The sequence below is a fragment of the Nocardia sp. NPDC057440 genome (assembly GCF_042802915.1).
Classification (GTDB): Bacteria; Actinomycetota; Actinomycetes; order Mycobacteriales; family Mycobacteriaceae; genus Nocardia.
The window spans coordinates 1,874-117,216 of sequence record NZ_JBHVDF010000008.1 but is presented as its reverse complement, the minus strand read 5'-3'; the positions used below and the strand labels follow the sequence as shown (position 1 = coordinate 117,216).

Below are 115,343 nucleotides of genomic sequence, written 5' to 3'. Positions count from 1 at the left end.
GGAAACGATTCCCGCATGGGCATACCGGGAAATATGCGTTCATAGACTTCGACCTGGGCGACCCGGCTCGCGCAGGGACCCCCGTAGCCGGGCTTCCTCAGCCAGCGATGCCGGGATCGTCTGTGGCCCGAGTCGTGTACATGTCTCGACCTCAGCACAGCCGACGACCCGATTCCGACACCGCCACTGGGCGGCGTCTCCAGCAGTCGCGCCGCCCTCCTCCAGAACTACGCAAAGCGTCAGTGCACGTCAACCTGCAGCCTTGCAGGTTGACCAGCATCCTTCGACGGAAACTCGAAATAGCTGATCGCTGGGGTGGTGACCAAGACGCTGAACCCGCTACCCAGAGAGGCCGATACTTTACAAGCAGGGGTCACATCGATCGGCTGGGGACTCGAGTTGGCTGGGAGCACTAGAGCGCCGATTATGTTGCCTTCGGAGGGGCCATTCATTGCATTCACAGAAGCTTCGTCCCACGCTGGCGAAGTCGCCTTCACGTACAGCGTCTCAGATCTTGGCGAAGGGTTTTTCAAACCCACCATGGTAAGCACGCACCGGTCGACTCGTCCGGGTTTTTGGGCGGTTTCATCGGGCAGCATGAACCCGATGATCGCAGTGACGATAGCCTGACCGCTCGTGCTGACTTTCAGCCTGGTGTCAGTACCGAGGCGATGCTGGTAGCAGTCGTTGTCGGGCGCGTCCGGGCATAGAACAGTAGCGCGCATAAGTGTCGCGTCTTTGAAGGCCGCGAGGTCATACGACTGAGCAGCAGCAGACACTGTATGAGGGGTCGCCAACACAATCGCAGGCCACAAGATGGCAGGAAGAACAACGCGCAGCGATTTCGCAGACATAACTCACATCCTCCGTCTGGTTGCGGAGCCAGGTTGTTGTTTCTACGGAATCCGAATCGCCTAGGCACGGTAGCTAACGGTCGCGTCGAACGACGTGTACGGAGTTCGGATGATCATCAGGGTTTTCTGTCATGGTTGCCGCCTCGCTGATGGCGGTCCGCTTGTCCAGCAGCAGTCCTTCGGTGCATCTCCATGATGGCCCTCTCCTGACATTCCGTGTCGGCTTCCACGGACATCGATGTCGCGTCGGCAGGTCATGCCGCTGACACTTTCGTGTCGCCTTCACCCCCGACACCAACGGCGACCTACTCGCCCCGAGGGAACGGATGGACAAGCGGGCGGTAACGGCGTAAAGCTGTTGATGAAGTGCCGACTACCCGGTCTGATCGATTCACGACCCTCCGTGCGAGAGCCGGGATCAACTTCGAGGCGAGCGACGATGGGTGAGAATCTCGGCGCGAGCACCTCCAACCTCGGTGGCGTCCGCGCGACGGCAACGCAGACCGCGTTGGCGACCCTGGTTACCCAGTTCGCCGAACGCTGGCACTCCTCGAGCGAACCGCCCAATCTGTCGGTTCACCTGCCGGCGGAGCCCGCGCTGCGGCGAACCGTGCTGATCGAGCTGATCAAAGTGGATATGCACGAACGCTGGCAGCGCAGCGACGACGCGCTGCGCCTTGCCGACTATCGCGAACAATTCCCGGAACTGGGCGCTGCTCCGCTGCCGCCGGATCTCATCTACGAGGAGATCAGCGCCCGCAGCCACCGCAACGACGTCGACCTGACCGAATACCAGCACGACTACCCGACCCAGATGGCGCACATCACCGAGGGCTTCGACCTGAGCGGCCCGCGCACCACCCTGCTGGCCGACCCCACGGCGCTCGATGCCATCGACGCCATCGCTCCGGGCTCCACCGTCGACGACTTCGACCTGCTGCTGCCGCTGGGCCGAGGCGCCTTCGCGCGCGTATTCCTGGCTCGGCAGCGATCGATGGGGCGGCTGGTCGCGGTGAAGATCTCCCACGACCGCGGCGCCGAACCACAGACGCTGGCCCAGCTCGACCACGACCACATCGTCCGTGTCTTCGATCAGCGGCAGATCACTGAACAGCATCTGAAACTCATGTACATGCAGTACGTTCCCGGCGGCACCCTGCTGGGTGTGCTGCGACTGCTGCACCGCACCCCACCGGCCGAACGCAGCGGCAAGCTGCTGCTGGCGGCTATCGACGCCGCCACCAGGAGCGGCGGCGTGGTCGAGCCGCAGCCCTCGGCCGCGCGCGCGGAGCTCGAACGGCTCACCTGGCCGGAGTCGGTCGCCTGGCTCGGCAGCCGCCTCGCGACCGCCCTGGACTATGCCAACCGCCACGGTGTGCTGCACCGCGACGTCAAGCCCGCCAATGTGCTGCTCACCGCCGACGGTCAGCCCAAACTGGCCGACTTCAACATCAGCTTCAGCCGTCATCTGCCCGGCGCGAATCCGGTTGCCTACTTCGGTGGCTCGCTGTCCTACATGTCACCCGAACAGCTCGAGGCCTGCCACCCCAGCCTGACCACCACTGCCGCGGATCTGGATACTCGCAGCGACCTCTACGCGTTGGCGGTGGTCCTGTGGGAACTACTCACCGGACGGCGGCCGTTCGACGACGGACCCGGGGCTGGTGAATCGGAGCAATCGCTGCAGGCGATGATCGATCGACGCCGCAGGCCCGTGGACGCGCACCTGGCGGCCGAGCTGCCCCCCGAGTGCCCGGCAGTATTGCGCGATGCACTGCTCACCTGCCTTGCGTCCGACCCCGCCGACCGTTATTCCAGCGGCGCCGAACTGGCTCTGCGACTGGAATTGAGCCAGGATCGGGCCGCACGTGACCTGATCGTCCCGCCCGCACACAGCCTGCGGGCTCGGCTGCACATGCGGCCGGTGCCGGTGGTGATTCCGGCGGGCATGTTCGGCCAGGTCGTGGCCGGACTGTACCTCTCAGCGCACAACGTCCGGCTGATCCAACTCCAACTGGGATCCGAGGCCGCCGGGCGGTTGACCCACCTGGGGTATCTGGTGATCGCGATCTCCTTCCCGGTCGCGACCGCCGGGCTGCTGTACTGGTGCCGCAACGTCTTCCTGGTGCCCGACGGCCTGCGCCGGGGCAAGCGCTTCGACGAAGCCACCCTCGCCCGGGCGCGCGCCGACACCCTCGCCTGCGGTGACCGGATCGCTGCCGTCGCATTCATCGGTTGGATCCTGGCCATGGGTATCTTCCTGGTGAAGCTGCTGACGCTCGGGCCGCTGCCGGCCGGATTGCTCGCGAATCTCATCGCCTCGAGCCTCATCGCGGCCGCGGCGGCGGTCGTGTATACGTATTTTCCAGCCACATTCTTCGTCTTGCGCTGGTACTACCCGGGTTTGGTCGCCGCCGGGCACACCTACCCCGACGACTCGACCCGGCTACACCGGCTGATCCGGCGCAGCCGCCTGTATCTCGGTGTGGCGGCCTCGGTTCCGCTGATCGGCGTGCCGGTAGGGCTGATGTTCCTGACTCCGCACCAGCAGCACACGGTGATCGGCTCGATCGTAGCCTTGTGTGTCGGTGGGTTTCTCGCCTTCGCTGTCGCGCTGGCCACCTTCTACGCTCTGCAACGGGATCTGGAGGCCCTCGACCACATCGTGGATCCCCATCCCCACTTCTAACACTCTCCAGCTGTGCTTCGTGATGTAGGTGCTGTCGATTCCGCTGCTGGCTCGGTGGTTTCGGCAGGAGCCCGTGTGTCTTGTGCCGATCGATGAGGATCTCTCGGCGTGGGTGGCCGCGGTCGGGCCGCCACCGACTGTGGGGACTTTGACGGGGCCGGCCGGTGATGGTTGTATCTGCCTGTGCCTGAAGGGTTTCCGGCACGGCGCGTGGTGGGGGCAGTGGCCGGTGAAGCCCTTGGGGCCGAAGCCATCATCATGGAGCGAAAAGAGTCTCGTGATCACCATTTCCACCGCACGCATTCGTCGTCGCTCAGCGACCGCACTGGCGCTCGTCGCCGCGGCCACCGGCATCGTTGCGCAGCAGGCCGGTACCGCGAGCGCCGCGCCGGCAATAACCCTGCCTCCGATTCATGCCGGGTTCGACTACCAGATCACCAGTCCCTACGATCCGCCGGCGGGAGTCACGGTCGTCAGTCGCGATCACAGCGCCGAGCGGGCCGACGGGTTGTACAACATCTGCTACGTGAACGGCTTTCAGGTCCAGCCGGGTGCGGAGAGCGCGTGGCCGGAGGACCTATTGCTGCGCGACAAGGACGGCAAGGTCGTCTACGACACGAGGTGGAAGGAGGCGCTGCTGGATATCCGCACAGCCGACAAACGCATCCGTATCGCGGACAAAGTCAACCAGTGGATCGACGAATGCGCGAACAAGCGTTTCAATGCCGTCGAGGTCGACAACTACGACAGCTACAGCCGATCGAAGGAGCTGCTGACCACCGACCAAGCGGTCACCTTCATCACCATGCTCGCCAAGCACTCGCACGACCGCGGCCTGGCCATCGGCCAGAAGAACGGCGCCGAACTCGTGGATAAAAGGACCGCCGCCGGACTCGATTTCGCGGTGTCCGAAGAATGTGGTGACACCTCGGAGTGTGGTGACTACGCGACGGCTTACGACAACCACGTCATCGATATCGAATACACCGAACCAGGCCTGTCGGCGGCGTGCGAAGGCTACGCAAGCAGGCTGAGCATCGTGCTCAGGGACGTCGACGTCTCCACTCCGCGTGATCCCGGCTACGTCCGGAAGACATGCTGAAACCGGCGAAAGCGCAGCACTGATGTCGAATTCTGTTGGCAATCAACCAGTCTCATGCGACAGGACCGACGAAGGACTCCTGGCCGCTAGATCTGGCGACTGCGGTCAAGCGTGGGTGAAGCTGTTCAGGCATCACACCGACGTCACGTGGGACAGCGGTCCATCGGCGGTCATCGCTGGTCTACACAGGACGTTGCCCGGCAGACAACACCGGCCGGGGAACGCGGTCAGCGGCAGAAGAGTGCATCCGATGGGCCGAGCTACCCATGCGATGGTGAAGTAGCGATGTAGACGGCGTCTCGCCCGTGCACTTGACATTGTCACTGTGTCAAGGACTTCACTGGCTGTCGGAGGTGGTCCACATCAACTCGACACACAGGAGTCCACAGGACATGCGACTGCTCGAGGCATTGGCGGCTGGGGACTCGTCAACGCGGCTCACGGCGGCCCTGACAGCCGGCACGCATCCCGAGTCCGGTTTCGTCGATCCGCTCGTAGAACGGTGCGCGATCGAGCCAGACTTCTTCGTGCGCGACATGCTCACATGGGCGCTGACCCGTCACCCGTCGGAAATCACGGTTCCGAAACTCCTCGCGGAACTCCGTTCCGAGCGCGCTCAGGCCCGGAGCCAAGCGTTGCACACTCTGTCCAAGATCGGGGACCCGAACTCCTGGCCGGCGATCACGCGGTCGTTGCTGCACGACGCCGATGACGAGGTCGCGCGGAGTGCATGGCGCGCTGCCGTCGTTCTCGTGCCCGACAGGCAGAAGGAAAGGCTGGCCGCGGAACTGGCCACGCAGTTCGGCCGCGGTGACCGAGAGGTCCGGCTGAGTCTGAGCCGTGCCCTCGTCACGCTCGGAGACGTGGTCGAGCCGGCCCTTCGGACGGCGATGGCAAGCTACGACCCGACGGTGCGGGCACATGCGCGCGCCACGGAGCGGCTCCTGCGTGACCCGGATGCCGGATTCGACCTCGCAGTTGACGAGGCGAGACGAGTAGTCGCGCTCGGTCCGGATCGAGAGGAGAAAACCGCGTGCTGATCGGCGAGGTGGCGCGGCGCTCGGGGGTGAGCGCCCGGATGCTCAGGCACTACGACACCCTCGGGCTGGTACGACCGACAGGCCGCACCATGGGTGGCTACCGGGAATACTCCCCCGAAGACATCCGGCGGATCTTCCACATCGAGGGGCTACGGTCCCTGGGACTGTCACTGAGCCAAATCGGACGCGCTCTCGACGATCCTGGATTCACCCCGTCCGCACTGGTCGGCGACCTCATCCGAAAAACCGAAGAACGACTGCATCGGGAGCAAGAACTCCTCGAGCATCTCCGTGCGGTCGATGCGGCCGAGCCCTCCGGTTGGCAGGACGTCGCGCGCATCGTCGAGCTCCTGCACGGACTCGCATCGCAGAGTGCCGCCCGGCGGCAGCAGGCCGCCCTCGCCCCGACCGAGGACCTGTCGATGCCCGCCGAGCTGCTGGCCGAGGCGGTCCTCACCGAATCCGATCCGAACGTTGCCGGGGCCCTGCGGTGGGCCCTCGCACGGGCCGGCGGTGACGGTGTGGCGAGCGTGGCATCCGGCATGGCCTCCGAAGACGTCGACGTCCGGCGGCGCGCGGTCCTGGCGCTCGCCGAGCTATCGGGCGACGAGGCGACCGCGGTGCTTACGGACGCGCTCGAGGACGCGGACACGACGATCCGCAGACATGCTGCTCTTGCACTCGGTGCGCGAGGCGTGACCATGGCTGTGCCTGCCCTCGTCGGCACGGTCGTCGCGGGCCCGAACGATGTCGAGGCGGCCGAGCTCTTGGGAAATTTGGCACAGGACGCGAAGTGGGCGGACTGGATCCTGAGTGCGCTGGTCGACGAGCTCACCACACACGCAGCGAACTCGGCGGTGCGGATGCGACTGACCCAGGCACTCGCCGAGATGCCGGGGACTATCGCACTGGACACCCTGCGGCAACTGGCCGGCGACGATGATCGGGCCGTGGCCCTCATCGCCTCGGCTCTCGCGGAAACGCTCGAAGAACGGCCGGACGAGGAAATCCGAGACACCGCGGATAGCGAAGAACCACGTATCGGGCTATCCAACGTCCTCCATGGAGACCAGCCTGTCGATGCGGATCCGGCATGATGCGTTCTACCGTGCCGCCGCCCTTGTTTCCGAGGCCCGGTCAACACTGCAGATGCTCGCTCATCGGCTACTTAACACTGGCGGTAGGACTTGATCCCGGCCAGGATCAGGTCCAGGTGCCCGGTGAGAAGCTCCCTAATCGGCTGCCCGCCTGCGTCATTGGCGTGACTCCCGAATCACGACCGGAAGCTACACCGCAAACCGAAGCCGCACATCAGGATTGTTCGTTTGCCGCTCCTGACACGATTCAGGCCGACCCCCTCGACTCGTTTGGCAAACTGGCGGTCCGACCGGATCGGGTTACTCGGCGACCGGACTCCCAGCGTGGGCGCCACCGCTGGACCAAAGCCAGGAATACGGCCTGATGGAGGTCATACTCAGCCAGCGCGGTGGTCGAACCGCTGCCATCGTGACAGGTGAAAGCCCTGGGTTAGGGTTGGGCGATGGCGTAGAGGTAGGCGAGGCTACCGTCGCCGGCGTCGGCCTGGGATAGGTAGAGCAGTTGCACGCCCACCGGCAAGGGCGTTCCAGGCTCGACGGTGTGCTCGCCGTCCGTACAGCTGATGACAACGACACCCCCACCGCCATCACTGTCCACCACATACCACGGGGATTCGGTGGGGTTGGTGCGCGTCCCCAGCGGGACCTGGAAGCCGATCCCCCACTTGACCACCCCTTCCTCCTGCGCGGCCAGGGTGAGGATGTAGCTGATAACCCAGCCCACCGCCTCAGGGGGATAGGTCTGCTGCCACGAGTCGACGATCTGCACATCGACATCGATCGGCGGCGGTGCGTCAACTGGTTGTTCGGTCATGAGCTCTCCTCGTTCAAGGTGAGACGGCATACTTGCTCCCCATCGGGGGATCCAGGCGCGCCTCGAGCGGCAGCCAGCATTCACGAACGTTGCTAATCGCATTGTAGTGCAAGGCAATTCGGCACACTGGAGATCGCGACGCAATCGCAGGACCCGGCAGGTGACGCTGCAAAACAGATCGCTCGGGCAAAAGCTGCCTGAACCCACAGGCATGAGCGGACGCTCGGGGTCATGCCGCATACCTACGCACAGTGAGGGTGACAAATCCAAGTTCGATTGTGGTGCTCCCCTTACCGCGCGCCGGGCGAACCGCCGCCTAGGGGCGTTGCACTGTGAAAGTGCGTGAAGCCTCCGCGCTTGTTCCGTTCGCGGTCGTCTGCGTCACACGGACCTGCACCCGGCCCGGGTCCGCCGCCAGCTCCTCGAAAGTCTTCACAACCCACACGTCGCCATCTACTCCGTCCGGTGGCGTGCCGACGGATGTGCCGAGGCCCAGCAGGGGGATGTTCTTCGTTGTCGCCGTCACTGTCACTGTCGCGCCGCGGAGGCAGGTGCCGCTGATCGTGGCCCCTGGGCCGACAACTGCGCCTTCGGCGGGACTGGTGATAGTCGGTCGGGGTGGGATCTCAGCCATGGGTGGTTCCTTCCAACAGCACAGATACTTGCCAGCCGCGGACCGAAAGGTCCACCACAGCAAAAGATTACGGGAACAACGGCCGGTTGCTGCACGATATCCGGCCGCAACGACGCGCTGTCCAGAACTACAGCGATTTCATCCACAGACCGCGCGCCACGCGGCAATATAGGACGTTGGCCAGGCGCCGAAGCGAGTGTTCCTCAACCTGCCGCGGGTCGTCCTGGTGCGCACCGGGATGCGCAGGCGGCCTGCCGCATTCAGCGTCAACCGATCCGCAGCGCGCTCAGGATCGGGTCGTAGGCCCAGTTCAACATGCGCTCGGCGTCGTCCTTTGCGGCGACGTCGCTGTCGGGTGAGCTGTGCAGGACCACACCGATCAGCGGTATTCCCGCCCTGACCGTCTCGAACAGCAGGCAGGTTCCCGCAGCGTCGGTGTATCCGGTTTTGATGCCGATCGTGCCGGGATAGTGGTGCAGCAGCAAGTTCGTTGTCTGCCAGAGGTGAGCCCGGTTGGCAGGGCCGGCGGGCAGGTGATAGCTCTGCGAACTGGCGACGTCGCGGAACACTGGCAGGCTCATCGCGCGCAGGCCGAGGGCCACAAGGTCCGATGGCGTGGAGTAGGTGGAGTGGTCGGTGGGGGCGGGCAGCCCGCTGGGATCGGTGAAATGTGTTCCCGCCAAGCCCATTTGATGCGCGGTGTCGTTCATTTTGGCGATGAAGCCGTCTTGGCCGGGCCCGTAGGCCTCGGCAAGGGTATAGGCGGCGTCGCAGCCGGACGGCAGCATCATCGCGTAGAGGAGCTGTCGCGCGGTGAGCACCTCGCCGGGGACCAGGCCCGCGTTGCTTCCGTCGTACTTGATGCCGTAGGCGACGATTTCTTGCGGCACGGTAATGGTCCGGTCGAGGTCGCCGGCGTTGATCACGACCAGTGCCGTCATCACCTTCGCGATGCTGGCTATCGGGACCGAGGTGTTCGGCTGTCGCGACCACAACATCGTGCCGGTGATTCCGTCTGCCAACGCCGCTCCCGACGCCTGCACTTCGCCTGGCTCAGGAGTCAGCCAGGGCAAGTGAATATGGGCGTCGCTCGCGGCGGGGGCAGCCGCGACGCCATGACCGGCCACCACGACCAGCGCCCCGGCGACGGCAGCCTGCAACAATCGGGCAAATGTCCGCATTGGCCACATTCTGCCGTGCGACCCTGTCAACCAGTGGGATTTCATCGACCGAATTATCGTGCCGCTCCGGCAACAGCATGCAATCGGCTAATCCACCATGCTCTGAGCCCGACGCTTCTCGCGTGCGGCCGCTCGCTTAGCGAGCATGGCCGTGCTCCAGCTCCCCCTTGCCATCGAACATGCCTCGTCCGCTCTCGGCGCCGCCGTCAACCAGTTGGTTCGAACATCGCTTGCTCGCGGAGAAAGCCCGTGGAACCGCGAACTACTCACGGCACCATTGCCTCTCGCGTTCGCCTCGAACTCGACCGAGCTCGCGGACGAGGTTCGGGCAGCTTTGCTCGAGTGGACCGAGGACCCATCCTCGACTCACAATCGCCCCGGGACGGTGCCGATATCGACACAGTCGCAAGAATGTCCAGCGAGGCCGGGCTGCGGTGGCGGAATTTCGCAGAAGCGGCTATTCGACGGTCATCTCCCCCATTTCGGACCAGTCAGTGGCATCGATGGTCTGACTGATGATGCGCGGAGTCTGCGCGAGTGCCGCGGGAAGTTCGGCCATCGCGGCCTTGAAGTGGGGGCTGCCGACGTGCGCGCCGCCGGCGGCCTGGTCTCGGAATGCCTCCACCAGGACGAATTCGGTCGGGTCATCGACGCTGCGAGACCAGTCGAACCAGAGGTTGCCCTCCTCGGCTCGGGTGGCCGCGGTGAATGGGCCGACGAGGTCGAGCCATTCGTCCGCCTTTTCGGGCTTGGTCTTGAATTTGACGACGATAAAGATCATTGCGTACCTCCTGCGGTCGGTCGGGCCGCCGCGACACAGCCCAACTCCCGCTGTTGCCGGACGGTGATCGTTGCGAGCATCCATTGTCGGGCGGTCAGTAGATGTTGCAGGGCCATACGGATCATCCATGCGAACCATCAATATTGTCGGGTCGGTGGGGACTGCAAGCCGATGGCACGGCGGACCGTTTCGGCCGAATCCACGCTACTGCCCCAGCACTCCGACCGCGCCGACCGACCCGGTCGACGCCGTGCTATGCCTGATCCCGCCGTGATGAACCCGCGCTAGATGCTCCGCAACCCGCCGAAGAACCCGACAATCCTACGGATTCGCCCCTCCGCGGAGACCTCCAGAAAATCCACTCCATCCGGCAACGCCGTGCCATCCGCCCGCACCAACCGCCAGCCGAACCGAGCCATCCCATGATGAGCATCTACCCGGCTGACCCGCATCACCCGCATCCCCGGCTGCTGCGCGAACACCGCATCGATATGAACCGCCAGCTCATCGACCCCAATGGTGTGCACGGTCGGATCGGTATACGTCGCCCCCTCCGCCAACGCGTCGCCGAGAAACCTCCGCCGCCGCACCGGATCCGGATCACTCCACCCCGCACAGTACGTATCGATCAGCGCATCGAACACACCATCCGCCTCAGCCATTCCGCCATCCTCACCCAATACCCGGCAACATCACCCAGTGTGGGTCACGAAGCGACACAGCCCAGCACCGGGCCCACCAACCACATCCACGCCCGCTGCGGGAGAATCGCCCACGAACGGCTCAATTATCTTTCACACCAACCGCATTCGATGCGAGGGCGTTGATTCTGACGAAACGGGGCGGGTGCCCCGTGCGGCCGAATCCGCTACCGTTCGGATGCTGAGCCGGGCTGGCCACATCTGGGTTTCCCTGATGATTGAGTGAGTTCAAGGACTCCCGAAGGAGCAGGATGGACGAGTAGTGGCACGCGCATCGTGCCGCCGCCAAGAGGCGCGAGGATCTCGTGTCGTCGAGGTGCAGACCGGTACCTACTTCGGCGAGACGACGTCGTCCGGCTTGACGACAACTACGCCCGCGGGGCGGACTGCTCGGCATTGACGCCGGGAATTCACCGATGAACGACGCCAGAATTCACTGGCATAACCAGAATGGGCGACCGGGTATCGAGAAGAGGTGATCGCATGACGGCGGAACGTCCAACCGATGAGCAACTGCGGCAATGGCTGTACGACGCCGAATACGACTGGGATGCCGAGGACGACGACCGGCCGATGCCATCGAACACCTTCCCGGTCTACTACGACGACGCCTACCAGCCGACTCTGGCGGCGGTGTTCCGGGAGCTTCTGGAGTACCGCCACAGAGCGCGCAGGCATCACCTCGTCGCGGAAGCCATGAACAACCCCGACCCCGCTGTAGCCGGTCGTGCTGCCAACGAACTGCACAAACTGATCCGAGAGGGCGACGAATGACCGGCGGCGGTGAAAGGATCGGCGTGGTGAGCACAGCGACCGGATGCGGCACCTACACGCCCAGAGCGACGTTTTACACTCTCACGTTGCTGCTGACGAGCAGCCCTACGCTTAGCTCTTGATCTTGCCTGCCGTCACCACTGCCGTGCATCCCCCACGGCGAGACGGACTTCGTCGGTGTCCCCGGTAGAGGGGGCATCAGCCGTGCGGGACTGTTCTGGATCACTCAGAGGTGTCGTGTCGTTGCCCGCAGAGATCTACGGTGGAGATATGACCGCCTTGGAGCATCACCATTTGCTGGTCGCGCGAGACGGCGACACGGTGCGCATCACCATGAACCGGCCGCAACGGCGCAATGCGTTGTCGGGCGAGCATCTGGCCGAACTGCTCGCCGCATTCCGCGCCGCCGGCGAGACCGACGCCACCGGGATAGTTCTTGGCGCGCACGGTCCGGTGTTCTCCGCAGGACATGATTTCGCCGATGTCGCCGCGCGCGACCTCCTCGGCGTGCGGGAACTGCTCACACTGTGCACCGAGCTCATGTCGACCATCGAATCGGTGCCGCAGGTGGTGATCGCCCGAGTGCACGGTCTGGCCACGGCCGCCGGTTGCCAGCTGGTGGCCTCATGCGATCTGGCCGTCGCCGCCGAATCGGCCGGTTTCGCGCTTCCCGGCGGCAAGGGTGGCTGGTTCTGCCACACCCCCGCGGTGCCGGTGGCCCGCGCCGTCGGCCGTAAACGCCTGATGGAACTGGCCCTCACCGGCGACCCGATCGATGCCCGCACCGCCGAACAGTGGGGCCTGATCAACCGAGCGGTGCCAGACGCCGAGCTGGATACCGCCGTGGACGAGCTGCTCGCTCGCGCTACCCGGGGCAGCCGGGCCAGCAAGGCACTCGGCAAACGCACTCTCTACGGCCAACTCGACCGCCCTGAAGCAGATGCCTACGCCCTCGCCTTGGAAGTCATGGCCGCCGCCGCTCAACTTCCCGGCGCCCGCGAAGGGATGGCGGCCTTCCTGGCGAAGCGCACACCCGTCTGGCCCGATTAGCGCCGCCAGGGGACTCCGCTCGGCAGCCGAAAACCGCGATCCTCCTGTCACGGTTCGCGGCGCCTAGCCCTTGTTCTGCTGGTCGCTCACCCATCCCTGATGAGGGCGCATGCCGATGTAGCAGAGAAACGCCGAATGACGTTGCCGGGATCGGCGGCGCTATGCGGTCGGCGCACACTCAGCCTGGGATGTCTCGAGCCACAGCCGGCGTTCTGCACAGACCGCGCGCCCAACGGCATGAACGGGAGTTCTTCTGGTGTTGCGTCCAGGAATGAGTTCGGCTTGCTGCGGCAGGCGCGGTGGACGGGCCGCAGCGTCCGAGCCGGTGATGCCAGGATCAGGACAGTGGATAAACCAGCGCCTCTCATCGACTCGCTGATCTGCCGACCACCGTGGCGTTGCGGAGAACTCGCCCCGACGACACCGAAACCGCAACGTTGTGGGTGTGTGGGTCGTCGATGGCGTCGAGTAAGTAGGCGGCGAGGTCGGCGCGCGAGATCTGCGGACCGACCTTCGATGTGGCGCCCAACGAGACTCGCGGAATTGTGGCGCCGAGTTTGTCGGTGAGCCGGGTCGGGCGTACGGCGGTCCAGCGCAGCGAACTCTCGGTGAGGAATTGCTCCATCCGCGCCATGTCGGCGTAGGTATGGCACATGATCCGGTGCAGTGCGGCGGCCAGCACTCTGCTCGCCGGCCCGGCATCGGCCGGAACATCCAGTCCTGCAGAGGAGATGACGAGGAGTCGACCGCCGGGCGGCATGGCGGCGATGATCTCGGTGGTGCTCGCGGAGTAGACGATGGTGGGGGCGCGGTCGGCGGCGCCGAGTGCGGAGATCACCGCATCGTGTCCGACGAGCAGTCCGTGCAGGGACCCCGGAACGGTCGGATCGGCGATGACCTCACGCAATCCCGGTGCGGGTGACAAACTTCCGGGCCGCCGGACGATCGCGGTCACCTGATGCCCGCAGGCCAGGGCCTGCTCGACGACGATCCGGCCGGTGCGCCCGCTCGCGCCGACGACGGCAATGCTGGTCATCAGCGGGCGGCGGGACGGGTTGCGGGCTGGAACGTGAACGACACGGCCTCCATCACGGGCTTGTGCTGGGTCTTCTGCACGGCCGCGATGTGCCAGCCGCAGGTTCCCCGAACAACGGTGTAGGTGGCCAGCTTTCCGAGCTTCTTCGGCTCGCCCTTGGAGGATTCGCCGCGAGTCAGCACGACGGCGGTATCAGCGCCGTAGCGGCGGATCTCGAGGATGTCGACGCTGAGCCGGGAACCTTTGAGGAAGCTGTCGAACAAGGCCTGGTGGGCGCGGCCGATCTCGTCACCGCCGTGGTAGACGGTGCCGACGTAGGTCACGTCGGTGGCGTCGGCGGTGAAGCAGGCGCCGTATGCCGTGCCGTCGCCACGGTTCCAGGCGTCCTGGCTGCGTTCGATCAGGGCGCGGATGGCGGTGGTGTCGTCGGTGGTCATGGTGAGCTCCCTAAAGGTTGTCGGTGTCTGGGGTTGGTGGCCTGGACGCCCAGGACGGTGGGGTGAAGCTAATAGGTGCTTGCCGCGTTTGTGGCTCCGAAGGAATGGCTACCCGCCGTGCTGGACGCTCCGGCCACTGATCGATCTGACGCAGGAGTCGGTGGCGGGCGGGGAATTCAGTGCGCGAGGGCGGACAGTGCGACCCGGCGCGGCAGCCGGCACAGCACGGCGACGAACATCCGGTTGGTCCGGCTGGTGAAGGTGACCGGACCGGACTTGCCGGACAGAGCTTTCCGGGCAGCGTGCACGACCTGCTCGGGCGACTGGAGCAGCCAGGACGGCACATCCTCGACGGCCCTCACGCTGGTCGCGGTGACGCCGGGGCACAGGGCAAGCACCTTCACGCCGCGCGATTTCTGTTCGTGCCACAGTGTTTCGGAGAAGGTGGTGACGAAAGCTTTCGATGCGCTGTAGACGCTCATGCCCGGCTTCGGGGTGTGTCCGAGGGTCGAGGAGACGTTCACCAGCGCACTGCCGGGCGCCGCTTCGGCGAGGAAGGCGTGGGCCAGCACCACTACTGCTCGGCAGTTGAGATCCAGTGTGGTCAGCGCTGATTCGAGGGGAATGTCGGTGAAGCTGCCATGTGTGGCGGTGCCCGCGTTGTTCACCAGCAGCGTGTATCCGCCGGCACGTAGTGCCGCCACGACGACCTGCAGCCCGTCCTCGGTCGCGAGGTCCGCGACCAGATTGTCGTGTCCGTCGCCGAGTTCGGTCATCAGCTCCTCGAGCGCATCCTTCCCGCGCGCCACGGCTGTCACCGAGTACCCGGCGGCGGCCAGGGTGGTCGCGAATACCCGCCCGATGCCTGCGCTCGCGCCGGTCACCAGCGCTTTCACCGCTCGGCCAGCGGCTTGGTCGCCGGGTCGAAGAGGAAGGAAACACGTTCCATCACGGGGTTGCGCTGGGTGTTCTGGAACGCCGCGATCCGCCATTGACCATCCTGTTCACGCACCAACGTGTAGGTCTGGGTCTTGGACAACTCGGCGGGTTTGTCGTCAGAGTATCGGTCGCCCCGGCTGGTGACGATGGCGACGGTGCCGCCGTAGAACCGGGCGTCGAGGTAGGAGTCCGCGAGCTTGGTGCCCTTCAGGAAACCCTCGAACAGTGCGCGGTGCGCCTCTGTCAGATCGCCGCGGCCCTGGTAGTGGGTGCCGAGAAAGGTTGTGTAGGTGGCGTTCTCGGTGAAGGTCGCGCCGTAGGCGTCGGCGTCGTTGCGGCCCCAGGCCGCGGTCATCGTGCTCAGCGTGGTGCAGACCGCCCGCAGGTCGGTGTCGGAGCCGCCGTCGGGGACGACGCTGGTGCACTCGGCGACGCCGGTGTTGTGCACCTCGGAGGTGCGGTCCAGCCAGAGGTAGCCGCCCGCGGCGATCACCCCGAGCGTGAGGGTGGTAGCGCCCAGTGCTCGCACGATGGTGCGGCGCCGGGATCTGGTCGGGGCTGTCGGGGTGGCCGGGTTGATGTCGATGGTGGTCATAGCGTGAGCCTCTCGTGTATTCTTCTGCTTAGAAGATGTTTCTTCAGTGAAGATGTTTCTTCGTTGAGGAAGAGATTACGAGAAAGGCTGACCCTTGTCAACACCTCGGCACGGAAGCGATCCGGGCACGATTTTCCGCCGGTATCTGAGTTCCGTTGTGCTGCATGCTCAAGCGGGCGCCAAAGCCGTCGACCTCGGCGCGACCGACCTCTACGCGCTCAACATCCTCGAGCTGACCGGGCCGATGACGCCTGGCGAACTCGGTGCACGCACCGGCCTCACCACCGGCCCGACCACACGGCTCATCGACCGCCTCGAACACGCCGGCTATGTGCGCCGCGGCGCGGATCCCGGCGACCGGCGCAAAGTCATCGTCGAACCCATCGATCAGCCCGCCGACCTGGATGAGGTGCTGACTCCGGCCCGGCGTCGGATCGGTGACATCATCGCGAGCTACACCCCGGAACAGCGCGAGGTGCTGTTCGACTATTTCGCCCGCGCCGCTGAGGCGTTCCAGCAGTCGGTCGACGACATCGCCGACCGGAGCTGAGCGTGCCGCAGCATATGGCATTCCCTGACGTCGCTGCCGGGCTGGCGCGAACTCCGGTCGAAACAGGAAACCGCGGGCGCTGCAAGCAGGATTAGGGTCGGTGTGTGATCTCGTTTCGGACCATCTTGGGGGCGATGTATGTCGCCGTCGCGGCTCTGCTCACGCTGCTGATCCTCGTCCCGCAGGTTCGGCTGTATCGGAATGAGCAGCCGGGCGCCGACGTTATCGCCCAATTACGTTTTCTCCGTGCGGAATTGGGATCGGGGGCCGGGGAGGAGATGCAGGGCATGTTCCCCGAGGGGTACTTTTTTTCGCACGCGTTGTACGGATTGACGTGGACTGATGTCGCGCGCGGCGACCCAACGTATCGGGACGAGGCGCTTCGGGAGGCGCGCTGGGCGCTGCAGCGTTTAGGGTCCCCTTCGGGGCGAGCGGTTTTCGATGCTCGACTGCGCCCGGCATACGGGGTCTTCTACGTCGGATGGTCCAGCCGATTGCGCGGGGCCGTGATCGAACTCGCCGGTGCCGGCGCACCGGAGACGGCGCAATTCACCGCCGATTGCGAGGCACTCGCGGCGGCGTTCGATACCGACGGGCCTTTCCTTGCAGCGTATCCGGGCCAGGCCTGGCCCGTCGACGGCGTGGTGGCTGTGGCCGTGCTCAGGTTGCACGACCGTATCGTGGGTTCGCGTTTCGAGCCGGTGATCGCCCAATGGCTCACCTCGGCTCGCGCGCACCTGGACCCGACCACCGGTCTACTGCCGCACCAAGCGACACCCTTGAAGGAAGGTGCGCGCGGCTCGTCACAAGCAATGATCCAGCGGTTCCTGCCCGAGATAGATGCCCCGTGGGCCAGACAGCAGTACAGCGCATTCCGCCGAATATTCGTTGATACCCCGCTCGGCCTGCCAGGGGTGCGCGAGTATCCGCACGGCCACAACGGCGCAGGCGATGTGGATTCCGGGCCACTCATTCTCGGTGTCAGCGCCTCGGCCACGGTGGTCACCATCGGCGCGGCCCGAGTGCACGGCGATCAATCCTTCGCCGGTCCAGCCACCAGTCTCGGCGAAAGCCTCGGCATACCAGTCACTCTCGGTGACTCCAAACGCTACGCCTTCGGCGCCCTCCCCATCGGCGATGCCTTCCTGGCCTGGTCATTCGCCGCACCGCGCGCCACCACCGCGACATCGTTTCCACCGGCGGTCCCTCGGTGGTGGCGGATACCCTGGCACGCGCTCGCGCTAACGCTCGTCGCCCTGCTCTGGTTCCCGATAGTCCGCGAACTCGTCGTCACGTGGACACGGTCTGCTGTCGTTGCAGCACGGCTCCGGCCAGTTCGGCGGGCGGTTCCCGCGGTCGTGTCGACGATCGTGTCGTAGACGCGGCCGTGGTCGTGGACCGTGCGGAAGTGGCCGCGGGCTAACCCGATTTCGCTACCGCGAACCAGTTCCCGCTGCTCCGCCGCGGCCAGCGGACACGTGACGCAGACCAGCTGAACGTCCAGGCCCGCCAGCGCATCCATCCACATCGGCAGCAGATCTGGGGTCAGCAGCATCTCGTCGATGACCAGATGATCACCGCTGTGGGCGAACTCGGCGGCTGCAGCGCATCCGGACCGCAGCATTCGCCGGCCGAGGTGGCCGTAGCGGACTACCACCAACGGGTGGTCATCGACGTCGCGGCCGGTGCGGTCGTACCAGAATCCGTCACAGCTGAGCGGGCCATCGCGTCCACCGCCCAGTTCGGCGGTACCAAGTGGAACAGTCTATGCCCCAGTAGACGAATGGGGTCGCTCTCGTCCTGGATGGACCGGGCCAAGGTGGTCTTGCCCGAACCCGATGTCCCGTTGAGGACGATAACCCGACCAGGGAGTTCAACGCTCCGCATTCGACCACACTATCCAGTCAGTCCGGTGCATCCGTACCCCAAGAGCCGATGCCCGCCTGCGCCCGCCACTGGGCAATACTGTGCGTTTCCACCGCCGACCGAGTTGTCCTCTCCGACAGCCGGTCAACAGCGGCCGACAGACAGCGCGCCAGCGGCAAGAGCGGATGTTGTGGACTGCACTCGACGATGCCGAATCCGCTCTTCTGGTGACGATGTTCTGCGCACCAGGACAACCGATGCTGATTCCAGCAAGCCCAGCTGGGACGTGATCACCACCCAGGACCTCAACATTCCGGTCGAGGCACAGCGGTTCATGGCCGAGCGGGCGCATTCACATGTCACCGAAGTCATCGCATCGCACTCGGTCGCCGTCTCGCATCCAGATACAGTCGCCGACGTGATCGAGCAGGCCGCGCGGCACACCGCCGCTCACTGAACATTGCGAAAGGCACTCGAGGAGAACAGAAATCATGGATCTGACACTGGAAGTCACGTGCTGCCCGTCGCCGACGGCTACCGCGGACACCTCGCCTGGCCCGGAATGTTCGCTCATCTCGGCACCGGCGTCACCGCGCCCGGAACCCTGCAACGGACTACACCTGATCGGACGGCAACGGCGGGTCCCCGCAGAAGTCTCCCAGCGTGCGCCCGGCCGCTGATCCACTCATCGAAGGTGAATCCATGTCTGAACCGTCCCCCAGCGGACCGGCCGCGGCCCGCGCCAGTGGGCGTACCGGCCCGTTCTCCAGTTTCGTTGAGCCGTAACGCAATCAGAGGATTGCGTCCCATGCCGTTGATGACGATGCTGGTGATCGGTGTGCTCCTGCAGATCGCTGCTGTGGTGGCCGGGTACCTCAGGTCCTAGCTACTTTCGACGCTAACTCCTCGCTGCGACGCGGGTGCTGGCAGGCTCGATGGTGTGTCTATCGCCCAACTGCGCTGCACCATCGCGCAGCGATAACAACCGGAGGTCGATGATGACGACTCGACGCACTGTGCAAATCCGCAGAATCTATGACGACCCGACCCCGCACGACGGCACCCGTGTCCTGGTGGACCGGCTCTGGCCCCGCGGCGTCAGCAAAACCAAAGCCCACCTCGACGAATGGTGCAAACAGATCGCTCCATCCACTGAACTGCGCAGATGGTACAGCCACGACCCGGAACTCTTCGATGAATTGTCCCGCCGCTACCGCGACGAACTTACCGAACCCGAGCGCGTCGAAGCGCTCGCACATCTGCGCGAACTGGCAGACCAGAACAAACTCACACTGCTCACCAGCACCAAGAACATCGACATCAGCGAGGCCGTCGTACTCGCCGATGTCGTCGCACGACCGCGCAGATCCCCCAGAAAGTGACAGGCTATGTCGCACGGGGTGCGGCGCTGGAAATCTGATCTCGTCGATGCGACGCGGGTCGCCGACACTGGCTGCGCTGGTGTTCATCCCGATGGACCGCCCGACGAGATAGCCCGACTTCCTTGTCCGCGAACTTCCGTCGGTCGCCTGATTGCACTGCACCTTCGGTTCTACACAGGAGCGGCTCGTGGTGACATTGGACCGGTTGGCGAACGTACTGGGTAGCTATGGGATCCGTTTGCGGTTGTGTTCGGTTCCCCGGTCCACCCAATTGCGCAGCGTGGTGATCCACGGGGCCGATCAGGACCCCACGGAAGTAGGTGATGTGCTGCTGGGCATCGGGGCACGTTCGGTGTCGGAGGTGGTGGACTGGGCGGTGTCGGCGCGGGCCGTCGTCGCGCTCATCCGTGGGGATGAGGAGATCGCGGATGAGCCGGAGATCGAGGGTGTGGCGGTGATGGTGGTCGATCCTGCGGTGGCCTGGAGTGAGGTGGCCGCAGTGGTCTACGGGTTGGTGCTGGAAGGACGCGAGACCGAGGCCGGTCGCGGCCCGACCGATTTGTTCGCTTTGGCCGACAGTCTGGCCGACGCGGCCGGGGGTGCGGTGACGATCGAGGACCGGTTGTCTCGGGTGCTGGCGTATTCGAGGCCGCAGCAGCACCTCGACCCCGCACGGGTCGAGACGATCCTGGGGCGGGAGATGCCGCAGTGGTTGCGGACGGTGTTCGATGCGCGCGGTGTCTTCGCACATTTAGCGGTCTCGGAGGAACCGTTCTTCGTGCCCGCGCAGGAAGAACATGGTGTGACAGGGCGGATGGTCGTGGCCGTGCGCGTGGGCCGGCAACTGCTGGGTTCGGTATGGGTGTCGTGCCCTGCACCGTTGCACGGGGCTCGACGGATCGCCTTGGCCGACGGCGCACGCACGGTGGCCCTGCACCTGTTGCGATCAAGGGCCAGCGCGGACCTGGAACGTCAAGTGGAATCCGAACTGGTGATCAGTTTGCTGGAGGGCGCCGCGGACGCGGCGACGGTGGCCAGCAGGCTGGGGTTGGCGCCGGAGAGTTTGCGGGCGATCGCGCTGCGCGCACGGGTCGCCGACGAGCAGCACGCCGCGCTGCTGCTGATCTTCGAGCGAGCAACAACCGGATTCGGCTGGTCCCGTTCGAGCCGCAGCGCCCTGGTCGGCGACACCATCTACACCGTGCTGCCCGCAGATCAGGCGGCGACGGCACGCCGCTGGATCAGCGAGCTACAGGCGGCGCTGCCCGCACAGATGACGGTGTCGGCCGGCATCAGCGGTGGGGCCCGGGCCACGGAATTGGCGTTGGCGCGCCAAGAGGCCGAGGAATGCCTGGCGCTACACGAGGCCCGCTCAGCGGATGCTGCGCCCCCCGCCTATGACGAGTCCTGGGACGAGATCCTGCTACAACGGTTGCGCGCCGCAGGGCTTTCCGGACGCACCCCCGCACGGGGGCCGGTGTCGCAGTTGCGACGCCACGACCAGACACACTCCACCCAGTACGTTGCAACGCTGCGCGCCTGGTTGCAGGCTCAAGGCGACCCCGCCCAGGCGGGCGCACAGCTCGGCGTGCACGAGAACACCGTCCGTAACCGGCTGCGCAAGATGGCAGAGGTGACCAACCTGGGCTTGGAAGACCCCCGTAAACGGCTCGCCATGATGATCGAACTCGCCATCACCGACAACGACTGACTTGTGCTGTGCCATCGCCACAAATCTCGACGCCTCGATTGTCGGATCGGCGCAACTGATCGCCTCGACAACCACGCCATCATGGAGTTGACAAGAACGCCACAGGTGGCAGGAGCGACATGGTGAGCACCGATCGGCCCGACAGCCGACCATAGGCCAGCCATTGTCGCCGAAGACGCAGCTACGGACGCGCCGCGCGAATCGATTCGGCACGAGCACCCGCGATACCCGTGGGGCCCCAGCGACTCAGACCCGGCCCGACATCAGGGCCTGCGCGTTGTCAGGGGCGGCACGCCGCCTTGGCCCGCCCCTGACAACAATCTCCAACCCAGCCACGCGGTCCCCTACGGGCTGACAGACCCAGCCCCCGGAAAATACGAGAACAGTCCAGCGAAGGATTGCCCAGTCGTGCCCAGCCGGTAACTAGCTGAACGGAGTCGAACGGAATGAAGAACATGCAGGTATGCGAGGTCATGCAACGCCCGATCATCGCCGTGCGACACAACAACACGGCACGCGAGGCGGCGCTGATGCTCGCCGAACTAGGCTACGCGGCGTTGCCCGTTCTCGACCGAAACGATCGCCTCATCGGGGTACTCACCAGCGGTGACCTCTTGCGGGCCGGCGAACTCAACGACACGGTCAGTGCAGTGATGACCACACCAGCGATCTCGGTCTCCGACAACGCTGCACTGGCCGAGGTCATGAGCAGGCTGGTAACGCACGGACTGCGCAGTCTGCCAGTCGTCGATGCCGACGGCCGCGTCATCGGCATGTTCAGCCGCGGCGACGCATTGCGACTCATGCTCACCCCCGACGACGCACTCGCCGCCGATGCGCAGAACCTCCTCGATCAATACACCGGAGGACGGCGCTGGCATGTCACGGTCCACGAAGGCGAAGCCACCATCTCCGGCCGGTTCGCCGACGAATCCGAACGGCGAATCACCATCGCCCTCACCCGCACAGTGCCCGGCATCCGCACCGCGACCACACCGGCCGCCTCGGCCGTGCACTAACCGGCAACCGCAACAGTCCCAATCCAACCTTGACGTAAGCGGCGCACCGCCACATCAATACATTCAGGCCCACGGGCGCCGAACGTGCACAGATTGTGGCCACTGCACGAGATGCGCCGGGCTATTGGCGCTGGTCGCAGCTCGGATTATCCCACAGCCCCGGGGTATTCGGTCCCCGCACACATCGGCACACAGAAGCGTAGGACCTGTCCGTCGGCCACCTCATCCAGACCATCAGCAGGCCGCTCGGATCCTGTCGCTAACGACCGCAACCCGACTCGACCGCCACACTTCCCCCTGGAGTGCTGTCGAAAGGACCCAGGGATGCAAGTGGCGCGGTCGTATAAGTGGCGCATCGGCAATTGTCGCAGGCGGGCAGGCGCGGCCGTTTTATGTAAACGGTCCTGGCCTTGTCAGCGAATATTCAGATGGCGTGGAGGTGGTCATTACAGGGCCGCTGGCCAGCCCTCCGGCCCCCTCACTTGACCGCACCTCGACCACCAATCCTGGAGACCAGATGGCCCACGCACACACCGCCGCCCGCGACCGCCTTACCGACCACCTACCCGTGCTACGAGCCACACTGAACCAGCAACGCCGCTTCCGCCTGCAGCAGCTGGCTGAACTCGAAGCCGAAATCGACCGCGCCACCGCACCCACCAACGCGGCTGATACGGCTAGGCATGAGGTCACTATCAAGTTGGCCGCGGCAGCACGACAAGTTTTGGCCGACATCGATGAAACTCTCACGCTCATCACCACAGGCCGTTACGGCCGCTGCCGCCGCTGTCATGCCGAGATCCCGGTCCACCTACTGCAGATCATTCCCACTTCACGGTGGTGCCTGAATTGTCGGCAGCATCTCACCCCGCCGGTGTGCGTCGAAATGACGCACGCACGGTTCTGAGGGGGTCCGAGATTGGACCATCTGGCGGCCGCCGGCAAGCGGCTGGTTCGGGGCGGCCTGGTCGACTGGGTAAATGTGCCTCGCTGTGGACGATTGCCCGTCGAGGTCCGTCGAAGAGCGTTAGCCCAGAGAAGCTGGATGCATCGTCAGGTGCAGCACAGGGATCGACTTACCCATGTCCGGATGGTGGGCTTCGGGGTCAGCCAGAGTCAGCACTGGAATGTCGAGATGCTCAGCCTCGATTGCCCGAGAAAGGGCACTACCACAATCAGACAAGCCGGGCCGCAACACGGTGCACATCAACCTACCGCTGTTCGAGGGCGTCGTGGAGGATCATATCGCCATGGAGATTACCGGTATCGAAATGGACACATTCGATCCCGACAAAAGCTGCGACCGTACCGGCGCGTTTTCACCGGCTTGCCAGCAGAATGGTTTGGTTCGATCGAACCGGATGCTGACCATATTGAACCCGAGGACCCCGGCGACTGGCGATTCTGGTACCGCATCGAAAGAGCATGAGCAGAACCCGCTGCACGGTAGCGCGGCGCCGGGCCTGCACAGGCCGAAACGGCGGTCGTGTCAGCCCGCGCACATCGGCTGCTCCAGCAGCGGCCTTCCTGGGCACACCAACGCTCAACGTTCAGCCACACTTGTCCTGCACAACAGCTGGCTTCGCGACTTGTTGTCCATCGATCAGGTTCGGCAGCCTCCGCCACCCGATTACAGAGGGAGCATCAGATGACCGAATCCCGCCCCGCTGACCTCAAGGCGCGGCATCGTGCAATGTGGGCACTGGGCGACTACCCGGCCGTCGCCACCGAAGTCATCCCTGGGCTGGGCCGGCGTCTCATCGAAGTCTGCCGTATCGGCCCGGGTCAGCGCGTGCTGGACATTGCGGCCGGATCCGGGAATGCAGCGATCCCGGCCGCGGAGACCGGTGCGGACGTCGTCGCGAGCGACCTGACACCGGAATTGTTCGACGCGGGCCGGCGTCTCGCCGCCGCCCGGGGCGTCGACCTGCAGTGGCAGGAAGCCGACGCCGAGGCGTTGCCCTACGCCGATGCCGAGTTCGACGCCGTGATCTCGTGCGTAGGCATCATGTTCGCGCCGTTCCACCAGGCGGCCGCGGACGAACTGGTGCGGGTCACCAAGCCGGGCGGCACGATCGGGCTCATCAACTGGACACCCACCGGATTCATCGGGCAGATGTTCGCCACGATGAAACCGTTCGCTCCGCCGCCCCCGACCGGTGCGCTGCCGCCTCCGATGTGGGGCGACGAGACACATGTCCGGTCGCTCTTGGGTGATCGCGTCGCCGACCTGGAGCTGCGACGCGAAAACGCGGTCATCGATCGTTTCGCTGACGGCGCGGAGTTCCGCGACTTCTTCAAGGCCTACTACGGACCGACGGTCGCCGTGTACAAGGCCATTGCCGCGGAACCCGACCGGATCGCGCGGTTGGACCGGGAACTCGCGGATCTCGCATCCCAGCACGACCTGGGCAACGGGCGGATGGAGTGGGAGTATCTCTTGGTCACCGCTCGCCGATCGGCCTGAACTGATGGCGTTGCCCGGGCAGTCGGAAAGCAGTTTCTCCTGACGACGGACGTGTGCGTAGTGGTCGAGTCCCCTCTCGGACACTGGTGTTGAGCACCGGGATACCGACTTCTCAGTGCGGTGCTTCGTACATCGCGGCCTCGCTAGGACGAGCACGGAGCGGCCGACACTCGCGTAGTCGGTGGCAGGGGCAAGGGGGGTTCCGCTTCGCGCGACCTATGCCCGGCCGCCAATAGGCAGCCCGCGATAACCGTGGCGATTTCCCGAGTCCGTTCCACGTCTCGGCACAGTTCCTCGACGATGTGGTCGCTTACGTGCGACACGGTCACGATGTGCGCCCGGTCGCCGACCGTCGCCAGGTGATATTTGCCGCAGATCCACTCGGCGGGCCGATCGAAGACCACCACGATCGATGAAGGGTGCAGTTCAGGGTGCAACCCTGCCGCGGCAAGACGCTCGGTGGTCTGCTGGGCCATGTCGAGGGCCGCGCGGGCATCGCGCGCCAACCCCTTTAATCCCTTGGACGCGAGCGCGAACCAGATGAGCACGCTGGCGAGCCCGCTGCGCGAACAGCCGAGGGTGGCGTCGGTCGTGCCGACATACTCGCCCTCCACCTCGGCGACAACCAATTCCGATCGGCACATCGCGAGCGCACAGGGGACGGGCATGCCGAGCCCTTTGTGCATACTCACCGCGATGCTGCCGACCGCGCGATGTGCGAAGCCCCAGGATGCACTGTCCGCGGTGAACGGCACGATCAGCCCCGACAGCGCCGCATCGGCGTGCACATACACCGGGCCCGCCGCCGAGGCCGCCGCCACAATCGCGTCCACATCATCGATCGCGCCTGTCATCGTGGTCCCGCTGGTCGCAACGACCACCGCACCTCTACCGGCGTCGCGACGGCATTCGCGCGCCAACTCCCGCCACATCCATGCGGTCCTGGGCATCACACCCGATGACGACCAGTTCCTTTCGCATCAGCCGCGCGTTCTTTCGGATCGAATAGTGGGCGGCCTGGCTGCAGTAGACCCTGGCGTCGGGCAGCAAGGTGCAGCCTCGATCGAGTCCGAACTGATTGGCCTCGCTGCCGCCGCTGGTCACGTATCCGTAGGTTCGGTCGGGGCTGCCGTTGGCCAGCCGAGCCATGAAGTCGACGACCGCGCGCTCCATCGCTTTGGCGTTGATATCCGACTTGTCCGCGCTGCCCGGGTCGCCGACATTGTTGATGAGGACGTCCAGTAGCCCGCCGAGTCGGCTGAAACTGAACTCGAGGTTGCCGGGAAACCCGAGCACATACGGTTCTTCGCCCCGCATACCGGTGATGAAGGCATCCAACTGCGAGAGCAATTCCTCTTCGGGTCGAGGAGATCGACCGATTCGGTGCTGGTCGGAATTCGAGATATTCACGCGTACCGCCTGGTTTGCCGACGGTGTCGCCTTGCGTCATGTCGGTATTCAGGCAGAGGTTAGCAACGCTCCGGCACACCACGCGGGGGCGCGATTTACCAACGGTGAGAGGTCGATCCGAGCAGAGTGCGCTTATCGGGGTTGCGAATCCCGGTGAGAGGGATGGTGCGATCCTTTCGTGTCACGTGTGGGCGCCGCCGCGAAGCCAGTCGGACCAGGGGATGCTCCAATCGCCGTTCTGCCAGATGTCGAGGGGGTCGCCGCCGGTGTTGCGGACCTCGACGACGTCGCCGGGGATGACGAAGTCGTAGAACCATGCGGCATCGTCGGGGGAGATGTTCAGGCAGCCGTGTGAGACGTTGGTGTTGCCTTGGGCCCACATGCTTGCGGCCAGTTCGTGCACGAAGATTCCGTCGTGGCTGATGCGGACCGCGTGGTTGATGCTCGTGCGGTAGCCGCCGGAGTTGGTCGGCAGGCCGTAGCTGGCGGAGTCCATGATCACCGGGTCGTTTCGGTCCAGCACGGTGTAGATGCCGGGGCGAGTCCAGAACGACAGATAATTGGACCCGACGGCCGCGGTGCCGCCCTTGCCCATCGAGGTGGGCATGGTTCGCACCAGGTTCCCGTTGTCGAACACCTCGATCTGTTTGGTGTCGTCGTCGGCGATCGCGACGTGCGCGGGGCCGATGACCACCGACACCCGTTGGTCGCGCAGGCCGTAGCGGCCTTCGCCGAGCGCGAGGCCGAAGAGTTCGGCCGCGATCGTGATCCTGGTTCCCGGCGCGTGATAGTGCTCCGGCCGCCAGTGTGCGTTGTGATCGTCGAGCCAGTACCAGGCACCGGTGACGGCGGGCTGGGTGGTGACCTTCAGGTGGCGTTCCACGGCCGCCCGGTCGACGGGTTCGTCGAAATGGGCGACGAGCACGAAACCCACTCCGTAGGTGTCGTTTTCGGCCAGTTCGACAAGATTGGCGGAGCGCAGTGAGACGTCGATGAGCTGTTGCGGTTGTACCGTGGTGCAGGTTGTCGTCGCGGTGACGTCGCCCGTTTCGCCGTGTGCCACGGCTTTCGCGGTGTAGGCGTGTCCGTAGCCGAGCGGTTCGGCGCTGGTCCACGTTCGATGATCGGGTGCCGGTACGCCCGGCAGTGATCTGCCCGTTTCGTCGATCCATTCGACCGACCGCAGTGTCCCGTCGGTGACCGTGACCATGCCGGGGCTCCGCGCATCGATGTTGTGGGTGCCAGGTGGGGGATCGAATCGGATTGTGGCGGGTTTGGCGGGCGCGAGTTCTCGCAGCCCGCATCCGGCCAGGGCGAGGCCACCCGCACCGGCGAAGCTGATCAGTAGCCGACGACGTCCCAATGCCACCGCGTATCTCCTTTCACCGAGTGCAGCAGGGCCGATCCCTGCCAGCATGTGGTAGCTACACACTTGCTGACACATCAACGAGCGGAATCTCCACCGATCCGTCGCACAACCGACACCGTTCCGCGATCGGGCAAGACGGTCATGGTTGGTCTGCAAGACCCGAACGGTGACGCGGTCCGCTGGCGCGAACTGTCCGCCGAAACCGGCTCAGGGCCACATGACGGTGACCAGGCTGATCAATGAATGCTCGGCGGCCGGAGTGTGGCCGAGGTCGCGGATGTAGTCGTTGAGGTAGACGCGCTCACCGGTCCAACCGCGGTCGGTGAACCATTCCGTGGCCTCACCGCGGGGGTCGTTGTAGATCAACCGCACCCAGTCCGAGCCCGCGTCGCCCTGCTCGGCCATCGCGGCGGCGGCCTCCGCGGGCAGCGGATCCATCTGCTCGATCGCGACCCAGCTGCCGGGCGCGCTGAGCGAGACGACGGCGTCGAACAGTTGGTCCTGTGCAGCCGGTGACAGATAGATCAGCAGGCCCTCCACCAGCCACGCGGTCGGCAGGGCAGGATCGAAGCCGCTGTCACGCAATGCTTTCGGCCAGTCCCCGCGCAGGTCCACCGGCACCTCATGGCGCTCGGCGATCGGCTGGCGCCCGGCCTGCGCGAGAGTTTCGCGCTTGAACGCCAGCACCTGCGCCCGGTCGAGCTCGTAGACGACGGTGCCGTCGGGCCACGGCAACCGGTACGCGCGGGCGTCCAGGCCCGCCGCGAGGATGACCACCTGCCGGATGCCGGCGGCCGCGGCCGCGTGGAGGTAATCGTCGAAGTATCGGGTGCGGCGACCTGATGCTGCTGGAACTGAATTCCGAATTCGCGGGTCAGCAGTGGATGGCCGGGCACTCGACCGTCGAGCAGGTCGGCCCACTCCCCGCCCGCGGCCCGCACGAAGAGCTCGGCGAACGGGTCCTGCGCCGGCGCATCGGCCGCGCGGCCGCCCAGCGCGCGAGCCGCCGCGACGAACAACGCCGTAGATCCCACACTGGTATTGATGTCCCAGGAATCTCCATCGGTGCGCATGCTCGCCAACGTACCGATCATGGCGAGCTCGGTCATTCCACCGCACCGCGACAGCGGAATCTTCCGTGAACCAACCGTCCTAGCGGCGTTCACTCCACTGCAGCACAGTCAGCGGGATGAAATCCTCCGGCGGAGGGGGCGGTGCAACCCTGAACACCTTTGACTACGCCGTCGACGAAGGCGCGTCAGTGGTGGTGGTCGTGCCGGCCCAGGGTCCCCACGGGATCGCGCCAAGCTGGCAACTGATCGGCCGACCGACACCTTTCGTGAATGTGCCGGACTCCGACGGGAGTTCCACTTTCCACACGATTGATATACGACTGGGTTGGATGCCCCCTCTCCCCCGGGCTCCTGGTGCCCACACGTCCGGCTCGTCGATACAGCCGCCAGAAGATCCCATTTCCTCGACGGTCGGCTGCGTTTGCTCAACGAAGTCGCTGAGCACTGTTCTGCCGCGAGGTTTGAGTGTGCGGTGAATCTCGCTCAGTACCTGCAGGCGATCGGGCAACATTGCCGTCTGTGTCCTCTGCTCAGTTGTCGTAGGACGCGACGCCGACCGGACCTGACCCGATACACAGGTCGAGTCCTGGTGTGCGAGACACGATCCGAAGTACAGATCCGCTGCCGACGATCCGGACGAACACCGTGTTCAGGCCTTTCCGGACCGGAGCCGCGACAGGTTCGCCGTGTTCGAAGGCAACGGTGATCCGCCCATCCCGGTTCGCGAGATAGTTGAGCTGCGCGGTCCATTCGTGCTCGAGCATCGGGCCGTCGAGCAGCAGTTCGACCGGTGCGGTGCCATGAATTCGGTAACCACAGTTCGCCTCTGGCCCGGGGCGAATGCTTCGGTTCCACCAGACCGCCGCTTCGACGATCTCGCCGGTGTCGGTAATCATCCGCAGATGTGGCGTCGAGGCAGCGAATGTGCCGGGAGGCGCGACGGGCGCCAGCACCCGACTGGCCAGATTCTGAGGATATGCCAGCGGATTCAGGACATTCCATGGCACCTCCTGCTCGAGCAGGGGCGCGTCATCCAGCTCGTCCAGCGCCGACTTCACGTTCGTGACATAGGTTCTGGTCGGGCCGGCGCGCCACGATCGCATGAATGTGTGCGTGGACCAGAGACTGCTGACGAGGAACACCACCAGCACTGCGCCCGCCGCACGAGGGCCGGGCAGCAGGGCGTGCGCCCGGCCGCGCGATGATCGCGGGCGGGCACGAAGCACCAGCGCCCCCACCGCCGCCAGCACCACTGCCATATCGGCGAAGTAACGCAGCGACTGCATGATTTCCGCCGCGGTATTCGGTCCGCCGCGGGCCAGCGCCACCGGTAGCTGGGCCACCAGAACGTACGCCGCTGCCGTCAGCCAGACCGGCCCCACCCTGAGCCGGGCACGCATCGACAGCACCACCACGACACCGAGCGTGCCCCAGGCCGACACCACTGCCCAGCCCGGCGGATCCGCCCACGGTGTCGATGGCAGCCACCGCTCCCAGATCCATGGCCCGCCGAGCAAAGTCGGCACGATGCCCAGTGATGTCGCCCCCGGCAGCAGATTCCGCAGTTCGTCCAAGCTGTTGTGCAGGGCGGAAATGTCGACCACCGTGAGATACCCCATCAACCAGCACACCAGCACCAAGCAGGATCCGGTCCACAGCGCCGCACCACGTCGCGCCACCACCCGAATCGCGGCCACACGCCCGTCGACGTATTGAGCAAGTGCAGCAACGGCGAACGCGACGAACGGGACGATCACCGACTTCTCGAAGAACAGCAGGGCCACCGCAAACACCGATATCGCCGATATCGCGTATCGAGGCCGACCACTGCGGACCAGCAGCACCGCATCGCCGATCACCCAGGCGAGTGCGAATTGCAGCGGCAGCGCGTTCAAGGCAGCCGCCCACCACGCGAACGCCGGAAGCGTCAACGGACAGAACAGGTAGAAAAGCAGCGGGACCAGGACCGTCCACCGTGCGCCGGCCAACACGATCAGCATGCGCAGTACAGCCACCGATGCCGCGAGTTGCAGGATCAGCAGCGACACCACCGGTCCGGCCCACACCAGCGGCGCCACCGCGGTCACCACCCACGCCGTGGCGAATGCCAATGGCATGAAATGCCCATCATGGTTGTACAGCAGCAAATCCGTGGACCACACCGGGTATCTGTCCGCCCGCCCGACCAGGATGAGATCGTCCCAGTAGAAGTAACCATTGCCGACTACCCACCAGCGCAGTACCAGTTGCAGGACGATGAGGCATCCGGCTACGACGACTATCGGCCGCGCATCCCGAATCGTGGCCGAGAATCGAAGCTTCGCCGCCACCGATGCCGGTCGCGAGCCGTGCACGGACCCCGGCGGGGCGGCCGCAACGGTGTCCATGACATCCCACCGTAGCGGCGGTCGGGTCGTGGATGTACGCGCGGTAGTGCCGCGGCGTTTCCCGCCAGGATCGGTGGACCCTTGGACACGATCCACCTCGATTCGGTCCTTCCTGCAACCCACCCGAACCGCGGCTCATCGAACACACGGCAAGCGGCTATCGAGTGTGTCGCCCAGGAAATCGGCGATGACGCGGGCCACGCCATCAGGGTCGTCGTCGTGGACCCAGTGCCCCGCGGCGAATCTCGTTGAAGGGACTGCGGATTACCTCGGTGTCGCTGATGCTGAACTCAGGCATCCCGTTGCACGTAACCGCGTCCTGGCATGGCCAGGATCCAGCGGTTTCGCCGTCCATCTGCGGAGCGGCACACATCGAGGATTTGCGCGCCGCCGGGTCCGCAGCAACGCGCCGTACCGGGGTCATAGACCGCGAAGCTGCACGAGGACATCGAAGGCGACTTCGGCTGTGTCGGTCAGCAGATGGATTTCCGCGGTCGTCGGATCGTGCAGCGCCGAATCCCGCAATGCCAGACCGTTACCGAAAATCACCACGTTGGCACCGAGGTCCGCGAGCCGTAGCAGCGGACCGGTCGCCACGCCGCGACCCAACAGCAGGTCCAGGCCTTCGCCGACGAAGTAGAACCGCCACAGCGGACCGAGGTCACCGTGGTAGACCTGCTCGGTGCGATCCACGATCACCTGTCCCGCGGTGGCGATGGCGTCGACGATCTTGAAGTAGTCGTGCGCGTTTTGCGGTGCACTGGCCACCGCGGCTACCGAATACGACAGATCGACAGCGAGGTGGGCGTTGTAGCCCGCCATGGCAAGTCGCGCCGCGGAGACATCACAGCGTTGCGCCATCTCGAAGTAGTTCGCCCACTGCGGTTCGACCACCCCGCCGCTGAATGCGGCGTGCACGTTGTCGAGATAACGGCGCAACAGTTCGAGACTGATCGCATGTGCGTACTCCCGGTGGAGGAACGCACTCGGATCGCGCTGCAGCGGCATAACCGCGGACTCCTCTACCGCATCAAGCCCCAGCGAGAACACGCCGCGCCGATCACCGTGGGCAACCAGGATCCGGGTGATCTCACGATGGCGCCGCACGGCGGTCTCCAACCGCTGTAAAGAATCTCCGGCCAACGTTGTGGTATCGGACGACCGGACGATGGTGCCCAGTTCAGCCGAGGAAAGCGCTGTTCCGCAGGCCGCCGCCTCGACCTCGACCGGGCGCGCGGGATGCGCGAGCGCAATCGGGGCCGATCCGATGGCCGCCGCGGCGAAGGAAGAGCTGATGAGTCCGAGGACGCTCATACGACTAATAGGCATGAGCCGCAGCTTAAGTGCCACGACGACGGCGGATCGGCTACGTCGCAGTCGCAGCCCGCGGGGTCCAGACGGGGTCGCGAACGGTCAGGGTAGGACCGCTCGATGCGCCAAGTCTACAGCCGCTCGGCATGTCGACCATAGTGTCGAACGGGTTGGGCGGATCGGTAGCTGTGTCCGGCTGGCGGTATGCGCCGTAGCTCCGAAAGCGGCGGTAGGACGGCGGTGTCGGCGTTCGGGTCGGCGCGTAGAGCGCGGATGAACCCATCGACAGTGAATCCGGCCGCGAGGACCTCTGCGAGCAGCCGCGCGGCGGCGTTCGTCGAATCCATGCGCTACACAGTTCCACAAGCGCATTCACCGCAAACAGGAAAACGCCTACCTGACACAAGAATTCGAAGAATCGGACAATTTTGGTAACGGTTTGGCAAACCCGTTGCCGAAGGGGTGTCGCTGTTCTACGCTCGCATCGCCCAGGCAAAGCCCGGGGCAGCAGGGCGGATCGGGCACACCGAAGCCCCACTGTCGCTGCCAGGTGGAGGGGTCGAACCCCGCCGGACCTCACCACCGATCAGCGCATGAGACACCGTCGGGTCTGCATGTGCTCGACCTCGACACCAGCCACGCTCGATTACCTCCATCGAAGTGGCGCCACGGCCGCGATGGCTACGACGTCCCGGCCACGCTCGCGGACGAGGCGGTCCAGCCGCTCCCCTCCCCATGTTCGCGGCATCGGAGGAACACCTCCACTACCAGGCACCACGACAACCACTGCCACACAACATAATCGGACGGGTCGACAGCCGCGGCGTCGGCGGCTACGTCGTCGCGGCAGGATCGGCGCTGCCCCACGGCACCTACAACCTCACGGAGGACCAAGAGCCGATCCCCCGTAGGACCACATCTCAGTGGCGCTCTTCGAGTCCAACAGCTTCCCGCAGCCGATCCGCGGCCGTTCGAAGCTCGGAATCGTTGAATGTGGATGACGCCAGCAGCGCGGCCAGCGCCTCGGCGATGACATTGAGTTTCTCTTGCGAGGCCTCGCTTGCGCGGCGGCTGGCGTTCTCGAGCAACACCACCAACAGCAGCGTGAAAACACTCGCAACGGTATGAATGGCCACTTGCCAGGTCTTGAGGTCTGTCCACCATGGCAAGCTGATCAGCCACGCCACGACGATCCCGGCACAGACGAAGAAGAACGGAGCCTGGCTCACTCGCAGCTCGGCCCGCTCGACGAACCGGTCGAACGGCGACCGGCGATCGCCTCCGCCACGGCTTCGTGCGGCCTCGCTGCGTCGCTCCATCACCAGAAGTTTAGTCGCATCTCACCCTCACCACATCCAGACGATCACGCTCCTGACGCGCATCGCCGGCAACGGCATTTCATTCGCGGCCTGCACAGTGACCACTGGCTGCCACGCTGTTTCCGCGCCTTCCCCCGGCCCTCGCCGACGAACATCTGTGACGATCAGCCCTCATTCACCGTCACGCTGCGGCAGTAGGACGAGGCCGACCCCGTCGCGAAAGCTCCTGCACGACAACAGGTTAACCAACACATTAGCTAATCACAGCCACGTAAGGCACGCTCTAAGCGTCGAAGCTCGGCACCCGCCTGTTGGTCACCGCGTTCCAGTCCCTGCTGGTAGAACTGCGCAGCACGCTGGCTGTTGCCGCCGCGTTCATAGCGGTAGGCGATTGTACGCAATGGCTGGTGATCTCCGTGGTCCGCAGCGAGGCGGGCAAGCTCTTCCCTGCGTTCCCGATCAGCTGCTCGCCGATGGTGATTGATCAAGTCGCGCAGCGCCATCGGCTCGCCGGCCGCAGCGGCATCAAGGGCGAGTTGCTCAGCCTCTGCGCGCTTCCCCGCGTTCCACAGTAGGACAATCTGCTCGCGCTGGGAAAGCGTTCGCCCTTCGGACAGGGCACGGACCAGCAGCTCAGTGCCGCCGCCCGGGTCAGCGGATATCGCGTCGACGAGCTCGCCCAGGCGATGAGCGGGCAATGCGGGATAGCCAGCTTTGGCGCGAAACTCCTCGATGTAGGCCCTGACTCGGGCCTGATCGTCTTCGGACATAATCCGGATGCTATCCAGCCTCGATCCGAGTCGCGAAACCTCGTTCACCACGACACAAGATCATCGCTGGCAGCCACTCCAAAGCCACATAAGACATGCTCTACCGCGGCGTACCCGGCAGTTCTGATCGCAGCTGACCGATCGGCACAGAAACCATCTGCGGTCGCGCTGCCTCGGACAGAGCCACTTCTCGGGCAGGTGTTCCTCAACCCCCTGTACTGAGGGAACGCCGACCCGACGGCTCTGACACCGTGGCTGTCACCTCAGTGCGCAACGTTACGGCAACCCGCTGTAGAAGGTAGCCCAGCGGCTGATCCTCGAGGCCTAGCATGGAGAACTATGACAACTCCCTCCTCTGACGCGGTATTCGAATCCGCCTATCGCGGCGAAGCGGTCGAGATAGGGCTGGGTATCCGGCCGCCGTGGCGGTGGTGCGGAACGACCCGGATGGCCCGGCGGTGCGGGCACTGGTCGCCCAGCCGGAGGTTCTCGAATGGATCGCCTGGCTACTCGACCGCAGCCTTGTGACAAGGAGGAGGGGCAAGTCATGAACCGCACGAACCCCGGAGAAGCGGCCAAGGCCATCGTCCGGCGCAACACCGAACAGGTCCAGGGACAAGGCGACTTCACCCTATTCGAAGAGTTGTTCGCTGACGATTTCATCGACCACACTCCACAGCCGAATACCACTCCAGATAAAGACGGCGTGCGCGTGCTGTATCAGCGCCTACGCGAAGCCTTTCCGGATTTCCGCCCGGAAATCCATTGGCAGACCGTCGAAGACGACGTGGTCACCACCTACAAGACCTACCACGGCACCCATCTCGGGTCGCTGTTCGGTATCGCGCCGACCGGACGCGTGGTGCAGTTCGAAACCGTTGATGCCATGCGCGTGCGCGACGGCCGCATCGTCGAACACTGGGGTGTTGCCGATCTCTTCTCGCTGGTTCACCAGCTGGGCGCACGCCTACAAGCCTGAACGCTTGGGCGGGGACTACCTCGCGACCGTCGCGATCCTCAACCGCGCGCTGCGGCTGTGCCAGCACAACTCACCCGACGCCGTCGCGGTCGTCATCATCGACAACCCGCGTCCGGGACAGCATTTCCTGTGTTCGATCGACCTTGTCCTCATAGAGTCCGGGCCGTGCACGGGCCAGCACCCGGCCGGCACATAGGGCAAGCCCGCTGAATCCGTTTCAACGTCGGTGGGCCATGCCAAGCCCACCGACGTTACGGCCGAACGGGCTATTTGGCCGGTGTCGCCGGCTGTCCGGGGTCTTTGCAGTAGGCAAGTTCGGATGGACAGGGTGCGAGGACGGTGGAGAAGTACTGGATGGCGGAAAACAGGGTGATAGGTCCGCCGGCTATGACCAATCCTGCTATGGAGCCGACTGCGCCGAGGGTGGCTGCGCCGAGGACGCAACCGGCGATGGTGGCGCCGATGAAGGGCGCCAAGAGGAATATGACGGGGCTGGAGATGGCGGCGCCTGCTGCCGCACCGACGAGACAGCCGGCACCGGCACCGAGGACTGCGCCCAGGACGGCACTGACGGCGACGCTGATCGCCGCACGTTGGGCGAAGACGCCGAGAGCTTGGGCGTCGCGGGGTGTGAAGGATTCCCCGATCTGTGCTGCGGCTTGGTCGGTGGTGATGATCTGGTCGCGGGCGACGTCCTGGACTGGATGGCCGTCAGTCTTCGATGGGGTGAGTGTCGCTGTGCCGCCGTCGGTTTCGGCCTTGATCGGGTAGGAGGTGTTGTCGATGCGGTAGGTGAGTGGGATGGCGGCGACCGGTCGGTCGGTGAGGTCGGTGAGGACGAGTTGGTCCTCGACGAGTTTCAGCTCTCCATCGCTGATACTCAGCACGGCGGCATCGCCACGGCGGCTGACTTCGTAATGCACTCCGGCGTGCTCGTCGACGGGTTGCGGTGTGGCGCCGGCTGTCGCGGTGGCGATTGCGATGGCTGTCACGGCGAGCGCGGCGGCGGCGGTGGTTTTCCTCATCTGCTGGTTCTTTCTCTTCATCGGTGGGATCGGCGCGGACCTGGGGTGGCACGCACCGTGGTTGAGGTCACGTCGTCTATCGCCCAGCCTGCCGAGCGGGCGACGGTGTGGTGCAGTAGCGGTCTTCAGCCGAGCGTGCGGAGCTCGCGCTTAAGAATCTTGCCGGTGGCCGTCATCGGCAGCGTGCGGACGAATTCGATGTGGCGGGGGTATTTGTAGGCGGCCAGTTGTTGTTTGGCCCACCCGATGAGCGCGTCCTCGGTCGGTGCGGTTCCTGGGACCGGGATGATGTATGCCTTGATTTCCTCGCCGTGGCTCTCGTGTGGGATACCGACCACGGCGGCCAGCGACACCGCCTCATGGGTCATGAGGATTTCTTCGATTTCACGGGGATAGACGTTGAGACCACCGCGCACGATCATGTCCTTGGCGCGGTCGACGATGTAGAAGTAGCCGTCGGTGTCGCGCTGCGCCAGATCGCCGGTGCGGAACCAGCCGTCACGAAGAACCTCGTTGGTGGCGTCGGGCCGGTTGTGGTAACCCTTCATGATGTTGTGGCCGCGCAGGGCGATCTCTCCGACGGCGTGATTGCCGGTGATGGTGTTGCATTCGTCGTCGATCAGGCGAACCTGCACTCCCCAGACCGGTCGGCCGATCGATCCGGGGCGCGGCTCGTGATCTAGGTCGGCGAATAAGGCAAGCGGCGAGGTTTCCGACAGGCCGTAGCCTTCGAGGATGTTCACCCCGAAGCGCTGCCGGAAGCGGGTGTGGATCTCCACAGGCATGGCGGCGCCGCCGGAGACGGCCAGCCGCAGGTGGGCGCTGATACGTCCGAGGTCGACGGTGTCGTCGAGCGCGCCGAGCAACCCCCAGTACATGGTGGGCACACCGGCGAACAGGGTGATCTGTTCGGCGTGCAGCAGCGTCAGGGTGGTGGTGGCGTCGAAGCGGGGTTGCAGGACCAGGGTCGCGGCGACGGAGAAGCCGGCGTTCATGTTCACCGTCTGCCCGAAGGAGTGGAACAACGGCAGTACCACCAGGTGCCGGTCGTGTCGTGCCGGGCTGTTGCCGAATTGCCGGTTGGCAGTGAACGCGTTGAGCGTCATGTTCGCGTGGGTCAGCTCGGCGCCCTTGGGTTTGCCGGTGGTACCGGAGGTGTAGAGAATCACCGCGGTATCGCCTGCTTCGCGCGGGCTGGCGTCGAATTCGGTGGGCTGCGCCCGCACTGCGGTGGACAGATCACCGGCGGTCTGGCCGGACTGCGGTGCGGGTGAGTCGATGATGAACAGGTGGCGGCAGTTCGGCGCCTGGTCGAAACCGGCGCGGGCGTAGTCGCCGATCGGCAACTCGGGGGTGCCCTGGTAGCAGAAGTAGGCTTTGGCATCGGAATCGTCGAGATGGTAAGCGATTTCGCGGTCCTCGAGCAGGATGTTGAGCGGGACCACGACCGCACCTGCTTTCAGGATGCCGTAGTAGATGATCGGGAACCAGGCCAGGTTCGGGCACGACAGCGCGACCTTGTCGCCCGGCCGGATGTCGTGGGCAACGAGCAGGTGGGCGACCTGACTGGTGGCGGCGTCGACCTGGGCGTAGGTCAGCGTGCGATCTTCGGCGACAATGGCGTCGCGATGCGGGTTGTTTCGGGCTGTATCTTCCAGCAGCACAGACAGATTGAGCATGGAGGGACCTCGGATCTGGGTGTCGGTGAGCATGACGGCCGCCGGCCGAGCGGGCGAGCGCGGTGCGCTCAGGCAGCCAGCGGCAGGGTGTCGAGCCGGGCCAGGCGGCGTAACCCGGCCGGGTAGGCGCGGCGGCCGAGGACCAGGGCGATGATGGCGCCGAGGTAGGCCAACGGCACCGTACGCAGGGCGCCGGCCAGCCCGTAGCGGTCGGCAAGGAAGCCGACCATGAGCGGGCCGAGCGCGAGCCCGAAGATGTTGTTGGCCAAGGTGACCGTTGCGAACGCGGTGGCACGCACGCTGTGATGGGTGAGACTGGCCACCATCGAGGAGGTGGCTCCGGCAGAGCCGGCGGCAGTCAACGCCCCTAACGCCAGCATGGTCAGCTGCGCGGGGCCGGTGCCGAGACTGAATGCGACGGTCAGCAGGATCAGCGAGATCGTGCAGTAGATCAGTGCGCTGCTCCACTGGCGGGCCGGATCGGTGCGACCGATTCGGTCGGTGATGATGCCACACACGATCATTCCGGTGCCGATGATCAGCACGTATATCGAGGCCACAAGGCCTGCGCGGTCCGGGGGCATCGAATAGGAACGGTTGAAGAAGCTTGGCAGCCAGGCCATCAGCACCGCCCCAACGAACAACTGCAGGCCACCACCAACATAGGCACACCACAGCGACACCGACGAGAACAGGCTCGATAGCGGCGCACGAGCGCCGTTGTGCGGTACCGAACTCGTGTCCGTCGCCTGTGCCTGTGTGACCTGGTGGCGGCTCAGGGCGGATTCGGTGACCAGAGCCCGGAACGCGGCGACCAGCAGTAGCCCTATCGCCGCCATGACGGCGAAGGCCCACCGCCAGCCGATGTGTGCGGCGAGGATGCCGCCCAGCGCGACACCCACGACCGAACCGAAGGAGCCGCCGGCGAGAAACGCACCACTGAGCGAGGCCCGCAAGTGGGGTGCGAACACGGCCAGCATCACCGCCACCCCGACACTGCCGTACGCGGCTTCCCCGACCCCGACCAGGAGCCGCGCGCCGAGCATCTGGCCGTAGCCGGTAGCCAGTGCGCACAGCAGCGTGGCTATGCTCCAGACAATCGCCATGATCAGCATGCTGCGCACGCGGCCCCACCGGTCGGCCGCCAGCGACAGTGGAAACGCCAACAGGCCCACCATCAACGCCACGACACTGCTCAGCGAGCCCAACTGCGAATCCGACAGCCCCCACTCGGATTTCAGCAGCGGAAACACCGCCGACAGCACCTGTCGAGACATGTAGTCCGACAGCATCAACCCGAAGGTCAACCCGAACACGATCCACGGAAAGATCCGGGAACGAGCGCTCGAGGTCGCTGATGTATCGGAGGAAAGAACGGCGGTGGTGGTATGGAGATCCATGGCGCTTCCTCGAGCCTGGTGGAACGGATGGACCGGGCCAGCTGCGCCGGTACCGGACGACGAAGAGAAAGAGGGGCAACGCGCGGGTCGGTGGGCCCAGCCCGCGCGCTGCCCGGCGAATATCAGGCGTGGTGGAGGAATCCGACTTGACCGGGTTGACGGTTGGGCGGGAATCCGATCTTCGCCAGCGCCTCATCGGTGTCGGCGTAGACCTCATCGAACAGGTAGATATCGCGTGCTTCCTTGCAGGAAGCCACGCTCCGGCCCAACTCGTCGGCAATCCGGACCATCTGCTCCACCTGCTCCACCGAGGTGCGCCGCTCCCCCTTACGGCCCCACAGATTGTCCTCGATGCCCACCCGCACATGCTGGCCCAGCGCGATCGCGATCGTGCACATCGGCGTCACATTGCGCATGATCGTCTCGATCGTCAGCACCGCACCATCTGGCGTCCGGCGAATGAACTCGATGAGATCCGCGGGATGCACGCCCGCGGCACCACCGCCGATAGCGACGTAGTTCAGCACCAGCGGGCCGGTGTAAATGCCACGGCGAATCAACCGCTCCACCGTTTCCAGCTGAGGCAGCGCGCCGAGCATGAATGCCGGCTGGATGCCCGCAGCGGTCAAACGGCGCAGATGTTCGATATAGAACTCCGGACCCGCCTCGACCACCATGTCGCGGTATGCCTTGTGCAGCACGGGATTCTGCAGTGACGTCCCGGCGATATCGTCATCGCTGAGCAACTCCATGATGTTCATCTGGCTGGTGTTGATGGCGATGGTGACCTGATCCGGTGCGGGATCGAGGTCGGCCAGCAGATGGCGGGTGTCGTAGTCCAGCCATTCCGCTTTGTCGGCGCCTTCCGGCGGTGCGAACGAGATCGACCCCCCGACCTGCAGGATCATCTCCGGCACCGCTTCGCGCAGCCGGGCGAGCATCTCGTTGAACAGCTCGAGTCGCTTCGAGCCCCGACCATCGGCCTCACGTACGTGCACATGCAGCACCTGCGCGCCCGCGTTGTAGCAGTCCACCGCCTTCTGGATCTGCTCGTCCATCGTCACCGGAATGTCGTCGGAATCCCCTGGCAAGAACTCCGGCCCATACGGGGCCACCTGAATGACAAGCTTTTCCTGATTCTCCGGCAACAACGAATCGTCTAGATACTGCATGATCGTCCTTTCTGAAATCTGATCGAATGTGGTTTTGTGGAGCGCTTTTTACTGCTGCTCCGTGCGGCGACGCTCCAATGCGTCGAGCTCTTCGGCAAGAATGGGCACGCCGACATTGCATGCATGAATGCCCAGCACGCTGGTCAGCTCGAGCACCGCGAGAATCTCTTCTCGGGAGACTCCGAGCTCGAGGGCTGCACGGATATGTCGGCGCACCCCGGGGGAATACATGTGGGTACAAGCGGCATCGACCGCGATGCTCAACAGCTCGACGAACTGCGGGGGCAGCACGCCGCGGCGAATCGGGAGCGAACCCATCGACATGAACTGCTCGGTCCACTCCGGATCCCAATCGAACAACTTGTCCCACAACGGATTCCACGCACCACCCGCACGCATCGAATCGATGACCGGCGTAGCCGGGGATGAAGATGTTGTCGTGCGTGTCACAGCACTCCTCTGATGGCATCGAATGTGAATGCCGTCACGGTATGCGCCAAAAGGCGGCAAAGTTTGACCAATCGAGTCATATGATTTGACCATCTGGGCACAGAAGGAGTGGCGATGGTGACGACAATGGTTCGCAGCGCCTCGCTGTCCGGCTATGTCGACCTGACCCTGTCCCTCGGGCTGGACCCGATGCTGCTGCTGCGCTCGGTCGGCATCGGCCCTGCAGGACTGACTGCCAGCGACACCTGGCTACCCGGCGAGGCAGTCAACGAACTCCTGGAACGCTCCGCCGCCGACGCCAACTGCGACACCTTCGGGCTACGCCTCGCCGAACGTCGTGGCCTGTCCAACCTCGGCCCCGTCGCCCTCGTCGCCCGCGAAGAACCTGACATCCGCAGCGCGATGCACATCGTGCTGCGCTACATCACCCTGCACAATGAAGCGCTGCGCATCCGGCTCACCGAAACCAACAGCCTGACCACCATCCACATCCGCGCGGCCGCAGGAGTATCACTCGGCCGACAAGCCACCGAACTCGCCGTCGGCGCGACCTACCGGATCCTGCGCGAATTTTTCGGCCCCACCTGGCAACCGGTATCGGTCTGCTTCACCCACCCCGCACCACCCGACATCGACACCCACCACCAGATCCTCGGTCCCTCAATAGAATTCGGCCAAGGCTTCGACGGCATCGTCTGCTACTCCCTCGACCTCGACGCCGCAAACCCCCTCGCCGACCCCCTGCTCCACCCCTACGCTCGAGAATACCTGCGAACACTCGCCCCACCCGGCGAAACCATCGCCGACCAAGCCCGCGCCATCATCGAATCCTTACTCCCCGTCCAACGCTGCTCGGCCGCCGCCGTGGCCGACCGGCTGGGCATGGACCGCCGCACCCTACACCGGCACCTTGCCCGCACCGGCGAAACCTTCACCACCATCCTCGACACCACCCGCCTCGACCTCGCCGGCCGCTACCTCACCCACCGCGACCGCACCCTCACCGACATCGCCACCGAACTCGGGTTCTCCGAACTCAGCGCCTTCTCACGATGGTTCCGCCACCACAACGGCCACAGCCCGAGCCAATCCCGGCGCCAGACATGAAACTCCGACCATCGCGCTTTCGCGCCGAACCGACCACCGGTCGCGAACCCGGCGCGCGCGCCGTGACGGGCGGACCAGAACACGCGGAAGGGCGCGCGGCCGTCGCGCAGATGCGTACGGCGGCCGCCGAATGCAGTGGGACGACCGATTGAATCCGCCCGATACACGTCTTGGCGGCTCAGGGAAACGTTGCTGCTGTCGGGAATGGTCCCATCGATCGGATCAGTCGGTGATGCCTACGATTGTGAGAATGAGTTCGCCGCCCTGATGTCGAAGGTTTCTCGATCTCCATGCGCTTGAACGACATTCGGTACCAGCATCGTCAACGGCGGAGGTGCCGATGCCGGTATCGTGTCAGGAGCTCCCGTCGTGCCCGGTGTCGTCGACGCTGACAGGTGCATAACGTCCGACTGCGCGGCCCTACGCGGCAGGATATGCCGGACCGATCATGCGGACCCCGTTGACGGCGTTGTGCTGGGTTCGGTCGGTGAGCAACGATAAAGTTTGCCATCGATCGTCGCCCAAGTTTGGTTCCTACCCATGTACTTGCACTGGTCGATGTCCGACTCGAGGTAGAGGCCCCCTACGCAATGGGTGACAGCCGAAATAATCCCTTGATTCGAGCTGTACTCAACGCATTCGGGCGCCGGCTCGAGGTCCTCCGTCTGAGCGACGGCCGTACCGCACAACAGCATCGGCCCCGCGACCAGCAGGCCGCCAACGATCCTCTTCAGCACGAAAACTCCTCTCGCAGTAGCGAAGAACCAACCACTGCCGGGTCGGCCAATAGACCCGAGAAGTGCTCGCAGCCACATCGGCTCGGCACAAAGGTTGCGTCAGAGACTCTATCAGCGTGAAGGCGACGGTAGGCGCAGCAAGGATGTCGGCGGCAAAGCGGTCGCGGTCGGCCCAGCCGCGGTTAGCTCGACTCGCTGATCGCCCCGTTAACGGGTTTCGCAGCAGCGCCTCACCCGAGCGTTTGCGCAGAAGTCCTCGACTTGCGCTGGGATCCACTGATTCGGGCGGGTTGAGTGTCGTTCACGCTGGTCGTCCCGACGCCGCCATTCCGTGCCCGGGCTCGGCGCGCGGGGCAGGTGGTACCGCGGCTGCGATCGACGACGTGTCACTGAACGGCAGGTGTATCGCGTCCACGAAACCGCTGACCGCGGCCGGGCGCGATGTGGCGCGGCGGCTTCCAGCGTCCTCCGGTCGAGCGGCAAGTCGCGCTCATCCGCTCCCTACCGAAGATCCCACGGTTCCAGACGCAGACTCAGCGGCTCAACAGAATATATAGCAGGAATCCGCCATCTTCTCAGAATGATCTGCATCAGAATGTACAGACCTGCGAGGAATATTCATACTTGTTATCGGCCTTCTGGTGAGGCACCTCACATCCACCATCGGATACAGCGCTGTCGCCCAATCCTCGACACACATGTTCTGGAGCTTGCCCGTGAAGATCGGAATCTTCCGCGATATCAAGAACCACACATACGCCGCTCACATAATGGCCGCCTAGCCATCCCTGATGGGCTGGGCGCTCCCGTCCCTACCAGGCAAAAATTCTCGGCCGAGGGACCGCAACATTCGGAGGCCGCGTCCTCCGTTCGACGAATCAACCGGAATCAATCCAGACAATGACCCGCGGCCGCGTAGCGAAGAGACCCGCGACCCTCGACGTGTTGCCGCAGCCGCAGTCACCGAAGGAGTGGATGCATGACGATCCCCGATGAGCAGAACCAGACGACGAGGAACAGGAGTGCGCCGCAGGCACTCACAACCATCGAGTCGGAGGGCTACGCCCGCGGATTGACTCCGAGGACGATACAGATGATCGCGATCGGTGGGGCGATCGGCACCGGCCTGTTCTACGGCTCGGCCGGAGCGATCGCACAGGCGGGCCCCGCGTTGATTCTGTCGTATCTCGTTGCGGGCCTGGCCGTCTTCGTCGTCATGCGCGCATTTGGCGAGTTGCTGACGTACCGACCGGTGTCCGGCAGTTTCGCAGAGTACGCCAACGAGTTCCTCGGCCGCTTCGCCGGGTTCGCCACCGGTTGGACCTACTGGGCGGTGTGGGTAAGCACCTGCATGGCCGAGATCACCGTCGCGGGCAAGTACGTCGAGTACTGGTTCGACATCGAGCCGTGGATCACCGCGCTCATCGTTTTGACCGCACTGTTCGGTGCGAACATGATCTCGGTACGGCTGTTCGGGGAAGCCGAGTTCTGGTTCTCCGCTGTCAAGATCACCGCGATCGTCGGTATGATCATGATCGGGATCGGAGTCTTGACAATAGGATTCGGTCACGCCGCGCAGCCGTCCGTGACCAACCTATGGAACGACGGAGGGGTGTTCCCCCACGGTTTCGGACAGTCTCTGATGACCTTGCAAGTCGTGCTGTTCGCCTACGTTGGCGTCGAACTCGTCGGCGTGACCGCGGGCGAGGCCCGCGACCCGAAGAAGACGCTGCGAAAAGCGATCAACACTCTCCCGATCCGCATCGGCCTGTTCTACATCGGTTCGCTTCTGGTGATCATGTCAGTTGCCAGTTGGCGAACGTTTCACGCGGGAAGAAGTCCGTTCGTCGAAGTCTTCGAGCAGATCGGAATCCCCGCCTCGGCCGGCATCATCAACTTTGTACTGCTCACCGCCGCACTGTCTTCGTGCAACTCCGGCATCTACTCCACGGGGCGGATGCTGCGCAGCCTGTCGCTGCGAAGGGAAGCACCCGCCGTGGTCGGCACACTCAACTCCCGCTCGGTACCCTTCGCTGGAATCTGTCTCTCCGCCGGCGTCATGGTCCTCGGCGTGATTATCAACGCCATCGCCCCTGACAAGGCATTCGCCTACATCACCTCGGTCTCCACCGTCGGCATCATCTTCGTCTGGGGAATCATTCTTGTCTGCCACATGATCTATCGCGCCCGCGTCAGGGCCGGCGCCCTGCCTGCCAGCGACTACCGACTGCCCGCCGCACCGGTGACCACCTCGTTCGCGCTCGCACTCCTCGTTCTCGTCGTGATCCTGCTGTTGTTCACCGACAGCGGGCGCACCGCCGTCATAGTCGGCGCCTTGTGGGCGGTGGCCGTCAGTGCGGGATACCTCATGCTGACCCGACTGACGCCACAAGATCGGCGTCCTCGGCCTGCAAGCGCGCCCCCTGAACATCCTGCTTTTCGAAGGTGATGCTGGTGAACGATCCTGACGTCCCCGCCACTGCGCAGAGTCCGATCTGATTCGGGAACAGTCAGGAAAAGCAGGACATGCCGAAACAGTGACCCGCTTCGTCCGGCGTTCGTAGCCGGTGCGCAACTTCGAGTTCGCACGAAATCAGAATCAGGCAGATCAAATGACTCAGCTGAACGACTCGCCAAGGGATCTAACGGTCAGCACGCTACGGTGCCGCATCGGAGCACATTCCGGTGGCGTCGTCCTCGCAGCCACTGCGCGCCGCCGCGATGCAAGCCGTCGCATCGGCAACAGCGCTTGCGAGACTTGCCGACGGCACACTTCTACCTCCGCTATCGGTTGCAGGCGGTGAGCGATGCATCTGAACGGATCTACACCCTTGACCGACCGAACGGGCGGCCACACATCGCCAGCCAGGACGGTCCCGTTATTGGAGCCTGCGCATCTAATTCAGGCGATCTCAGGCCGCTCTACCAGTGGACTCCCCCTCGTTAGATGGGTACGAGAACTCGGTGATATGCATGCCGAACTAATACCGGTACAGGTCTCCCGGGCACAGCAGAACAGAGCGACTTCTTGCGAGCAGCTTCGCGCAGGGATCGATCGAGTCGTGCATGAGATCGATTTGTGGGCGACGCGGAACATATCGCGTACGAAAAGTGCACGCAAGCATACGCATTCGCTCGGTGAGGTGATGAGCCACATCGCTAAAATCTACGCTGAAACGTGGTGGACGGTACTACATTCGGCAGATGAAGAAATACGCCACCAAGCATGGTTTCACCTGAGCGAGGCCCGAGAGGGCTACGCAGAAATGGTGAAGGAGATACGAGCACGACGCCTCCAATTGCCGTTGGGATGGATGGGAATTCGGATGTGTGCCGGATAGCCCGAGCACACCACCCAGCCACCGAAACCTAGATTCAGCCTCGGACGTAGCCGCCGCCTTTGGGTTCCGGAAGTAGGGACACTGCTGGCGATGGAAGGTCCGCTGCTTCTGGTGCAACACGCCGCATGACTTCGGCTATGTCGAGATCGACCACATCATTCCGCACAGCGCGCCGCAACCTCAGCGCGACAAGCTTGTGGTGCAACTGCTCGGCTGCAAACACTCGATGCCGGATGCGACTTCGATGCACCTAGGACTCGTACTGGACTGCCCCCACTACTGTTTGCTGTTTCTGGGAATAGACCTGGCGAGCTGCCGAAATCAGCTGGTGCGGATGGCAGGAAGGTTCAGTTCAAGGATTGCTCCGCCGTCCGGCACCGACCCGGCGATAACTGTGGCTCCGTGCAGTTCGGCGACCTGTGCCACGATGGCCAATCCGAGTCCGTGGCCGGTTCGGCTACCTTCGGTGCTGGATCGGTAGAAGCGGTCGAAGACGCGTGGCAGGTCTTCGGCGGCGATTCCGGGGCCGTGGTCGCGCACTGTCAAACGGTGATCACGGAGGCCGATGTGGACCTTTCCGTGTGGCGGGCTGAATTTGGCGGCGTTGTCGAGGAGGTTGGTGACGGCTCTGCTGAGGCGGGCGGGTGCGCCGTGGATCGTTGTCGGTTCCAGATGCTCAGCGAAGATTATTGTGGGCCAATGCCTTCGGGCGGTCTTGATGCAGTCCGCGACGAGGGTGTCCAGCCGGAGATCCTCGAAGGGTTCGTGCATGGCATTCGGGTCGTCGGCGCGGGCGAGGTCGATGAGGTCGGTGACTAGTCCGGAGAGTTCTTCGGATTGGACGCGCAGTGCGTCGCCGGTGTCGGCGAGTTGCTGTGGAGTGAGGCGCTCGGCGCGTCGCAACAGGTCGATATCGGTGCGTAGCGCGGTGAGCGGGGTGCGCAGTTCGTGCGAGGCGTCGGCGACCAGACGACGCTGAGCCGCACGGGAATTGCGCTCCGCGCTCAGCGCCTGGTCGAGTTCGTCGAGCATGGTGTTGAAACTGCGGGCCAGACTGGCGAGTTCATCGGAGCCGCTCACGTCGATGCGGTGGCGAGGGTCGCGGGTGGTGGCGACACGTTCGGCGGCCCGCGTCAGCGAGGTGACCGGAGCCAGCGCGTTTCGCGCCAAGAGGAACCCGGCGCCGATCGCGAGCATGGTGCCTGCCGTGGCCGCGGCGAGGAGTGCGAGGCCGACGCGGCGCAGGCCGGTGTCGACGGGGTCGGACCGCTGCGCGACCTGGACGGCGCTGCCGGGCTGCAACTGGGCGGTGTACATCCGCAGCGGGTACCCGTCGAGGGTGATGTCGGTGTAGTAGGCCTGCCGCGATCCGGCTGCCACTGCGCGGGTTTCGGTGTCGACCGGCAGCGAGTCTTCGGGGTCGTGCTGGGATGCGATGCGACCGTCGGCGGCGACCACCTGAACGCAGCTCGGTGCAGCCAGATATCGGCACGGTCCGGACATCGCGGCGATATCCGGCTCGGCGGCGAACTGCCGGGTGATCCGGGTGGTCTCGCGACGCAGTCCGAGATCGAGGGCACTGTTCATTTCGTGGCTGACCACGGCGTAGGCGGCCAAGCCCATGCCTGTGAGTGCCAGCGTTATCGCGAGAACGAAGAGGCCAGCGATGCGTCCACGCAGCGACCGTGTCAGCCGATCGACGCGCAGCCTCATGGCGGTCCGAGCCGGTAGCCCACACCTCGGATGGTATGGATGAGCCGTGGCTGCGCATCGACCTCCAGCTTGCGCCGCAGATATCGGATGTAGACCTCGAGCGAGTTCGACGATTGGCCGAGCTCGTGCCCCCATACCCGTTCGATCAGTGTCTCGCGGGGCAGGGCCTGGCCGCTGTTGCGCAGGAACACCTCGAGCAGCGCGAACTCGGTCCGGGTGAGCTCGACCACCCGTTCGCCGCGCCAGACCTGATGCGCGGTGGTGTCCATGACGAGGTCCGCGCAGGACAGTACGGCTCCGTCGTCCGGATAGGTGCGACGCACCAGTGCCCGCACCCTGGCCAGCAGTTCGTCCAGGTCGAAGGGTTTGACCAGGTAATCGTCGGCGCCTGCGTCGAGGCCCGCGATGCGATCGGCCACCGCGTCGCGAGCGGTGAGCATCAGGATCGGGGTGCGATCACCGCGCGCACGGAGTTGCTTGCATGCGGTCACACCGTCCATGAAGGGCATCAGGACATCCAGCAGCACCACCTCGGGATGCCACCGCTGTATCTCGGTGAGCGCGGCGGCGCCGTCGCGGACGGCGCGGGTCTCATAACCCTCGCTGTCCATCGCGCGCACGAGTGCGTCACGTACCGCGGCTTCGTCGTCGACCACCAAGACGCGCATGGTCGCCCATAATACGGAGCCGCCGCGGCAGGCCTTTCTCACCGGACTCTCATCCGGTGTCGGAAACGTGCAGGATATGAGATGGCAAAGCCTCGATCGAATCGACCGATCCACCGCGGCGGCGACAGCAACGGTCCTGTGCTCGACTGTTGCCCTGTGCCTGGCCGCGGCGCTGAGCACAGCAGCTTGCGGCCGCCCAACTACCGCCGAACCACCGCGGGTTCGTGGCAGCCACGTTGTGATCCCGGTCAACGGCGGCCGCGCCGATGTGGATACCACCACGCTTGCGCTTACCGCCGAGGGAGTCGGGATCGATCTTTCCGCCCCGGCCCAGAGCGAGCTCGGTCCGGTCGGAGCGATCCGGGTAGACGGTGACGTCGCCACCTGGACCTACCCTGACCGAGCGCTCACCGCCTCGGCCGCCGCCGAGCACGGCCGACTCCGGGTCACGCTGCGTAGCGATCGCGACGGACGCCTCGTGTGGCCGGTGACCGGCGCTGACCCGGCCGCGGTGTCGCTGCAGCTGCCGCGCGGCGAGGGCCTTTCGCTGCCCGTAGCGGACCCGTTCTGGAATTCCCCCGATGCCACCCTCGTCGACAGCGCGCTCGATATGACGTCTGGGCTGACCATGCCGTTCTGGGGCTATCGCATCGGGGATCGCGGCGTGGGCTACATCGTGCCCACCGACATCGGCACCGCATTGACCGTGACCTCCACCGAAGGCAGATTGCAGACCCGAGCCGCGCACGAATTCGATGCCCGCGCGGAAACCAGCGAATACACGGTGACCTTCGCCTTGACCGATGCAGACCCGATCGCCGCCGCGAAGGACTACCGCAACTGGCTGATGGAGCACGACCAATTCCGGTCGCTCACCGACAAGATCCAGCAGAACCCGTCGATCGCCCGGCTGCTCGGAGCCTTCCACGCCTATGTGTTCGGCGACGGTAAGTCACCGGAGGCGATGCGGCAGCTGCACGACCTCGGCGTGAGCCGGATGTGGATCGGCTACGACGCCGACGACAACCCCATGCCGGCAGCGGCGATCGACGCCGCTGAACAGGCCGGATACCTTGCGGGACCGTATGATTCCTACGCCAACGCCCAGGATCCCGCCACTGCCGACAACCCCTCGTCCCGGTGGCCGGACCAGGTGTGGCCGGACAGTTGCGTACTGACAGCGGACGGAACGCCGCAGACCGGATTCGGCGACCGCGGCTGCTATCTGAGTTCGCAGGCACTGGCACAGGATTCGACGGTGCTCGACGACAGGTACGCCGCCATGACTGACAACGGGGCCGACACCTACTTCCTCGACGTCGATGCGGCGGGCGAGTTCTTCGACGACTACAGCGCGGAACACCCGATGAACCAGCGGCGGGATCGCGAAAACCGGCTCACCCGAATGCGATTGCTGGCGCAGGACCGGCACCAGGTGCTCGGGTCCGAGGCCGCGGGCGCTTGGGCCGCAAGGGATCTCGCGTTCAACCATGGCGCGCAGACTCCGGTGACCGACCTCCTGTGGCCGCTGGAACGCGATAGGGAGGTCTGGGGCGGCTACGCGCCCCCGGGTGCGCCGAGGGTCTTCTTCAAACCGGTCGATCTGCCCGCTGAGGTGGCTGAAGCCATGTTCGATCCCGCCTACCGGATTCCCCTGTACGAGACGGTGTTGCATGATTCGATCGTCAACGTCGACCGCTGGGAGTTGTCGTATTACAAGCTGCCGCAGCAGCGGACGATGCGAGCGTTGACCGCGGTGCTGAACAATACGCCGCTGAACTTCGTGCTCGACCGCGCGACGCTCGCCGATCACGGCACCGAAATCGCCCGTCTACAGCAGTTTTTCGCACCGTTGCACGAAAAAGCCGCCACGCTGCCGATGACGAGTTTCCAATGGCTGGCCGACGACCATTCGGTGCAGCACAGCGTCTTCGGCGACAACATGCTCACCGTGACAGCCAATTTCGGGTCGCAGACCTATGGCGAGTTGCCCGCCGGGTGTGTGGACGCCACGCTGGCCGACACCACCCCGCGCCGACTATGCCCGGGGCAGTGAACGAATGGCACTCCGGACGCACCGGATCACCCCGAGCCAGCGTTGTCGCGATCTCCTGTGTATCGGTGGCGCAGCGGTTCTCACCGTTGCGCTGATCGGACATGAGCGGGTACCCGATGTGTTCGGCGTCGGGGTCGTGCTGGACAGCGCGTTGCCCTGGCTCGGTGTGGGCATTCCGGTGCTCACGCTGACGGCCGCGCTGTGTCGGTCCAAGATGGGCGCACTGACCGTTCTGGCGCCGCTGATCGCTTGGACGTACCTGTTCGGCTCGTGGTGGGCGACCGGAACCGGCTCGGCCACGGTTCCACATTCGACACAGGTGAAGGTCGTCACGCAGAACCTCTACGCGGGTAACCAGCAACCGGCCGCCACCGCACGGGCATTGTCGGCGCTCGATGCCGATCTCATCGGTCTACAGGAGTTCTCGGCAGGAAACGCGGAAGCCGTGAGCTCGATCCTGGCCGGTGATCACCGGTATTACGTGGTGGAAGGAACTGTCGCGCTGTGGAGCCGTTATCCGATCTCGACGACCACCTCCGTCGATGTCGGTGTCGGTTGGCGCCGCGGCTTGCGCGCACACGTCGAAACTCCGCGCGGCGATCTGGTCGTCTACGTGCTGCACCTGCCGTCTTTTCGGCTTGGTGACACAGCGCAGCGCGACCACGGATTGATGACTCTGTCACGGAATTTGGCCTCCGATACCGCCGAGCGGGTCGTTGTGCTCGGAGACTTCAACACCACCGACACCGACCGTCGCTGGCAGGGATTCGCGCCCGGCTACCACGACACCCAGCGATCCGCCGGTTCCGGTCCCGGATTCACCTGGCCGGCAAAGCTTCCCGTCGTCCGGCCCGACCACGTGCTCATCCGCGGCGTCCGGGCAACCTCGTCGAAGGTAGACCGGACGCCCGGCACTGACCACCGCGCCGTGGCGGTCACCCTCGATCTCGAGCGGTAACCGCGTCATAGTCGTTGGACCACTTTCGCCCCACATTGCCGCGTAGTGGTTGGGGTGCTGTCGCCACGTCACGGAGAAGCGGAGAGGCCACTCCTACCATCAAGACCTGCGGGGATGTCGGCGGCTATTGATGGGGACCAACCCATCCGATCACAGACGAGGAACTGGCCGAGGAACTGCGCGCCGTAGGCCTGCCCGAGGTTGCCCGGGTGATCAACCCACGAAACACCGATGAACGCACTCCCTCCGGGACTACAACTGCATCCTCGCCGAGTCCTCACTGAATCACGTCTTGCCCGGGCCAGGTGGGCAACCGCTGGCGTTGGGCGAGGACGAATGGGATGGATCTTCGCCGAGGCCGCGTCGGCGAGGGCGGATTGCAGGGTTGCAGGATGGGGATGGCGATCTCCGATGCCGCTGCTCCGTCTAGGTCGCCGCTCTCCCAGCTTGCCACGCCAACGTCGGCTACGGTGCGCCCATACACACGGCGATGCCTCTCTGGATCCCAGAATGTAGTGGCGAGCAGGTGATGAGTTTCGGCTTCACCCCATTCGGCCAGTGCTCTCAGTGTTTTCGCAGGCTGATATACACCGTGGCGTTGTCCAGGCCCCCACCAGGCAATGGTTCTCGCCGTCGATACAGGCCAGCACGATCGACGGCCCATCGGACACGTTGCGCAACAACGGAATCGCCCGGTGCAGACTGCTAGTCACTGCCCAGGACAGCAGATGCTCGACATCGACGAACCCGGCTCCCCCACCCTGCTTTCCGATGATCTCGGCAAAAGCCGGGCGGCACAACCGATTCCACGTCGCCCCTACCCCGTGATGCGTGAGATGGGCAGTAATCATGGCAAGCAACTCGGCGGCGTCGAGCCGCGCCGCGGCGGAGATCACCGGCGCGAGGTCACCGAGCTGTGGCACCGGCACGGCCACCGCGCGGGTAGCCACCGCGGCGCTGGCCGGGCTCGCGCCCGCCCGCACCAACTCGACCATCCGAACCGCAACCGCGAAGTCGGTCGGTCTGTAGCGCCGATGCCGGCCCCGGCAGCGCTGCCATGGCCCGAGGCCCTATCGCTGATTCCAACTCCGCAACGTCGCCACCGGAATTCCGAGCCTGCGAGCCACCGCCCCGACGGAGTACTCGACCAGCGGCTCCGCGGACCACTCATCACTGCTCACAGACCCACCGCACTTACCCCGATCCCCCTGCACCCCACGACCTGACCGCCGCGGCGGGGGTGTGTTCGGCCGTCCCGGTGATGTTGCGGGCCATGCCACCGAACACGGCGTTGTGAAACGGTGTGATCGCCTTCCAGTAGAGGTGCCCGGCAAGTCCGTGCGGCTGGAAGATGGCGCGTTGCCGGTAGCGGGAACCCCCACCGGGGTCGGGCTCGACGCCGAGTTCGAGCCACGCAAGTCCCGGGACCCGCATTTCGGCGCGAAGCCGCAGCAGGTGGGGACGGTCGATGTGTTCGACGCGCCACCAGTCCAGCGCTTCGCCGGCGTGCAGACGGTGTGGGTCCTTGCGGCCGCGACGTAAACCGACCCCGCCGGCGACCCGGTCGATCCAGCCGCGCAGCGACCAGGCAAGCGGAAACGAGTACCAGCCGTTCTCGCCGCCGATGGATTCGATGACCGCCCACAGGGTGCCGGGGTCGGCATGGGTGTGGCGCTCACGCAGATCCTCGTAGAGTGAGCCGCCGGACCAGGCCGGGTCAGTGGGCAGCGGATCCGAGGGCGCGCCGGGCGTGCTGGCGTCCGACCAGCGGGTCGGCACCTCGGCGTTGCGGATGCGGGTCAGTGCCAGCTCCATGGCACGTTCGCAGCGGGTGAGGCCGTCCGCGGGGTCGGGGATGTACGCGGCGATGTCGTGATCGCCGCACACGACTTCGTGGACGAGAGATTCGATGAGCGGGACGGCCAGGGCACGCGGCACCGGGGTCACCAGATTGACCCATTGCGCCGACAGCCACGGCGTGAGCACCGGGACCGGCAGCACCACCCGACGAGTCAGCCCGGCGACCACCGCGTATTTGCGCATCATGGTCAGGTAGGTCAGGACGTCGGGGCCGCCGATATCGAACGGACGGTTGACGTCGGCGGGCAGCTCGGCGGCCCGCAAAAGGTAGTACACGACGTCGCGCACGGCGATAGGTTGGATGCGGTTGCGCACCCATCGGGGGGTGATCATCGCGGGCAGGCGTTCGGACAGGTAGCGCAGCATCTCGAAGCTGGCCGAGCCGGATCCAATGATGACTGCCGCGCGCAGTTCCACGGTCGGGACCCCGGATGCCCGCAGGATTTCTCCGACCTCGGCGCGGGAGGCGAGGTGGCGCGAGAGCTCCGCGTGCTCCGGGATGATGCCGCCGAGATAGACGATGCGCCTGACCCCGGCCGCGGTCGCCGCGTCCGCGACGACCCGCGCGGCGTGCTGGTCGATGTCATCGAAGTCCCGACGGGTCAACGAGTGCACCAGGTAGTAGACGACCTCCTGGTCGGCGACCGCGGCACGCACCTCGTCGTCATCGGTGACATCACCGCGGACCACCTCGACCCGATCTCGCCACGGCACCTCCGCCAATTTCGCCGGTGTCCGGGCCACCGCCCGGACGTGATGACCGGCCCGCGCCAGTTCAGGCACCAAGCGTCCGCCGATGTAACCGGTTGCGCCGAAAACCACACACCGCATGCTCGATCATCCTTCTTCCCGGTCATGGTGCATGAACGATGCATATCCAGCCGCGCCGTTTTACGCGGGTGGCATCAAGACCGAGTCGATCAGGTAGACGGTGGCGTTCGCCGTCTGCACTCCGCCACAGATCACCGAGGCGTCGGCGACCTTGATGTCGTCGCCCGACCGAGTAACGCTCACGGTGGCACCTTCGACGGTCTTGTGTTCGCCCGCGATCTGGCTCGGCGTCAGCCTTCCCGGCACCGCATGATAGGTGAGAATGGTTGTCAACTTCGCCGAATCGGTTTTGAGCGAATCGATCGTCGCCGCGTCGATTTTCGCGAATGCAGCATCCACAGGCGCGAAGATAGTGAACTCACCACCGTTGAGCGTGTCGACCAGGTTGACCTGCGGATTGAGCTGACCGGATACCGCCGCGACCAGCGTCTTCAGCAGCGGATTGTTCGATGCCGCGACAGCAACCGGCTCTTGCGCCATGCTGTCGACCGATCCGGGCCCGGTCGGCACCTGTTTCGCATAGTCAGCGCAACCGGGCCCGACCAAACCCGCCGCCGCACCGCCCGCCGCCGCCGAGGTAGGCATGGCCGAGGTGGGCATCGCTTTCGATGTCGTGGACGAGGAATCAGAGTTGTCGTCGGAGCAGGCCGAGGCGCCGAGCAAGGCTGCCGCCAAGGCCAGACCGGTCAATACCGAACGTTGGTTTTTCCTCATTGTTCTGTCACTTTCGTCGATTCGACCTCACAGGGTCGTGTGTTTTTGTATGGGCTGGCATCGCCTACGCCCAGGAGCCGTCAGCCGTTTCGAAGGGCCGGCGCTGCATCGCCCGTACCGCGCTCCATCAGCGATCCAGCACGACAATCTCGAGCACTATCCGAGTGTTGCACCATCTCGCCTCTAATGCATCGTTTTTGCATCGAATAATCGGGAAGGTGACGGCCCGTCCCAGTGGATGAGACCGCTCGGGACCAGAGTCCTGTTGGCCCCTGGTGAGTGCTGGCAGGGATGCCAGAGGTCACCGCCATGGACCGCGTCGCGCAAGTACATCCATTCGCCAAAGGAATGGGCATCGCCGCCCCGCAGATCGGGATCGACCGCCGTGCGGCCGTCCTCCGTCCCGCCGACCCGGCGGAACTACGAGCGGTAGCGACGCCTTCAATCGTCTCGCCGGCGGAATCGGGATCCTGCCCCGGCTGATGACCAAGACCCAGCACCGACCATGCTGGCACGCGAATTATCCTCCGTCCGAACCTATTTCCCAATTGGGTAAAGGGCCCCGCACTCAGCAGGCCAGCTGAACAGAAGGACTTGACAGGGAACTGTGCTCGTGACCGCATTTGCCAGCCGCAGGCTTGTGCCTCGACCAACGGCCGGTGCGCGCGATTCCGCCCACAGCCGCATCGGATCAAAGTCCCCCTGCGTCGGATGAAAGTTCGCAATCCGGCCTAGCCGACAGCGGCTCTCGTCAGCTGCGGCAGGCCGATGCGCCGTCCCGCTCGAGGCGGTCGCACCGGCCGTATCCGAGACTGAACCGGGAAGGAGGGCGGTCCAGTGCCGTGGAACGACGTGCTGTGGACGCCTCCACAGCACGCTCGAATGGTGATTCGTTGCCCCATCGGCGATCCCGAACCTACCCGGCCATCGTCGTGTCTTCGGTCGGCTTGACGCGAGTTAGGTGACAAACTAGGGCAGTCGTCAACTTCGGGTACGAATCAGCCGATTCGTACCGTGCGCGTGCCCACCGAGCTCCCGGTGGAATCCCACGCTGGGCAGCATGACCAGGCCGCTGTCGGGTAGCTCTGGGTGAGCTTCGTGCTGGACCGGCACCAAGCCCGCCTTCCTGCCGTCGCATCCCCTCGCCTCGCAGCGATGGACTGTCCCGGTGCCGATCACGCGGAGCTGGCCGCCCCTTGGCAAGCTCCGTCGCCGCAGTGCGGCCGGGCCGAATCCCTGGTAAACAGCGCGACAGGAACAGCGAGGTCACCGGCAATGACACGCATCGGCGCGCTGCATCGGCCCGTGCCGCACCCAACAGAATTACCAAGAGACCAATCGCTCCACCTGGGACCAGGGCAGGGACGACAGCGGCTGCGATGTCGTTCACCGTGCCATCGCTCGGACTGCAGATCGCCGCCACTGATTGAAGCGGATGCCATCAGCGCACCGGCGTGCTCGAGGTCGCCGCTAGTGAGTGCGGCAGGCGCTGACACGACCCGGATGAATGCTTGGGTGCGCGGCGGTGCGGCTGGCGTCAGTGCTTGCGCTGCGAATTGGCAGTTTCCCGAGCCGATCCGAGGTATCGGAAGGCATGCGAAGCGTCTTAGGCGAGTTCGGCAGCGTCGTAGTAGGAAATCCACTCCGGCTCGTCGTCTCTCCGCCGGGTCGAACAGATTCGGGTGGCCGCGCGCGGTCACCTGCGTCCTGCGGGTCCGGTAGAAGCGGCTCGGAAACAACACATATGGCATAGCCACAGGTCAGTGGCGATCGAGGCGGACGACGTCCGCGCGCGTGGGTGTTGTCGGCGGTGTCTGGCAGGGTTCGCCGTGTGACTGATCAGGTGATGGATTCGGGTGCCGCAGTATGCGGAGCGATTCGACGGACGACCCCGCGCCCGGTTGACGTGACGGAACTCCTACCCGGGCTCGCGGCGTGGGCTCGGGACACCATCCGTCTGCATCCGAGGCGGGGTACCCCGTCGAACAGGCAGAGCTCCGTCGGAGGGCCGTTGCTGTGGCCGGCAGATGAAGCGTGGCCGGTGTGCACCAGGCCGCACCAGGACCTCGGGAGGGGCACACCGAGCGCCCCTCAGGTGCCGATGGTTCCGGTTGTCCAGGCTTTCCGTTCGGATCTGCCGACCGGTGTTATGTCCTTCCCGCAGAACAGGGACGTTCTGCAGGTCCTGTGGTGCCCGTTCAATCACGACTTTCCGGCGTCGCCCTGGCCTGTGGTGTTCTGGCGTAACTCCCAAGCAGTCGGGGCCGTCCTTCCGGCACCTGCAGCCGATCCCGCAGCTGAAGACTGCCACGTGCCAGCGCCTTGCGTCGTCCACCCCGAGCGTGTGACGGAATACCCCTCCTGGGATCTGCCGGAGGACCTGGCCGAAGCGTGGCAGGAGGATTTCTATCGGCTGGAGGAAGCAGCCCCGCTTCTGTCGTACGGCACTCACCACGCTGAGGCGCCGGGCACGAAGCTCGGCGGATATCCAGCCTGGTTCACCGGACCGGGCGACGTCGACTGCGAGCAATGCAGCCAGCCGATGCGCCACCTGCTGACCGTGGCCAGTTGGGAATGGGACGGTGACTCCTGGCGGACCTGGCGGCCCCTCGAAGACGGTGGTGGGGCTGGCGCCGTTGACCCTACTGGCCTTGATATAGGCGGGGTGGGCGCTGTGTACGTCTTCGAGTGCCTGTCCTGCCCGGGCCGCCCCTTCACCCATTGGTACGACTGCGCCTGACCGACATGCAGGGTGCCGATCCTGCCATGCCAGGCTGTAACTCGGGCGATTCCCGGCCGGCGGCGACCAGCTTCTTCAACGTCGTCACCCCGACAGCAACAACCGCCGGGCCCGGCACCAGATCTGGGCAAACCCCATCAAAAGTGTGAGATCTTGTGGGACGGATCGAATGGCAGATCCGCACCCTCCCGGCCCGGCTCGCCGGTGCGAGGCATTTCGATTCTGCTTCGTAGTAGCCGTCAGCGGTCATGATCTCGATGGTTACGATTTATCCAGATCGATTGTGGTGTAACGGGTTATAGCTAGGCGAGGGCCGGCTGTCGCTGCACAGTGTTACGTGCAGCGGAACGGTGTGCGGCCAGGGCGGCCGCCACACCCAGAATGGCGATGGCGGCCAGACCGAGCTCGAGGAAACGGGCCGAGCGCAACGGGGAGGGTTCGCCGAGATTCACCAATACGCCGGAGATAGCGGCGCCGAAGGCGGTGGCGATCAGCTGCACGGTGCCGATCGCGGCGGCGGCCTGCTGTGATTCGGCCGGATCCGGGCTACTGTCCATGACCGCCGCCGACAGGTGCGGCCACGCCAGCCCGATGCCGCTGCCCGCGATCATCATGCACAGCACCCACATCAGCAGCGCGGACAGGCCCGTATCGCGGATCTGAGTGAGGGCGGTGAGCGTCAAACCGGCGGCCAGCACCGCGGGACCGGCGATCCGCAGCCGATCGACGGTACTCGGCCGCTGCGCGCCCGCGCTGACAACCTGCGCCAGCGTCCAGCCCAATGATGCTGCCGCACCGACGAATCCGGCCGCAAGCGGGGCGAGCGCACCCAATTCCTGAGCGAAGAGCGGTACGAAGTTCTCCAGGCTGATGCCGATCGCGACCGCGACCATGGTCAGGTAGATCCAGCGCAGAGGCGAACTCTGCACGAAAGTCAGCCGCGGCAGCACTGTCACCGTGGCGCGCCGCTCCCAGGCCAGGAATCCGGCCACGACCGCCAGCGCCGCCAGCACACCGGCCACGGTCCAGCCGCCCCGCGGCAGCACGCCGGCGATGCTGACCAGCGCCGCGGCCACCATCAGCAACGTCAGCGAGACCACCGGAATCCGCTGCGCGTGACCGGATTTCACTGTGCTGCGCAGTGCGAACGGCACGATCGCCCCGACCGATACTGTCAATACCGCGAGGCATCCGAACGCCAGCCGCCACGGCCCCAGTTGAGCGAACACACCGCCCAGCGCGGGTCCGATAAACGTTCCCACACCCCACATCGCCGACACCAACGCCGCCGCCCGGGCGCGCAGCGCGGCCGGATACGCCTGGTGAATCACCGCGTACCCCAACCCCATCAGTAGGCCGCCGCCCAGCCCCTGGACCGCCCGGCCCGCCAGCAGCACCGGCATGGACGGGCTCACCAAGCAGATCACGGTGCCGATAGAGAACAGTCCGAATCCGGTTAGATACGACCCGACCGGACCACGGGCGGCGAGCATCGAGCCCACCAGCGTCGAAGAAACGATCGATGCCACCACGAAAATGGTTGTAGCCCAAGCCAAGTAGCGCGCGCCGCCGATATCGCCGATCGCTGTCGGCAGCAGGCTAGCGGTCACATAACTACTGATGGCGTACAGGGCTGTACCGCCGGCGAGCACGATCGTCACACCCAGTCGGTCGCGAGTCAGCAGATCGCCCCAGCGGGCGCCGGCTTCGGGCATAGAGTTCATCAGACTTTCTCAATCTCACTGGTAGCGGCTTGAATACGGGCAGTGGGAGTCCGCTGCCCGAAAACGGCGGCCGGTCCGACCCTCAGCCCGATGTCAGCCCAGAACCGGGAAGTTGGCGCGAATGACGTTGTGCGGATCGCGGTTTCGCTTGATCTCCCGCAACCGCGCCAGAGTGTCCGAATCGAATGCCGCGGCGGCGGACTCACCGGGAGCGAGGAACGTGTAGGGCTTAGCGCCGGTGATGTGCGTCCCGAGCGCGCCGATGATCTCCTCGAACCGGCCACGGATATCGCCGAGCAGCTGGGGCAACCCGAGCCCGAGCAGGTACAGCGCATACGGTTCGGTGAGCGCTCCGCGCGCACCGCTGTCGGGCCGGTCCTGGGTGAGCGCGCCACCCAAACCGCGGATCTGCACATTGAGCAGCGGTGCGACGGGTGCGTCGATGAGGGTCTTCACCACCGCGTCGCCGAGATCGGTGAGTAGCTCGCCCCGCGACAGCGACGGGCTGGGATCGGTGGGTTCGGCAGTGATCCTGCCGATCTCGGCCGGGCTGAGTTCGCCTCGGGTATCGGCGATGATGCCCTCGATCGTGTCGAGCCGACGCGTCAGGTGCCGTCCCTCGGCAGGATCGCCGAGGTAGGCGAAGTCGATGGCGACGGTCGGCGCCGCGCCGGGAATCTGATAGCGCTGCAACCACACCGAAAGTTCGGCGGGTGCACCGGTGGTGAGCTCGGTGAACAGGTCGAAGACCTCGCGGGTGTGGCCGGCCGGCCACATCACCCGCCCGCCGTAGAGCCGGGGCAGCGCGAACAATTCGAATTCGAGACCGGTGACGATCGCGAAGTCGCCACCGCCGCCGCGCAAGGCCCAGAACAGGTCCGGATCCGAGTCGGCGGTGACTCGCTGCGGACGCCCGGAGGCGTCGACGATCTCGACGGCGCGTACCGCGTTCGCGGCCCACCCGTATTTCCGGGCGAACCAACCGAAACCGCCGCCGAGGGTGTATCCGGTCACACCCACGACCGGGTTGCTCCCGGCCAGCCCCGTCAGCCCGTGCCCGGCCGCCGCGGCCTGCACCTGACCCCACTGCACGCCGCTGCCGACCCGCGCCACCCGCTGCTCGGCGTCGATGTCGACGCTGTTGAAGCGTGTAGTGCGTAGCAGGATCGCGCCGTCGATATCGCCGGTCGCACCGTGCCCGGTCGGCTGCGTCACCACTGCACGACCCGCCCGCCTGGCGTAGTCGAGCACCGCCGCCACATCCAGCGCATCGGCCACCTCGACAACGCCGGCCACGGACTGCGCGACTGCAGTGTTCCACGGCTGCGCCGCCCGATCGAAATCGGCGTCGCCCGGCAGGATCACACCGCCACGGACCGCGGTGCGCAAGTTCTCGATAGACATTCTCAATCCTCGTTCATCATTGTCATGCTGGGTTGTCTATTGGTTGACGACATAGGGTCCGCCGGTGTGACACGAGCTCCTCGCCAACCACCAGCTGGCCCTGGCGAAAGCCACGCCGCACGGGTGTCGAGGACGAATCGGAGCTCCCTTTCGCCCGGCTGCAAGAGTCGTTGATGGCGGCCGGAGTCCACGTCGACGCGCTGCCGCCGGATCCGCTCCCGCAGCCGCAGGCCGATACTTGGTGGCATCGAACCGAATGCGGGCGAGGTCGCCGCGAAGCACCTCGTCATCGCCGGGGCGAGGTCGATCAGCTCGAGGCCCAGCGTGGCGAGGGCCTTGTTCGACGGTCGGCCCAAGCGCCGCCGCGCATATCGGTGGAGGCCCGGCGCGGCTGCGGCATGAGACCCATGCGCTCAACGGTGTCTCGATCATGGCAAGAAGCTTCGTGGGGTCGCTCACCGTGCCCTCACCATCGGCTCACTGTCACTCACGGACCAGTGCGGCCACCTCCTCAACGGGGTAGCCGCGGCCCTTGTGATAGGCCGCGAGGAATCCGGATTCGCCCAGAGCGGAGCGGGTTTCGACGGTGATCCTGGCGACCTCACCATCGCCTTCGGAGCGCAGACCGCGCAACGTTTCGGCAGCACCGAGCAGTTGAGCCGCACGCGCCACATCGCCGCACGTGGCGGCCACTCCGGCCAAGCCCTCGGCGGCCGCGGCCGCGGCAGGTCGCAGATGGTGGCGGTATGCGAGTTCGAACGCCGCGCGATGTGTGGCACGTCCCGCCTCCAGGTCGCCTTCGGAGACGGCGACCCAGCCCAGGCCGACTAGCGCGCGGGTTCGGGCCTCGATCGCGCCCACTGGGCCTTCGGATGCCAGGTTCAGGGCCGTGGTGTATCGCTCGCGAGCGCTCGACAGGTTCCCGTCGGCGCAGTCCAGATCGCCGAGCCCGCGAATCGCATTGGCGTGCATATCCGTCGCGCCCACCGAGCTGGACAGTTCGGCGGCGCGTTCGTAGGCGGCGCGGGCGGCGTCGGGGTCGCTGCCGGCCAAGATGTCACCGCGGCGGTTGAGCAGATCGGCGGTGTCGTCGACGGTGCCCAGCTCGGTGTTGAGCTCCACGGCCTCATCGATCAAGGTCAAGGCGGCCGATCGATCACCGCGCCAGTCGGCAACCGCCGCAAGTTTGTCCAGCGCCGTGGCGATCGCCCAGCGGTCGCCAGTTGCGCGGAAACCGTCCAGGGCACCGTGGAATTCAGCCTCGGAGTCGAGAATGCGCCCAGACATCAGCAGGCGCAGACCATCACCCAATCGGAGGAAGGCCCGCGACCACAAGTCAGGCCCGAAGAGCAGTCGCGAGCGATCCGGATCGACGGTTGCCATACCGCCCGCGATAGCGAGCAGAAACACCAGATGCGGTCGCCGCAACGACGTTCGGGATTCCGATACCGCCGCAGCCGCACGTTCGATCTCCGCTCGCGACTCGCCGCCGGCCCGCGCCGCCACCGCCACGCACAGTGCGTACTCCTCGATGGACGACGAATCAAGTTGGGGCAGTAGATGTTCGGCCATCTCGACTGCGTCACCGGGCCGACCGTTCAACCACCAATACCACGCCAGGGCAGCGATGAGCCGCTGCGCCAGCGGCGGATCGGTACGCACCGCCCAGTGCAGCGCCGCTTGCAGATTGCCGTCATCGGCGGCCAGCCGGGCCAGCCAATCCAGCTGGTCGGCCCCGCGCAGCAGCGGGTCGGCTCGCTCGGCGAGGGCGGTGAAATACCTGGCGTGCGCGTTCAGCAACCGCTCATGCTCGCCCGAGTCGATCGCCTGGTGTCGCGCGAACTCGCGAATTGTCTCCAGCATTCGGTAGCGGCCGCCCGTCACCTCCACCAATGATTTGTCGGCCAGATCGTCGAGCAGTTCATCGGCATCGTCGATATCGCAGATATCGAGCGCGGTCCGCGCGGTGGCTCCGCCCGCGAAAACCGAGAACCGTTGGGCCAGTAGCCGTTCGGCCGGGGACAGGAGCTCCCAGCTCCACTCGACCACCGCCTGCAAGGTGCGATGGCGGGGCTCGGCGGTACGGTCACCGCGGGCGAGCAGCCGGAAGCGGTCGCCGAGGCGCGCGTCGATCTCGTCGAGATCGAGGGTGCGCAGCCGGGCGGCGGCGAGTTCGAGAGCCAGAGGCAATCCGTCGAGGCGGGCGCACACACGCCGGACGCCGCCGATCGTCGCGGCATCGACGGCGAATCCGGGTCGCGCGGCGGCGGCACGATCGGCGAACAACCGGACGGCGGCGCACTCGAGCTGCTCAGCCAATGCAGCATCGGCCGCGGCGACGGGTAATTGCCCGACCGGGAAAGCGGTTTCGCCGGTGATCCGCAAGGGTTCCCGACTGGTGGCCAGCACCCGCAAACCAGGGCAGTCCAGCAGCAGCCGGTGCAGCAGGCGTGCGGTGTCGAGGATCAGGTGCTCACAATTGTCCAGAATGATCAGCTGCGGTCGTTCGACGAGCATCGCGCGCACACGGCTCTCGATATCGCGAGGCTCGCCTGGGGTGTGCCCGGGGCTCTCGCGCCCACCCAATGCCGCGGCCACCGCCTGGACCACCTGCGCCCCGTCCACCAGCGGGGCCAGATCCACGAAGCACACCGGCCCCGCGGTGCGAGAGCCCGCTTCCAAGGCCAACCGCGTCTTGCCGGTCCCGCCCGGACCGGTCAGCGTCACCAGTCGGGACTGCACGAGCAGCAGCGCTACCCGCGCCAATTCCGCATCGCGCCCGAAGAATCCGGTGAACGGCGTGGGCAGCCGCCGGGCCGCGCGTTCGGGTTCGGCCTCCGCGCGCAGGATCGCCAGATGCGCCTGGGCCAATTCCGCCGAGGGGTCGGCACCCAGTTCCTCGGCGAGCAGCTCCCGTCCCTCCTCGAACAGCGCCAGTGCCTCCGCCTGCCGCCCCGCGCCGTACAGGGCCCTCATCAGCAGGGCCCGTGCCCGCTCTCGAAGCGGGTGCGCCGCGACCATTTCGGGCAGCGCGGCCAGCGCTGCTCGGTGATCGCCCAGCGCCACCGCAGCCTCCGCGCGATCCTCCAGAGCCGCGAGCCGCGCCTCGGTGAGGTGAACAGTCCGCACCGCGGCGAAGGGCGCATCCGCCACATCGGCAAGGGCCGGGCCACGCCACAGCCGCGCGGCCTCGTCCAGCAGGACGGCCGCGGTGGCGAAATCCTTGTTGTGCAAGGCCCTTCGACCGTCCTGAGCGAGTTCGAGGAACTGGTGCACATCGATGTCCCGCGGTGCTACCGCCAATCGATACCCGGCAGCCGAGGACTCGATGATCTCCTCGGTGCGGCCCGCACTGCGCAGTGCACGCCGTAGCCGCGACACCTGCGCCTGCAGAGCATGCCCGGTATTGGCTGGTGGCGTCTCCCCGTAGAGACCATCGATCAACCGATCTCGCGACACGAAGCGGCCGGCGTCGAGCGCCAGCAGTGCCACCAACGCCCGCACCTGCGGGCCGCCGACCGCGATCGGTCTCCCGTCGGCCAGGCGGACTTCGATGGGACCGAGGATTCCGAACTGCACGGTTCACAGTATGCCCGCGCAATCTCCGAGCTACCGGGTGGCCGGCTACTGGGCGCCGATAGCCGGGCTGATGGCGGTGCCGCCGCTCACATCCACCACATTGCCGGTGATCCAGCGGGCGTCCTCGGAGGCGAGGAAGGCCACCACATCGGCGATATCGGCGGGCTGCCCCACCCGGCCCAGCGCGGTCATGGCACTGATGCTCGCCCGCACCTGCGGATTGCCATCGAGGAAGCCGGCCATCCCCTCGGTCTCGGTCGCACCAGCGGCCACCGCGTTCACGGTGATACCGCGCGGACCGAGCTGTACCGCGAGGGTCTTGGTGAGCACATCGATCGCCCCTTTGCTCATCGCGTAGGCCACCTGCGACGGGGCCGCCACCCGCGGTGCGCACGAGGAGATATTGACAATGCGACCGCCATCGCGCAGCAGCGGGATCGCCCGCTGCGAAATGAACAGCGGCGCGGCTACATTCACCGCGAAGAGGCTGTCCACCGCCGCCGGGGTCAGCTGCTCGATCGAGCCGTTGCCACCGCCGCCGCCGGCATTGTTCACCAGAATGTCCAGCCGTCCGTCCGGCAGGCTCTTCGTCAGCTCGGCGAACAACGCGTCGATTCCGGCGGGCGTGCTCAGTTCGGAGCGGATGGCGAACGCCTGCCCACCCGCCGCGCCGATTTCCGCGACGGTCTTCGCCGCCGCTTCGTCGTCGTGTCCGTAGTGCACCGCGACCACCGCGCCGTTCGCCGCCAACCGCAGGGCGATGGCGCGGCCGATTCCGCGAGAAGCGCCGGTAACGAGGGCGAACTTGCCGATCTGAGACATTGAAACTCCTGTGCTCGGGTCTGTTTCCTTGACACAGACGTTCGCCGACCGCGCTCACCTAACCCTCACCGTGTGCTCACGAACGGCGATTTTCGCCCAACCGCCCGATTGCGGGGGAACCCCTTGGTTCACCATGGCGGCCTCCCATATTCGGTGAGCGCGCAACACGATCGACACCCACGCCCCACGATCGACGAGGTACGTCGGCACGAACACCACCGTGCAGCCGATTCACACTGGCCACTCCGGATCACCTCCACGATGTTGTGAGGCTCGTGGCCGAAGCGGCCGATCGACCGGGCTGCTGAGCTCAGGCAATCAGACGCCCAGCGCACCGCAGTCGGCAAGCGCAGTAAAGGAGCCATGAGCCCGTGCGGACATGGCCTGGCCAATGCGACACAGGGACTCGGCCCGGCCGCGCCTGGTCCCGTACTTTTGTCCGAACTGCACGCCTGCGCGGAGGAACTGGCCCCGCTGTGTCGTAGGGAGAGGTATGAGGGTCGAGGAGTTCAGTGACGGCATGGTCGACGTCAGCGGTTCCGCGGCGGAGTTCGAAGGTCTGGCCCCCGTGGTGGCCCGGGGCGAGGGGAGGTTCGAGACCGAGGATCTCGCGGCTGTCGAAGTCCGCTCGGACGCTGGTCCTCGACTGCTCGTCCAGGTCGTCGAGCAGCGCCGGGTCCTGCTTCTGGTGGGGGACCGGGAGAGCCGAGCGCTCCTCGCGGAGGACCTTCGCAGCGTGGGGTCCATGACGGACGGCGGGCATCAGCACATCGAGTACTACGAGGACTTCGGCTACCTGCGGAAGGGTTCGGCGCCGCTGGTGCTCAACAGTCCGCACGGGGGCATGCCGCAGCACGAGACCGCCGCTGGTTCGGTGGAGACGGGCGACCGACCGGTCTTGTCGAAACCGGCTCAGAACGGATGATCTCCGCCGAAGATGGACGGCATGAATCGGCGCGAACAAGGAGCAGCGTGATGAGGCATGTTGGTATCTTGGCGCACAGTATCGAAGGCGCGGCGCTCTGCTTGCGGACGCTGTCGCAGGAGGGTGCCCGCGATCTCGGAACGCACGAGCACGCCGATGTGACCCTGGACTGCATCGCGATGGGCCGCAGCATGCCCGCGTGGGAGGCCGGTGATCACGGCGCGATTCGAAAGACCCTGGCCACCAGCGTCGATCGCCTCGCCGACGCCGGAGCCGAATTCTTCGTCTGCCCCGACAACACCGCGCATATGGCGCTGGAGTCCGACGGCGAAGACCTGGCGCTGCCGGGTCTGCACATCGCCGAAATCGTCGCGGAAAAGGCGGCCGCGGAGGGCTATCGGCGGGTCGGCGTGCTGGGTACCAAGTACACGATGACCGGCCCGATCTACCCGCGCGTCTTTGCGGCCAAGGGAATCGACGCCGAGATCCCCGACTCCGACGAGCGCCGCCTGATCAACGACATCATCTTCACCGAACTGTGCGAAGGAGTGTTCACGGCCGCATCCCGGCAGCGCTACCTCGATATCATCAACCGCCTGCACGGATTGGGCTGTGACGCCGTCGCCCTGGTTTGTACCGAGATCCCGCTGTTGGTGACGCCGGACGTATCGCCTTTGCCCACACTGGATTCCACTCGCCTGCTCGCTGCGGCCGCCCACCAGGTCGCCATCGAAGCGCGTCCACTCCCGACCTGGTATGGCGGCGCCATCGACTGAGCTCGTTGTCCGCCAACGACTTCGATACACCACGACCCCTCCGCGGCAGGTCGTTCCATGCCACGGCCATCGCTCGATTCGGGTGCGGCGGCATGGTCGCGGCAGGGCTGGAAATACGACGAGGCGCTAACCAGGTGACTGGTGTAGAGAGGATGTGGCGGGCACCCGCTGCAGCGGCCTCGTCGATCGCGGCACAGCATGTTTCTCTGGCCTTTCGAACTGCCCTCGACTGGTGTCGCAATCATCGGCGCTCCCGCCCTTGGTCGTTCGGGAGGTTCTCGACGGTGACCGGCTCGATCCTTTCGGCAGCCGGCAGTTCGAATCCGAACACCTGGCCGTAGAAACTCAATTCGGAGTCCAATGCCCTGCGGATGTTCTCCGCCCGCCGAAACCCGTGCTGCTCCCCCGCGAAGAGGATATAGGCGACCGGGATCCGCCGCTCCCGCAGCGCGTCGACGATCATCTGTGACTGATTGGGCGGCACCACGGCATCCTCGCTGCCCTGCAAAACGATCAGGGGACTGCGGAACCGGTCGACGTGATGGATAGGCGACCGCTCTCGGTAGAGGTCCCGCTCGGACGGGTATTCGCCGATCAGGCCGTCCAGATAACGGCTCTCGAATTTGTGGGTCTCGGCGGCGAGGGCCTCGAGGTCGGCGACTCCGTAATGGTCGGCGCCCGCGGAGAAAGGTGTGTCCGCTCGGGCCAGCGCGGCGAGCGTCGTGTAGCCACCTGCCGAGCCACCGCGGATAGCGAGTTGGCGCGGATCGACGCGGCCGTTGGCTGCGAGCCATCGGGCGGCTGCGATGCAGTCGGCCACGTCAACCACACCCCAGGCGTCGCACAGCAGTTCGCGGTAGGCGCGGCCGTAGCCGGTGGAGCCGCCATAATTGACATCCACGACGGCGAATCCGCGGCTGGTCCAGTACTGGGTACTCGGTGAGAGCACCGGCAGCGCGTGCGAGGTCGGACCGCCGTGGATCATGACAAGCAGCGGCGGCAGTTCCCCGTCAGGACCGCGGTATCGGGTGCTCGCGGGCGGGTAGAACAGCGCGTGTGCGGCGCGCGGCGCACCGACGCGATCCATCGAAGGGAACGAGATCGGCTCGGGTATAGAGACATCGGTAGCTTCGAGACCGAGATCGCGTGGAGCGCGCAGGGTTTCGAGTTCGAGGGTTGAGTCGACGAATTCGATACGATAGATACCGAGTTCGGCGGTGGGTGTGCCCGCTGCCACGACCACGGCGTTCTCGTCCGCTCGCTCGACCGCGACGATCGCGGAGAAGGGCAGCTTCAGATCGGTCACCGACCCGTCCGGGCGACGCACAGCAAGTCCGTCGTAGCCGTCGCGCCAACGGGCGAACACGATGCCGTGATCGCCGAGCACTGCGTAGCGCGCCGAGCCCAGCTGCCATGCGGGTACACCGATTTCGGCATCCACCTCGATGACGGCCTCGATGTCGCCGCCAGGTGTCCACCGGTAGAGGTTCCACCACCCGTTGCGGTCGGACAGGAACAGCAGAGAGCCGTCTTCCTGCCAGCGCGGTTCCTGCACCGACTCGCCCGGGCCGCCCGCGACGACGGTGTCCGTACCAGTCGCCAGATCACGCACCCGCAGGACAGTGTCGTCCCACGGCATCGACGGATGATCCCACGTGACCACGGCGAGCAGGGCCCCGTCCGGGCTCAGTCGCGGTGCGACGACGAAATCCGGGCCGCTGACCAGGACTTCCGGCTGCGAAGGCCGATCGGCGGACAGTCGCACGATCTCGTTGCGCACATCGATCGCGCCGCGTCCGCCGACTGGATGGCTCTCCCGGATCGCCACGACGGTGGCGCCGTCCGGACCGAATGCGCCGTCGCCGTAACGGTCACCGCGCGGCACGGCGGGCTCCGGGGTCAGCACGACCGGCACCCCGCCCCGCTCGATCCGGTACAGCCGCTGATCGGCCCAGTTGACGAAATAAAGCACCCCGTCGCGCACCCACCACGCAGCGCCGCCGTATTCGTGGACCGCCGTGCGGGCGTCCATCCCCTCCGGCAGCAGGTCGGTGCGCGCTCCGTCGGGAGCGCGGCGCACGATCTGGGTCCGACCTCCTTCGGCGGGGCGGCCCTCTGACCAGTACACCTCGGCCCCATCCACCCGCACCTCGCCCAGGCGCACTGCGGCGCTGACGACACTCTCGGAGGTGATGGAGGTCGGCCAGGACCCGAAGGGCAACTCGGTGATCGTCACCCGGACAGGTTAGTCGCCGTCGACGGCACATTCGGGTGGGCCCGAGGCCCCGGCACGCTGGCGGAGCGTCCCTGAGCGGCTCAGCAGCGCCCTGACCTCCATTGCTACGAAGGCGCTCAACGGCACTCTGCCGATACAAAGGCCCGTGCGGTAGCACGACAGCCCAGAAACAGGTCATCCGCCGCATCCAACGCCGCCTGGCCTCGAAACGAGGCAGCACCGCTCGCGGGCTCTTTCCTGCGCCGGGTTCACCGATGATCGCCCTTCAATCCTGGGTCGCGCGTCGTGGCGAACAGGAGTGAACCGTTGTTCGTGAACGCTAGACGGGCTCTGAACGCGCTGTAATGCCGCTGATCGCGCTGCCCGAACCGGCCACGGCGCTGATCATGGCTGCCATATCATCAAACGCTTTGGCAAATAGTCGGATTCGATCTGCGCCGGAAGGTTCAGGTCGTGTGCCAGGGCCGCCAAGGCCAGCAACGGCCATGCGATGCGGCGGGCAGCTCGGAATTGCTCCACCGCGGCGGCGACCTGCGGAGTGGCGTCTTCGCCCGCTGCCAGCAGCCGCACGATCTGAACGCGCGGGGTCCATGGTGATTCCGCAGGAATCTCGGCCAGCCGATCCAGCGCCGGCGGCATCAGTTCGGCGATCTCGGCCCTGACCTGCTTGTTACGTGGCCAGCGCGCGCGCTTCGCCAAAGCAGCCAACGCGGTCGCGTACGCGGCGGGAATCCGTACGGCCTCAGCGTCATCGGGAGCCCAGCAGTGCGGGTAGTACATGGTGTAGGCCTGGCTGCGCAGGTAGTGGTCGTTGCCGCCGTTGCGGCAGATCAGTGCCAATTCGAATGCTTCGAGCCAATCGTGGATGGACGGCGCGCCCAGGGACTCGTCGGGCCCGGCGGCCAACGACATCCGCAGCAGCGGCAACTCGCAGCGGGCGGCATCGGAGGTATGCCGCAGCCGTGCTCCGAAATAGGCACGAGTTGTATGGGAGGCGGTCAGTACCGTGGGCCGGACGTGCGGATGCGTCAGGGCCGGATCGGCGGCAGCCATCGCGTCGAGATAGTTCAGCAGCGCGTCGGTCAGCGGTGGCAGCCCGACTGGGCCCGCCCTGTTCGCCGCCGCCGCAGTGCGATCCACCTCGCCGTGCAACGAGCTCAGGTCGGCGTCATCGGGGTTCGGTGCGGTGATGTTCATCGGCTTGTAGTCCCCTCGGCCACGCGGGCATTGGATTGACAACGACAGAGACTACGGGCACCTGCCGTCATGCCCACCGGAGTCGGGACATCCTCAATGCCGATGACCGCCCTATCGCGACTTGGTCATGGCAGCGAACTGAAGTACATCCCCGGATGCCCTCGGAAGAACGCCGAACCATCCGGAGCTGAACGGTTCTGCGCTCGCGACGGTGGACGGCTTGGCCGAACCCGTTCGACGGCGTCGGCCAAGTCGTCCGATCGTCACTTCGGCGGTGGAACGACCGGGGTGAGGAGCATTCGGCCTGCGGCGGAGACGGTTTCCTCGAGGGATCGCTTCGTCAATTTGAGGAGCAGCGTGTTGTCGCGCTGTATCCAGAGCATCTGGGTGGTGGCCCAGGCAGCGTCTCGGGCGCGGGTGATGCTGAAGCTGCTGAGGATGTGCTTCAGTGCTTCGGCGTCCCTGGTGCCCAGTTCGAGTAGCGCGGGCTCGTATTCCGCCCGGATCTCCGCCTCGATCTTGGCCAGCAGTTCGTTGACCCTGAGGTAGTCGGCGGGCACCGGTGTCCAACTAGCCGCATACCGTGCGACCGAACCGGGTCCGGAACCCGATCACCCCGAGGAACTCTGGGATTAATCAGGGGCGGTGCCACCGGTCCACGTGCGTTCACGACGGTCATAGCGCACCCAGCGGCCGTAGATGATCATCCACAGGAAGTCGATCTCGGAGGGCAGCTCAAAGGGGTCGGTAGGGATATAGGCTTCGCCAAGTTCCTCGACGGTGTGCCATTCACTAACCGTCCAGTCAACGACGAGGACCCCGTGGCGTTCGCCGGTCTCAGCTTCGAGGGACCGGCGCAGATTCTTCCCGTCCTTCGTGTCGAGAAAAGCCTGCACGGTTTCGATGATCTCGTTGGGATCGATCTTCCGCGCGTGACCGAAGCCGACGCCTAACGCCGGCATCCCCGGCCCCGAGCCGTCCGGGATATCCCTCATGCGAGAGCATTCCCCACCACGGACCAGCTGGCCGACTCCGACAGGCCGAGTACGCCTCGGAGGTGTGGTCCGCGGGAAGCAATCGCCAGTCCTCGATTCCGTGCCGGGCGGCGTGACGGGTCAGCGGAGGCTGTTGCGGTCCAGCCAGTCGGAGATGGCGGCGGCGAGCAGGTCCGGCTGGTCCTCGGGCGTATGGTGGCCAGCGACCTCGTCGTACCGCTGGATGTCGAGGGCGGAGATCGTTTTTGCGCACCAGTCGATGACGGCGGGTTCGGTCATCGTGCCGTACGTCGGCGTGAAGGTCACCATGAGCTTCGGTACGTCCAGGCTGGACGCCAGCCACTCGTCGTACGCTTCGGCGCGCGCGATGACGTCGCTCGGAGTCCCATCCAGCGGCATCGAGCGTGCCCAGCGCAGCAGCGGAAGCCGACTGTCCCGCGTAGGGTACGGCCGCTGGTAGACCTCCAGGTCTGCGGGATCGAGTCGGTCCGAGATCGCACGCAGCCCGTCCCGGACGAATGAGTCTTCCAGGAATATGGACTCGCCGACGCCGTCGGTTCGGATGGCTCGCCACAGGTCCCGACCGGCCTCGGGGAACTCGTCCCAGCTCATCGGCTTGACTATGGTCTCGGTGAACGCGACTCCGCGTACCCGGCCTGGATGGCGGGCCGCCCAGTCGAACGCGAGCGCGCCGCCCCAATCGTGGCCGACCAGCACCACGCGGTCCAACCTCATCGCGTCGAACCAGGCATCCAGGTACCGCGCATGATCGGCGAACGTGTAGTCGATCGGCGGCTTGCCCGAGTCCCCCATGCCGATCAGGTCCGGGGCGAGCAACCGGCCGGGGCCGACGGCGGGCAGGACGTTGCGCCACAGGTACGACGAGGTCGGGTTGCCGTGCAGGAATACGATCGGTGCGCCGGTGCCGGTCTCGCGGTGGTGCATGGTCGCGTCGAGTACGCGGGTGTTGGGCATGGGATGTCCTTCAGAGGTTGAGGGTGAGGATGCGGTCGACCGCGATCTCGATGACGACGCGTCCGGCGGGGGCGGGCGGGGCGCAGCGGTAGCGTCGGTGGTACCAGCGGGCGGCGATGGCCACCCGGTCCGGGTCAGCGGACAGGGCGGCGGTGCCTTCGAGCGTCACCCATCGGAAGCCATCCGGCTGGCAGAGGGCGACGCGACCGCCGCTCGCCACATTCCGTGCCTTGCGGGACGTGGCGACCGTCAGGACGCGGGCCGTGCTGGCCGTGTCGTCCCAGGTGAACCGCACCGGTGCGACGTGCGGCGTGCCGTCCGAGCGGATCGTGGTGAGGGTCGCGATCCGCGGCTCGGTAAGGAACGCCTGGACCATGGGCTTCACCGGAAGGCGGCAGCCGTGCGGGTGGCCCAGTCGGCGAAGGTGCGCGGGGCGCGACCGAGGACATGTGCCACGTCGAGGCTGATGCGCTGTTCGGCGGGCAGCGGCTCGCCGAGGATGGCGAGGGTACCGTCGACGACCGGTTCGGGCATGAATGTGAGCATCTGGGCACGCGCCTCGTCGCGGGTCTGTTCGACGTAGCGCACTGGGGTGCCGAGCGCGGCGCCGATGGCTGCGGCCCGTTCACGCGGGGTCACCAGCTCCGGGCCGGTCAGCTCATACGTCCGGCCGACGTGTCCCTCCTCTCGCAGCGTCGCTGCGGCGACCGCCGCAACGTCGGCCGGGTCGACGTTCGGCAGCCCTACGCTGCCGAACGGTGCGGCGGCAGTGCGGTCGGCGCGGATGGACTCGACCCACGCGAACGCGTTGGAGTCGAGGCCACCGGAGCGCAGGATCGTCCAGTCCAACCCGCTGCCCCGCACCGCGGCCTCGAACGCCGCCGCGTGACCGTACGCCGCCGGTCGCGTTCCGACGCCCTGGGACGACATCAGCACGACCCGGCGGACTCCCTTCTCCTTGGCGATGCCGAGGATCGCATCCGGGTCGTCGCTGGCGACGAGCAGGAACAACGCGTGGGCCCCGTCGAACGCGTCCCGCAGACCGTCCCGGTCACCCAGGTCGGCCGCCCGGTGCGGCACGCCGTCCGGCAGCGGCCCGGGTCGGCGGGACACGGCGGCTACCTCCTCGCCGGCAGCCGTGAGGATCCGGACCAGCTCGCCGCCGACGTTTCCGGTCGCGCCCGTTACCACGATCATTGTTTCTCCTCAGAGTTAGGTAGTTAGTCAGTTGACTAACTGACACGCAAGACGTTAGCCGAGTCGCGCCGACTTGTCCAGACTTAGTCAGGCGACTCACTCAACTGCGCGAAAACCGGGCGGGCCGGAACGGCTCACCGCCGCCGCGGCCACCGTCCGGCACCAGCAGGGCATCGAGAAGGCGACGCTCGCCGACATCGCGCACGCCGCCGACGCACCCGTCGGGAACATCTACTACTACTTCAAGACCAAGGACGAACTGGTCGAGGCCGCCATCGGCGCGCACGGCGACGCGCTGTGCGCACTGCTCGACGCGCTGCCCACCCCACCCCACGCCGGCGGCGCGAGGCGCTCGTCCGCGGCTGGGTTGACCAGCGCGACCTCATCGCGCGGACGGATGCCACCGGCACGTTGGCCTCGGAACTGGACAAGCGCGCCAACGGCCTGGGCCGGAAGCCGGCCGAGCACATGCGCGGCCTGGTCGCCTGGGCCGAACGGCAGTTCCGCGAGATGGGACACCAGCGCGATGCGCGAGCTGGCCGTCGCGCTGGTCGCGGCGTACCAGGGGATCTCGGTGCTGACCAACCTCGCGCGGCGGCTCTGGGAGACCGATGACACCGCGGCGAAACTGCCGGCGATCCCGATCTGCCGCCCGAATGCGAACGTGCCGAGTCGGACGCGATAGTGCGCGAGGCGCGCACCCCAAGGTGCACGATTGGCTGGTGAACTACGTGGTGAAGAAGAACCCGCACGCCGAAGAGCTGTGCGTCGCCTGGTTCGCCGACCCGAATCCAGCGGTGGCGAGTGCCCGGCTGGGCGCTGACCACCGAACGCGTGGCGAAGCAGCCCACGGGCCTCGACCTCGCCGGACTGCTCGACATCGTCGAAGCGGAGATGAAAATCGCCCCGGATCGCCTGCAGTGGGCAATGAACCACTGCCTGGCTCAGATCGGGATCGAGCACGCCGAGCACCGCACCCGCGCAATCGACATCGGTGAGCGCCTGAAGGTGCTCGAGGACTACCCGACTCCACTGAACTGCACGTCGCCGTTCGCGCCCATCTGGATCACCGAGATGGTGCGCCGACAGTACGACACCGCACCGCGGTGATCCATCGGGCGCGCCGCGAGCAGCGGGATCGGGTCCCAGTTAGCCTCTAGCCCAAGCATTTCAACGGTTATACGGAGGTCCACAACCATGCAGGCATCGCAAGATCCCGTTTCCCTGCCGGTTGGGCCCGGCACCGAAGATGCGGCTGCGGCACTACAGCAGCAAATGGCGGACTTGGTCGCTGAACACACCGGCGCGGCCACGGTTTTCGGCGACCCGATCACTGCCGACAGCATCACCATCATCCCCGTTGCCCGCGCGCGCCTCGGATTCGGCGCCGCGGCCGGCAGCGTAGGCGGAGGCACAGATGTACGCCCACTCGGCTACATCGAAATCAGCCACGGCATCACGCGCTACCGGCCGATTCGCGCCCCTTGGATCCAAGTCGTCGTACCACTGACCGCGATGGCCGCCGGGCTCGCCGCACCGTGGATCATCCGCTCCGCGAACACACTTCGCCGCATTCGTCATCGATAGCAACGTCCGGAAATGCCCTATCAGCGCACTCCGAAGTCTGCTGTACAGCCCACTTAACACGACACGGAACTCCAGCGGAGTCCTCTACCGACAGCACCATGCCGCTCTGGCAGTCCCTCTGGCACCGACATCGCGGCATCGATACCTAGATCGGCAGAGCCATATGGTCGGCGCACCCGTTCGTTCGATTGCCGACTGACTCAACCGTTGTTGACGTAGACGCCCGAACGCTGAGCAACGACTCCCGCACGTTAGGCGCTTTCACCCAAACGACGACCTGCGCTGAGCCCAGACGGATCCAGCTTCAGCACGGCCGGGGATATATAACGAACACGGAGGACCGGGTAGCCGGAAGGATTTCGGGATCGCTGTCGACCGGCAGGGACGCGGACGGTGATGGGTAGCGGGGTCCGGTCCGTGCCGGTCGGCTCGGTCCACGACTGCGTCGCCGACCGACACGGTGTCGCCGATATCACTATTCGCCCCACGTCCAGCACCGCGGATCCCTTGCCGTGATGCCCCACCGCGGTCCCACGATGGTGGTACGCAGCGCCTCGTCGCGGGGCAGATCGACCGGACGAGTGGGGCGTTGTGGCAGCTGGTTGCTTCCCGATCCCCGTGGCTCGTAAAGGATGTTCAGCGATCGGTGATGCCGCGATGTGCAGTTACGGGGACCCCGAATTCGGCGGCTTCGCGGGTGATCCGTACGGGTGTCAACGACGGCCCAACCTGAAACGATCGAATGGCGATGCGGTCCTGAGAGGCCTCCATGAAGATCAGCCTGACGTAACGCACCGGCACATATTCGGGGAAGTGCTCGTGTACTTCATTTGAAAAGAGGGTTTGGAACCTGTTCCGTATCTCCCAACTGGAATTGTCGGGCGAAGTGGCCAACATCCCTCTCAGTCGTGAGGGCGGGCTGCCCGGTGTGCCGAAGTAGACGTGGAGGGAATTGATCTCCTTGAGGCTTCCGAGATCGAGTGCCACTTCCGAGCCGGTGGCCTCTGCTTTGCCGTTGCTCAGGTAGTAGGTTTCGAGGTTCCCATCCAGCATGTTCGTGGCCGGGTACTGCGGGAGCTCGCCAAGGTTTGGTGTCACGCTCACGGTCTCCTTCACCGCTGGCATGATGAACTCGCCGAGCACGGTGAAGTTTCTGACTTCGAGGTCGGGTACCCGGACGGTGACGGTGACCGATAGCGTGCGTTCGACGGTGTTGGTGCCGACCTGGACTGTCGCTCGCAGGTAGAACACGGTGGTGTGGTCGACGTTGTTGACCGTGTAAGTGGCCTCGTTGAGGACGTTGATGTCGGCGGCGTCGTAGATCAGCCGCAGCGAGGAGACGCCGCTTGCTTCCCAATTGAGTTTGACCGAATCGCTGTTGTCGATGATCAACTGTTCGGCCATGAAGTTGGCCATATGGAAGTCGGGCGGGAATTTGCCCACATCGAATATCGTGATGCCGTCTTCCCAGCCGTCCTCGGGGTCGGTGTAGCCCGGCTCGCGCCAGGAGAGGGTAATTTTCAGTGGCGCGCTGCCGATTTCGGTGTTGATCCGCATGCCCATCAGTTGCACGGTGACGCCTTGGTCACGACCGATCTCGGCGTAGCCGGAGGTGGGGGTGAAGGTGATGGTTTTGGTGGCGGTGTTGGTGCTTGGGGTCCAGCCCGGGAGGCTGATCTGGGCGGTCGCGCTGGTGAGGTCGGGGGTGAGGTCGGGCGAGTTGTTGCCGGTGGGGACAGTGACGGTGATCTTTCGGCATTCGATGGCGGTTGTGCTGCGGCGACTGCCCACCAGAACGAAGTTCGCACGTTGCGGGTCGCCGCTGGCGGGTGAGACCCGCACCGGGTCGGGCGTGGTGTTGAGGTCGAAATACAACGGGGAGATGTTGCTCACCGCGCCTTCGGTGCTCGTGGTGGCGGTGTATTGCTGAACGATGGTCATCAGCGGGCTCCTCGCTCGTTGTGCTGCTGGGTATTTCGGCTCGCGGCATCCTCGAGAAAAGGAACCCGGAGCGGATTTCGGGATCGCCGCCGACAGGCAGGGATGCCGGGTCGGGGACGGTAATGGGCCGGGAGGTCCAGTCAGTGCCCGCGGGTTCGATCCATGACCAGCTGCCGGTGGCGGTCGCGGATTGGGGCAGGGTGGACGCGCCGTGCTCGGTGGTCGCGATCAGCAGTGGTCCGGTGCGGAAGTCGACCGCCATGGCCGCCAGTGCGGCGTCGGTAAACCGTTGCAGGACGAACACCGAGCCGACTGGGAGGATGTCGGTAGTGGCGTGCACGGCCGCGCGGGTGTCCATGAGCACAGTCTGGCGCGGGATCTGGCCGATGTGCGGCCCGGAAACGGGACCCGCAACCCTCCCCGAATCCGATCATCTCCACTGGAATCTCGACCCGCCGGTCGGCGAACTCATCGAGCGTTTGCGTAAGATATCGATCCGGACGCTCACCATGCCTCTCCTCCGTATCCAGCCCCGTCCGCAGTCCGGACGAGACTGCCGTCCTCAAAGATCTTGTATCCGAGGCCAACCCGCCGCTAGTAGCTCGCTGCCATGACCCGATTCCCAGCGAATAGCCCATTTCGGTTCCGGGATCAGCCGAGTCCGGTCTGAACCGTTTCCACAGGCAAGCCGATTGCTATCAAGTACGCCGCCTAAACCGATGTGCGGGCGCGGCTGCACTCCGCCCCGACCAAACGTGTCGTGTGGGTGGCGACTACGTTCCCCGAGTTGTCCTTGACCACACCATTTCCGGGAAAGACTGGCCTCCGGGGAGGACAATTTGTGAGCGCGCCATCTATGTGCGCGACCTCAGAGGACTTCCACACCCGGCAACCCGAGCGGGCCACATGCAGTGAATGCTGACCACCCCGTCCAGCTCTCTCACAGGAATCGCAATTGCCGTCGCGCGGCCGCTGTGAAGGCTGCTGCGGTTGGCGGGGGTAGTTCAAAGTCGGATTCTTCGCTCACAGTTGCGGACTCCTGTCATCGAAGGGGGCAGCCGCCGGTATATGGCAACTGGTCTACCTGGTGACAATCCGATCTGCCGACCAACACCTCAGACTCTCTCTAACACAAGACATCTGAGATGATCGGTCAAGTCAAGGATCGCATGTCCGGGCTGTTCGAGGACAGGATTTCCTCAGTTTCATCACGAGGTCCCATGCGGACTGAACCACCAAATCATCGAAAGTGCGCCCAAGCCGGTCCCAACTGACCGTTGACAGAGTACGGCGTGCCCGACCTCCGGCCCGTCGTCTCATACTGACCGTCGTCGCGCGTGATCCACGTCCACTCCACCACTTCTGCGCACCCCAGCAGACGTCATAGACGATCCGAGTCGGGTCGCCGATCGAGCAGCGCAGCACCGAATACCCCTGACCAGGTGCCACTGCGGCGATGTAGACCGGTCAGCCCCACCACCGGGCCCTTGTCGCCAGCGTAGTGCACCTTCACCTTGATCCCGGCGAGTCCGGTGTCACCGCGCCGACCGGGGCGCAGGGCGGCATGCGCCACACGCGAGCGCGGGGGTCGCACCGACCGGGAACCCGCTGTGCTGCGCCGCGTTGTGGCTTACCGTCGGATTTGTGCGACTTGCCCGTTCCAGTGACTGTGGAGCCCGGGCCGTGAGTACCGCTGATGATCTCGACGATGCCCCCACCGATGGCCTGTTTGCGCGTGCCATCGGATGAGGCTGTGCAGGGCGTTTTCGTAGTTTGTTTCACACGGAGGAGGACCGCTGTGACCGTCCAGATCGGTTGGCTACACAAACTTCTCGATGAGGCCGATGGTGCGCCGGCCGAAGTCCCCGTCGATGCTTTCGGTTTCGGTGACGGGCTGCGCGTCCTGTTCCCGGACGGGATGCTGCACTTCGGGCCCAACGGCGCGGCAACCCGCGAAAAGGTGGGTACCGCCCGGGTCCCCTTCTGCGAGACCGCCGCCGCGCTCACCCTCCAGATCGCCCCGGACGACAGCTCGGCCGCGCTGGAACTGCGCCTACCCGGAGCGGGGGCACCCGCACATCTGCTGGCTCGATGCCTCGGCTTCGAACTGCCCGTGCTGCCGTGTCCGGTACTCGAGCAGGTCGACATACGGCTCGACGGGGCCGCAGGCGCGGAGCTTCAAGCCAGCGGCCCCGGGACCAGCGTGCGGATGCATGCGAACGATCAGCGGGTGTTCACGGTCGAGGCCGACGGCTGGCATGTCGTGTGCACCCACGCGCCGGTGCCACTGACCCTGCTGGCGGAGCTGGGCTCTATCGAGGTGGGGCGCGGCGTGCTGCCCGACCCGCTCGGCACCGAACTGCCACCGGGCAGCTGGCTACTGCTGCCCGCCGCGCCGACCCGCCCACGCCGGATGCTGGTGCCGCTGGCGACGCCCCGCGGCGAGGTCGTGCTCGATCCCTCCCGGGTGGACGGCCTCGGGAGGAGGCTACCGGTCGCGCAACCCCGGGCACACCGCACCGGATTCGTGCACCCGCCGGTCCGGGCGGTCGCGACGGCCGACGGGTTCGCACTGCTCGCGGGCACCGGTTCCGGCTCCGAGCGCGGCAACGGCCGCTGGGGGCTGAACATCAGCGAGGACGGCGCGGTCGCCGACGTCACCTACGACTACAACCCGCTGATGATCAGCGGGGCGCTCGGGCTGCTGAAGGCACAGTCGCCGTACAAGACGATCATCGGCGGCGTCCTGATGTTCTCGTTCAAGGGCGCGAAATCGGGCCTATACGGTACCGGCGCCGGCGCGTACGTGGTGCCGGAGTCAGGGGCCGCGAAGCCGTCGTTCTTCGGCTACGCCGGGATCGGTGGCAATCCGGGTATCGGTATCCCCGCCATCCGATTGACCGGCGTGGCAGTCGGTTTCGGCTGGAACAGCCGTATCCGGATTCCCGCGGTCACCGAGCTGGACGACTTCCCCTTCGTCAAGGCGCTCAGCGACCCCGCCGCGATCGGCGGCGAGACCGAGGATCCGGTCGAGGTCTTGCGCGCTCTCACGCTCACCGCCAATCCGTGGATCACCGCAAAGGACGACGAGCTGTGGGTGGCGGCCGGGCTGGGATTCACCCTCGCCGAGCTGATCGAGGGGCGGCTGGTTGCCCTGGTGCAGACCGGTGAGGAGCTGACCATCGCCCTGATGGGCACCGGCGCCGCCGACCTGCCCAAGGGAGCCGGGCGCAAGTACGCCCGGATCGGGGTGGGCTTGAGTGCGGTGATCAAACCGAAGCAGGGTGAGCTGGCTTTCGACGCGGGGCTGACCGGCGACTCGTTCCTGTTCGATCCGAATTGCCGGTTGCGTGGTGGTATCTCGCTGCGTACCTGGTTCGGCCCCAGTCCGTACGCGGGTGACTTCGTCTTCTCCGTCGGCGGGTTCCATCCGAACTACCGTGCGCCGAAACAGTATCCGGCGCAGCCGCGGGTCGGCTTCGATTGGGACCTGACCGGTTCGGTGACCATCTCCGGCAACGCCTACCTGGCCATCACCCCGGGCGCAGCCATGGCAGGCGGCGGGTTGGCCATCCGGTTCCACTCCGGCGTCGTGCGGGCCTGGTGCACGGCGCAGGTCGATGCACTGATCCAGTGGAAGCCGTTCTACTTCGACGTAGGCCTGAAGGTGTCCATCGGGGTGTCCGCGTCGGTGAAGATCATCTTCGTCCGCATCACCATCACCGTGGAAATCGGTGTGCAACTGGAGGTCTGGGGTCCGCCCACCGGCGGCAAGGCGAAGGTCAAGCTGTGGTTCATCTCCTTCACCATCAACTTCGGCAACGGCCGCGCGGACGCGAGCAACGAACTGGACTGGCCCGGGTTCAGTGCGCTGCTGCCGCCGGCGGAGAACAACGTGCGGGTGCTGCCGGGCGCGGGCCTGCTCGTCGAGAAACACCCCGCTACCCGCACCCTCGCGAACGACTACTGGGAGGTATCGGCAAGCGGATTCACCTTCACCACCGACACCACGGTGCCGCTGACCAAGATATTCCTCGGCACCTCGACAACACCCGCAGAATCGGGTGCCACAGTGAACCTGCGGCCCACCCGGTGGCGCGGCGTCACCAGCAACCAGCGCGTGAAACTCACCCTCGACGGCGCCGCCCGCGACCTCGGCGAATGGTCACGGGCCGCACGCACCGCCACCGTCGCCGCCGAACTGTGGGGCACCCGCAGTTCCGACACATTGCCCAGCAACGGCAATCACGTGGTGCCCGATCAGCTGCTGGGCGCCGCACTGACCTCGCCCGCACCGCGCCACGGCACCTCCACCGGATTCATCGACCAGGAGGCGATCGCATTCGACCCGGTCGCCCCCGACGGCGCGCAGCCTCTCGACCCGAACGCTAGCCCGGTCGGCGCCGCTCCCGCACGGCCAGGCGGTGTCATCGCCACCATCGCCGCCACAGTCGCGGCCACCGAGCAGACGACCGCGCGCCAGCGCCTCGCCGGGCAGCTCACCGCGCTCGGCTTCGACCTCGGCGCCCTCGACAACAACCTGTCCGGCTACGCCCGGGCCTGCCAGACGGCATTCACCGCCGAACCGATGCTGGTGTCCGCCAACTGAATCCGCTCGCCTCCAGCGCCCGCCGAGAACAGGGGAACCTTCGCCATGCCGACTACCAGCCATCGCACCCGATTCTTGGATCACCGCATCCCGTCGCTCTACGCAGGCCAATACCTCATCGGCGTCGAACAGAACATCGACACCGTCGCCACCCTGACGACCCGGCAACAGAACTTCGGCGTGCGCGGGCCGCGATTCTCCCTGGGCGGCTCCGAGATCCACGGCTGCTACCCGGTTGCGGGGGCCGTCGGAAAATACAGCCAGATCCTGCCGCACATCACCCTCGACGCCGCCGGCCTGCCTTGGGCGCGGCTACTCGGTTCGTCCGGCGACGGCGTCCCATGGGTGGCGCTGCTGCTGTTCCGTGAAGGCGAACTGCCCGAGGACCCGCAGGCAGTCGGCGAAGTAACCGTGTCCACGGTCCGGCAACTACTCGACCGCGCCGCCGGGCCCGGAAAACCACCGACGATCACCAACGAGTCACTGATGGACGGCGAGGCCGAAATGGCCTGCAGCAGCATCCTCGTGCCCGCGAACGTGTTCGCCACGATCCGCCCGACCGTCGCCGAACTCGCGCTGCTCGCCCACATCCGGGAGGGCGGGCCGCCCGACGCCGATCACGTGCGCGGCACCGACCCCGAACCGCAACTCACCGACCTCAACGCCACTGTCGTCAGCAGCCGATTCCCGGCCGCGACCGCGGGCAGGCATGTCGCGCACCTGGTTTCGCTGGAAGGATTGCATCAGCACCTCACCGGCACCCCACCGAGCGAGGGACTGCGCCTGGTGACACTGCACACGTGGGCATTCGAGACGCTCGACGACACCGGCATCGGATTCGGCGACCTCGTGCAACACCTGGCCGCCGAACCCGATCTGGCGCTGCGGGTTCCGATGGCAGGCGGATCCGCCGACGGCGACGCGATCCAACGACTGCGTTCCGGCGCCACCGCCCTGGCTCAGCGTCTGGAATCCGGTGAACGCAGCGTCAGCTTCTACCGCGGCCCCCTCACCGCCGATCCCGCCCAACGGCTGCCCGACCCCGCCGCGCCGCGGCTCGAATCAGCGGGGGAAGCCCTCATCTACCTGAAGCAGTGGGGGATCTTCGACACCGGCTACGCCAGCGCTTTCAGCCTCGGCCGCACCCTCGCGTTGGCTGATGCCCCGTTCCGGGACCGGCTGCTGGAATTCCGCAAAGCCGCCCGCCGCGCCGCCCGCCGGATCAGTGCGCACCCCGACCTGATCGCCGGACGCAGCGTCGAAGCCGCCGGCCGTGCCGTGCTGGAGAACCAGGCACGCAACGCCTTCGACCAATTGCTCGAGACACGGCTACCCGGTGCGCTGGGCCGCAGCGGCGCCGACCTGGCCGCCGCCCCGAGCCGCCCCGCTGCGCGGGCGACCCGCGGCAACGGCGCGCTGACGTCGGTCGGCCTGCGCGCCACTGTCGCACAGGCCGAAACCCGCGCGGTGGTTCGGGCCGCTGTCACCGAGGAACTCGATCCGGTGCAGGAATGGCTGAATCGGCTTCTCGTGCTGGAGATGCTGCCGTTCGAGCATCTGGTGCCCGACCCGCGCATGCTGCCACCGGAAAGCATCCGCTTCTTCTACGTCGATGAGAGCTGGGTGCGGGCCGCGGTGGACGGCGCACTCAGCGTCGGCGTCGGTCACGCTCTCGACGCCGACCTGAACGCCCTCGCGACCGAGATCGGGGCGCCCCCCGCGTGCGGGGTACTGATCCGTTCCACCCTGGTCCCGAACTGGCCGCGCACCATCTACAGCGCCTTCCGCGGCGAGCAACAGATCACACAGAGCGGGCAGGCGAGCTTCGGCAACGGCGTCCTGCTGTTGCTCTACCCGCAGGTCATCGACACCTTCACCATCGCGGAACCGCCGCAAGGTCTGTACTTCGGTATCGGCGACGTCGGCACCATCCAACTGCGCCGGCTGACCGGCAACATCGGCTCGCCCGTAGACGAGGACGAGGGGGAATTCCCGGACCCTGCGGGGTTCGGACGGTTCCTGCGCCCGTCGGGCGACGTGCTCGACATCGAGAACAAGCTGCTGCCCGAACTGGCCGCCGAACACGGCCTGACGACACTGTCGCCCGCTCAGTTCGCGCTGCAGATGATCCGAGCGCCGCAGATCCAAACCTTCGACCGTCCCTGACCCGATCCCGATCCTCCTGAAGGGGAACAGCATGCCCAACGACACGCTCGTCGTCCCGGTCGAGGTCGCGGCGTTCGCAGTCAACTCGCAGACCCGCGACACCGACGGCACCTACGTCATGCAACGCTGGATCGCCAATTTCGTGCCGTTCGTCGACGCCAACGCCGCACCCGAACCACAACCGTTCTCCGGTACCGAGCCGTGGGGCGGCGATTCCTCCCGGCTCGGTGTGTACGTGCAGTGGCAGCTGCCCGAGGCGCTCACCCAGGGCCGCCAGGACGAAACCACCGGCGAGATCGGTGATTTCCCGCTGGTACCCAACCGCTGGCTGGTGACCCGCCGCTCCAACGGCGGCGTGCGCGCCTGGATCGTGCACAGCGACTTCCTGCACCCGCAGCAGGGGTCGGTGTCCTACCTCGACCCGCACGCGCAGACCGCTGCCGCAACCAAGATCGGCAAACTGGTGGAACTGACCACCGGCAGCCCATGGCAGGAGCCGGGCGACAAACCGTTCCTCACCGCGCTCGGGCCCGGGCTGCTCACGTTCTCGGCGTTCCAGCCGTACAACAAGAACGTTTTCTCCATCCACGACACCCTCACTGATATCGACGGCGACGACCGGCTCAGCTACCACGTTGTCGGCTGGTATTCCGACCCCGCCGCCGACATCCTTATCACCGGGGAGAACGCGGAAACCCCCTTCCCCGAACTGATGTCGAGCCTGGAGTGGAGCCTGGCCGCGACCTTCGGCTCCCCCCGGCGCTCGGTGTACGCCGGTAGCGCCCTCGGCATCGACTGGCGACCGAACGGTGGTGTCTACCCCTCCGACAGTCCGCGCGCCGCCCAGATCGCCGTGGCCATCGGCAACAGCACCGCCGAGGCGGCCGGTGTGCTCCAAGAGCAGACGGGCGGCACCAACTCACTCAGCGACGACGCGGCCCGGCTCTACAGCGCGTTCACCCTCGGCGTGCTGAACGACTACGACCGCGCCGACGGCGACCTGTTCCCCGACCGTGCCGCGCACCGCTCCGGATTCGGCCCCGTCCCAGGCGGTTTCACCTGGCGGGTAGTCGACCGCGGCGGCGAGGAGGCCCGCGCCGCGCTGTCGGCCGACGAACGGTCCGCCGAAAAGGCCCGCGCCGCCGACGTCGTCGCCGATCTCAACACCGCCCAGCGCGACCTCGACGAGAAGGAACGCGAACTCGCCGACCTGCGGCAGCGGCTGCACATTCTGTGGTCGCTGTCGCAGGAGCCGAATCAGCCGAGTTTCTTCGCAAGCCGCATCGCTGACGAACTGCGCCTGGACAACACCAAGGGCACGGCGGGCCTGACGGTGGCAAAGGAGGCCGAGGTAGCGGCCCTGCGCGACGAAATTCCTTGGGCGACAACGGCGGACAGGCTGTCTGCTCGCGCCGCCGACTACGCCGCTCGGCATGGTTTGCGGGCTGCACTGGAACTGCAACGATCCCCGCAGGAGCCGTTCGAACAGCACGCCGACCCGGTGCTGATGCTGGCCGGCGCCAATTTGAGCGCCCCGCTGACCCGCGGCTCGGACCTGCCGTGCCGGGTGGCCGAACGCCTGATCACCGCCATCGGGTCGATCACCGCCACGACCGTGGCCGCGGAAGTGAACAAGGTGAACGTGACCGGCCTGCCCGGTCCGATGCGTGCCCTGGTCACCGAGTTCTTTATCATCGACCAGGCCCGCAAGACCGGCGTCGGCCTCGGCAGCGCCACTGGGACACTGCCCGAATACGGCACCGCCTCGTGGCGTCAGCCCTGGCAGCCGCTGTATCTCATGTGGGAAGCCGAATACACCGCAATCCCGTTCGTGGAGGGCACCGCCGAACGCTGGCGCTTCGACGGCACCCGCTACCGGTGGGAGGGCGAGGGAACGCTGAAGGCCGCGGTCACCGTCAGCGGCCGACAGATGCTGGCACCCCTCAGCGGCTATGACCAGGAAGGCAAGCTCGACAGCTACGCCAACGGCCGCGACGACCTGCCCGAACCGCTGCTGCACGGGCTGCGCGAGCAATTGCACAACCTCGACCAGCTGTCCCAGCGTCTCGATGGGCTCAGCGCCACCGTCGGCCAGCGACTGTCCGGAGGCAACCGCACACCCGTCGGTGCCATCGGCGACCTGATCGGCTCGGGCGTCGGCCCTGCCCCGGATCCCGGGCCCCAACCGGTATTCGAATGGGACGACTGGGAGGACTCGGACTTCCAGGAACTCCGTTCCGGGCATCTGATGTTCACCCGGCTGTCGGTGGTCGACCGGTTCGGCCGTGCGGTCAACCTCATCGACAACCCGCTGCACTTCGACCGGCTGCGCAAACCCCTGTCCATGACCCCCGACCACGCCGTCGGCGAAATCCAGACCGACCGCTACGTCGAACTCGGTCCGCGCCTGCTGCAACCGGCCAAGCTGCGGTTCGACTTCCTATCCGCCACCGTCGACTCCGACGTCGAACTCACCCCGGGCGCGAACCCGATCTGCGCGTGGCTGGTGCACAACCGCCTCGATCGCGCGCTGGCGTGTTACGACCCGCAGGGCAAGGTGCTGGGCGATCTGCGAGTCGTGCTGTCCCCCAACGGGCAAAAGACCGTCGAATGGACCGCACTGCCCGAATCACCGGTCCTGGAATTCGACCAACTCGCCACGAACCACCTGCACGCCCACCGCTTCCTGGCCGCGATCAAACAGCGCGGACCGGCGGTGTTCGACGCAGTCCGCAAACTGATCGACGACACCATCACCCTCATCGACCCGGACGGCCCCGAGGACAAAAGCCTCGGATTCCTACTCGGCCGCCCACTGGCCTTGGTCCGGGCCCGCCTCGACCTGCGGCTGTACGGTCCGGTGCGCACCGACGTCACCTGGCAGCAGGTGCTCAGACCACCGGCCCCGAAGATGCCGGGCTACCGCTGGAACGTCCGCCTCGGCGAGGCGTCGCAAACCGACGACGGTCTGGTCGGCTACATCCTCGACGAGGACTACAACCATTTCGAGACAGTGGTCGCCCCGAGCGGCGACCATGGCGGCTACCTGCGCCCCATCGGCGACGGCGACCGCATCAAACTCGCCTTCGCCGCTGACAGCACCGCCACCCTCACCGTGCTCGCCGATCCACGCGCCGCCGTACACGCCACGACCGACATCCTCCCGGTCGAATCGGTGTTCGTCCCACCGCGATTCACCGACGCTGCACTGGCTGAGATGGCGGTCGCCTTCCGCGCCGGGCCGCTACTGATCGGCACCACCGATCAGGGCGCGGCCATCCTGCCGCAGCCTGCCACCGTGACCGGCACATGGTCGTGGGCCGAACAGGTCGGCGCCGTGTGGGCACAGCTGCCGATCACGGCACCGGACCCGGCCTCACTCCCGATCGGCGCCGACCACGAAATCCGTTCGGGATTCCTGGTGTTGAGCGACGCCGCCGAGCACAGCCGTGCCCCCGGCAACCAGCTGGGAGCACGCTGACCGCGGCCGTCCCGCAATACCACGCCACCGAAACCGATCGCTTCCGCCGCACGCCCCCACGACAGCATGCAGCACATCCGACGCTCACCACTCCAATAAGCGAGGTGCCGCCAATGACCACGATCCCGCAGTACACCGCGACCCGAGCGACTACCGACGGTTCGGCCAGCAGCGACCCACCGCTGACCTTCGACCTCAACACCACTCCCGACCCGGTTCGGGTCTCGCCGGCTTCCGGTGACCCGCAACGCGCCGATTTCGTTTTGGTGGGCAGCCGTCGCAGTGCGTCGGCTATCGAATGCCGCAAGATCACCGTCGTGGTCCCCACCGGCGAGAACTCACCCGACCTGACCTCCGACCTCACCAGCGCCTCGGCGCAGATCAGCCTGCCCGAGTGGACGCCAACCACCAACCCGGCTACCAAAACCATCACCTTCAGTCCCGCCTCCGGCTCCGCCGAGATCGGCCGCGACGATGGCGTCACCGTGCAGCTGATGGGAATGCGAATCAACAGCGTCGTCGGCACCGCACTGCTGCGTCTCGAAGTCGAGTGGCGGGAAGCCGGATCCGACGACCTGTGGGCGACCGGCATCACCACATTCGACATCGGCAAGTTCCCGGCCGAGTTCGACCTGGTCGATTTCATCGCCGAAGAGTTGGTCATCGACAACGGCGGCTCGGCCGAACTCAACTGGGAGGCCAAAGGAGTGTCTTCCCTGCGGCTGCTCTACGACGTCGCGGATGTCAACGTCATGAACCTGACTACGTACACGGTCAAACACCTCGTCAGGACCACCGTCTTCTACTTGCGTGCGACCGTGCAGGTCGGCAACAACACCGTCGAACGTGTGCTCTCGACCACGGTCACCGTTCGAGTGCCTGACCTCGAGATCGGAAACTTGCGGGTAGTCGGTTCACTGATGGTGGATTGGCCCAGCCGGCTCATCGTCGGAAGGACTATCGGCGAAGACCCCGCATACCCCGCGCGGAACATGCTGGACGGCAACCTGGAAACCTATTATCTGAGCGAATCCGGAGGTGACTCGAGCTACGGCGGTACGGTGCAAATCGACTTCGGCAGCCTGCGGCCCATCCGCGATATCCACGTCTATCTCGGAACTCCCGACGGCACCCACCTGCCTCGCAAATTCAACGTGCAGTATTCCCCCGACGGCCAAGGCTGGTGGCCCGTAATCTCGGAAATCACCCCGACGCCCGAGGCACATTGGACGTCGGACGAAGACGTGATGATGCGCATCGTCCAGCTGTATGTCCAGAACCCCTATTCCAGCATCGCTGTCCGACAGTTCCAGGCCGGGCAACCGAGACTGCAAATCGGCGGCACCGAGGCCGGATTCGGCATCCCGGTCGCCGCGTATCGAGGCATCACCGAAGGTTGACGAACAGATCATCCCGCAGGCCCCTCACCGTATTGACGAGATCCGGCAAGCTTGGCCAGATATCCGCGCCAAAACACGGGCGTATGGACCGACCATCCAAGCGATGCTTTCCGGAGCATCGTTGGTCCGACTGGAAGGGCAGACCATCGTCCTCACTCATCAACATGCACCGCTAATGCACCGGCTGGAATCGCCGCAAAACCGTGAGGCACTACTCACTTCGGTCCGAACGGTACTGGGCAGCGACCTATACGAGATTCGATGGGAAGTCGAGCCCGCGAAACCGCTGACTTCCCTTGGAACGTAATCGGTGGTGAGACAACGGTTGCGGCCACCGACGCGTCCGCCTTTGAACAGGTACACCTCGTCGACGGAACCGGCACACACGTCGATAATTCCCGGTCTCGAAGCCGCAGTCTTCAGACCGGTCCAGCTGCCCACGATGGAACTGGCCCCAAGGCCCTGACCTAGAGGCGGTGGGGCGTTCTCTCCGACGAAGCGCCGAGGTATCACCCGGGGCGGCTACCGCACCGGTGAGATCGCCCCGCACATCGGGAAGCGTGACGGCGTCGAGGACGGCCGAGGTCGGCGTGGCGAAGTCGGCGTTCCGCGAGGACACTGAGGACGTAGCACCCAACTCGTCTCCAGGAGCACACGCGATGCCAACCAACAGGCCTTTTGGCATCGATCCGGAAGATTTCGAACGGGCACTGCGTGGGGCGGGAACCGAGCTCCGCGACCTGCTCGGGAAAGCCGGCGTGTACCTGGATCGCGTAGATCATGCGAGCGTCAGTTCACTGGCGTCGCTGCTCGGCCAGTTCGTCCAACCGGAACGGCCACATCCACCGAAACCCGAGGGCGAGACCACTGGTGAAACCGGCAGCGGGGTGTGGGCGATCTACAGCATCGATGACACCGGCGAGGCCAGGGTTGACCAGGTCTTTCCGAGCGAGCTCGAGGCCTTACGCGCGCATCGCGACAATACCGATGATCGCCGTCGGGTGCGATTTCTGCCCTATGGGGTTCCGGCAAGTGTGTTGGATGTGCCCTGACGGCGCTGACTCGCTCCACGAGTAGCAGGCGGAGACAGATCGGCAGCATCGCTTCCAGCTCCGCACAGTGTCGTAAACAATGCATTTAGGGCCGCAGCTTTCGCGGCGGCCCTGATGCTCGGGTGATAAACCGAACGATCAGCGACTGGGCCGGTCGATCTCGGCTGCGAAGAATGCCGACGCGGACTCGTGCTGCTCACGGACCTCGACGAACATCCGCACGGCCCGATCACGCAACTCGACCGGGTACCTCTTCTTCGACGGCACGACTCCATCCTTGACAGAGATTGAAGCCGCCCGGCACTTCGGGGCGATTCATCATGCCCAGCGAATGATTTCTGCCATAGCTGCGTCCTCGGCTTCCGCGCTATCGTCTGACACTAGTGGGCCTTCGGTTGAACCGGTGGTATCTGCTCGTCGTCGAATGCGGGAGGCAGGTTTTGCGATTCCCGACCACGGGGTTACAGGCAAACCCGATTCGGGACGACTCGGCCCGGAAGTGCTGATCGAGGACGAGATCGGCGCGGGTTGCGCCGAGATAGGTGCGGCAGTGGAAAAGTGCTGCGCGGCGGGGTTGCCCGGCGGGTTGGCGATACCGGGAAGCGCGGCGTTGGGGCCACCCCGCAACGGTGGCGCGATGTCGATCCGATCCTCGTAGAGAGCGGCTTTGCCGCCGACCAGGTCCGATGGCCCTTGTGCCTGCGGCATCGCCGCCATGCCCATCGGTGCCAGCGCCTGAATCATTCCGGCCAGACCGCCCGCGCCAGCGCCATCTTCGGCATCGTCGACCGGACCCTTGCCGCTTGCGACACGCCGGGCGCTGCCCCCATAGGCTATGTCATTGTTTGTCTGCGACATCGCGTTGACCTTGTCCCGCACGGCCTCGACAGCATCGGCGACTTGCTGCAGCAGGGCTGTCTCCTTTGCGGGCTTCAGCTTGCCGTCACCCTCGGCGTTGACCTTCTCGGCGAGTTTGGTGACAATGATCTCGATAGAGCGCAGCGTCCGATTCTGCTCGTTGACCATGAAGGCGGACGTATTGTGCACTATGTCGTCCATCCCCAGCAGCGACTCCTTTTTCGTGTCGACCTTGGCCACGGACTTCATGTATGCCTCCGTGGCCGCGCCCGTACCGAGATGTTCCTCGGGCGCCACCGATTTCAGAAGTTTGGCCAGGTGCGGCGGAGGGACGGCCATACCCGAGCCAAGCTGATCGACCGACGGCACGCATCGTGGTCTTGGCCTCCGCGAATTTTGCCTTGAAACCACCCGACGCATGAGGCGGAGGGTCCAGCTCTTCCAGCACTTCCAGCCGTGGTCTGAGGACGACGTGCCGGGATCCATGATCGCCAGATCCGGGACCAGGCCCGACAAGACCCGAACCGTCCGCACTGTCATACCTTGTATGCCGAGATCCGGGATCACCCGAACCGTCCGCACTGTCATACCTGATATGCCGAAATCCGGGATTGCCACCAGATCCGGCGGGCACGATCGGCCCGCCAACGGTATCCATCATTTGCCCGAGTCCGCGATCGTTTGGCGCCATGTGTCCGCACCGCCTCTCCAAAGAATCTCTGTGCATTTCGGGATAGTTACTGCCGACAGCGCGGCTGCTAGGGCAGCGAATACGCCGAGGAGTGCGAACAAGGTCGCGTATCCGTCGAGGGCGTCGGCCAGCACGGTCGCAGCGAGGGGCGTCAGGGCCATGGTGATTAGCAAGGGCACCGAGAGCAGTTGCGCGCGTACAGATTCCGTGGTGGGACGCGGCGGCAAGGGTAACGATAGGCCGAGCCAACGACCTGTCACAGTCACCAAAGCGAGAACCACGGCGCGATGCACGCTCCGGCGAGGGCGAGGATTGCGGTCATAAGGATCTCTCCTTCGCGTCGATGCCGGGCGATCCAGCGAGACCGACAATAGGGAGCGAATCTTCAGCGCCTCTTGAGCAATTGTTAGAGATCTCTTAATCTTCGGCGACACGACGTCGATCGGCGTTCGCGATGGGTGTCGCCACCGAGTCCGAGGACCAAGTAGGCGCTGCGCCAGCCGAACTGCGCCGCCAGTAGGGCGATCAACGGCGCGATCACCGATCCTGCCGAGGGCGCAGCCAACGTCCGGAAGGTCAACGCACGCACCCGGTCCGGTCGGTGCCACACGGTTCTGTCGCGCTTCGACAACACAGCTGCACGCCAAAGACGTCCACCAACAGAAGAACCCTCGACCGATCGATTCGCTCAACGCCTGCAAGCCATCACTCGCACTGCGGCATGGAGCGGACGGGACCGCCCCGACTTTGGTTGATTCGTTGACCTGCCACGGTTCGAGTGGGTCAGCCGCCCCAGTCGATATCGGCGCAGGATCCGGTGCACTGTGGAGGGATTGAGACCCAGGAGGTAGGCAATACATGCTGGCCCCCACCGGCGCAGCACCCGAACCTCGATGACGCGGGGGGCGGGCTGAGTGTGCGCGGTTCGGTTGGAACGTGTGCAGGGTGATCGACGAGGGGGCGGTGGGTGCGACTCGGCATCAGGCACATCGGGGCCGCGCCATCCTCGCCAAGGGACGTCGCCGGGGGCCACGATCGCCGGTGCGGGCAGCGGGTGGAACCGTGGTTACCGCTGGCAGCAAGACTGAGCAGACCCATATGGATCAACGAAGCCAAGACTTCGAGACCCGGGTCCGAGACATCGGGCGATGATTGATCATCCCTACCGATGCCGATCGACCGCGCCGCTACGGATAGGCCAGGATCTACAACCATGACCGTTGCGCCTCCGATACTCGCGGGAGTCCCAGGCTCCTTCGCTCATGGCGTCTTCCACGAGCGCCACCCCAAACTGATAGATCAGGTGCTCACCGCCCTGCCCTACGAACCCGCACAACGAACAGCACTACGTCAACTGCTCGACGAAAGCACCAACGGTGTGCTCACACCCCTGACCGAGAACACCCCGGACCGGCAGCAATGGTACGACTGGGGTATCGGTCTGTGGGGCCGCCCGTGGGGCGACGCACCGTTCCTGTGGGCCGAAAGTTACTTCTACCGTCGACTTCTCGAAGCGACCGGCTACTTCCAGCACGGTGCCTGGCGTGGAATCGACCCGTTCGCACCCACGAAGAACGCGGAACTGGCCAGTCCCGCGGTAGCCGCCGAACTTGCCGCTCTCGCCGATGTGGCGACCGTCTCCGAGGACAAGCGTCGCGACGCACTGTTGTTGTCGGCGCTATGGGGCAATCAGGCCGATTTGAGCTTCCAACTCACCGCCGCAACGATTGCTCGATCGAGCAATCTCGTCGTCGACGACAGCGCGCGTCTGTGGTCGACCCTCACAAGCGCCGACCACCCGACCCTGTGTGTCGTGGCGGACAACGCCGGTCGGGAGCTGTTGCCCGATCTGACGCTCATCGACCATCTCCTGGTCAGCGGGTTGGTCTCCGACGTCGTGTTGTACCTCAAACCGCATCCCTATTACGTATCCGACGCGACAATGATCGATCTGCTCGCCATCCTCGACCACCTGCAACAAGCACCTGTGCCCGAAGCCCGCGACATCGGGCAACGACTCCGGCAAGCTATGCGCGATGAACATCTAAGGGTCCGCACCCACGACTTCTTCACCGCACCACTGCCATTCCGCGAGATGCCCACCCAGCTTGCCGCCGAATTCCGCACCGCGACAGTCACCTTGCTCAAAGGTGACCTGAACTATCGACGCCTGGTCGGCGACCAACACTGGGCGCCCACCACCCCGTTCAGCGATCTCGTCGCGTACTTTCCTTCACCTGTGACCGCTTTACGCACACTGAAATCCGACGTCATCACAGGTTTGCGCGCGAGTCAGGTCGAGGAACTCGACTCCACCGGCCAATCGTGGCGCAATAACGGCGAGCATGCACTCATCCAGGCCTCATAGCGTGGTACGCAGCCACAATTCAGGCCGATCGGCGCTGCCCGAACCGACGGTGACTCGCGTGGCGGCCCCTCGATAGCGCGGCCAGCAGGCTAGCCCAGTTTCAGTGCGCCGATAGCGAAGAGGATGGACTGTGTAGTGCAGGTAGAGCCTTCGCATACCGCGGCGCGCTCGCCGATCGTTGCGATCCTGACACCGTTCCAGACCGACGCGAGCTTCGGCGCGTCACGCTCGGCGCCGCGGTCGATCATCCGCGCCTTGCCCTGCGTAGCCGGACAGTCGAGCCATATCGTCTGCGCTACAAGCGCATCCGGTGTCCCGGTTCGCTCCCGCAGGTGCTGCCCCAATCGCAACCCGGCCACGGCGGCTGTGGTTCTGGATGCGCCGTTCCTGTCGGTGATTCGACAAACGCGACCGTCCACGGCGGCGGCGACCACGTGAGATGTCAGAATGCGGTATGCCCCTGCCGACGTTGACGGTGGTAAGCGGCCCACCCGGAGCCGGCAAAACGACTCTGGCCCGCAATCTCGCCGCAACCCTCGGCTGCCCCGCAATCATCCGAGACGAAATCAAGCAAGGAATGGTGCTCGCGACACCGGGCTACCACCCGACGGACGACGACCCGCTCAACCTGCCAACCCTCACCGCATTCTTCGGCGTCCTGACGGTCCTAACTCACGCTGGCGTAGCCGCAGTCGCAGAGGCCGCCTATCAAGACCGGCTGTGGCGACCCGACCTCGAACCTCTGACCAAGCTCGCGGATATCCGCGTTGTCCGCTGCACAGTGTCACCGTCCACCGCCGAAGACCGCATCGCCCAACGTGCCGAGCAAGACACCCGCCGCGCAGCACACGCCGATCATCAACTGCTACAAGCGATCAAGGCCGGTAGCCACGCGATCGACTCCTTCGCGCCTATCTCTCTGGATCTGCCGACCCTGATTGTGGACACCTCCGACGGCTACCGCCCGATCTTCGAGGAGATCGTGCGCTTCATAACGCAGTCAGTCGCCGACGAGGCATCTGCGAGCGGTATCTAGCAACCTCGCTCACGTAACCGGAAATTGCCCCATAGCGTTCCAGCGTGCCCCCGCGAAGTCCGGGTCGTGCAGGCTAGGGAGACGGTTGTCCAATTCGTCTGCGCCCAGGGCCCATGGCAACAGCAGGCACCGGCCCAGTTCGAATTCCTCGCGCGCGCCCTCGAGCCTTCGTCTCCTGGAATCAGAAGGTGAACTGGCTGCCGTAGGCAGTGGTCTGCACCGTCCCCACCGCGGTACTCACCGTGGCGGTGATGAAGGGGACGGCCGATACCGGTGAGGCACATTGGCCGACGTTCAACGCGGCGTTGTTGAAAATGAAGTGGTACGGGAAAACCGTCCTGTCGTCCAGGTTGGCCGTCACTGTCGTGACGGTAGTGATCTGGCCCGGCGCCAAGGTGGCTTCAATGACCTCGGTCAAGCCAAGGGCGCCGCCGACGGTCGGCCCGAGGCTCGCGGAGGGCTCGCTGGCCGAGGCACTCGGGGAAGTAGTGGTGGCGGCGCTCTCGGAGGTGGAGGCGGCACTCCGGGAGATGGGGGCGGCACTCCGGGAGATGGGGGCGGCACTCCGGGAGATGGGGGCGGCACTCCGGGAGGTGGGAGCGACACTCCGGGAGATGGGGGCGGCACTCCGGGAGGTGGGAGCGACACTCCGGGAGATGGGGGCGGCACTCGGCGTTGTGGGCCCCGGCGTGAGCGTTACCCTCGGCAGGCTGGCGGCAACGTTCGACTGGCTGAATTCGGGGGAAATACTCGCCAACAGTCCTTGATTGGGATCGATTCCGATGGTGAAGCCGTTGTCCAGACTTAGCGCGCAGCCGAGGAGGAACCCCGCGACGGCCTGGCCGGACGTTATTCCATTGCCCTCCACGGTCAGCGAGTAGTCGCCGGATAGCTGCGCGGCATGCGCGAACGTCATGAGGAAGTTCGGCATCCGGTCGCCCGGTGGGTCCACTTTGACGTTGTCCACCGAAGTCGTCAGATGAATCCCGGCACCGGATACCTCTGCACTGGGCGATTGGGCATGACTCAGCTCGGCGCCCTGCCACACAACCGCAGCCAGGACGGCCACGACCACACCGGTCGCGATAACGACGAATCGAGGTCGCATATTTGATCCCGTTTCGAATCGGATGTACATCAGCGAAATCGTCTGAATAGACCCACATGGCTAATGCATGGCAAGCATAGTGGGATACCAGCCCGACGCATTGACGTTGCAGGGGTGTGTCGCGCATCGACTGGGCACAGCCATATATTTGCCGGGCACGCACAGGCTTCGACATTCTCCCCGCCCCAGCCGCGTCGTCCGCTTAAATTGTCTGCGCCGCAACGTGCGACAAATACTCGAGGTCGAGCGGCGCTGGAGACGTGCGGGAGGCGCGGAATGTCGGAGCCGGTCGTTGGCGCCGATCACGTCCGATATTGATTGCGATCATGCTGCCATTCGCGGTCGTTCTCGGAAACGGAGAAGCAAACGCCTCCCTGCATGACATCACGCAGGCGCCCGGCGCGCCATCGACGACAGCGGACTGGCTATCACTGACGCACCACGTGCAGGGCAGGGTTCATTCCCGGCAAATCTGCTCGCGGCCGACAGTTGTCGCTCAGTCCAGGCGGTGGACGCGCCGGATTCGCCGGCCGTGGGTCAGGACCCGCAGGACGTCCTGAGCCACTGCGGTCTCGGGTCGTGTGATCGCCAGCAGGAGGCTTGCGTGTTGATGGCCGGTCGTGGTGTCAGTGGAGGTGTCAGGTGTGTGTCAGGTCGGTGTCAGTCGGCTCGGCGACAGTATGTCCATCGAACAAAACGACCGGCACCGACACGGTCGGTGCCACAACCGATTTCGAGGAGTACACGACATGTCCATCACCATCGCCCTGACCGACCAGGACAAGAGCACCCTGCGTACCGCCGCCTACGGCGCGGTGTCGCTGATGGCCGCCGCCGGTGCGCCGCACAAGGGAATCGCGCACGGTTCCATCGCGCTGACTTCTGCGACCGGGCTGGTCGGGCACGTGCTCGCCGCCAAGTCCAGGGACATTCACCTGCCAGGCAAGTCCGTCGCCGAACTCGCCGACCAGGTGCTGCCGAGTCTGACCGCGGCGATGAGTTTGCTCGGCGAGCAGTATCCGGGCGAGGTCGAGAACTTCCGTGGCACTGTCGCGGTCGCGGTCGAAGCCGCGGCCGGGCCCGGCAAGGGTGAGCCCGGCCCGGCGGTGGCGGCGATGGCGCGCAAGATCATCGCGGCCTTGGACGCGGCCTGAGGGATGCGGGGCCGGGGCGGCACAGCCGATAGCTGGTCGCGGGGTCCTCTGCGGACCCTGCGACACAGCGGCGGTCGAATCCTGTTGCGGCCGCGCGGCAGTTGGGCACCGCGCGATAGGCGGTATGCGCGGACATTGTCCGTACATGCTGTCCTGTCTCATCGGATCTGAGGCAGTCTCGTTGATTTGAGGCATTGGCGTCGTCTCAGTCGAGGCATCGTTTGTCAGAGTGTCGGTCGTTCGACAGTAACGACTCCCGGGATGACGTGTTGGCTAGTAGTACAACGGTTTTCGATAGCCGATGTCGCGGCATGGCGGGCGCTCAACTCCTAACGGGTGGAGATCGCCCACCGCACCTAGGACCGCATCTGACCGCCCTCGCCGTATGGCTCTACAGAAGTAAGGTCAGGGACGCGCGGCGCGTCTCAGAATCCGACCAGCATCTTGCCGCCGTCGATGACGATTATCTCGCCGGTCACCCACGACGACGCAGGCTCGGCGAGGCGGGTGATCCAGGGAACGACATCGTCGACCTGACCGATCCGGCCGGCCGGTGCCGTTCCGGCATAGTGGGCCATCCATTGGTCGACCTCCTCCGACGGCACGCCGCAGGTGGCCAGGATTGGCGTCCGCACCGCTCCAGGTGCAACGCCATTGACCCGGATTCCCTTTGGTGCCAACTCGATCGCCCAGTTCACGATGAGACTGTCCACGGCCGCCTTCGTCGCGCTGTACACCGATGAACCCGCTGACGCGGCTCGCCCGTTGATGCTGGACCTATTTTCCGGGGGTTGGAATCGGGGGATGCACTGCGGTCAGGAACAGGTCCGGTTTCCGTATTGCGCGGCGCTCAGGATCAGGAGGTAGCCGGACGCGATGATCAAGATCCCGGCGCTGAGCACCGCGATGGGGAGCGGGCCTATCCTTCGGAGGTTGAGCCACAGGTAGGCGAGCGCGCCGACCAGGAGCATGACAATTGCGCCGCTGGTTCGGATCGTGTCGATCAGGGTGTAGTCGCGGGCGCGCCGAGTTGCGATCAGGACGGCTGGCATGTGATCGGCACTGCGGCAAGGTCGGGGGTGCGGACGCTGATGGCGTCGATGATGCGAGTTGCCCAGTCGATGGGGCGGTCGTGGCCCAAGAGGTGGGCCAGACGTTTCGCGCGAGTTCGGCGCTCGGTGCGGTCGAGGGCCAGTGCGCGGGCCAGGGTGGCGGTGAGGTCCTCGGGGGAATGCGGGTCGGTGAGTAGGGCAGCGTCGCCGAGTTCTGTTGCGGCACCGGCGTAGCGGGACAGCACTAGCACCCCGGGCCGGGAGCCGGGTCCGGTCACCGCAGACTGGGCGGCGACGAATTCCTTTGCGGTCAGGTTCATGCCGTCCTGCAGGGATGTCACCCAGAACACGTCCGCGGCCAGGTATTGGTCGATCACCTCGGGGAGCGGCAGGTTGTGCGGAATGTAGTCGATCGGTTGCCAACTGCCGACACGCCAGGCGTCGTTGATCTCGGTGGTGCGTCGCTCGAGAGCGCGGCGAGTGGTGTCGTAGGCGGAGATGCCTGGTTCTGGTGGCGGGCAAACGAGCCGGAACACCAATCGGCCGTGCAGGTCCGGGCGGTGCTCCAGCAACGCCGCTATGGCGTCGACCTTATGTATGGGGGCCTTGGTGTAATCGAGACGTTCGACGGAGAGCACCAACGCGTGTCGGCTGGGCCGTATGCGCGAGGCGCGGCTGCGGGCGAGTGTTTCGATGGCTGGACGGTCGATACCCAGCGGATGGACACCCAAGGCAGGCAGTGTGGGCTGGCCGAGCAGGGTTTGTCGAAAGTTGTCGGCAAAGGCATTGGTGTGAAATCCAGCCCAGTCCAACTGTATGAGCGAGGAACGAATTTCGTCTGCCGTGGGCAGGGCGGCGAACACCTCCGGCGGCGGAAACGGAGTGTGGTGGAACAGTCCGATGCGCAGATCGGGCCGGACCCGGCGAAGCAGGCCGGGGACGAGCCATAGGTTGTAGTCGTGTAGCCAGACGGTCGCGCCTAGTGCTGCTCGCTCGCCGATACGCCCGGCGTATCGCTGGTTGATCACACGATAGTGGGCCCAGGACTCGGTATCAAAGCGCATGCGGTGCGGCTCGGACATGAGGATCGGCCACAGTGTGTCCTTGCATGCGCGATGGAAGTAGCCGCTCCACTCATCGGCGGTCACCGGCAGCAGTGACAATGGGGCCTCGTGCTCGAGTGCGTCGACACCATCCTCGTCGACCTGAGCGGCGACCCAGATGCCCGGCAACCCCTGAGCGAACAGGGCGGTCAGGCTGGGCAGAATCCCGTTGGGGCTGGACGGTGATCGTCGCTCACCCCGGGGCACCGGTGGTCGGTGATAGCCGACTATCAGGCAGTGCCGGTCCTCGGTGCCGTTGTCCGGAACGACCCACCCCAGCGCGTGCAGTGCTGTGAGAATTCCACCCGCACCTGGACGCTCGGGGCGATGGATACGCGCGTCGAGGGGAACCGCGCGGTGTAGGGCGGGCTCGGCGGCGCCGACTATCACGCCGTGTGTGCCCAGTTCGAACAACGATACATCGTTGAGCGAATCACCAGCCACCAGGACGGAATCCATTGTCCAACCGAACTTTTCGGCTAGCGCCGCCACGGCGTCGCCCTTCGATGCGTTCGGCGGCACGACGTCGAAGTAGCGGCCCGCCGAGTACAGCCACCGACACCCGAGCGCGTGCACAGCGGCGGTGAGTTCTTCGGTCAGCTGGCCCGATGCCAGGTGATACGAGCAGCGCCCGTCCTGCGCCACCCGCTGGTACGTCAGCTGCCCGAAGCGGCTCAACGCATGCCGAACTTGTTGTGTCCCAGGCCATCCGGCACGAAGGTGGGCCTGAATATCCCCGACCGGCCGCAGGTCGATGCCGTCGACCACGGTGGCACCGACATCGGCGATGATCCATCGTGGTCTCGGCACCAGCGGGTCACGCAGTACATCGGCGACCGACGCCACGCCGCGGCCGGTAGCGAAAACCACCGTCACCTCGGGATGGCGGGCCAACACCGCACACAGCCGACGCCGGTCGGCGATCTCCCCGCCCAGCAACGTACCGTCCAAATCGGTGACCAGAATCCTCATCACCAACCCAAAGCTAACACCCGCAACATGAATCCCTGTGCCGCCGTGACCGTCTCGACCTCCCACATCCGGCACCTCACCCCCGGTACGCTCATCGGATGGGCACAGACGAGCCGGATGGGCGGGAAATTCTCGTGGTAGGCGCCTATTTCGTGGATCTGATCTTCCACGGGCTACCCGAGCCCGTCCGACCCGGCCGAGAGGTCTTCGCCGATGGGTTCACAATGATGCCCGGTGGCGCCTACACCTTGGCCATGGCCGCGCATCGGCTCGGGCATGACGTTGTGTGGGCGACCGACTTCGGCACCGACCCCTTCAGCACCCATGTCCTCCACGCGGCACGCGCAGAAGGATTGGACGAGAGCGCCTTCCGGCATCAGCCGACCCCGCTGCGCAGCCTCACCGTCGCCCTGTCCACGCCCGAGGACCGTGCGATGGTCAGTTTCCAGGACCCGAGCTACCCGCAACCGCTCCCGTCGCTGCTGCGGCAATACCGACCACGTGTCCTGATGGTGCCGCAACTACGCTACGACGCCGACACCGTGCACGCGCTGGAGCTCGCCCGCCACCTCGGCATCACCGTGGTGATGGACTGCCAAGACGTCGCCGTTGATGTCGACACCCCCGGAGTGCGAGCCGCGCTGGCCTCCACCGATATCTTCGCGCCCAACGTCGAGGAAGCACTGCGGCTGACCAGGGCACCGACCATGGACGATGCGATATCGCGGCTGAACGAACTTGTGCCGACCGTGGTGATCAAACTCGGCAGCGCCGGGGCCACGGCAACACACGACGGCGAACGTTATGACGTTGCCGCACCACAGATTTCGGCTCTGGATACCACCGGTGCCGGTGACTGCTTCAACGTCGGTTTCGTTCATGGCCTGCTGGCCGGCTGGCCGACGGCGAAATGCCTCGCCGCCGCCGTGGCGTGCGGAACGGCAGCCACCACCGGCCCAGGATCCGCCATGGCTCCGGGGACCGCCGACCTCGAGCGGTGGCTCGCGCGAACCACGATATCGAGTCGTGCGGCCCGCGAACAACGCCGGCCAACGGATCAGCCCCCCGCGACGCGCTGAAATGCCGCGAAGGCGCCCCTCCCGGCGAGCTAGAGGCATCAGACTTCGCCGATTCAGCCGAGATGGTCGATGTTGCTCTCGGACTTCTCGACGCGAGGGACACCACGGCGCGGCGACACCACAGGCCATCCTCAGATGCCGACGGGACTGATAGTTCAACCCGTCAGTGTTGATCCGACATGTCCACAAACCACGGTGGGGCCGGTTCAGGTTGGGGGGACGATCAGGGGTGCGATGGTGCCGCCGGCGAGTTGTCGGACTTTGGTCGGCGTCGGCGAGGTCGACGGTGGTGGGAGCCCCAGGTCGTCGCGTACTCCGGCCTGCGGTTAACTTCGAGCCATGGTGGTCGGTACGCGTGAAGTCGAAGTGTTCGAGAACTCCAGGGCACGGTTGGGGGCCATCGCGTACCGACTGCTGGGCTCGGCCAGCGATGCCGAGGACGCGGTGCAGGATACGTTCGTGCGCTGGCACGCCGCCGACCACGAACTCGTCGAGACGCCCGAGGCATGGCTGACGAAGGTCCTCACCAATATCTGCCTCAACCAGCTCACCTCGGCACGGGCACGGCGAGAGGCATATGTGGGCCAGTGGCTGCCCGAGCCGATCTTCGCCGGAGACCGGATGTTCGGCCCGGCCGACACTGTCGAGCAGCGCGAATCAGTGTCGATCGCCATGCTCACGCTGATGGAACGGCTGTCAGCCAAGGAACGCGCCGTATACGTCCTACGCGAGGCCTTCGGCTACGCGCACAGCGAGATCGCCGAAATCCTCGATCTCACCGAGGCCAACTGCTATCAGATCTACCGGCGCGCCAAACAACACATGGCCGACGACCGGACCCGCATGGAAGTCGATGAGACCGCCGCCCGCAAGGTCGTCGAGGAGTTCCTGGCCGCGGCACTCAGCGGCAACACCGACTCGCTGGTGCGGCTGCTGACTGAGGACGTGATCAGCGCGGGCGATGGCGGCGGCGTGGTCTTCTCGCTGCCGCAGCCGCTCAGTGGCGCGGTGCGGGTGGCGCGGTTCCTGCGCCGGCTGCTCGAACCCACCTCGGACAAATGGGCGATGATCGGCGGTCGTGCCGACATGTTCGCCGCGGTGGTCAATGGCGTTCCCGCACTGGTGATCGTGGTGGGCGATCGGATTGTCGGTGTCATCACCCTGGAGGTGACCACCGACGGCATCGCGGCGGTCCATACCCAAGGCAACCCGGCCAAACTCGAGCGCGCCACGCGCTACTGGGCCGCATCCGAGCATGCGGTCCCCCTCCGCGAGAACTGGTGACCTAGATCACAGACCACTGCTGTCAGGTTTCGTGCCGCTGTCCGGTTCAGGAAGCGAACACCACCCAGACAGGAGTAAGACCATGAAACACCGCATCGTCGTCCTCGGCGCCGGATACGCCGGAGCCAACGCCGCCGGTCGCCTGGCCAAGCGGCTGCACCCCGCCGATGTCGACATCACCCTCGTCAACGCCGATCCCGAGTTCGTCGAGCGGGTCCGCATGCACCAGCTGACGGTGGGGCAGCAGCTGAGGACGCGTGTGTTGACCGATGTCTTCGCGGACACGGGCGTGCGGGTGGTGGTGGCGCGGGTGGCCGCTGTCGATGCCGACCGCAAGACGGTCGATATCGTCGCCGCCGACGGCTACCGCGAGATCGCCTACGACACTCTCGTTTACGCCCTCGGCAGCGCCGCCGCGGACAGCGGTGTGCCCGGTGCGGCCGAGCACGCCTGCGACATCGCCGGCAAGCAGTCCGCGCTGCGGGTGCGCGAGCGTCTGGCGGGTCTGGACGCGGGTGCCACCGTGCTGATCATCGGTGGCGGTCTCACCGGGATCGAAGCGGCCACCGAAATCGCAGAAGCCCGACCGGATCTCGAGGTCGCCCTCGTTGCTCGTGGCGGCCTCGGCGACTGGCTGAGCGACAAGGCCCAACAGCATCTGCGCACAGCGTTCGATCGGCTCGGCATCACCGTGTGCGAGCACACCGAGATCGCGCATGTCCAGCGGACCGGAGCGGTCACCGCCGACGGCCACACGATTCCGGCCCAGGTGACCTTGTGGACAGCCGGTTTCGCCGTCCACCCGATCGCCGCGGCCACCACCGTGCGGGTGTCGGAGAACGGGCAGATCATCGTCGACGACACGATGCGGTCGGTCTCGCACCCCGACGTCTACGCCGTCGGCGACGCCGCGCTCGCGCCCGGCGCGAACGGCGATCCGCTGCGCATGTCCTGCGCCTCGGGAGTCCCGGCTGCCCACCAGGCCGCCGACTCCATCGCCGCACGGCTGACCGGCCGAGAGATCCCCCGCAATTCGATCGGCTACACCGCCCAGTGCATCAGCCTCGGCCGCCACGACGCCATCATCCAGTGGGTGACTCCCGACGATCAGCCCAAGCCCTCCGCTCTCACCGGCCGGAGAGCCGCACAACTCAAGGAGTTCATCTGCAAGAGCGCGGCCTGGAGCATATCGCACCCGACGTCGATGCTCCCCTCACGCCGCCGCCACATCACCACAGCCGAGCCGACCCCCGCGATCACCGCGTGACACCACACCCATGGGATGGCCCCCATCCCATCTCTCACTTCGAAACACGGCCTAGGCGACGGCTGCAAAGAGGGAGGCGCGTCATCGCCGATCGGCCCGCGACCACGGTCGGCCGGCTGGCGCAGGCTCGGCACTGCTGCTCTGAAAGTGCGTGTGCGCGAGAGATTCTCGACGTAAGTCCGGCCGCACGGCTGATCCCATGATTTTGGCCCCTCGTTGGATCGCACGGTATGGTTCGCCCGTACCAAATGAGGGGGAGATCCATGAGTTACCTTTCCGGGCAGCACGGCGGTCTCGTGTCCTCCAGATTCCTGCTGAGCGCGGTCGCCGGGGCGATGGTCGCCGGTGTCCGGCTGTCCACAGTGGCTCCTGCTCATCATGGCGTTCGGTTCGCATAAATGACGCTGACTATCTCGCCCGACGTGGTGGTGAGCGAAGAGCTTGCGGTTGCGCCGACGACACAGCGACCATCTCGCACAGCTCTCGTCAGCGGAATTGTGCTCACCGCTGCGCTTTTCGCGATCGGTGGCTGGGAGCGGCGCTGGATAGCCGACGACGGCTTGACCGTGCTGCGTACGGTGCGAAACCTGCTGGCGGGCAACGGCCCAGTCTTCAATGCGGGTGAGCGCGTCGAAGTCAACACCAGTACGGCCTGGACCTACCTCATTTGGTTCTCCAGCTGGCTGACGCAGGCGCGGCTGGAGTACGTGGTGCTGGGTATCGCGCTGACGCTGTCGGTTGCGGCCATCGTCTTCGCGATGCTGGGCGCGGCCCGGTTGTGGGATGGCGGCAGTGCCCAGTTACTGCTTCCGGCAGGCGCTCTGGTCTATATCGCGGTGCCCCCGGCCCGCGACTATGCCACCTCGGGACTCGAGTCCAGCCTGGTCATCTGCTGGCTAGCGGTACTGTGGTGGTGGCTGATGCGCTGGAGTCGCGCCGAAACAGTGCGCTTGGCAAGCATTTTCGGCCTGTCCTTCGTCGCAGGTCTGGCGCCGCTGATCCGGCCGGAGATGACGCTGGTCGGTGCGCTGGCGCTGCTCATGATCTGCTGCGCGCCACACCCAGGTATCCGGTTGCGGCCGTGGATGTTCCGTGCACTGATGGTGGCGACGGCGGGCGTGGTGCCCGTCGCCTATCAGATCTGGCGCATGGGTTATTACGGTCTGCCGTACCCGAATACGGCCGTTGCCAAAGATGCGGGCGGCGCGAAATGGCGGCAGGGGTTGGTCTATCTGTGGAATCTGGTTGGGCCGTATTGGCTGTGGGTGCCGCTGGCGGCGCTGAGTGTGGCGGCGTTGGTGGCAATACGGTCGCGACGTATCGGTGGTCATGCCGCTATCGCGTCCGATCGTGATGTGAAACCGGCTCTGCACGAACGCATTCACCGACTCAGCGGGTGGCTGCGGACCCCGGTCGCGGTGGTCGCACTCATGCTCGGCAGCGGTGTCCTGCTGGCCGTCTACGAGATCCGTGTCGGCGGCGACTTCATGCACGGCCGGATGCTGCTGCCGCAGCTGTTCTGCCTGCTGCTGCCCGTCATGGTGCTGCCGCTGAAGCCTTCGGCCGCGCAGGCGGACCCGCGCCGCACCGACCGGGCCTTCCTGATCGTGCCGGGGGCTTTCGCCGCGACCGTGGGCTGGGCGCTGTTCGCGGCCAACGCCACCGCCATCGAGACCGACACCAAGATCAGCACCTCCGGCATCGCAGACGAGCGGCTCTACTACGTCCAGACCACCGGCCACGACCACCCGCTCCGCGCCGAGGACTACCTGGACTACCCGCGTATGCGCGCCATGGTCGGCGATATCGCAAGAAGCCCGAACGGCGGTTTGCTCATCAATTCGCCGTCCTGGACCTGGACCATCGTCCCGCCTCCGACACCGATCCCGGATGGTGGCGCCGGGCATACCGTGTTCTTCGTGAACCTCGGCATGATCGGCATGAACATGCCCCTCGATGTCCGCGTCCTCGATCCGATGGGCCTGTCGTATCCGCTTGCCGCACACACTTTTCGGTTCCCAAATGCCCGTATCGGCCATGACAAGAACCTCGACTCGGACTGGGCGGTCGTGGACGCCGGCATGGTGGACGAACATCCCTGGATGCCATGGTTCCTGGACGAGGGCTGGGTGACCCGGATCCGAACCGCCCTGAGCTGCCCGGAAACTCGGGATATGCTGGCCTCCACCCGCGCCCCGCTCACCTTCGACCGATTCCGGCGCAACATCCAGCAGTCGGTGGAATACGCCGAGTACCGCATCGACCGGGTGCCGGAGTACGAGATCGAGCGGTGCCCCGTGGTCGACTGATCGTCGGTGGCGACTTCAACACGACCTACGATCATCGGCAGTACCGTGCGATATTGTCAGGACGTTTCGCCGACGCCGCCGAACAGGCGGGCGCTGGACATCTGGTCACCTATCCGACCGACAAACGGTGGCCGCCCCTGGTCGGTATCGACCACATCCTCGTCGCGGAGGGCTGCGCGGTCGCGATAGAGACGGTCGACCTACCAGGCGCGGACCACCGCGCCCTGATAGCGCAGATCCGCCTGAACCGTGGAAGACAGTAGCGGCCAGAGGCCACACCCACGAACAACCGTTCACTGATAAACAGGTAGCCATTACAGGGCGTCGCGATGACAGACGAGCGACCGTAGCGCCGGTAATCCGCGCGTTCCAAGGCCGTGCCCATTCTGGTTTTCGGAGAACTTCTCCCACGAGTCTGCCCAGTCATCGCCCGGTCTCGCCGGGCTCGGGCCACGCAGGCCCGGCCGCGGTGAGCGCATCCAGAATCCGGTGGACCGCCGCCGGATCCGCGTCCGCGATGGCTGCGACATCCTCGGCCGACCACGGCCCAGCCCCGTGCCGGGAGACAATGTCGCGGATCGTGCGCGTGACCTCCAGATCGTGTGCCTGCTCGGCCATCGGGCGCAGCTCGGCCAGCAGTCGATCGAGCCACTCCGCGTCCACGCCACTTCGGCCGGTGCGGGCTCGTTCGGCATGCGATACGAGATCGTCGAGCACGACGGCGATCTGTCGTATCAGCTCGCCGCGCGCCGCATCGTCCTCGGCCGTACCCACCCTCCAAGTGTGCGCCTCAGCACTTGTCCATCGCGATGCCGAATCTGCACCGCCTCGACGGACGGACACATCGCTGCGCCGCCCGCGCCGCCTTGTTCTCAGAGACAGGATTCTCTACATCGGGGGCGTCAGCAGATCTGGCCGCGGGTGGCCACCGTAGCCCGCAGCAGGTCGCGCACGAGGTCGTAGTCGATCTTCGCTGGGTTCCGGAAGCGCAGGCAGCCTTTGCCCATGTCGTGGGCGGCCAGCCGCGCCGTGAAGGCGTCACGCACATCGACGCGCACCAGATAGAAGGAGATGTACTGCTTCTGGTTCGCGAAGGCGACCTCACCGAAGCCGTCGCGCTGGTAGGCCGGCATCCCGTACGCCATTACCTCGGTGAACCCGGTCAGTTCGGCCCGGCACAGCTCGCGCAGTCGCACCAGTGCCGCTCGACGGGGCTGTGGAACCTCGGCTAGATACTCGTTGACATCGGTCGCTTTGCTCTGCACCACGACTCGACACTAGCCGCGGCGGTCTTGCGGATCGGGGCTTGATCCACTGCGACTAATGCCTCCAGGACAGCGATCTTCGCCAAAGGCGCTGGCACCTGTCGTCGCGGACATGCGAGCGCCTGGCGCGAGATGGAATTCTGGCTGTCTACTATGTGGTCCGTCTCCACAGCCAGGGGAACTGCTGTGCATCACGGGAACTCAGTAACTTACCGAGCGGCGTCAGGCTACACCGAGAACTCGTCGGCGAGGGTGTTCCAGAACATGAGCTCGTAATTCTGGAACAGCCTCGCGTATAAATGCGCCTCACCCGGCTTCAGCCGCCCGGTGTCGAGTCCGGCTTGGATGGCGGCGACGGCCCGCTGCCCGATCTCGGAGACCTCGGCAGCGAAAAAGTCGAAGAACGCGCACGCGGGGTCGTCGAAGTCGTAATGAGTGCGCATCGCCTCGGCTACGGCCTTGCAGTAGCGGCTCCATGCGGTGAAATTCGAGTAGATACCCGCTGCGGCGGCTGAGGGTTCGGCGTGCAGCGCCAACCAGGCGACATAGGCCGGATACGCCTGGCAGCCCGCCCTCGGCAGCTCCATGCCCTGGTCGGGCCCCACCGCCGCCACCAGCGCGTCCAGCATGCCGTTCGCCTGCCGCTCGCCCGGTGGGAGCCCGCCGAAAAAGATACTGGCGTGCGGTTCGTCCGCCCGCGCCGCCATGGCGTGGAAGCTGCGCCAGTCGCTGCTGGTGATGCGCTGCTGCTCCGCCGCGATCGCCGCGAAGACCGCCAGCGGCGCCTTACCCGCCGTGATCAGCGGGATCAAGCGATTGTCGTCGTCGTGCGGGCCCAGTTCCGCCTGGATACCTTCGAGCAGTGCGCGGGCGGAAACAGTCACCGCAACCTCCCTATCAGATGGGTTTCTCTGTCTGTTCAACCGTCCCACGACAACATGCCAGTCGGTGAGCAACACAACCAGGCCCATTAGTAGAGCGTTCAGTTCCAACACGTCGCCGACACGGGTGCCGTCCTCGATCCGCCGGTCACCGCAGCGGCGACCGGGGACGGGGCCAGACCTCGGCGCCGAGCGGAGTCATTGCCTCACTGCCCCCACACGTACCAGCCGACGAGTCGCCCTGGCCATGTCCGGTGGGCGGCCTGGCCTGATTCGACCTCTGATTCAGGCACCGGGCCCTGGGTCCAATAACTCGGTCTCGAGGAACCTCGCCGAGTGCCGGATAGCCTGCTCGTACAGCGCTGCGGCTTCATCGGCGAACCGGTCGTGCGCATACAGCCGGCCTCTGGTACGCACGGGTGCAGACTCCGGGTCAGCGCGAACCCCTTGACCTGCGGAAACGGCGCATCGAACGACGTTGACGCAGGCGGCGCCGTGGGTGAAGTTGCGTTCCTCGACAACGGCGACGAAATACGACGGCTGTGCCACATCCACAACCAATCACTGTCGGTGATGGTCATTAGCACGAATCGGCGTTGGATTCGATCGCGTCGTTGGGCGAAGGTGGAAGGGCAAGCAGTGCGACCGAACACCTGCCACCCGAAAAGGGAGGAAGCCCTGATGGTGCGCAACGATGACCCCGCTAGCGAATCGCCGACCGCGGTCACCTTCCACGACCGCGCTCCTGATGTGATCGTGGTCGGCGGCGGCCCCACAGGCATGACCGCTGCCGGAGATCTAGCGCGGGCGGGCCGGTCGGTCGTCGTGCTGGAGCGGTGGCCGCAGATCAACCCGGCCAGCCGTGCCTTCGCGACCATGGCCCGCACCATGGAAGTCCTCGACGCGCGCGAGCTGGCCGACGATCTGCTCGCCCTCGGGTCCACCACGCCCGCGGTGCACCTGTTCGCCGGTGTCACAGTCGATTTGACTCGATTGCGGTCGCGGTACCGGTACGGGTTGATCACTCCGCAAACCAATGTCGACCAGGCCCTGGCCCGCTACGCCGAGCAACAGGGCGCCGCGATCCACCGCGGCGTCGAGGTCGTCGCGCTCGACCAGGACACCGACGGCGTCACCGTCACTACCCGCCCCAAAGACTCTTCCCCTCGGGACAGCGAAACACGCTGGCGAGCACAATATTTGGTGGCCGCAGACGGCGCGCACAGCAGCGTCCGCGGCTTGCTGGGCATCGATTTTCCCGGCAAATCGGTGCTGTCGTCGGTGGTGCTGGCCGACGTGCGCCTCACCGCCGGACCGACCGGCGGCGGGCTGACTCTCGGCAGCACCAGAGACTGCTTCGGATTCCTCGTCCCCTACGGCACGGGGCCCGCCGCAGGCTGGTACCGGTCGATGACCTGGGACCGCCACCACCAACTCCCCGACACCGCACCCGTCGAACACGCCGAGATACGGGATGTCCTCAACCGCGCGATGGGCCGCGACGTCGGAGTCGCCGAAATCAGCTGGCACTCCCGGTTCCACTGCGACGAACGACAAATCCGCCAATACCGGTGCGGGCGGGTATTTTTCGCCGGGGACGCCGCGCACGTGCACTCCCCGATGGGCGGGCAGGGCATGAACACCGGCATCCAGGATGCCGCCAACCTGGCCTGGAAACTCGACGCCGTCCTCGGCGGCGCCGACGACCGAGTGCTCGACACCTACCACACCGAACGCCACCCCATCGGCGAACGAGTGCTGCTGCAGAGCGGAGCGATGATGCGCGGAGTCACCCTGCACCCGCGCCCAGCCCGCTGGTTACGCGACCGCATCGCCCGCACCGCCCTTGGATTCGGGCCCATCGCGAACACGATCGTGGGCAGCTTCGCTGGGACCACGCTGCGTTACCCCCGCCGCCGCGGCGAGCACCGGCTGGTCGGCACCCCCGCCACCGAAACACCCCTGACCGGCGATCGTCTCACCGTGTTGCAACGCACGCCGGGGTTCGTCCTCATCCGCGAGCACGGTGCCCCACCTGTCGACATCGACCTGCCGCAGGCCGAGCGCACCGGCCCCGGTCCGGCGCTGCTGGTTCGCCCCGACGGCTATATCGCCTGGGCCGGGCCCTCCACCCACAGCCAGGCCGTGCGGCAGGTGTGGCAACGGTGGACCGGCTCGCATGACCCTCCATCAACGTGACCACCACGGAAGGAATCACCATGACCGTCACCGCCATCCAGATCGGGCTGCACCCTGACGTCATCGACTACACCTCGCCCGACTTCATCCAATTCCCTGGGCTCAGCAAGGAAGTCCTGCGCCGCGCCAACGACGATAACGTCGCCGCACTGCGTGCCGCCGGATACGAAGTCGACAACTGCCTGATCGAGTTCGGAACCGCTGGGGCCGACACCGCCCGCCGCGCGCTGGCGGCCAAATCCTACGACGCGGTCCTCATCGGTGCCGGAGTCCGGCTCGTCGCCTCCAACACCCTGCTGTTCGAGACCATCATCAACGCCGCCCACACGCTGCAACCGTACTGCCGGTTCGTGTTCAACTACTCCGCCGCCGCCACCCCTGACGACATCCGTCGCTACTTCCCCACACCTCACGACAGCACACCCGCCCACTGACCGAACTGACGAGAGGCGGCGGTCGGAGTAGCGGTGGGGCTCGTTTGTGGTCAGGCAGGGGTCACCTTCGACGCCTCGAGCAGCCGAGGCACACAACATCTCGGCCACTGCCGCACGCTTGCGACGCTACCGCGCCGGCTCGGGTGAGCGCCGCGAGCCCGGCCACCCGGGGTGCCGGAGCAAGGCTTGCGTACCAAGTGCACTGGAAGCACTGTCTGCCGTACTTGGGTCCAGTATCCCCGCGCACCACCTCCGGCGCGAACGGCGACCGGTTTGAGAGGTTCCGGCCCTCCGGACGCACTCAAACGTCGTGTCGCACAGGGGGCGGCCGCGTTCGGGAAGGGCCTTCGCTCATGGATATTCGTCACCGTCGCTCGGTGTCTGTATTGCTTGCCCTTCTCCTGGGTGGGCAGGGTGAAGTCGATGTCGGCGCAAGATGGTTTCACGGCGCAAGGCCCGAATGGACCCGTCCATCCCGAGGAAGCCATCATGGACACCGCGCCTTCATCGCCCGCCGCCGACAGCTGCGCCCAGCGAGGAATACCGACGACCCACCGATGCCGACGGGACGAATTCCTCGGCCACTTCGAACGCCGCAAACTGGCCCTCGGCGACTGCGGACGAGCATACGGAACCAGCTGCATCCGGTTTTCCCTACGGCATGGGCGATGTCCGCGGTGGACAGCCCAGCGACTGCGAAGCCAGCTCATGCACTCTCGTGCGATTTCATCAGCAAATTCTCCAAGCTGACCATCTGGTCGGAGTACGTGCGGACGCCGATGACCGCCACGAACTCACGATCACCTGCACGCTGTTGGAGGGAGCTCCAATAGTTGGCAAGAAACCAACCAGCACCGGAGGTGCCTCGCGGGCCCATACCCGCGCAAATTATCCAGTATCGGTCGGGGTGCAGATCCGGGCTCGGTCGTACCCGCGCGATGATACCGATGTTGCGGTCGTCGCTCGATTCATACCGGCTTCCATCAGCCAGCTCCAGGTGCTCCACATAGGGGCCGCCCTCAGCAAGACTGTCGCGGATGGTGAACAGCGGGCGCTCGACGCTCGCGAGATACACATGGGTGCAGTCGTTGCTGCTCAGTCCGAAACTGATGTACGGGCGGTCGCAGTGCGCGACGATGTCGCGGTCGCTCTGGAAGTCGATCGGAATGCTGGTGTGGCGCTGAAGCAGGGAGAACACGTACAGCAGTCCGCGAATATCGTTCTCCGTCAACATGACCGGGACGTCGATGTGATGTCGAGCCGTGAACGCACTGGCCTTCCTCTCGAATATGCGCTGAAGGGGGATCTTCGCCGCCTGGAGTGCGTCCACAGACCGGCTCGTCAGCTCGAAGGTCGGGTATACCAATGTCGTGCCGTTAGTGACCATCTCAGGCCCGAGGAACGCCTCGAGCTCGGTGTCGGTGGCTGGAAGACCTACCCCGTGCGATCGAGTGCCTGCTGGTGCGGAGTTGGCCATCTGAAACAATCCTTCGACCGTCCAGCCCGGGAACATCTTGGCGAGCACCCGGCAGTGATAGTCGCGGGGAAGCCCGATCATCCGGCCCGATAGCCACTGGTAGTACTGCGCCTTCGCCGGCCCATGCCCCGGGGGAATGATCGGGTCGAGCTGCGCGGCGCACCTATCGTATGCGGCCAGAAAATCCGGATGACTCTTGAGATGCCGCTCCGCCAGCAGCATCTTCAATACCGTCGCCAATGAAACCCCCCTTTGCCCCTGCAACCTCCGTCTATGGTGTGACGGATTCTGCGCTATCCGCTCAACCTCGACGCGCCTGGGCCTGTCGGCAACACCCCACCGACGGCCCAGCCACATCAGCCGTCAGACGTAGGTGTAGGAGACGCCGTTGCTGACTCCACCCGCTGTCGTCGCGGTGACCGACACAGTTCCTGTCACTGCGGGGGGCGACCGCCGTGATCTGCGTAGCGGAGTTGACGTGAAGACCGTCACGGTGGTGCCGAACCGCACGGTGAGGGCGCCGGTGAACCCGGTACCGGTAGTCGTGACACTGGTACCCCCCCGTCGTGGGACCCGAGGTTAGGGAGAGGAAGGTGATGGTAGGCATGGTGGTGCCTCCTTCGTTTCGGGTGATGAGGGTTCCTCTGCACCGGTGGGGTGCCCGACTCTCTTAGTGGCCCTCTCTCCATTAACACCCCTGGACCGGTACCTGGGCAATGAGACTCCCGATCTGGTTACGTCCGTTTTCGGATTGTCGCCGGGACGTTGCCGGTGCCGACGCTTCGGGCAGACAGGCCCTGTCAGGCATTGCCGCAGTGTGGTTTTCGTCGGTGCGGTGGCGCAGTCGGTGTGACCCAGCGCTCTATAACGCGAAAATAGCCCCGGTAATGTTTAGCCCAGGAAGGCCTTCGTGTGACAAGAACAATTCGGGCGGGTCCTCGAATTCGATGCCCAACTGGCGCGCTTGCCTAACCATTTTCCGGTCCCAATCACGGTGTGCCCGTAACGCCATCCGAAACTCGCCCATCTGCTGAGTCTGCGAAATAGCGAGGTCGCTCAATACCTTCGCGGCGTCTACCTTGATCTTCGTCATGTGGGCATCGCCGCCTTGTCCGGTCCACTCGAGCCCGTCGCGGGGGAAGTCGAACCAGGACATGACCGGGCTACATTTCTGACAATGTGGACAACGACAAATTTCCCTGTCAAGTGCTTCTGTTCAGGCGGCCCGGCCGGTGGGTCAGGGGCGGTCAGTTCGACGTGAACACTTCGGGAGATTGGTCGCGGTTCGTGTTGAGTGCCTTGCTTGTGCGGGTGCAGCTCAACGAGGACGCGGTCAAGGTCCGCACCAGCGCGGACAGAATCTTCATCTTCGCGCAGAGCCCCTCCACACCCGCGTACCAGGATGTGCGCCCTGTCGATTCCGCGCGGTCACCGGCCCGGTCCGACCAGTGCCGCATCGCGGTACTGGTGCTGCTGGCCACCGCCCTGTATCCGGTGATCGCGGCGATGCTCGTCAACGGACCGATCAGCCCGCTCGGCGGCGACGATGCCGACGCCGCCCCTGTCCGCCCGCATAGCCCGCCAGCAAACACCGGCGCCGTGTACTGCACCCACCGAACGGGCGACAGGCCGAACCCGAAAACGGATACAAACCGGACGAAAACGGACCGGGGATGCATTGCCGAAGTGCCGCCGCTGGTGGGTTACTGGGAATAAGCGGTTGTAACGGCTACGCCTGGGCTGCTGTGGGAGAACCCTTTTCACTAATCACTGGTTAGAAGGTAAGAAGATGCCACCTGTAATCACCTCGCTGACGCCCTCTTCCGGCCCTACAGCGGGTCTCAACTCTGTAAAAATCACCGGCTCCGGATTCAGTGGTGTGGGTCCCTTGGCTGTCCGGTTCGGCACGACGGCAACGACATTCACCATCGACTCCAATACTCAGATCACCGCCATCGCTCCGCCTGGAACTGGCACGGTAAACGTCACCGTACAGGCGCTGCTGGATGGCACGAGCGGCCCGCTGCCCTACACCTATGCAGGGGTTCCTACCTTGACCAGCATCAGCCCGGCTTCGGGGTCGGTGGCTGGTGGGACGACGGTCGTGCTGACCGGGACGAATCTGACGGGTGCGACCGCGGTGAGTTTCGGTGGTACCCCGGCGACTTCGTTCACCGTGAACTCGTCGACGCAGATCACGGCGGTGGCGCCTGCCCATTCAGTCGGGACGGTGTTGGTCAAGGTCACCACAGCCGGCGGAACGAGCAACGGGGTCTCCTTCACCTACGTCGCGGTGCCCACGCTGACCACGGTGGTGCCCAACGCCGGTCCGGTGACCGGCGGCACCACGGTCGTGCTCACCGGCACGAACCTGACCGGCGCGACCGCCGTGAGTTTCGGTGGTACCCCGGCGACTTCGTTCACCGTGAACTCGTCGACCCAGATCACGGCGGTGGCGCCTGCCCATTCAGTCGGGACGGTGTCGGTCACCGTCACCACGGCCGGCGGAACTAGTAACGGGGTCTCCTACACCTACGTCGCGGTGCCGACACTGACCGCGATCGCCCCGAACGCTGGTCCGGTGGCTGGCGGGACGACGGTCGTACTGACCGGGACGAATCTGACCGGCGCGACCGCGGTGAGTTTCGGTGGCACACCGGCGACGTCGTTCACGGTCAACTCGTCGACGCAGATCACGGCGGTAACGCCCGCCCATTCAGTCGGGACGGTACTGGTCACCGCCACCACCGTGGGGGGAACGAGTAACGGCGTCGCGTTCGCCTACGTCGCGGTGCCGACACTGACCGCGATCGCCCCGAACGCTGGTCCGGTGACAGGCGGCACCACGGTCGTGCTCACCGGGACGAATCTGACCGGCGCGACCGCGGTGAGTTTCGGTGGCACACCGGCGACGTCGTTCACGGTCAACTCGTCGACGCAGATCACGGCGGT

96 protein-coding genes and 5 pseudogenes are annotated in these 115,343 nt (G+C 65.6%); 44 read left to right on the top strand and 57 right to left on the bottom strand.

Annotation, left to right across the window (positions count from 1 at the left end; translation table 11 throughout):
- Positions 1 to 239: 239 nt before the first annotated feature.
- A complete protein-coding gene (locus ACFU4Z_RS18645; protein WP_379064502.1) occupies positions 240 to 854 on the bottom strand; it encodes a hypothetical protein in 615 nt (204 codons plus the stop codon).
- 439 nt (positions 855 to 1,293) lie between these two features.
- Here ACFU4Z_RS18645 and ACFU4Z_RS18640 point away from each other — a divergent pair, with 439 nt between their 5' ends.
- The 4 genes from ACFU4Z_RS18640 (at position 1,294) to ACFU4Z_RS18625 (ending at position 6,782) form a co-directional block, all read left to right on the top strand.
- Complete coding sequence (locus tag ACFU4Z_RS18640; RefSeq protein ID WP_379064500.1) at positions 1,294 to 3,543, top strand: serine/threonine-protein kinase; 2,250 nt, start codon at positions 1,294 to 1,296, stop codon at positions 3,541 to 3,543.
- A gap of 277 nt (positions 3,544 to 3,820) precedes the next feature.
- Positions 3,821 to 4,645, top strand: a complete 825-nt coding sequence (locus ACFU4Z_RS18635; protein ID WP_379064498.1) for an endo alpha-1,4 polygalactosaminidase — start codon at positions 3,821 to 3,823, stop codon at positions 4,643 to 4,645.
- Positions 4,646 to 5,037: 392 nt separating this feature from the next.
- Complete coding sequence (locus ACFU4Z_RS18630) at positions 5,038 to 5,685, top strand: HEAT repeat domain-containing protein (protein WP_379064496.1); 648 nt, start codon at positions 5,038 to 5,040, stop codon at positions 5,683 to 5,685.
- A complete protein-coding gene (locus ACFU4Z_RS18625) occupies positions 5,679 to 6,782 on the top strand; it encodes a MerR family transcriptional regulator (RefSeq protein WP_379064494.1) in 1,104 nt (367 codons plus the stop codon). The genes ACFU4Z_RS18630 and ACFU4Z_RS18625 overlap by 7 nt, the downstream gene beginning before the upstream one ends.
- A 430-nt stretch (positions 6,783 to 7,212) precedes the next feature.
- Here ACFU4Z_RS18625 and ACFU4Z_RS18620 read toward each other — a convergent pair whose 3' ends face one another.
- From ACFU4Z_RS18620 to ACFU4Z_RS18600, 5 genes are all read right to left on the bottom strand, one after another.
- On the bottom strand, positions 7,213 to 7,596 hold the full coding sequence (locus ACFU4Z_RS18620) for a hypothetical protein (protein ID WP_379064492.1): 384 nt from the start codon (positions 7,594 to 7,596) through the stop codon (positions 7,213 to 7,215).
- Positions 7,597 to 7,912: 316 nt separating this feature from the next.
- The gene (locus ACFU4Z_RS18615) at positions 7,913 to 8,230 is read right to left on the bottom strand and encodes a hypothetical protein (protein WP_379064490.1); all 318 of its coding nucleotides are present in this window, start codon (positions 8,228 to 8,230) and stop codon (positions 7,913 to 7,915) included.
- A gap of 266 nt (positions 8,231 to 8,496) precedes the next feature.
- Entirely contained in the window at positions 8,497 to 9,411 is a 915-nt protein-coding gene (locus tag ACFU4Z_RS18610; RefSeq protein ID WP_379064488.1) for a D-alanyl-D-alanine carboxypeptidase family protein, read from the bottom strand.
- A gap of 457 nt (positions 9,412 to 9,868) precedes the next feature.
- The gene (locus ACFU4Z_RS18605; RefSeq protein WP_379064486.1) at positions 9,869 to 10,192 is read right to left on the bottom strand and encodes a putative quinol monooxygenase; all 324 of its coding nucleotides are present in this window, start codon (positions 10,190 to 10,192) and stop codon (positions 9,869 to 9,871) included.
- 284 nt (positions 10,193 to 10,476) lie between these two features.
- Positions 10,477 to 10,854: a nuclear transport factor 2 family protein gene (locus tag ACFU4Z_RS18600; RefSeq protein ID WP_379064484.1), complete on the bottom strand. Its 378-nt coding sequence runs from the start codon at positions 10,852 to 10,854 to the stop codon at positions 10,477 to 10,479.
- Positions 10,855 to 11,376: 522 nt separating this feature from the next.
- Between ACFU4Z_RS18600 and ACFU4Z_RS18595 the strand changes: the two genes are divergently transcribed.
- Both ACFU4Z_RS18595 and ACFU4Z_RS18590 read left to right on the top strand, forming a co-directional pair.
- Complete coding sequence (locus tag ACFU4Z_RS18595) at positions 11,377 to 11,667, top strand: hypothetical protein (protein ID WP_379064482.1); 291 nt, start codon at positions 11,377 to 11,379, stop codon at positions 11,665 to 11,667.
- 270 nt (positions 11,668 to 11,937) lie between these two features.
- On the top strand, positions 11,938 to 12,717 hold the full coding sequence (locus ACFU4Z_RS18590; protein ID WP_379064480.1) for an enoyl-CoA hydratase-related protein: 780 nt from the start codon (positions 11,938 to 11,940) through the stop codon (positions 12,715 to 12,717).
- 364 nt (positions 12,718 to 13,081) lie between these two features.
- Here the strand turns inward: ACFU4Z_RS18590 and ACFU4Z_RS18585 are convergent, their stop codons facing one another.
- The 4 genes from ACFU4Z_RS18585 to ACFU4Z_RS18570 form a co-directional block, all read right to left on the bottom strand.
- Positions 13,082 to 13,753: an NAD(P)-dependent oxidoreductase gene (locus ACFU4Z_RS18585; protein ID WP_379064478.1), complete on the bottom strand. Its 672-nt coding sequence runs from the start codon at positions 13,751 to 13,753 to the stop codon at positions 13,082 to 13,084.
- Complete coding sequence (locus tag ACFU4Z_RS18580; protein ID WP_379064476.1) at positions 13,753 to 14,190, bottom strand: SgcJ/EcaC family oxidoreductase; 438 nt, start codon at positions 14,188 to 14,190, stop codon at positions 13,753 to 13,755. The genes ACFU4Z_RS18585 and ACFU4Z_RS18580 overlap by 1 nt, the downstream gene beginning before the upstream one ends.
- Positions 14,191 to 14,366: 176 nt before the next feature.
- Entirely contained in the window at positions 14,367 to 15,074 is a 708-nt protein-coding gene (locus tag ACFU4Z_RS18575; RefSeq protein ID WP_379064474.1) for an SDR family NAD(P)-dependent oxidoreductase, read from the bottom strand.
- 8 nt (positions 15,075 to 15,082) lie between these two features.
- Complete coding sequence (locus ACFU4Z_RS18570) at positions 15,083 to 15,724, bottom strand: SgcJ/EcaC family oxidoreductase (protein ID WP_379064472.1); 642 nt, start codon at positions 15,722 to 15,724, stop codon at positions 15,083 to 15,085.
- Between the two features lie 94 nt (positions 15,725 to 15,818).
- Between ACFU4Z_RS18570 and ACFU4Z_RS18565 the strand changes: the two genes are divergently transcribed.
- Both ACFU4Z_RS18565 and ACFU4Z_RS18560 read left to right on the top strand, forming a co-directional pair.
- The gene (locus ACFU4Z_RS18565; protein WP_379064468.1) at positions 15,819 to 16,274 is read left to right on the top strand and encodes a MarR family winged helix-turn-helix transcriptional regulator; all 456 of its coding nucleotides are present in this window, start codon (positions 15,819 to 15,821) and stop codon (positions 16,272 to 16,274) included.
- Positions 16,275 to 16,378: 104 nt separating this feature from the next.
- Positions 16,379 to 17,653 (top strand): hypothetical protein, encoded by a 1,275-nt coding sequence (locus tag ACFU4Z_RS18560; protein WP_379064852.1) that lies wholly within the window; start codon positions 16,379 to 16,381, stop codon positions 17,651 to 17,653.
- 17 nt (positions 17,654 to 17,670) lie between these two features.
- Here ACFU4Z_RS18560 and ACFU4Z_RS18555 read toward each other — a convergent pair.
- Positions 17,671 to 17,898, bottom strand: a pseudogene (locus ACFU4Z_RS18555) (chloramphenicol phosphotransferase); the annotation flags it as partial.
- Between the two features lie 26 nt (positions 17,899 to 17,924).
- Positions 17,925 to 18,161 carry a hypothetical protein gene (locus ACFU4Z_RS18550; RefSeq protein WP_379064466.1) on the bottom strand — a complete coding sequence of 79 codons (237 nt, stop codon included), beginning with the start codon at positions 18,159 to 18,161 and terminating at the stop codon, positions 17,925 to 17,927.
- A 265-nt stretch (positions 18,162 to 18,426) separates the two neighbouring features.
- On the opposite strand from ACFU4Z_RS18550, the gene ACFU4Z_RS18545 reads away from it, so the two are divergent.
- The 6 genes from ACFU4Z_RS18545 to ACFU4Z_RS18520 all read left to right on the top strand — a co-directional run bounded on the left by ACFU4Z_RS18545 (position 18,427) and on the right by ACFU4Z_RS18520 (position 24,719).
- Entirely contained in the window at positions 18,427 to 18,597 is a 171-nt protein-coding gene (locus ACFU4Z_RS18545; protein ID WP_379064464.1) for a hypothetical protein, read from the top strand.
- A gap of 541 nt (positions 18,598 to 19,138) precedes the next feature.
- Positions 19,139 to 19,522: a DUF488 domain-containing protein gene (locus tag ACFU4Z_RS18540; protein ID WP_379064838.1), complete on the top strand. Its 384-nt coding sequence runs from the start codon at positions 19,139 to 19,141 to the stop codon at positions 19,520 to 19,522.
- Positions 19,523 to 19,709: 187 nt separating this feature from the next.
- On the top strand, positions 19,710 to 21,233 hold the full coding sequence (locus tag ACFU4Z_RS18535) for a PucR family transcriptional regulator (RefSeq protein WP_379064462.1): 1,524 nt from the start codon (positions 19,710 to 19,712) through the stop codon (positions 21,231 to 21,233).
- Positions 21,234 to 21,679: 446 nt separating this feature from the next.
- On the top strand, positions 21,680 to 22,252 hold the full coding sequence (locus ACFU4Z_RS18530; RefSeq protein ID WP_379064460.1) for a CBS domain-containing protein: 573 nt from the start codon (positions 21,680 to 21,682) through the stop codon (positions 22,250 to 22,252).
- Positions 22,253 to 22,685: 433 nt separating this feature from the next.
- Positions 22,686 to 23,159, top strand: a complete 474-nt coding sequence (locus ACFU4Z_RS18525) for a TraR/DksA family transcriptional regulator (protein ID WP_379064458.1) — start codon at positions 22,686 to 22,688, stop codon at positions 23,157 to 23,159.
- 741 nt (positions 23,160 to 23,900) lie between these two features.
- Entirely contained in the window at positions 23,901 to 24,719 is an 819-nt protein-coding gene (locus ACFU4Z_RS18520; RefSeq protein WP_379064456.1) for a class I SAM-dependent methyltransferase, read from the top strand.
- A 143-nt stretch (positions 24,720 to 24,862) separates the two neighbouring features.
- Here ACFU4Z_RS18520 and ACFU4Z_RS18515 read toward each other — a convergent pair whose 3' ends face one another.
- From ACFU4Z_RS18515 to ACFU4Z_RS18500, 4 genes are all read right to left on the bottom strand, one after another.
- Positions 24,863 to 25,600: a pyridoxal-dependent decarboxylase gene (locus tag ACFU4Z_RS18515; protein ID WP_379064454.1), complete on the bottom strand. Its 738-nt coding sequence runs from the start codon at positions 25,598 to 25,600 to the stop codon at positions 24,863 to 24,865.
- Positions 25,601 to 25,607: 7 nt separating this feature from the next.
- A complete protein-coding gene (locus ACFU4Z_RS18510; protein ID WP_379064452.1) occupies positions 25,608 to 26,129 on the bottom strand; it encodes a hypothetical protein in 522 nt (173 codons plus the stop codon).
- A gap of 181 nt (positions 26,130 to 26,310) precedes the next feature.
- Complete coding sequence (locus ACFU4Z_RS18505) at positions 26,311 to 27,546, bottom strand: Ig-like domain-containing protein (RefSeq protein WP_379064450.1); 1,236 nt, start codon at positions 27,544 to 27,546, stop codon at positions 26,311 to 26,313.
- A 159-nt stretch (positions 27,547 to 27,705) separates the two neighbouring features.
- Entirely contained in the window at positions 27,706 to 28,419 is a 714-nt protein-coding gene (locus ACFU4Z_RS18500) for an SAM-dependent methyltransferase (RefSeq protein WP_379064448.1), read from the bottom strand.
- Here ACFU4Z_RS18500 and ACFU4Z_RS18495 point away from each other — a divergent pair.
- Positions 28,341 to 28,640: a hypothetical protein gene (locus ACFU4Z_RS18495; RefSeq protein ID WP_379064850.1), complete on the top strand. Its 300-nt coding sequence runs from the start codon at positions 28,341 to 28,343 to the stop codon at positions 28,638 to 28,640. The two genes, ACFU4Z_RS18500 and ACFU4Z_RS18495, sit on opposite strands and share 79 nt — an antisense overlap.
- 461 nt (positions 28,641 to 29,101) lie before the next feature.
- On the opposite strand, the gene ACFU4Z_RS18490 is transcribed toward ACFU4Z_RS18495, so the two are convergent.
- The 5 genes from ACFU4Z_RS18490 to ACFU4Z_RS18470 all read right to left on the bottom strand — a co-directional run bounded on the left by ACFU4Z_RS18490 (position 29,102) and on the right by ACFU4Z_RS18470 (position 34,358).
- Positions 29,102 to 30,958 (bottom strand): hypothetical protein, encoded by a 1,857-nt coding sequence (locus ACFU4Z_RS18490; RefSeq protein ID WP_379064446.1) that lies wholly within the window; start codon positions 30,956 to 30,958, stop codon positions 29,102 to 29,104.
- Between the two features lie 420 nt (positions 30,959 to 31,378).
- Positions 31,379 to 32,287, bottom strand: coding sequence for a DUF5995 family protein (locus ACFU4Z_RS18485; protein WP_379064444.1), 909 nt, complete (start codon positions 32,285 to 32,287; stop codon positions 31,379 to 31,381).
- Between the two features lie 113 nt (positions 32,288 to 32,400).
- On the bottom strand, positions 32,401 to 32,616 hold the full coding sequence (locus tag ACFU4Z_RS18480; protein ID WP_379064442.1) for a hypothetical protein: 216 nt from the start codon (positions 32,614 to 32,616) through the stop codon (positions 32,401 to 32,403).
- 573 nt (positions 32,617 to 33,189) lie between these two features.
- Positions 33,190 to 33,588 carry a low affinity iron permease family protein gene (locus ACFU4Z_RS18475; protein ID WP_379064440.1) on the bottom strand — a complete coding sequence of 133 codons (399 nt, stop codon included), beginning with the start codon at positions 33,586 to 33,588 and terminating at the stop codon, positions 33,190 to 33,192.
- A 257-nt stretch (positions 33,589 to 33,845) separates the two neighbouring features.
- A complete protein-coding gene (locus ACFU4Z_RS18470) occupies positions 33,846 to 34,358 on the bottom strand; it encodes a hypothetical protein (protein WP_379064438.1) in 513 nt (170 codons plus the stop codon).
- 547 nt (positions 34,359 to 34,905) lie between these two features.
- On the opposite strand from ACFU4Z_RS18470, the gene ACFU4Z_RS18465 reads away from it, so the two are divergent.
- A complete protein-coding gene (locus ACFU4Z_RS18465) occupies positions 34,906 to 35,337 on the top strand; it encodes an ester cyclase (RefSeq protein ID WP_379064436.1) in 432 nt (143 codons plus the stop codon).
- Positions 35,285 to 35,533, top strand: a complete 249-nt coding sequence (locus tag ACFU4Z_RS18460; RefSeq protein WP_379064848.1) for a hypothetical protein — start codon at positions 35,285 to 35,287, stop codon at positions 35,531 to 35,533. Before ACFU4Z_RS18465 ends, ACFU4Z_RS18460 begins: the two co-directional genes overlap by 53 nt.
- Before the next feature lie 70 nt (positions 35,534 to 35,603).
- On the opposite strand, the gene ACFU4Z_RS18455 is transcribed toward ACFU4Z_RS18460, so the two are convergent.
- From ACFU4Z_RS18455 to ACFU4Z_RS18435, 5 genes are all read right to left on the bottom strand, one after another.
- The gene (locus ACFU4Z_RS18455) at positions 35,604 to 36,362 is read right to left on the bottom strand and encodes a hypothetical protein (protein ID WP_379064434.1); all 759 of its coding nucleotides are present in this window, start codon (positions 36,360 to 36,362) and stop codon (positions 35,604 to 35,606) included.
- Positions 36,363 to 36,487: 125 nt separating this feature from the next.
- Entirely contained in the window at positions 36,488 to 38,041 is a 1,554-nt protein-coding gene (locus ACFU4Z_RS18450) for a long-chain fatty acid--CoA ligase (protein WP_379064432.1), read from the bottom strand.
- A 68-nt stretch (positions 38,042 to 38,109) separates the two neighbouring features.
- The gene (locus ACFU4Z_RS18445) at positions 38,110 to 39,441 is read right to left on the bottom strand and encodes an MFS transporter (RefSeq protein WP_379064430.1); all 1,332 of its coding nucleotides are present in this window, start codon (positions 39,439 to 39,441) and stop codon (positions 38,110 to 38,112) included.
- A 122-nt stretch (positions 39,442 to 39,563) separates the two neighbouring features.
- Positions 39,564 to 40,613 (bottom strand): 3-keto-5-aminohexanoate cleavage protein, encoded by a 1,050-nt coding sequence (locus ACFU4Z_RS18440; RefSeq protein WP_379064428.1) that lies wholly within the window; start codon positions 40,611 to 40,613, stop codon positions 39,564 to 39,566.
- A 48-nt stretch (positions 40,614 to 40,661) separates the two neighbouring features.
- Positions 40,662 to 41,012 (bottom strand): carboxymuconolactone decarboxylase family protein, encoded by a 351-nt coding sequence (locus ACFU4Z_RS18435; RefSeq protein WP_379064836.1) that lies wholly within the window; start codon positions 41,010 to 41,012, stop codon positions 40,662 to 40,664.
- A gap of 165 nt (positions 41,013 to 41,177) precedes the next feature.
- Here ACFU4Z_RS18435 and ACFU4Z_RS18430 point away from each other — a divergent pair, with 165 nt between their 5' ends.
- Together ACFU4Z_RS18430 and ACFU4Z_RS18425 are read left to right on the top strand one after the other, a co-directional pair.
- A complete protein-coding gene (locus ACFU4Z_RS18430; protein WP_379064426.1) occupies positions 41,178 to 42,170 on the top strand; it encodes an AraC family transcriptional regulator in 993 nt (330 codons plus the stop codon).
- A gap of 1,716 nt (positions 42,171 to 43,886) precedes the next feature.
- On the top strand, positions 43,887 to 45,356 hold the full coding sequence (locus ACFU4Z_RS18425) for an amino acid permease (protein WP_379064424.1): 1,470 nt from the start codon (positions 43,887 to 43,889) through the stop codon (positions 45,354 to 45,356).
- Positions 45,357 to 46,569: 1,213 nt separating this feature from the next.
- Here ACFU4Z_RS18425 and ACFU4Z_RS18420 read toward each other — a convergent pair.
- Both ACFU4Z_RS18420 and ACFU4Z_RS18415 read right to left on the bottom strand, forming a co-directional pair.
- Positions 46,570 to 47,961 carry an ATP-binding protein gene (locus ACFU4Z_RS18420; RefSeq protein ID WP_379064422.1) on the bottom strand — a complete coding sequence of 464 codons (1,392 nt, stop codon included), beginning with the start codon at positions 47,959 to 47,961 and terminating at the stop codon, positions 46,570 to 46,572.
- On the bottom strand, positions 47,958 to 48,629 hold the full coding sequence (locus ACFU4Z_RS18415; protein ID WP_379064420.1) for a response regulator transcription factor: 672 nt from the start codon (positions 48,627 to 48,629) through the stop codon (positions 47,958 to 47,960). Before ACFU4Z_RS18415 ends, ACFU4Z_RS18420 begins: the two co-directional genes overlap by 4 nt.
- Before the next feature lie 76 nt (positions 48,630 to 48,705).
- On the opposite strand from ACFU4Z_RS18415, the gene ACFU4Z_RS18410 reads away from it, so the two are divergent.
- Both ACFU4Z_RS18410 and ACFU4Z_RS18405 read left to right on the top strand, forming a co-directional pair.
- Positions 48,706 to 50,685 carry a glycoside hydrolase gene (locus ACFU4Z_RS18410; protein ID WP_379064418.1) on the top strand — a complete coding sequence of 660 codons (1,980 nt, stop codon included), beginning with the start codon at positions 48,706 to 48,708 and terminating at the stop codon, positions 50,683 to 50,685.
- Positions 50,686 to 50,689: 4 nt separating this feature from the next.
- Positions 50,690 to 51,643, top strand: a complete 954-nt coding sequence (locus ACFU4Z_RS18405; RefSeq protein WP_379064416.1) for an endonuclease/exonuclease/phosphatase family protein — start codon at positions 50,690 to 50,692, stop codon at positions 51,641 to 51,643.
- A 542-nt stretch (positions 51,644 to 52,185) separates the two neighbouring features.
- On the opposite strand, the gene ACFU4Z_RS18400 is transcribed toward ACFU4Z_RS18405, so the two are convergent.
- The 3 genes from ACFU4Z_RS18400 to ACFU4Z_RS18390 form a co-directional block, all read right to left on the bottom strand.
- Complete coding sequence (locus ACFU4Z_RS18400) at positions 52,186 to 52,638, bottom strand: hypothetical protein (protein ID WP_379064414.1); 453 nt, start codon at positions 52,636 to 52,638, stop codon at positions 52,186 to 52,188.
- Between the two features lie 199 nt (positions 52,639 to 52,837).
- Positions 52,838 to 54,334, bottom strand: coding sequence for an SDR family oxidoreductase (locus ACFU4Z_RS18395; protein ID WP_379064412.1), 1,497 nt, complete (start codon positions 54,332 to 54,334; stop codon positions 52,838 to 52,840).
- 60 nt (positions 54,335 to 54,394) lie between these two features.
- Positions 54,395 to 55,048, bottom strand: coding sequence for a fasciclin domain-containing protein (locus ACFU4Z_RS18390; RefSeq protein WP_379064410.1), 654 nt, complete (start codon positions 55,046 to 55,048; stop codon positions 54,395 to 54,397).
- 2,344 nt (positions 55,049 to 57,392) lie between these two features.
- On the opposite strand from ACFU4Z_RS18390, the gene ACFU4Z_RS18385 reads away from it, so the two are divergent.
- On the top strand, positions 57,393 to 57,788 hold the full coding sequence (locus tag ACFU4Z_RS18385; RefSeq protein WP_379064408.1) for a hypothetical protein: 396 nt from the start codon (positions 57,393 to 57,395) through the stop codon (positions 57,786 to 57,788).
- 302 nt (positions 57,789 to 58,090) lie between these two features.
- Here ACFU4Z_RS18385 and ACFU4Z_RS18380 read toward each other — a convergent pair whose 3' ends face one another.
- From ACFU4Z_RS18380 to ACFU4Z_RS18365, 4 genes are all read right to left on the bottom strand, one after another.
- Positions 58,091 to 59,503 (bottom strand): MFS transporter, encoded by a 1,413-nt coding sequence (locus ACFU4Z_RS18380; RefSeq protein ID WP_379064406.1) that lies wholly within the window; start codon positions 59,501 to 59,503, stop codon positions 58,091 to 58,093.
- A gap of 102 nt (positions 59,504 to 59,605) precedes the next feature.
- The gene (locus tag ACFU4Z_RS18375; protein WP_379064404.1) at positions 59,606 to 60,916 is read right to left on the bottom strand and encodes an FAD-binding oxidoreductase; all 1,311 of its coding nucleotides are present in this window, start codon (positions 60,914 to 60,916) and stop codon (positions 59,606 to 59,608) included.
- A gap of 483 nt (positions 60,917 to 61,399) precedes the next feature.
- Positions 61,400 to 64,495 carry a BTAD domain-containing putative transcriptional regulator gene (locus ACFU4Z_RS18370; RefSeq protein ID WP_379064402.1) on the bottom strand — a complete coding sequence of 1,032 codons (3,096 nt, stop codon included), beginning with the start codon at positions 64,493 to 64,495 and terminating at the stop codon, positions 61,400 to 61,402.
- 45 nt (positions 64,496 to 64,540) lie between these two features.
- Complete coding sequence (locus ACFU4Z_RS18365; protein WP_379064399.1) at positions 64,541 to 65,317, bottom strand: SDR family NAD(P)-dependent oxidoreductase; 777 nt, start codon at positions 65,315 to 65,317, stop codon at positions 64,541 to 64,543.
- A gap of 493 nt (positions 65,318 to 65,810) precedes the next feature.
- On the opposite strand from ACFU4Z_RS18365, the gene ACFU4Z_RS18360 reads away from it, so the two are divergent.
- Both ACFU4Z_RS18360 and ACFU4Z_RS18355 read left to right on the top strand, forming a co-directional pair.
- Entirely contained in the window at positions 65,811 to 66,242 is a 432-nt protein-coding gene (locus ACFU4Z_RS18360) for a hypothetical protein (protein ID WP_379064397.1), read from the top strand.
- Between the two features lie 50 nt (positions 66,243 to 66,292).
- Entirely contained in the window at positions 66,293 to 67,018 is a 726-nt protein-coding gene (locus ACFU4Z_RS18355; protein ID WP_379064395.1) for an aspartate/glutamate racemase family protein, read from the top strand.
- 241 nt (positions 67,019 to 67,259) lie between these two features.
- On the opposite strand, the gene ACFU4Z_RS18350 is transcribed toward ACFU4Z_RS18355, so the two are convergent.
- The 7 genes from ACFU4Z_RS18350 to ACFU4Z_RS18320 form a co-directional block, all read right to left on the bottom strand.
- Positions 67,260 to 69,254: a S9 family peptidase gene (locus ACFU4Z_RS18350; RefSeq protein ID WP_379064393.1), complete on the bottom strand. Its 1,995-nt coding sequence runs from the start codon at positions 69,252 to 69,254 to the stop codon at positions 67,260 to 67,262.
- A gap of 384 nt (positions 69,255 to 69,638) precedes the next feature.
- Complete coding sequence (locus tag ACFU4Z_RS18345; protein ID WP_379064391.1) at positions 69,639 to 70,451, bottom strand: Imm49 family immunity protein; 813 nt, start codon at positions 70,449 to 70,451, stop codon at positions 69,639 to 69,641.
- A 263-nt stretch (positions 70,452 to 70,714) separates the two neighbouring features.
- Positions 70,715 to 71,011 (bottom strand): DUF5995 family protein, encoded by a 297-nt coding sequence (locus ACFU4Z_RS18340; protein WP_379064389.1) that lies wholly within the window; start codon positions 71,009 to 71,011, stop codon positions 70,715 to 70,717.
- A 72-nt stretch (positions 71,012 to 71,083) separates the two neighbouring features.
- Entirely contained in the window at positions 71,084 to 71,446 is a 363-nt protein-coding gene (locus ACFU4Z_RS18335) for a hypothetical protein (protein ID WP_379064387.1), read from the bottom strand.
- A 120-nt stretch (positions 71,447 to 71,566) separates the two neighbouring features.
- Positions 71,567 to 72,421, bottom strand: a complete 855-nt coding sequence (locus tag ACFU4Z_RS18330) for a haloalkane dehalogenase (RefSeq protein ID WP_379064385.1) — start codon at positions 72,419 to 72,421, stop codon at positions 71,567 to 71,569.
- 10 nt (positions 72,422 to 72,431) lie between these two features.
- On the bottom strand, positions 72,432 to 72,797 hold the full coding sequence (locus ACFU4Z_RS18325) for a pyridoxamine 5'-phosphate oxidase family protein (RefSeq protein WP_379064383.1): 366 nt from the start codon (positions 72,795 to 72,797) through the stop codon (positions 72,432 to 72,434).
- A gap of 5 nt (positions 72,798 to 72,802) precedes the next feature.
- Positions 72,803 to 73,618, bottom strand: coding sequence for an NAD(P)H-binding protein (locus ACFU4Z_RS18320; RefSeq protein WP_379064381.1), 816 nt, complete (start codon positions 73,616 to 73,618; stop codon positions 72,803 to 72,805).
- A 73-nt stretch (positions 73,619 to 73,691) separates the two neighbouring features.
- Between ACFU4Z_RS18320 and ACFU4Z_RS18315 the strand changes: the two are divergent.
- From ACFU4Z_RS18315 to ACFU4Z_RS18305, 3 genes and pseudogenes are all read left to right on the top strand, one after another.
- Positions 73,692 to 73,880, top strand: a pseudogene (locus tag ACFU4Z_RS18315) (TetR/AcrR family transcriptional regulator); the annotation flags it as partial.
- A 324-nt stretch (positions 73,881 to 74,204) separates the two neighbouring features.
- Positions 74,205 to 74,728: pseudogene (locus tag ACFU4Z_RS18310) on the top strand (DNA alkylation repair protein); the annotation flags it as partial.
- Between the two features lie 87 nt (positions 74,729 to 74,815).
- Positions 74,816 to 75,205, top strand: a complete 390-nt coding sequence (locus ACFU4Z_RS18305; protein ID WP_379064379.1) for a hypothetical protein — start codon at positions 74,816 to 74,818, stop codon at positions 75,203 to 75,205.
- A 636-nt stretch (positions 75,206 to 75,841) separates the two neighbouring features.
- Here ACFU4Z_RS18305 and ACFU4Z_RS18300 read toward each other — a convergent pair.
- Positions 75,842 to 77,146, bottom strand: a complete 1,305-nt coding sequence (locus ACFU4Z_RS18300; RefSeq protein WP_379064377.1) for a discoidin domain-containing protein — start codon at positions 77,144 to 77,146, stop codon at positions 75,842 to 75,844.
- 1,798 nt (positions 77,147 to 78,944) lie between these two features.
- Between ACFU4Z_RS18300 and ACFU4Z_RS18295 the strand changes: the two genes are divergently transcribed.
- From ACFU4Z_RS18295 to ACFU4Z_RS18275, 5 genes are all read left to right on the top strand, one after another.
- Positions 78,945 to 81,755 (top strand): DUF6603 domain-containing protein, encoded by a 2,811-nt coding sequence (locus tag ACFU4Z_RS18295; protein WP_379064375.1) that lies wholly within the window; start codon positions 78,945 to 78,947, stop codon positions 81,753 to 81,755.
- 45 nt (positions 81,756 to 81,800) lie between these two features.
- Positions 81,801 to 83,921 (top strand): hypothetical protein, encoded by a 2,121-nt coding sequence (locus tag ACFU4Z_RS18290; RefSeq protein ID WP_379064372.1) that lies wholly within the window; start codon positions 81,801 to 81,803, stop codon positions 83,919 to 83,921.
- A 31-nt stretch (positions 83,922 to 83,952) separates the two neighbouring features.
- Entirely contained in the window at positions 83,953 to 87,402 is a 3,450-nt protein-coding gene (locus ACFU4Z_RS18285; protein WP_379064370.1) for a hypothetical protein, read from the top strand.
- A gap of 113 nt (positions 87,403 to 87,515) precedes the next feature.
- On the top strand, positions 87,516 to 88,802 hold the full coding sequence (locus ACFU4Z_RS18280) for a discoidin domain-containing protein (RefSeq protein WP_379064368.1): 1,287 nt from the start codon (positions 87,516 to 87,518) through the stop codon (positions 88,800 to 88,802).
- A 659-nt stretch (positions 88,803 to 89,461) separates the two neighbouring features.
- The gene (locus ACFU4Z_RS18275; protein WP_379064366.1) at positions 89,462 to 89,854 is read left to right on the top strand and encodes a hypothetical protein; all 393 of its coding nucleotides are present in this window, start codon (positions 89,462 to 89,464) and stop codon (positions 89,852 to 89,854) included.
- Between the two features lie 138 nt (positions 89,855 to 89,992).
- Here ACFU4Z_RS18275 and ACFU4Z_RS18270 read toward each other — a convergent pair whose 3' ends face one another.
- The 3 genes and pseudogenes from ACFU4Z_RS18270 to ACFU4Z_RS18260 all read right to left on the bottom strand — a co-directional run.
- On the bottom strand, positions 89,993 to 90,121 hold the full coding sequence (locus ACFU4Z_RS18270; protein ID WP_379064364.1) for a hypothetical protein: 129 nt from the start codon (positions 90,119 to 90,121) through the stop codon (positions 89,993 to 89,995).
- 51 nt (positions 90,122 to 90,172) lie between these two features.
- Positions 90,173 to 90,961, bottom strand: a complete 789-nt coding sequence (locus tag ACFU4Z_RS18265) for a hypothetical protein (protein ID WP_379064362.1) — start codon at positions 90,959 to 90,961, stop codon at positions 90,173 to 90,175.
- A 1,211-nt stretch (positions 90,962 to 92,172) separates the two neighbouring features.
- A pseudogene (locus tag ACFU4Z_RS18260) lies at positions 92,173 to 92,361 on the bottom strand (IS481 family transposase); the annotation flags it as partial.
- 255 nt (positions 92,362 to 92,616) lie between these two features.
- Between ACFU4Z_RS18260 and ACFU4Z_RS18255 the strand changes: the two are divergent.
- Positions 92,617 to 93,771 carry a damage-control phosphatase ARMT1 family protein gene (locus tag ACFU4Z_RS18255; protein WP_379064360.1) on the top strand — a complete coding sequence of 385 codons (1,155 nt, stop codon included), beginning with the start codon at positions 92,617 to 92,619 and terminating at the stop codon, positions 93,769 to 93,771.
- Between the two features lie 89 nt (positions 93,772 to 93,860).
- Here the strand turns inward: ACFU4Z_RS18255 and ACFU4Z_RS18250 are convergent, their stop codons facing one another.
- Positions 93,861 to 94,205, bottom strand: coding sequence for a hypothetical protein (locus ACFU4Z_RS18250; protein ID WP_379064358.1), 345 nt, complete (start codon positions 94,203 to 94,205; stop codon positions 93,861 to 93,863).
- A 20-nt stretch (positions 94,206 to 94,225) separates the two neighbouring features.
- On the opposite strand from ACFU4Z_RS18250, the gene ACFU4Z_RS18245 reads away from it, so the two are divergent.
- Positions 94,226 to 94,807: an AAA family ATPase gene (locus tag ACFU4Z_RS18245; RefSeq protein WP_379064356.1), complete on the top strand. Its 582-nt coding sequence runs from the start codon at positions 94,226 to 94,228 to the stop codon at positions 94,805 to 94,807.
- Positions 94,808 to 94,988: 181 nt separating this feature from the next.
- Here ACFU4Z_RS18245 and ACFU4Z_RS18240 read toward each other — a convergent pair whose 3' ends face one another.
- Positions 94,989 to 95,723, bottom strand: a complete 735-nt coding sequence (locus tag ACFU4Z_RS18240) for an MspA family porin (RefSeq protein ID WP_379064834.1) — start codon at positions 95,721 to 95,723, stop codon at positions 94,989 to 94,991.
- A gap of 941 nt (positions 95,724 to 96,664) precedes the next feature.
- Here ACFU4Z_RS18240 and ACFU4Z_RS18235 point away from each other — a divergent pair.
- Positions 96,665 to 97,069, top strand: coding sequence for a hypothetical protein (locus ACFU4Z_RS18235; protein WP_379062634.1), 405 nt, complete (start codon positions 96,665 to 96,667; stop codon positions 97,067 to 97,069).
- A 425-nt stretch (positions 97,070 to 97,494) separates the two neighbouring features.
- Here ACFU4Z_RS18235 and ACFU4Z_RS18230 read toward each other — a convergent pair whose 3' ends face one another.
- Genes ACFU4Z_RS18230 through ACFU4Z_RS18220 form a run of 3 tightly spaced genes read right to left on the bottom strand, consistent with a single transcriptional unit; the run spans position 97,495 to position 100,196 of the window.
- Positions 97,495 to 97,839: an SDR family NAD(P)-dependent oxidoreductase gene (locus ACFU4Z_RS18230; RefSeq protein ID WP_379064832.1), complete on the bottom strand. Its 345-nt coding sequence runs from the start codon at positions 97,837 to 97,839 to the stop codon at positions 97,495 to 97,497.
- A 45-nt stretch (positions 97,840 to 97,884) separates the two neighbouring features.
- On the bottom strand, positions 97,885 to 98,121 hold the full coding sequence (locus ACFU4Z_RS18225) for a hypothetical protein (RefSeq protein WP_379064354.1): 237 nt from the start codon (positions 98,119 to 98,121) through the stop codon (positions 97,885 to 97,887).
- Entirely contained in the window at positions 98,106 to 100,196 is a 2,091-nt protein-coding gene (locus ACFU4Z_RS18220; RefSeq protein ID WP_379064830.1) for a trehalose-6-phosphate synthase, read from the bottom strand. Before ACFU4Z_RS18220 ends, ACFU4Z_RS18225 begins: the two co-directional genes overlap by 16 nt.
- A 98-nt stretch (positions 100,197 to 100,294) precedes the next feature.
- On the opposite strand from ACFU4Z_RS18220, the gene ACFU4Z_RS18215 reads away from it, so the two are divergent.
- From ACFU4Z_RS18215 to ACFU4Z_RS18195, 5 genes are all read left to right on the top strand, one after another.
- A complete protein-coding gene (locus tag ACFU4Z_RS18215) occupies positions 100,295 to 101,275 on the top strand; it encodes a carbohydrate kinase family protein (RefSeq protein ID WP_379064352.1) in 981 nt (326 codons plus the stop codon).
- Positions 101,276 to 101,614: 339 nt separating this feature from the next.
- Positions 101,615 to 102,559 (top strand): RNA polymerase sigma factor SigJ, encoded by a 945-nt coding sequence (sigJ, locus tag ACFU4Z_RS18210; RefSeq protein WP_379064350.1) that lies wholly within the window; start codon positions 101,615 to 101,617, stop codon positions 102,557 to 102,559.
- 82 nt (positions 102,560 to 102,641) lie between these two features.
- Complete coding sequence (locus ACFU4Z_RS18205; RefSeq protein ID WP_379064348.1) at positions 102,642 to 103,826, top strand: NAD(P)/FAD-dependent oxidoreductase; 1,185 nt, start codon at positions 102,642 to 102,644, stop codon at positions 103,824 to 103,826.
- A 398-nt stretch (positions 103,827 to 104,224) separates the two neighbouring features.
- On the top strand, positions 104,225 to 106,135 hold the full coding sequence (gene zomB, locus ACFU4Z_RS18200; RefSeq protein WP_379064346.1) for a flagellar motor control protein ZomB: 1,911 nt from the start codon (positions 104,225 to 104,227) through the stop codon (positions 106,133 to 106,135).
- A complete protein-coding gene (locus ACFU4Z_RS18195) occupies positions 106,117 to 106,398 on the top strand; it encodes an endonuclease/exonuclease/phosphatase family protein (RefSeq protein ID WP_379064344.1) in 282 nt (93 codons plus the stop codon). The genes zomB and ACFU4Z_RS18195 overlap by 19 nt, the downstream gene beginning before the upstream one ends.
- A 160-nt stretch (positions 106,399 to 106,558) precedes the next feature.
- On the opposite strand, the gene ACFU4Z_RS18190 is transcribed toward ACFU4Z_RS18195, so the two are convergent.
- From ACFU4Z_RS18190 to ACFU4Z_RS18180, 3 genes are all read right to left on the bottom strand, one after another.
- Positions 106,559 to 106,909, bottom strand: a complete 351-nt coding sequence (locus ACFU4Z_RS18190; RefSeq protein WP_379064342.1) for a hypothetical protein — start codon at positions 106,907 to 106,909, stop codon at positions 106,559 to 106,561.
- A gap of 128 nt (positions 106,910 to 107,037) precedes the next feature.
- Complete coding sequence (locus ACFU4Z_RS18185) at positions 107,038 to 107,403, bottom strand: iron chaperone (protein WP_379064340.1); 366 nt, start codon at positions 107,401 to 107,403, stop codon at positions 107,038 to 107,040.
- 224 nt (positions 107,404 to 107,627) lie between these two features.
- Complete coding sequence (locus ACFU4Z_RS18180) at positions 107,628 to 108,284, bottom strand: hypothetical protein (protein ID WP_379064338.1); 657 nt, start codon at positions 108,282 to 108,284, stop codon at positions 107,628 to 107,630.
- Positions 108,285 to 108,962: 678 nt separating this feature from the next.
- Between ACFU4Z_RS18180 and ACFU4Z_RS18175 the strand changes: the two genes are divergently transcribed.
- Entirely contained in the window at positions 108,963 to 110,480 is a 1,518-nt protein-coding gene (locus ACFU4Z_RS18175) for an FAD-dependent oxidoreductase (protein ID WP_379064336.1), read from the top strand.
- The gene (locus tag ACFU4Z_RS18170; RefSeq protein WP_379064334.1) at positions 110,477 to 110,914 is read left to right on the top strand and encodes a hypothetical protein; all 438 of its coding nucleotides are present in this window, start codon (positions 110,477 to 110,479) and stop codon (positions 110,912 to 110,914) included. The genes ACFU4Z_RS18175 and ACFU4Z_RS18170 overlap by 4 nt, the downstream gene beginning before the upstream one ends.
- A gap of 706 nt (positions 110,915 to 111,620) precedes the next feature.
- Here ACFU4Z_RS18170 and ACFU4Z_RS18165 read toward each other — a convergent pair.
- The 3 genes and pseudogenes from ACFU4Z_RS18165 to ACFU4Z_RS18155 all read right to left on the bottom strand — a co-directional run bounded on the left by ACFU4Z_RS18165 (position 111,621) and on the right by ACFU4Z_RS18155 (position 113,547).
- Positions 111,621 to 112,613: a hypothetical protein gene (locus ACFU4Z_RS18165; protein ID WP_379064333.1), complete on the bottom strand. Its 993-nt coding sequence runs from the start codon at positions 112,611 to 112,613 to the stop codon at positions 111,621 to 111,623.
- A 141-nt stretch (positions 112,614 to 112,754) separates the two neighbouring features.
- Positions 112,755 to 112,943, bottom strand: a pseudogene (locus ACFU4Z_RS18160) (IPT/TIG domain-containing protein); the annotation flags it as partial.
- Between the two features lie 310 nt (positions 112,944 to 113,253).
- Positions 113,254 to 113,547, bottom strand: a complete 294-nt coding sequence (locus ACFU4Z_RS18155) for a hypothetical protein (RefSeq protein WP_379064331.1) — start codon at positions 113,545 to 113,547, stop codon at positions 113,254 to 113,256.
- 23 nt (positions 113,548 to 113,570) lie between these two features.
- Here ACFU4Z_RS18155 and ACFU4Z_RS18150 point away from each other — a divergent pair, with 23 nt between their 5' ends.
- Together ACFU4Z_RS18150 and ACFU4Z_RS18145 are read left to right on the top strand one after the other, a co-directional pair.
- On the top strand, positions 113,571 to 114,107 hold the full coding sequence (locus ACFU4Z_RS18150) for a hypothetical protein (RefSeq protein ID WP_379064329.1): 537 nt from the start codon (positions 113,571 to 113,573) through the stop codon (positions 114,105 to 114,107).
- A gap of 73 nt (positions 114,108 to 114,180) precedes the next feature.
- Positions 114,181 to 115,343 (top strand): IPT/TIG domain-containing protein (locus ACFU4Z_RS18145; RefSeq protein ID WP_379064327.1); only part of this gene is annotated, 1,163 nt, incomplete at its 3' end.

What these genes read in the sequence shown, in the direction of transcription:
- ACFU4Z_RS18600 (WP_379064484.1), bottom strand. Translation starts at nt 10,854, where the DNA reads ATGGCTGAGGCGGATGGTGTGTTCGATGCGCTGATCGATACGTACTGT.
- ACFU4Z_RS18255 (WP_379064360.1), top strand. Translation starts at nt 92,617, where the DNA reads ATGACCGTTGCGCCTCCGATACTCGCGGGAGTCCCAGGCTCCTTCGCT.
- ACFU4Z_RS18345 (WP_379064391.1), bottom strand. Translation starts at nt 70,451, where the DNA reads ATGAACATCACCGCACCGAACCCCGATGACGCCGACCTGAGCTCGTTG.
- ACFU4Z_RS18285 (WP_379064370.1), top strand. Translation starts at nt 83,953, where the DNA reads ATGCCCAACGACACGCTCGTCGTCCCGGTCGAGGTCGCGGCGTTCGCA.
- zomB (WP_379064346.1), top strand. Translation starts at nt 104,225, where the DNA reads ATGACGCTGACTATCTCGCCCGACGTGGTGGTGAGCGAAGAGCTTGCG.
- ACFU4Z_RS18630 (WP_379064496.1), top strand. Translation starts at nt 5,038, where the DNA reads ATGCGACTGCTCGAGGCATTGGCGGCTGGGGACTCGTCAACGCGGCTC.
- ACFU4Z_RS18320 (WP_379064381.1), bottom strand. Translation starts at nt 73,618, where the DNA reads ATGATCGTGGTAACGGGCGCGACCGGAAACGTCGGCGGCGAGCTGGTC.
- ACFU4Z_RS18430 (WP_379064426.1), top strand. Translation starts at nt 41,178, where the DNA reads ATGGTGACGACAATGGTTCGCAGCGCCTCGCTGTCCGGCTATGTCGAC.
- ACFU4Z_RS18615 (WP_379064490.1), bottom strand. Translation starts at nt 8,230, where the DNA reads ATGGCTGAGATCCCACCCCGACCGACTATCACCAGTCCCGCCGAAGGC.
- ACFU4Z_RS18450 (WP_379064432.1), bottom strand. Translation starts at nt 38,041, where the DNA reads ATGCTCAATCTGTCTGTGCTGCTGGAAGATACAGCCCGAAACAACCCG.
- ACFU4Z_RS18475 (WP_379064440.1), bottom strand. Translation starts at nt 33,588, where the DNA reads ATGGAGCGACGCAGCGAGGCCGCACGAAGCCGTGGCGGAGGCGATCGC.
- ACFU4Z_RS18235 (WP_379062634.1), top strand. Translation starts at nt 96,665, where the DNA reads ATGTCCATCACCATCGCCCTGACCGACCAGGACAAGAGCACCCTGCGT.
- ACFU4Z_RS18275 (WP_379064366.1), top strand. Translation starts at nt 89,462, where the DNA reads ATGCCAACCAACAGGCCTTTTGGCATCGATCCGGAAGATTTCGAACGG.
- ACFU4Z_RS18225 (WP_379064354.1), bottom strand. Translation starts at nt 98,121, where the DNA reads ATGCCAGCCGTCCTGATCGCAACTCGGCGCGCCCGCGACTACACCCTG.
- ACFU4Z_RS18440 (WP_379064428.1), bottom strand. Translation starts at nt 40,613, where the DNA reads ATGCAGTATCTAGACGATTCGTTGTTGCCGGAGAATCAGGAAAAGCTT.
- ACFU4Z_RS18590 (WP_379064480.1), top strand. Translation starts at nt 11,938, where the DNA reads ATGACCGCCTTGGAGCATCACCATTTGCTGGTCGCGCGAGACGGCGAC.
- ACFU4Z_RS18480 (WP_379064442.1), bottom strand. Translation starts at nt 32,616, where the DNA reads ATGGATTCGACGAACGCCGCCGCGCGGCTGCTCGCAGAGGTCCTCGCG.
- ACFU4Z_RS18550 (WP_379064466.1), bottom strand. Translation starts at nt 18,161, where the DNA reads ATGCGGAGCGTTGAACTCCCTGGTCGGGTTATCGTCCTCAACGGGACA.
- ACFU4Z_RS18265 (WP_379064362.1), bottom strand. Translation starts at nt 90,961, where the DNA reads ATGAAGTCCGTGGCCAAGGTCGACACGAAAAAGGAGTCGCTGCTGGGG.
- ACFU4Z_RS18470 (WP_379064438.1), bottom strand. Translation starts at nt 34,358, where the DNA reads ATGTCCGAAGACGATCAGGCCCGAGTCAGGGCCTACATCGAGGAGTTT.
- ACFU4Z_RS18215 (WP_379064352.1), top strand. Translation starts at nt 100,295, where the DNA reads ATGGGCACAGACGAGCCGGATGGGCGGGAAATTCTCGTGGTAGGCGCC.
- sigJ (WP_379064350.1), top strand. Translation starts at nt 101,615, where the DNA reads ATGGTGGTCGGTACGCGTGAAGTCGAAGTGTTCGAGAACTCCAGGGCA.
- ACFU4Z_RS18570 (WP_379064472.1), bottom strand. Translation starts at nt 15,724, where the DNA reads ATGACCACCATCGACATCAACCCGGCCACCCCGACAGCCCCGACCAGA.
- ACFU4Z_RS18415 (WP_379064420.1), bottom strand. Translation starts at nt 48,629, where the DNA reads ATGCGCGTCTTGGTGGTCGACGACGAAGCCGCGGTACGTGACGCACTC.
- ACFU4Z_RS18585 (WP_379064478.1), bottom strand. Translation starts at nt 13,753, where the DNA reads ATGACCAGCATTGCCGTCGTCGGCGCGAGCGGGCGCACCGGCCGGATC.
- ACFU4Z_RS18505 (WP_379064450.1), bottom strand. Translation starts at nt 27,546, where the DNA reads ATGCTGGCAGGGATCGGCCCTGCTGCACTCGGTGAAAGGAGATACGCG.
- ACFU4Z_RS18400 (WP_379064414.1), bottom strand. Translation starts at nt 52,638, where the DNA reads ATGGTCGAGTTGGTGCGGGCGGGCGCGAGCCCGGCCAGCGCCGCGGTG.
- ACFU4Z_RS18540 (WP_379064838.1), top strand. Translation starts at nt 19,139, where the DNA reads ATGACGACTCGACGCACTGTGCAAATCCGCAGAATCTATGACGACCCG.
- ACFU4Z_RS18395 (WP_379064412.1), bottom strand. Translation starts at nt 54,334, where the DNA reads ATGCGGTGTGTGGTTTTCGGCGCAACCGGTTACATCGGCGGACGCTTG.
- ACFU4Z_RS18205 (WP_379064348.1), top strand. Translation starts at nt 102,642, where the DNA reads ATGAAACACCGCATCGTCGTCCTCGGCGCCGGATACGCCGGAGCCAAC.
- ACFU4Z_RS18155 (WP_379064331.1), bottom strand. Translation starts at nt 113,547, where the DNA reads ATGTCCTGGTTCGACTTCCCCCGCGACGGGCTCGAGTGGACCGGACAA.
- ACFU4Z_RS18530 (WP_379064460.1), top strand. Translation starts at nt 21,680, where the DNA reads ATGAAGAACATGCAGGTATGCGAGGTCATGCAACGCCCGATCATCGCC.
- ACFU4Z_RS18165 (WP_379064333.1), bottom strand. Translation starts at nt 112,613, where the DNA reads ATGCTGCTGGCGGAGCGGCATCTCAAGAGTCATCCGGATTTTCTGGCC.
- ACFU4Z_RS18495 (WP_379064850.1), top strand. Translation starts at nt 28,341, where the DNA reads ATGCTGCTGGAACTGAATTCCGAATTCGCGGGTCAGCAGTGGATGGCC.
- ACFU4Z_RS18520 (WP_379064456.1), top strand. Translation starts at nt 23,901, where the DNA reads ATGACCGAATCCCGCCCCGCTGACCTCAAGGCGCGGCATCGTGCAATG.
- ACFU4Z_RS18410 (WP_379064418.1), top strand. Translation starts at nt 48,706, where the DNA reads ATGAGATGGCAAAGCCTCGATCGAATCGACCGATCCACCGCGGCGGCG.
- ACFU4Z_RS18580 (WP_379064476.1), bottom strand. Translation starts at nt 14,190, where the DNA reads ATGACCACCGACGACACCACCGCCATCCGCGCCCTGATCGAACGCAGC.
- ACFU4Z_RS18610 (WP_379064488.1), bottom strand. Translation starts at nt 9,411, where the DNA reads ATGCGGACATTTGCCCGATTGTTGCAGGCTGCCGTCGCCGGGGCGCTG.
- ACFU4Z_RS18280 (WP_379064368.1), top strand. Translation starts at nt 87,516, where the DNA reads ATGACCACGATCCCGCAGTACACCGCGACCCGAGCGACTACCGACGGT.
- ACFU4Z_RS18425 (WP_379064424.1), top strand. Translation starts at nt 43,887, where the DNA reads ATGACGATCCCCGATGAGCAGAACCAGACGACGAGGAACAGGAGTGCG.
- ACFU4Z_RS18485 (WP_379064444.1), bottom strand. Translation starts at nt 32,287, where the DNA reads ATGCCTATTAGTCGTATGAGCGTCCTCGGACTCATCAGCTCTTCCTTC.
- ACFU4Z_RS18640 (WP_379064500.1), top strand. Translation starts at nt 1,294, where the DNA reads ATGGGTGAGAATCTCGGCGCGAGCACCTCCAACCTCGGTGGCGTCCGC.
- ACFU4Z_RS18405 (WP_379064416.1), top strand. Translation starts at nt 50,690, where the DNA reads ATGGCACTCCGGACGCACCGGATCACCCCGAGCCAGCGTTGTCGCGAT.
- ACFU4Z_RS18455 (WP_379064434.1), bottom strand. Translation starts at nt 36,362, where the DNA reads ATGAGGAAAACCACCGCCGCCGCCGCGCTCGCCGTGACAGCCATCGCA.
- ACFU4Z_RS18290 (WP_379064372.1), top strand. Translation starts at nt 81,801, where the DNA reads ATGCCGACTACCAGCCATCGCACCCGATTCTTGGATCACCGCATCCCG.
- ACFU4Z_RS18365 (WP_379064399.1), bottom strand. Translation starts at nt 65,317, where the DNA reads ATGTCTCAGATCGGCAAGTTCGCCCTCGTTACCGGCGCTTCTCGCGGA.
- ACFU4Z_RS18645 (WP_379064502.1), bottom strand. Translation starts at nt 854, where the DNA reads ATGTCTGCGAAATCGCTGCGCGTTGTTCTTCCTGCCATCTTGTGGCCT.
- ACFU4Z_RS18435 (WP_379064836.1), bottom strand. Translation starts at nt 41,012, where the DNA reads ATGCGTGCGGGTGGTGCGTGGAATCCGTTGTGGGACAAGTTGTTCGAT.
- ACFU4Z_RS18300 (WP_379064377.1), bottom strand. Translation starts at nt 77,146, where the DNA reads ATGACCATCGTTCAGCAATACACCGCCACCACGAGCACCGAAGGCGCG.
- ACFU4Z_RS18465 (WP_379064436.1), top strand. Translation starts at nt 34,906, where the DNA reads ATGAACCGCACGAACCCCGGAGAAGCGGCCAAGGCCATCGTCCGGCGC.
- ACFU4Z_RS18445 (WP_379064430.1), bottom strand. Translation starts at nt 39,441, where the DNA reads ATGGATCTCCATACCACCACCGCCGTTCTTTCCTCCGATACATCAGCG.
- ACFU4Z_RS18175 (WP_379064336.1), top strand. Translation starts at nt 108,963, where the DNA reads ATGGTGCGCAACGATGACCCCGCTAGCGAATCGCCGACCGCGGTCACC.
- ACFU4Z_RS18220 (WP_379064830.1), bottom strand. Translation starts at nt 100,196, where the DNA reads ATGAGGATTCTGGTCACCGATTTGGACGGTACGTTGCTGGGCGGGGAG.
- ACFU4Z_RS18375 (WP_379064404.1), bottom strand. Translation starts at nt 60,916, where the DNA reads ATGTCTATCGAGAACTTGCGCACCGCGGTCCGTGGCGGTGTGATCCTG.
- ACFU4Z_RS18620 (WP_379064492.1), bottom strand. Translation starts at nt 7,596, where the DNA reads ATGACCGAACAACCAGTTGACGCACCGCCGCCGATCGATGTCGATGTG.
- ACFU4Z_RS18355 (WP_379064395.1), top strand. Translation starts at nt 66,293, where the DNA reads ATGAGGCATGTTGGTATCTTGGCGCACAGTATCGAAGGCGCGGCGCTC.
- ACFU4Z_RS18240 (WP_379064834.1), bottom strand. Translation starts at nt 95,723, where the DNA reads ATGACGTTCGCGCATGCCGCGCAGCTATCCGGCGACTACTCGCTGACC.
- ACFU4Z_RS18360 (WP_379064397.1), top strand. Translation starts at nt 65,811, where the DNA reads ATGAGGGTCGAGGAGTTCAGTGACGGCATGGTCGACGTCAGCGGTTCC.
- ACFU4Z_RS18490 (WP_379064446.1), bottom strand. Translation starts at nt 30,958, where the DNA reads ATGGACACCGTTGCGGCCGCCCCGCCGGGGTCCGTGCACGGCTCGCGA.
- ACFU4Z_RS18335 (WP_379064387.1), bottom strand. Translation starts at nt 71,446, where the DNA reads ATGAGGGATATCCCGGACGGCTCGGGGCCGGGGATGCCGGCGTTAGGC.
- ACFU4Z_RS18305 (WP_379064379.1), top strand. Translation starts at nt 74,816, where the DNA reads ATGCAGGCATCGCAAGATCCCGTTTCCCTGCCGGTTGGGCCCGGCACC.
- ACFU4Z_RS18390 (WP_379064410.1), bottom strand. Translation starts at nt 55,048, where the DNA reads ATGAGGAAAAACCAACGTTCGGTATTGACCGGTCTGGCCTTGGCGGCA.
- ACFU4Z_RS18605 (WP_379064486.1), bottom strand. Translation starts at nt 10,192, where the DNA reads ATGATCTTTATCGTCGTCAAATTCAAGACCAAGCCCGAAAAGGCGGAC.
- ACFU4Z_RS18325 (WP_379064383.1), bottom strand. Translation starts at nt 72,797, where the DNA reads ATGGTCCAGGCGTTCCTTACCGAGCCGCGGATCGCGACCCTCACCACG.
- ACFU4Z_RS18380 (WP_379064406.1), bottom strand. Translation starts at nt 59,503, where the DNA reads ATGCCCGAAGCCGGCGCCCGCTGGGGCGATCTGCTGACTCGCGACCGA.
- ACFU4Z_RS18420 (WP_379064422.1), bottom strand. Translation starts at nt 47,961, where the DNA reads ATGAGGCTGCGCGTCGATCGGCTGACACGGTCGCTGCGTGGACGCATC.
- ACFU4Z_RS18245 (WP_379064356.1), top strand. Translation starts at nt 94,226, where the DNA reads ATGCCCCTGCCGACGTTGACGGTGGTAAGCGGCCCACCCGGAGCCGGC.
- ACFU4Z_RS18595 (WP_379064482.1), top strand. Translation starts at nt 11,377, where the DNA reads ATGACGGCGGAACGTCCAACCGATGAGCAACTGCGGCAATGGCTGTAC.
- ACFU4Z_RS18330 (WP_379064385.1), bottom strand. Translation starts at nt 72,421, where the DNA reads ATGCCCAACACCCGCGTACTCGACGCGACCATGCACCACCGCGAGACC.